At 69.0% G+C, this 115,017-nt stretch carries 99 protein-coding genes and 2 pseudogenes (2 of these 101 cut by a window edge); 66 read left to right on the forward strand and 35 right to left on the reverse strand.

The features are described from left to right. Positions 1-361, reverse strand: partial view of a 4-aminobutyrate--2-oxoglutarate transaminase gene (gabT, locus tag V9G19_RS10110; RefSeq protein WP_462285344.1) — the start only. The gene continues 1,046 nt to the left of window position 1, outside the view; 361 of the gene's 1,407 nt are visible here — the first part of the coding sequence; it begins with the start codon at positions 359-361; the stop codon falls past the left edge of the window. A 156-nt stretch (positions 362-517) separates the two neighbouring features. On the opposite strand from gabT, the gene V9G19_RS10115 reads away from it, so the two are divergent. Both V9G19_RS10115 and V9G19_RS10120 read left to right on the forward strand, forming a co-directional pair. Next, positions 518-2,089: a PucR family transcriptional regulator gene (locus V9G19_RS10115; protein ID WP_462285345.1), complete on the forward strand. Its 1,572-nt coding sequence runs from the start codon at positions 518-520 to the stop codon at positions 2,087-2,089. Then, positions 2,086-2,841 carry an aminoglycoside adenylyltransferase domain-containing protein gene (locus V9G19_RS10120; RefSeq protein WP_462285346.1) on the forward strand — a complete coding sequence of 252 codons (756 nt, stop codon included), beginning with the start codon at positions 2,086-2,088 and terminating at the stop codon, positions 2,839-2,841. The genes V9G19_RS10115 and V9G19_RS10120 overlap by 4 nt, the downstream gene beginning before the upstream one ends. 347 nt (positions 2,842-3,188) lie before the next feature. On the opposite strand, the gene V9G19_RS10125 is transcribed toward V9G19_RS10120, so the two are convergent. The 5 genes from V9G19_RS10125 to V9G19_RS10145 all read right to left on the reverse strand — a co-directional run bounded on the left by V9G19_RS10125 (position 3,189) and on the right by V9G19_RS10145 (position 12,436). Then, on the reverse strand, positions 3,189-4,649 hold the full coding sequence (locus tag V9G19_RS10125; protein ID WP_462285347.1) for a biotin carboxylase: 1,461 nt from the start codon (positions 4,647-4,649) through the stop codon (positions 3,189-3,191). Further along, positions 4,646-5,905: a serine hydrolase domain-containing protein gene (locus V9G19_RS10130; protein ID WP_462285348.1), complete on the reverse strand. Its 1,260-nt coding sequence runs from the start codon at positions 5,903-5,905 to the stop codon at positions 4,646-4,648. The genes V9G19_RS10125 and V9G19_RS10130 overlap by 4 nt, the downstream gene beginning before the upstream one ends. Then, positions 5,902-7,302 (reverse strand): amino acid permease, encoded by a 1,401-nt coding sequence (locus V9G19_RS10135; RefSeq protein WP_462285349.1) that lies wholly within the window; start codon positions 7,300-7,302, stop codon positions 5,902-5,904. The genes V9G19_RS10130 and V9G19_RS10135 overlap by 4 nt, the downstream gene beginning before the upstream one ends. 1,844 nt (positions 7,303-9,146) lie before the next feature. After that, entirely contained in the window at positions 9,147-10,502 is a 1,356-nt protein-coding gene (locus V9G19_RS10140) for a DUF222 domain-containing protein (protein ID WP_462285350.1), read from the reverse strand. Between the two features lie 614 nt (positions 10,503-11,116). Continuing rightward, the gene (locus V9G19_RS10145) at positions 11,117-12,436 is read right to left on the reverse strand and encodes a C45 family autoproteolytic acyltransferase/hydolase (protein ID WP_462285351.1); all 1,320 of its coding nucleotides are present in this window, start codon (positions 12,434-12,436) and stop codon (positions 11,117-11,119) included. Between the two features lie 138 nt (positions 12,437-12,574). On the opposite strand from V9G19_RS10145, the gene V9G19_RS10150 reads away from it, so the two are divergent. Both V9G19_RS10150 and V9G19_RS10155 read left to right on the forward strand, forming a co-directional pair. Beyond that, complete coding sequence (locus V9G19_RS10150; protein ID WP_462285352.1) at positions 12,575-13,810, forward strand: sensor histidine kinase; 1,236 nt, start codon at positions 12,575-12,577, stop codon at positions 13,808-13,810. Further along, positions 13,810-14,436, forward strand: a complete 627-nt coding sequence (locus tag V9G19_RS10155; RefSeq protein WP_462285452.1) for a response regulator transcription factor — start codon at positions 13,810-13,812, stop codon at positions 14,434-14,436. Before V9G19_RS10150 ends, V9G19_RS10155 begins: the two co-directional genes overlap by 1 nt. Here V9G19_RS10155 and V9G19_RS10160 read toward each other — a convergent pair. Both V9G19_RS10160 and V9G19_RS10165 read right to left on the reverse strand, forming a co-directional pair. Continuing rightward, positions 14,396-15,247, reverse strand: a complete 852-nt coding sequence (locus V9G19_RS10160; protein ID WP_462285353.1) for a PIG-L family deacetylase — start codon at positions 15,245-15,247, stop codon at positions 14,396-14,398. The genes V9G19_RS10155 and V9G19_RS10160 overlap by 41 nt on opposite strands. Positions 15,248-15,271: 24 nt before the next feature. Next, entirely contained in the window at positions 15,272-15,754 is a 483-nt protein-coding gene (locus V9G19_RS10165; RefSeq protein ID WP_462285354.1) for a MarR family winged helix-turn-helix transcriptional regulator, read from the reverse strand. A 144-nt stretch (positions 15,755-15,898) separates the two neighbouring features. Between V9G19_RS10165 and V9G19_RS10170 the strand changes: the two genes are divergently transcribed. Further along, positions 15,899-17,737 (forward strand): ABC transporter ATP-binding protein, encoded by a 1,839-nt coding sequence (locus V9G19_RS10170; protein WP_462285355.1) that lies wholly within the window; start codon positions 15,899-15,901, stop codon positions 17,735-17,737. Positions 17,738-17,740: 3 nt separating this feature from the next. Here V9G19_RS10170 and V9G19_RS10175 read toward each other — a convergent pair whose 3' ends face one another. Beyond that, positions 17,741-18,313, reverse strand: coding sequence for a helix-turn-helix domain-containing protein (locus V9G19_RS10175; RefSeq protein WP_462285356.1), 573 nt, complete (start codon positions 18,311-18,313; stop codon positions 17,741-17,743). A gap of 50 nt (positions 18,314-18,363) precedes the next feature. On the opposite strand from V9G19_RS10175, the gene V9G19_RS10180 reads away from it, so the two are divergent. The 3 genes from V9G19_RS10180 (at position 18,364) to V9G19_RS10190 (ending at position 21,685) form a co-directional block, all read left to right on the forward strand. Beyond that, a complete protein-coding gene (locus V9G19_RS10180) occupies positions 18,364-19,617 on the forward strand; it encodes an MFS transporter (RefSeq protein ID WP_462285357.1) in 1,254 nt (417 codons plus the stop codon). Then, positions 19,614-20,870, forward strand: coding sequence for a serine hydrolase domain-containing protein (locus V9G19_RS10185; protein ID WP_462285358.1), 1,257 nt, complete (start codon positions 19,614-19,616; stop codon positions 20,868-20,870). Before V9G19_RS10180 ends, V9G19_RS10185 begins: the two co-directional genes overlap by 4 nt. Before the next feature lie 134 nt (positions 20,871-21,004). Continuing rightward, positions 21,005-21,685 (forward strand): hypothetical protein, encoded by a 681-nt coding sequence (locus V9G19_RS10190; RefSeq protein WP_462285359.1) that lies wholly within the window; start codon positions 21,005-21,007, stop codon positions 21,683-21,685. Positions 21,686-21,691: 6 nt separating this feature from the next. On the opposite strand, the gene V9G19_RS10195 is transcribed toward V9G19_RS10190, so the two are convergent. Beyond that, entirely contained in the window at positions 21,692-22,342 is a 651-nt protein-coding gene (locus tag V9G19_RS10195; RefSeq protein ID WP_462285453.1) for a DedA family protein, read from the reverse strand. A 139-nt stretch (positions 22,343-22,481) separates the two neighbouring features. On the opposite strand from V9G19_RS10195, the gene V9G19_RS10200 reads away from it, so the two are divergent. Together V9G19_RS10200 and V9G19_RS10205 are read left to right on the forward strand one after the other, a co-directional pair. Beyond that, positions 22,482-24,056 (forward strand): alpha/beta hydrolase, encoded by a 1,575-nt coding sequence (locus V9G19_RS10200; protein WP_462285360.1) that lies wholly within the window; start codon positions 22,482-22,484, stop codon positions 24,054-24,056. A 278-nt stretch (positions 24,057-24,334) separates the two neighbouring features. Next, positions 24,335-24,847: a cupin domain-containing protein gene (locus tag V9G19_RS10205; RefSeq protein WP_462285361.1), complete on the forward strand. Its 513-nt coding sequence runs from the start codon at positions 24,335-24,337 to the stop codon at positions 24,845-24,847. 140 nt (positions 24,848-24,987) lie between these two features. On the opposite strand, the gene V9G19_RS10210 is transcribed toward V9G19_RS10205, so the two are convergent. Next, positions 24,988-25,620 carry a TetR/AcrR family transcriptional regulator gene (locus V9G19_RS10210; protein WP_462285362.1) on the reverse strand — a complete coding sequence of 211 codons (633 nt, stop codon included), beginning with the start codon at positions 25,618-25,620 and terminating at the stop codon, positions 24,988-24,990. Between the two features lie 89 nt (positions 25,621-25,709). On the opposite strand from V9G19_RS10210, the gene V9G19_RS10215 reads away from it, so the two are divergent. Then, on the forward strand, positions 25,710-27,260 hold the full coding sequence (locus tag V9G19_RS10215; RefSeq protein ID WP_462285363.1) for a phytoene desaturase family protein: 1,551 nt from the start codon (positions 25,710-25,712) through the stop codon (positions 27,258-27,260). Positions 27,261-27,263: 3 nt separating this feature from the next. Here V9G19_RS10215 and ppc read toward each other — a convergent pair whose 3' ends face one another. Continuing rightward, a complete protein-coding gene (gene ppc, locus V9G19_RS10220) occupies positions 27,264-30,032 on the reverse strand; it encodes a phosphoenolpyruvate carboxylase (protein ID WP_462285364.1) in 2,769 nt (922 codons plus the stop codon). Positions 30,033-30,928: 896 nt separating this feature from the next. Here ppc and V9G19_RS10225 point away from each other — a divergent pair. Together V9G19_RS10225 and V9G19_RS10230 are read left to right on the forward strand one after the other, a co-directional pair. Continuing rightward, the gene (locus tag V9G19_RS10225; RefSeq protein ID WP_462285365.1) at positions 30,929-32,530 is read left to right on the forward strand and encodes an alpha-amylase family glycosyl hydrolase; all 1,602 of its coding nucleotides are present in this window, start codon (positions 30,929-30,931) and stop codon (positions 32,528-32,530) included. A gap of 9 nt (positions 32,531-32,539) precedes the next feature. Further along, entirely contained in the window at positions 32,540-33,457 is a 918-nt protein-coding gene (locus tag V9G19_RS10230) for an aminoglycoside phosphotransferase family protein (protein ID WP_462285366.1), read from the forward strand. A gap of 111 nt (positions 33,458-33,568) precedes the next feature. Here V9G19_RS10230 and V9G19_RS10235 read toward each other — a convergent pair whose 3' ends face one another. Further along, positions 33,569-35,449, reverse strand: coding sequence for an IS1634 family transposase (locus V9G19_RS10235; RefSeq protein ID WP_462285367.1), 1,881 nt, complete (start codon positions 35,447-35,449; stop codon positions 33,569-33,571). 415 nt (positions 35,450-35,864) lie between these two features. On the opposite strand from V9G19_RS10235, the gene fbaA reads away from it, so the two are divergent. Then, positions 35,865-36,896, forward strand: coding sequence for a class II fructose-bisphosphate aldolase (gene fbaA, locus V9G19_RS10240; RefSeq protein WP_462285368.1), 1,032 nt, complete (start codon positions 35,865-35,867; stop codon positions 36,894-36,896). A gap of 5 nt (positions 36,897-36,901) precedes the next feature. After that, positions 36,902-37,305 (forward strand): annotated as a pseudogene (locus tag V9G19_RS10245) (DUF3151 domain-containing protein). Positions 37,306-37,319: 14 nt separating this feature from the next. On the opposite strand, the gene V9G19_RS10250 reads toward V9G19_RS10245, so the two are convergent. Both V9G19_RS10250 and V9G19_RS10255 read right to left on the reverse strand, forming a co-directional pair. After that, entirely contained in the window at positions 37,320-37,505 is a 186-nt protein-coding gene (locus V9G19_RS10250; protein WP_462285369.1) for a hypothetical protein, read from the reverse strand. Between the two features lie 261 nt (positions 37,506-37,766). Next, positions 37,767-38,654 carry a fructose bisphosphate aldolase gene (locus V9G19_RS10255; protein ID WP_462285370.1) on the reverse strand — a complete coding sequence of 296 codons (888 nt, stop codon included), beginning with the start codon at positions 38,652-38,654 and terminating at the stop codon, positions 37,767-37,769. 174 nt (positions 38,655-38,828) lie between these two features. On the opposite strand from V9G19_RS10255, the gene V9G19_RS10260 reads away from it, so the two are divergent. Beyond that, positions 38,829-39,062, forward strand: coding sequence for a hypothetical protein (locus V9G19_RS10260; RefSeq protein WP_462285371.1), 234 nt, complete (start codon positions 38,829-38,831; stop codon positions 39,060-39,062). 100 nt (positions 39,063-39,162) lie between these two features. After that, positions 39,163-40,449, forward strand: coding sequence for an adenylosuccinate synthase (locus V9G19_RS10265; RefSeq protein ID WP_462285372.1), 1,287 nt, complete (start codon positions 39,163-39,165; stop codon positions 40,447-40,449). A 40-nt stretch (positions 40,450-40,489) separates the two neighbouring features. Here V9G19_RS10265 and V9G19_RS10270 read toward each other — a convergent pair whose 3' ends face one another. Beyond that, positions 40,490-40,861, reverse strand: coding sequence for a GntR family transcriptional regulator (locus tag V9G19_RS10270; RefSeq protein WP_462285373.1), 372 nt, complete (start codon positions 40,859-40,861; stop codon positions 40,490-40,492). After that, positions 40,858-41,799, reverse strand: coding sequence for a hypothetical protein (locus V9G19_RS10275; RefSeq protein ID WP_462285374.1), 942 nt, complete (start codon positions 41,797-41,799; stop codon positions 40,858-40,860). Before V9G19_RS10275 ends, V9G19_RS10270 begins: the two co-directional genes overlap by 4 nt. A gap of 231 nt (positions 41,800-42,030) precedes the next feature. Here V9G19_RS10275 and V9G19_RS10280 point away from each other — a divergent pair, with 231 nt between their 5' ends. Beyond that, the gene (locus V9G19_RS10280; RefSeq protein ID WP_462285454.1) at positions 42,031-42,267 is read left to right on the forward strand and encodes a cellulase family glycosylhydrolase; all 237 of its coding nucleotides are present in this window, start codon (positions 42,031-42,033) and stop codon (positions 42,265-42,267) included. Continuing rightward, entirely contained in the window at positions 42,264-42,404 is a 141-nt protein-coding gene (locus V9G19_RS10285) for a hypothetical protein (RefSeq protein ID WP_462285375.1), read from the forward strand. The genes V9G19_RS10280 and V9G19_RS10285 overlap by 4 nt, the downstream gene beginning before the upstream one ends. Before the next feature lie 111 nt (positions 42,405-42,515). Here the strand turns inward: V9G19_RS10285 and V9G19_RS10290 are convergent, their stop codons facing one another. Then, complete coding sequence (locus tag V9G19_RS10290) at positions 42,516-44,939, reverse strand: nitric-oxide reductase large subunit (protein ID WP_462285376.1); 2,424 nt, start codon at positions 44,937-44,939, stop codon at positions 42,516-42,518. 246 nt (positions 44,940-45,185) lie between these two features. On the opposite strand from V9G19_RS10290, the gene V9G19_RS10295 reads away from it, so the two are divergent. Then, positions 45,186-46,718: a hypothetical protein gene (locus V9G19_RS10295; protein ID WP_462285377.1), complete on the forward strand. Its 1,533-nt coding sequence runs from the start codon at positions 45,186-45,188 to the stop codon at positions 46,716-46,718. Between the two features lie 42 nt (positions 46,719-46,760). On the opposite strand, the gene V9G19_RS10300 is transcribed toward V9G19_RS10295, so the two are convergent. Then, the gene (locus V9G19_RS10300) at positions 46,761-48,989 is read right to left on the reverse strand and encodes a HelD family protein (protein ID WP_462285378.1); all 2,229 of its coding nucleotides are present in this window, start codon (positions 48,987-48,989) and stop codon (positions 46,761-46,763) included. A 162-nt stretch (positions 48,990-49,151) separates the two neighbouring features. After that, the gene (locus tag V9G19_RS10305; RefSeq protein WP_462285379.1) at positions 49,152-50,153 is read right to left on the reverse strand and encodes a helix-turn-helix transcriptional regulator; all 1,002 of its coding nucleotides are present in this window, start codon (positions 50,151-50,153) and stop codon (positions 49,152-49,154) included. A 404-nt stretch (positions 50,154-50,557) separates the two neighbouring features. On the opposite strand from V9G19_RS10305, the gene V9G19_RS10310 reads away from it, so the two are divergent. Further along, a complete protein-coding gene (locus tag V9G19_RS10310) occupies positions 50,558-51,865 on the forward strand; it encodes a hypothetical protein (protein WP_462285380.1) in 1,308 nt (435 codons plus the stop codon). A gap of 36 nt (positions 51,866-51,901) precedes the next feature. On the opposite strand, the gene V9G19_RS10315 is transcribed toward V9G19_RS10310, so the two are convergent. Continuing rightward, a complete protein-coding gene (locus tag V9G19_RS10315; RefSeq protein ID WP_462285381.1) occupies positions 51,902-53,440 on the reverse strand; it encodes a sulfatase-like hydrolase/transferase in 1,539 nt (512 codons plus the stop codon). A gap of 170 nt (positions 53,441-53,610) precedes the next feature. On the opposite strand from V9G19_RS10315, the gene purD reads away from it, so the two are divergent. From purD to V9G19_RS10340, 5 genes are all read left to right on the forward strand, one after another. Continuing rightward, positions 53,611-54,897, forward strand: coding sequence for a phosphoribosylamine--glycine ligase (gene purD, locus V9G19_RS10320; protein ID WP_462285382.1), 1,287 nt, complete (start codon positions 53,611-53,613; stop codon positions 54,895-54,897). 21 nt (positions 54,898-54,918) lie between these two features. Further along, on the forward strand, positions 54,919-55,821 hold the full coding sequence (locus V9G19_RS10325) for a phosphoribosylaminoimidazolesuccinocarboxamide synthase (protein WP_462285383.1): 903 nt from the start codon (positions 54,919-54,921) through the stop codon (positions 55,819-55,821). 92 nt (positions 55,822-55,913) lie between these two features. Continuing rightward, positions 55,914-56,864 carry an SGNH/GDSL hydrolase family protein gene (locus tag V9G19_RS10330; protein ID WP_462285384.1) on the forward strand — a complete coding sequence of 317 codons (951 nt, stop codon included), beginning with the start codon at positions 55,914-55,916 and terminating at the stop codon, positions 56,862-56,864. Between the two features lie 198 nt (positions 56,865-57,062). After that, positions 57,063-57,452: a sterol carrier family protein gene (locus tag V9G19_RS10335; protein ID WP_462285385.1), complete on the forward strand. Its 390-nt coding sequence runs from the start codon at positions 57,063-57,065 to the stop codon at positions 57,450-57,452. Positions 57,453-57,479: 27 nt separating this feature from the next. Next, the gene (locus V9G19_RS10340) at positions 57,480-57,731 is read left to right on the forward strand and encodes an acyl-CoA-binding protein (protein WP_462285386.1); all 252 of its coding nucleotides are present in this window, start codon (positions 57,480-57,482) and stop codon (positions 57,729-57,731) included. 51 nt (positions 57,732-57,782) lie between these two features. On the opposite strand, the gene V9G19_RS10345 is transcribed toward V9G19_RS10340, so the two are convergent. Further along, positions 57,783-59,300, reverse strand: a complete 1,518-nt coding sequence (locus V9G19_RS10345) for a M1 family metallopeptidase (RefSeq protein WP_462285387.1) — start codon at positions 59,298-59,300, stop codon at positions 57,783-57,785. Between the two features lie 89 nt (positions 59,301-59,389). Between V9G19_RS10345 and V9G19_RS10350 the strand changes: the two genes are divergently transcribed. The 4 genes from V9G19_RS10350 (at position 59,390) to arfC (ending at position 62,560) form a co-directional block, all read left to right on the forward strand. Beyond that, on the forward strand, positions 59,390-59,614 hold the full coding sequence (locus V9G19_RS10350) for a hypothetical protein (protein WP_462285388.1): 225 nt from the start codon (positions 59,390-59,392) through the stop codon (positions 59,612-59,614). A gap of 164 nt (positions 59,615-59,778) precedes the next feature. Continuing rightward, a complete protein-coding gene (locus V9G19_RS10355) occupies positions 59,779-60,480 on the forward strand; it encodes an OmpA family protein (RefSeq protein WP_462285389.1) in 702 nt (233 codons plus the stop codon). A gap of 5 nt (positions 60,481-60,485) precedes the next feature. Beyond that, entirely contained in the window at positions 60,486-60,641 is a 156-nt protein-coding gene (arfB, locus tag V9G19_RS10360) for a channel accessory protein ArfB (RefSeq protein WP_462285390.1), read from the forward strand. Beyond that, positions 60,638-62,560, forward strand: coding sequence for a channel accessory protein ArfC (gene arfC, locus V9G19_RS10365; RefSeq protein ID WP_462285391.1), 1,923 nt, complete (start codon positions 60,638-60,640; stop codon positions 62,558-62,560). The genes arfB and arfC overlap by 4 nt, the downstream gene beginning before the upstream one ends. Before the next feature lie 116 nt (positions 62,561-62,676). Here arfC and V9G19_RS10370 read toward each other — a convergent pair whose 3' ends face one another. Beyond that, positions 62,677-63,216 carry a CGNR zinc finger domain-containing protein gene (locus tag V9G19_RS10370; protein WP_462285392.1) on the reverse strand — a complete coding sequence of 180 codons (540 nt, stop codon included), beginning with the start codon at positions 63,214-63,216 and terminating at the stop codon, positions 62,677-62,679. 47 nt (positions 63,217-63,263) lie between these two features. Here V9G19_RS10370 and V9G19_RS10375 point away from each other — a divergent pair, with 47 nt between their 5' ends. Next, entirely contained in the window at positions 63,264-64,247 is a 984-nt protein-coding gene (locus V9G19_RS10375; RefSeq protein WP_462285393.1) for an EamA family transporter, read from the forward strand. Between the two features lie 3 nt (positions 64,248-64,250). Here the strand turns inward: V9G19_RS10375 and V9G19_RS10380 are convergent, their stop codons facing one another. From V9G19_RS10380 to V9G19_RS10390, 3 genes are read right to left on the reverse strand one after another with little or no spacing between them, the layout of a single operon-like run. After that, positions 64,251-65,120 (reverse strand): amino acid ABC transporter ATP-binding protein, encoded by an 870-nt coding sequence (locus tag V9G19_RS10380; protein ID WP_462285394.1) that lies wholly within the window; start codon positions 65,118-65,120, stop codon positions 64,251-64,253. Next, a complete protein-coding gene (locus V9G19_RS10385) occupies positions 65,120-66,067 on the reverse strand; it encodes an amino acid ABC transporter permease (protein WP_462285395.1) in 948 nt (315 codons plus the stop codon). The genes V9G19_RS10380 and V9G19_RS10385 overlap by 1 nt, the downstream gene beginning before the upstream one ends. After that, complete coding sequence (locus V9G19_RS10390) at positions 66,067-67,008, reverse strand: ABC transporter substrate-binding protein (protein WP_462285396.1); 942 nt, start codon at positions 67,006-67,008, stop codon at positions 66,067-66,069. The genes V9G19_RS10385 and V9G19_RS10390 overlap by 1 nt, the downstream gene beginning before the upstream one ends. Positions 67,009-67,189: 181 nt before the next feature. On the opposite strand from V9G19_RS10390, the gene V9G19_RS10395 reads away from it, so the two are divergent. The 6 genes from V9G19_RS10395 (at position 67,190) to V9G19_RS10420 (ending at position 71,613) form a co-directional block, all read left to right on the forward strand. Further along, the gene (locus tag V9G19_RS10395) at positions 67,190-67,582 is read left to right on the forward strand and encodes a phage holin family protein (protein WP_462285397.1); all 393 of its coding nucleotides are present in this window, start codon (positions 67,190-67,192) and stop codon (positions 67,580-67,582) included. 5 nt (positions 67,583-67,587) lie between these two features. Next, complete coding sequence (hisC, locus tag V9G19_RS10400) at positions 67,588-68,673, forward strand: histidinol-phosphate transaminase (RefSeq protein ID WP_462285398.1); 1,086 nt, start codon at positions 67,588-67,590, stop codon at positions 68,671-68,673. 3 nt (positions 68,674-68,676) lie between these two features. Then, positions 68,677-70,263 carry a plasmid pRiA4b ORF-3 family protein gene (locus V9G19_RS10405; protein ID WP_462285399.1) on the forward strand — a complete coding sequence of 529 codons (1,587 nt, stop codon included), beginning with the start codon at positions 68,677-68,679 and terminating at the stop codon, positions 70,261-70,263. 73 nt (positions 70,264-70,336) lie between these two features. Further along, entirely contained in the window at positions 70,337-70,576 is a 240-nt protein-coding gene (locus V9G19_RS10410; RefSeq protein WP_462285400.1) for a hypothetical protein, read from the forward strand. Continuing rightward, the gene (locus tag V9G19_RS10415) at positions 70,573-70,917 is read left to right on the forward strand and encodes a type II toxin-antitoxin system PemK/MazF family toxin (RefSeq protein ID WP_462285401.1); all 345 of its coding nucleotides are present in this window, start codon (positions 70,573-70,575) and stop codon (positions 70,915-70,917) included. The genes V9G19_RS10410 and V9G19_RS10415 overlap by 4 nt, the downstream gene beginning before the upstream one ends. Before the next feature lie 162 nt (positions 70,918-71,079). Next, positions 71,080-71,613, forward strand: a complete 534-nt coding sequence (locus tag V9G19_RS10420; RefSeq protein ID WP_462285402.1) for a type II toxin-antitoxin system PemK/MazF family toxin — start codon at positions 71,080-71,082, stop codon at positions 71,611-71,613. Positions 71,614-71,658: 45 nt separating this feature from the next. Here V9G19_RS10420 and V9G19_RS10425 read toward each other — a convergent pair whose 3' ends face one another. Then, positions 71,659-72,000: a cupin domain-containing protein gene (locus V9G19_RS10425; protein WP_462285403.1), complete on the reverse strand. Its 342-nt coding sequence runs from the start codon at positions 71,998-72,000 to the stop codon at positions 71,659-71,661. A gap of 242 nt (positions 72,001-72,242) precedes the next feature. Continuing rightward, a complete protein-coding gene (locus tag V9G19_RS10430) occupies positions 72,243-72,494 on the reverse strand; it encodes a hypothetical protein (protein ID WP_462285404.1) in 252 nt (83 codons plus the stop codon). A 621-nt stretch (positions 72,495-73,115) separates the two neighbouring features. Here V9G19_RS10430 and V9G19_RS10435 point away from each other — a divergent pair. Beyond that, positions 73,116-73,850: a hypothetical protein gene (locus V9G19_RS10435; RefSeq protein WP_462285405.1), complete on the forward strand. Its 735-nt coding sequence runs from the start codon at positions 73,116-73,118 to the stop codon at positions 73,848-73,850. Here the strand turns inward: V9G19_RS10435 and V9G19_RS10440 are convergent. Next, a complete protein-coding gene (locus tag V9G19_RS10440; RefSeq protein ID WP_462285406.1) occupies positions 73,799-74,557 on the reverse strand; it encodes a transposase in 759 nt (252 codons plus the stop codon). The two genes, V9G19_RS10435 and V9G19_RS10440, sit on opposite strands and share 52 nt — an antisense overlap. A 130-nt stretch (positions 74,558-74,687) precedes the next feature. Here V9G19_RS10440 and V9G19_RS10445 point away from each other — a divergent pair, with 130 nt between their 5' ends. The 3 genes from V9G19_RS10445 to V9G19_RS10455 all read left to right on the forward strand — a co-directional run bounded on the left by V9G19_RS10445 (position 74,688) and on the right by V9G19_RS10455 (position 77,828). After that, entirely contained in the window at positions 74,688-75,866 is a 1,179-nt protein-coding gene (locus tag V9G19_RS10445; protein ID WP_462285407.1) for a hypothetical protein, read from the forward strand. A gap of 1 nt (position 75,867) precedes the next feature. Further along, entirely contained in the window at positions 75,868-76,458 is a 591-nt protein-coding gene (locus V9G19_RS10450) for a hypothetical protein (RefSeq protein WP_462285408.1), read from the forward strand. A 116-nt stretch (positions 76,459-76,574) separates the two neighbouring features. Next, a complete protein-coding gene (locus V9G19_RS10455) occupies positions 76,575-77,828 on the forward strand; it encodes an IS256 family transposase (protein ID WP_462283538.1) in 1,254 nt (417 codons plus the stop codon). Positions 77,829-77,939: 111 nt separating this feature from the next. On the opposite strand, the pseudogene V9G19_RS10460 reads toward V9G19_RS10455, so the two are convergent. Continuing rightward, positions 77,940-79,732: pseudogene (locus V9G19_RS10460) on the reverse strand (IS1634 family transposase). A gap of 299 nt (positions 79,733-80,031) precedes the next feature. Here V9G19_RS10460 and V9G19_RS10465 point away from each other — a divergent pair. The 8 genes from V9G19_RS10465 (at position 80,032) to V9G19_RS10500 (ending at position 88,525) form a co-directional block, all read left to right on the forward strand. Continuing rightward, positions 80,032-81,123: a Cas10/Cmr2 second palm domain-containing protein gene (locus tag V9G19_RS10465; RefSeq protein WP_462285409.1), complete on the forward strand. Its 1,092-nt coding sequence runs from the start codon at positions 80,032-80,034 to the stop codon at positions 81,121-81,123. Positions 81,124-81,287: 164 nt separating this feature from the next. Continuing rightward, positions 81,288-82,598, forward strand: coding sequence for an ISL3 family transposase (locus tag V9G19_RS10470; protein ID WP_462283955.1), 1,311 nt, complete (start codon positions 81,288-81,290; stop codon positions 82,596-82,598). Between the two features lie 214 nt (positions 82,599-82,812). Further along, positions 82,813-84,378 carry a Cas10/Cmr2 second palm domain-containing protein gene (locus V9G19_RS10475; RefSeq protein ID WP_462285410.1) on the forward strand — a complete coding sequence of 522 codons (1,566 nt, stop codon included), beginning with the start codon at positions 82,813-82,815 and terminating at the stop codon, positions 84,376-84,378. After that, on the forward strand, positions 84,371-84,937 hold the full coding sequence (locus V9G19_RS10480; RefSeq protein ID WP_462285411.1) for a hypothetical protein: 567 nt from the start codon (positions 84,371-84,373) through the stop codon (positions 84,935-84,937). The genes V9G19_RS10475 and V9G19_RS10480 overlap by 8 nt, the downstream gene beginning before the upstream one ends. Then, on the forward strand, positions 84,934-86,160 hold the full coding sequence (locus tag V9G19_RS10485) for a type III-B CRISPR module-associated Cmr3 family protein (RefSeq protein ID WP_462285412.1): 1,227 nt from the start codon (positions 84,934-84,936) through the stop codon (positions 86,158-86,160). The genes V9G19_RS10480 and V9G19_RS10485 overlap by 4 nt, the downstream gene beginning before the upstream one ends. Beyond that, entirely contained in the window at positions 86,157-87,623 is a 1,467-nt protein-coding gene (locus V9G19_RS10490) for an RAMP superfamily CRISPR-associated protein (protein ID WP_462285413.1), read from the forward strand. The genes V9G19_RS10485 and V9G19_RS10490 overlap by 4 nt, the downstream gene beginning before the upstream one ends. After that, the gene (locus tag V9G19_RS10495) at positions 87,620-88,006 is read left to right on the forward strand and encodes a hypothetical protein (protein WP_462285414.1); all 387 of its coding nucleotides are present in this window, start codon (positions 87,620-87,622) and stop codon (positions 88,004-88,006) included. The genes V9G19_RS10490 and V9G19_RS10495 overlap by 4 nt, the downstream gene beginning before the upstream one ends. 264 nt (positions 88,007-88,270) lie before the next feature. After that, positions 88,271-88,525, forward strand: a complete 255-nt coding sequence (locus tag V9G19_RS10500; RefSeq protein ID WP_462285415.1) for a hypothetical protein — start codon at positions 88,271-88,273, stop codon at positions 88,523-88,525. Positions 88,526-88,643: 118 nt separating this feature from the next. Here V9G19_RS10500 and V9G19_RS10505 read toward each other — a convergent pair whose 3' ends face one another. Further along, complete coding sequence (locus V9G19_RS10505; protein WP_462285416.1) at positions 88,644-89,411, reverse strand: IclR family transcriptional regulator; 768 nt, start codon at positions 89,409-89,411, stop codon at positions 88,644-88,646. A gap of 76 nt (positions 89,412-89,487) precedes the next feature. Between V9G19_RS10505 and V9G19_RS10510 the strand changes: the two genes are divergently transcribed. From V9G19_RS10510 to V9G19_RS10540, 7 genes are read left to right on the forward strand one after another with little or no spacing between them, the layout of a single operon-like run. Next, on the forward strand, positions 89,488-90,819 hold the full coding sequence (locus tag V9G19_RS10510) for an MFS transporter (protein ID WP_462285417.1): 1,332 nt from the start codon (positions 89,488-89,490) through the stop codon (positions 90,817-90,819). A gap of 28 nt (positions 90,820-90,847) precedes the next feature. Continuing rightward, positions 90,848-92,002 carry a cupin domain-containing protein gene (locus tag V9G19_RS10515; protein ID WP_462285418.1) on the forward strand — a complete coding sequence of 385 codons (1,155 nt, stop codon included), beginning with the start codon at positions 90,848-90,850 and terminating at the stop codon, positions 92,000-92,002. Beyond that, positions 91,999-92,841: a fumarylacetoacetate hydrolase family protein gene (locus V9G19_RS10520; RefSeq protein ID WP_462285419.1), complete on the forward strand. Its 843-nt coding sequence runs from the start codon at positions 91,999-92,001 to the stop codon at positions 92,839-92,841. Before V9G19_RS10515 ends, V9G19_RS10520 begins: the two co-directional genes overlap by 4 nt. A gap of 11 nt (positions 92,842-92,852) precedes the next feature. After that, positions 92,853-93,608 carry a maleylpyruvate isomerase family mycothiol-dependent enzyme gene (locus V9G19_RS10525; RefSeq protein WP_462285420.1) on the forward strand — a complete coding sequence of 252 codons (756 nt, stop codon included), beginning with the start codon at positions 92,853-92,855 and terminating at the stop codon, positions 93,606-93,608. Between the two features lie 49 nt (positions 93,609-93,657). After that, positions 93,658-94,392, forward strand: a complete 735-nt coding sequence (locus tag V9G19_RS10530; RefSeq protein ID WP_462285421.1) for an FAD-dependent oxidoreductase — start codon at positions 93,658-93,660, stop codon at positions 94,390-94,392. Then, entirely contained in the window at positions 94,340-95,002 is a 663-nt protein-coding gene (locus V9G19_RS10535) for an FAD-dependent monooxygenase (RefSeq protein ID WP_462285422.1), read from the forward strand. Before V9G19_RS10530 ends, V9G19_RS10535 begins: the two co-directional genes overlap by 53 nt. Before the next feature lie 48 nt (positions 95,003-95,050). Then, on the forward strand, positions 95,051-96,637 hold the full coding sequence (locus tag V9G19_RS10540; RefSeq protein ID WP_462285423.1) for an acyl-CoA synthetase: 1,587 nt from the start codon (positions 95,051-95,053) through the stop codon (positions 96,635-96,637). Here V9G19_RS10540 and V9G19_RS10545 read toward each other — a convergent pair. Beyond that, positions 96,570-97,043, reverse strand: coding sequence for a DUF1877 family protein (locus tag V9G19_RS10545; RefSeq protein WP_462285455.1), 474 nt, complete (start codon positions 97,041-97,043; stop codon positions 96,570-96,572). The genes V9G19_RS10540 and V9G19_RS10545 overlap by 68 nt on opposite strands. Positions 97,044-97,182: 139 nt before the next feature. Between V9G19_RS10545 and V9G19_RS10550 the strand changes: the two genes are divergently transcribed. The 6 genes from V9G19_RS10550 to V9G19_RS10575 all read left to right on the forward strand — a co-directional run bounded on the left by V9G19_RS10550 (position 97,183) and on the right by V9G19_RS10575 (position 106,935). Beyond that, a complete protein-coding gene (locus V9G19_RS10550) occupies positions 97,183-97,908 on the forward strand; it encodes an ABC transporter ATP-binding protein (protein ID WP_462285424.1) in 726 nt (241 codons plus the stop codon). A 3-nt stretch (positions 97,909-97,911) separates the two neighbouring features. Then, complete coding sequence (locus tag V9G19_RS10555) at positions 97,912-100,740, forward strand: FtsX-like permease family protein (protein WP_462285425.1); 2,829 nt, start codon at positions 97,912-97,914, stop codon at positions 100,738-100,740. Positions 100,741-101,031: 291 nt separating this feature from the next. Beyond that, positions 101,032-102,120, forward strand: coding sequence for a pyruvate dehydrogenase (acetyl-transferring) E1 component subunit alpha (gene pdhA / locus V9G19_RS10560; protein ID WP_462285426.1), 1,089 nt, complete (start codon positions 101,032-101,034; stop codon positions 102,118-102,120). Between the two features lies 1 nt (position 102,121). Next, a complete protein-coding gene (locus V9G19_RS10565; RefSeq protein WP_462285427.1) occupies positions 102,122-103,093 on the forward strand; it encodes an alpha-ketoacid dehydrogenase subunit beta in 972 nt (323 codons plus the stop codon). Positions 103,094-103,104: 11 nt separating this feature from the next. Beyond that, positions 103,105-104,757: a dihydrolipoamide acetyltransferase family protein gene (locus tag V9G19_RS10570; RefSeq protein ID WP_462285428.1), complete on the forward strand. Its 1,653-nt coding sequence runs from the start codon at positions 103,105-103,107 to the stop codon at positions 104,755-104,757. Positions 104,758-104,928: 171 nt separating this feature from the next. Next, positions 104,929-106,935, forward strand: a complete 2,007-nt coding sequence (locus V9G19_RS10575; RefSeq protein ID WP_462285429.1) for a PPC domain-containing protein — start codon at positions 104,929-104,931, stop codon at positions 106,933-106,935. Between the two features lie 9 nt (positions 106,936-106,944). On the opposite strand, the gene V9G19_RS10580 is transcribed toward V9G19_RS10575, so the two are convergent. The 3 genes from V9G19_RS10580 to V9G19_RS10590 are packed head-to-tail and all read right to left on the reverse strand — an operon-like array spanning position 106,945 to position 111,108. Next, complete coding sequence (locus V9G19_RS10580) at positions 106,945-108,720, reverse strand: MDR family MFS transporter (protein WP_462285430.1); 1,776 nt, start codon at positions 108,718-108,720, stop codon at positions 106,945-106,947. Further along, the gene (locus tag V9G19_RS10585) at positions 108,717-109,265 is read right to left on the reverse strand and encodes a MarR family winged helix-turn-helix transcriptional regulator (protein ID WP_462285431.1); all 549 of its coding nucleotides are present in this window, start codon (positions 109,263-109,265) and stop codon (positions 108,717-108,719) included. The genes V9G19_RS10580 and V9G19_RS10585 overlap by 4 nt, the downstream gene beginning before the upstream one ends. Positions 109,266-109,314: 49 nt before the next feature. After that, positions 109,315-111,108 carry a DEAD/DEAH box helicase gene (locus V9G19_RS10590; protein WP_462285432.1) on the reverse strand — a complete coding sequence of 598 codons (1,794 nt, stop codon included), beginning with the start codon at positions 111,106-111,108 and terminating at the stop codon, positions 109,315-109,317. 103 nt (positions 111,109-111,211) lie between these two features. Here V9G19_RS10590 and V9G19_RS10595 point away from each other — a divergent pair, with 103 nt between their 5' ends. The 4 genes from V9G19_RS10595 to V9G19_RS10610 all read left to right on the forward strand — a co-directional run. Then, the gene (locus V9G19_RS10595) at positions 111,212-112,390 is read left to right on the forward strand and encodes a thiolase family protein (RefSeq protein WP_462285433.1); all 1,179 of its coding nucleotides are present in this window, start codon (positions 111,212-111,214) and stop codon (positions 112,388-112,390) included. 14 nt (positions 112,391-112,404) lie between these two features. Next, positions 112,405-112,905 (forward strand): thioesterase family protein, encoded by a 501-nt coding sequence (locus V9G19_RS10600; protein WP_462285434.1) that lies wholly within the window; start codon positions 112,405-112,407, stop codon positions 112,903-112,905. A gap of 134 nt (positions 112,906-113,039) precedes the next feature. Beyond that, on the forward strand, positions 113,040-114,080 hold the full coding sequence (locus V9G19_RS10605) for a LacI family DNA-binding transcriptional regulator (RefSeq protein ID WP_462285435.1): 1,041 nt from the start codon (positions 113,040-113,042) through the stop codon (positions 114,078-114,080). 16 nt (positions 114,081-114,096) lie between these two features. Next, positions 114,097-115,017, forward strand: the 5' portion of a protein-coding gene (locus V9G19_RS10610) for a sugar ABC transporter substrate-binding protein (RefSeq protein ID WP_462285436.1). Its footprint extends 357 nt past the window's final position; 921 of the gene's 1,278 nt are visible here — the first part of the coding sequence; it begins with the start codon at positions 114,097-114,099; the stop codon falls past the right edge of the window.

Below are 115,017 nucleotides of genomic sequence, written 5' to 3' on the forward strand. Positions count from 1 at the left end.
TGACCAGGAAGCAGGTGTGGGTGACCTTGGCGACCTGCTCCCGGACCCGGCGCACCACGGCGGGAGCGCTGGAGCCGACGGTCGTGACGGCGATGCCCGAGGCGAAGTCGATCAGGTGGTTGTCGTCGGCGTCGAGCAGGATGCCGCCGCCGGCACGTTCGACGAAGACGGGCAAGACCGTGCCCAGCCCGTCGGAGAGCACCTGCTTGCGATGGGCATGGCGCGCAAGGGACTTCGGTCCGGGGATCGGCGTGCGGACGATCCGGGTCTGCTCGGGCCAGCCGTCCTCGGCGGGCGCCGGGCCCGCGGCGGGTGCAGGGTCGCCCGGGGTCGGTGTCATCGTTGCCAGGTCTGCGGCCATCACGGTCCTCCGCCTCATCTGCGCCGGGGCACGCCCCCGGCGGGTCCCTCAACGCTAGGGAGGAAGGCGGTGGACGTCTGTGGACATAACGTCCATTCAGGGCTGATACTCGGGACGATCCGTCCAACGAGGAACGGGCCGATCGAGAGGAACACGATGCCGCTCACCGTCGAGGAGCTGTGCGCCGACGAGAGCCTCGGCCTGCGTCTGGTCGGCGGACGCTCCGGCCGGCGCAATGTTATCGGGTGGGCGCACACCAGCGAACTCGTCGATCCGACCGACTGGCTCGAGGGCGGGGAGTTGCTGATGACCCTCGGGCTGCAGCTATCCGAGGACCCGGTCGAGCAGCGGGCGTATGTCGAGCGGCTGGCCGGGACGGGCCTTGCCGGGCTCGCCTTCGACGCCGGGATGATCCATCCGCAAATCCCCGCGGCCATAACGGCGGCCGGCGACGAGTTCGGGCTCCCGGTCATCGCGATCCCGGCACCGACCCCCTTCCTGGCGATCTCGCGTGCGGTCATCTCCGCGGTGACCGCCGATCAGGTCGCCCTCGTTGCCCAGATCTCCCGCGACCAGGAGCGGTTGGCCAGCGCTGCTCTCCTGCACGGCTCGGGGGGAGTTCTGGCCACCTTGCAGCGCGCGCTGACCGCGACCGCGGTGACCATCGATTCGGGTGGCGAACTCGTCGAGTCGGCCGGGCCGGGTGCGGCCGCGCTGGCACGCCGGGTCGGCGACCAGCTCGCCCAGCGCGCCAAACGCCGCCAACGCAGCTTCAGCCATGGCGACGACGACGGCTATTTCATCGTGCAGGCGCTGTCGAAGTCGACCGGGGCAGGGTATCTCGCGGTCGGCGGAAGGGACCGGCTCAGCTCCAACCAGCGGTTGCTGGTCAGCCACGCGGTCACCTTGCTGTCCATCCTGCTCGACCGGCCGGCTCATCTGCACGAAGCGGAAATGCGCTTGCGGCGCTTGCTTTTCCGCTCGCTGCTGCGGCCAGGAGCCGATGTCGATCAGGGGTTGCTCCGCTATGTCGGCTTCGCCGAGGGACAACCCGTCGCTGTCGTGGCCTTCGTCGACGCGGGGCCGCCGCGTGGCGCCGAGGCGGCGGTCGACGAGGCGGTCAACGCTCTCGGTGTTCCGGCGCTGGTATTGGCTAACGCCAAGGGGCTGGCGATCCTCACCGCCGCGCGCGCGGCGCGGGAGGTCGCCGAGGCGGCCCAAGGAGCGCTGGCGCCGCGCCGGCGCACGCGCCCGTCGGCCGGGATCGGTTCCGCGGGGGACCTCTCGGCGGTCGTGGACGGTTATCGGCAGGCCTTCGCCGCCGCCCGGTATGCCGCCGCCGAGCCCGGCCAGATCCTCGGCTTCGAGGAGCTCGGCATCTTTGACCTGCTGCTCGGCACCCAGCCCCGCGACACCCTCGCCGCGATCGCCGGCTCGGTCCTGCGGCCGCTCGATGCTGCTGCGCACGGCCATCCGGGCGAGCTGCTGCGCACGGTGAACGAGTTCGTCGCTCAGGGTGGGCACTGGGAGGCGACATCGGCTTCGCTTGGCGTGCATCGGCATACGCTGCGCAATCGCATCGAGCGAATCTCGGGCCTGCTCGGCCGCGACCTGACCCAGGCATCCGAACGCGCCGAGGTCTGGCTCGCGCTGCGGGCACGAGAACTGCTCAGCCTGACCTCGTCGTCACCCGGCGACGAGAGCCCCGGGGTTGGGAGGGCCCGGTGAGCGGGCAGGTGGACGCCGCGCTCGGGATTCTCCGGGAGCGGCTCGGCGACAACCTGATCGGGGTCTATCCGCACGGGTCGTCGGTGGTGGGCGGGCTTCGTCCGGCGAGCGACCTGGATCTGCTTGCGGTGGTGCGTTGTTCGCTCGATCGTGCTCAGCGGGTCGACCTGGTCGAGCGGCTGCGCGCGATGTCCGGCCCGGGCGCCGGGGGGCGGTCGCTGGAGGTCACGGTCGTCGTGCGCGATCAGGTGGTGCCGTGGCGTTATCCGCCGGTCTGTGACTTCTTGTATGGCGAGTGGCTGGTCGAGGAGTTCGAGCGGGACGGGCCGCCAAATCCCTTCCCCGAACCCAACCTGGCGATCGAGATCACCCAGCTGCTCGCGGCCGGCCAGGTCCTCCACGGGCCTGAGCCTGCGGCGGTTCTTGCGCCGGTGCCCGCCGCGGATCTGGTCCGGGCGAGCGTCGACGGCATCGACGGCCTGCTCGCCGACCTGGGCCCGGACACCCGCAATGTGCTGCTGACCCTCGCCCGGATCTGGTTCACCGTCGAGACCGGGTCGGTGACGTCCAAGGACGCCGCGGCGACCTGGGCCGGCGAACGCCTGCCGCCGCAACTGGCACCGGCGTTGGCGCACGCGCGCTGGCTCTACCTGAACGCGACCTACGCCGAGGAGACCTGGCCGCCCGAGGTGCGCGCGGTGGCGCCGGCGTGCGCCGAGCACATCGTGGCGCGCGTGCGCGGACAGCGGTAGTTGCGCTCAGGCGCAGCGTGGCCCCAGTCAGCACCGAGTTCGGCCTCCAGGACCCGGATGGGCTGTCTGGTCGAGTTGGTGGCCACGTCCCACCCGACGGATAAGTCCCCGGCTGGCAGGTCACCCAGGCAGAGAACCGACGAGTCCCCGCCGAACTGCAGCGCACCGTCGTGTGACGTGGGTGTCGGCCCCGAGGCATGGCTGGCACACGAAGCCAGCAGCGCCACAGCCAGCAGCCCGCGTGTGACCTTGGGGTAGTTCTTGACAACAACCCTCCCTGGAGTGCAGCCGGGAGGACCGTTGCTGCCACCCACATAACGATAACTTGCCAGGAGCACCCGTCCGGATCAAAGAGCCTTGGAGCCGAGCAGGGCGGGCATCGGCATCGGCGCCTGCCCGAGGGGGGAGGAAACATACTGCGAGCGCAGACCGGCGACGATCTGCTCGCAGCGCGGGGTAAGCGTTTTGGGGTCGTCGGTCTGCATGCGGGTCTTGGCCATGACGATGCCGAGGTCGGCGCCCTTGAACAGATAGTCGCCGGGCCCGTAGACGCGCATGAAGAACAGGTCGCCGTCATCCTGCAGGCCGTGCCAGTCGCGCGACGGGCGCCGGTATTCGAGCTTGCCGCCCGGCTGGATCGCCCAGGTGCCGGTGCGTGGGGCGGCGTGGATCTGGCTCACCGCGTCCTCGGGCTGCTTGAGGATCAGCTGGCTCCACTGATCGATCGCGGCCAGCTCGCTCCAGCGCTCGTTGATCTCGTCGGTGTCGATCGTGTAGTCGACGTCCATGTGCTCGAGCAGATGGAACAGATAGAGCGGGAGGTCGGCATACGCGCCGGCGGTGACCATCGTGATCGGGGAGGCGCCGGAGATGCGCGGGTTGAGCTCGCCGAGATAGACCTCGTCGGTGTCGAGGTCGATCAGCGTGTCCACCTCGAAGAAGCCGGTATAGCCTTCCAGCGCAAGGCGATCACCGAGTTTGCGCACCAACGCCGTTGCAGCGGCCCGCTGTTTGGCGGTCATCACCTCGGGGAAGACATCGTTTCCGCACCAGCCGCCCTTGTAGGGCGTCATCGTGTCGTAGCCGGTGAGGTCGATCATGAACGGGCCGACGATCGTTCCGTGCCGGGTGATGCACCCCTCGACGGCGAGCGCGGTGTTGCGGATCCGCTTCATGATCTTGGCCTCGACGCCAGCGAGATCCATCGCGTGCTTGTCCCAATCGGCCTGGCTGGCAACGAAGAAGGTTGTCTTTCCGGAGTCGCCATAGGGCAGCTGGATGACCAGGTCGTCGCCGAGTCCAGTCTCACCGGCGATCCGCAACAGGTCGGCATACGAGTCGGCGGCGGCGAGCGTGTTGGGCACGCTGGGTGCGCCGGCCTCGTTGCCCAGGCGGGTCGTCTCTAGTTTTGAGTCCAGCCGCTTGCGCAGGGCAACCGGCGGCAGGGTGAGTCGATAGCCGAGATCAGCGCAGATCGCCTCGGTCTCCTCGTCGATAAAGACCGCCATCACCCGCGGGGTGCCGCCCCGGGCGGCGAGCTTGGTACGGGCCTCGTCACAGGTGAGCAGGTGGTTGGTGATCTCCTCGGCCGAGGTGAACGTCTTGCCCGGATCTCGCTGCGGGGTGATCATCCGGGGGTGCTCGCCGTCCCACGGGTCGTAGTAGGTCAGGTAGTTGAAGTTGCGCACCCACCGGTCGAGCCCGAGCAGGTTGAACGGGGTCGGCCCGACGAAGTAGATCGGCTCGTCATTGGTGCGATAAAAGGTGCGGATCTCGGAGATATTCCGCAGCTCGTGGGTCGGTCTCATCGGTGCCTCCGGATCGCGGGTGGGTGGCTGGCGAAGTAGGCGCGGCCGAGGTGATCGGCGATCACCTCGAAGGCCGCGAGCGCGTCATAGAAGTGTGCACCGTTCTGGGCGGTCGGCCACGTGGACAGTTTGACACCGGTCATCGCGGCGCGCTGGTTGACATAGACCATCTGGCCGTGGATGCCGAGCGCCAGGAAGGTGGTCCGGTCGGCAAACGGCACCCAGATTTGGTTGCGGTAGTGCCCGCCGGGCATGCCGGTGGGGGAGGAGGTCTTGGCAAAGGCGGTCCGCAAATCCTCGGTGCCGAGCAGGGTGTCGGCGGTGAACCAGCTCGGGCCGACCTTGCGGCCCGACGGGCTGATCCCGCTGTGCCGCAACATTTCCGCGAAACGCGCGACGTCGCGGGCGGTCGCCGACATCCCGCCGTCACCGACGGCCGTGCCGGCGCTGTCGATCGTGATCGTCGCATCGTCGGCGGCGCCCATCGGCTCCCAGACATGGTCGTGGATCTGCGTGGCCAGGTCGGTGCCGCTCGCTGCCTCGCACACCCAGGCCAGGGCGTTGGTCTCGCTGGAGCGATAGTGAAACTCCTCGCCGTGCGGGCGCTCCTGGGGCAGGGTCCGCAAGAACTCGTGCAGCGTGCCGGGCACATCGGGGCGAGGGGTGCGCCAATGCGTGGCGTGCTCCATCAGATAGACGTCGGCATTGGGATCGTGGTAGGTCTCGTTAAACCGGACCCCCGAGCGCATGTCGAGCACGTCCCGCACGGTCGCAGAGCCGAAGCCGCAGCCGGCCAACTCGGGGACGATCTCCTCGATGCGGGCGCCGATGTCGAGAATGCCGTTGTCCGCCAACGTCACCGCGACGAGACCGACGACGGTCTTGGTGACCGACATCAGCAGGTGCCGGGTCTGCGGGGTCATCGACGCGGCATACGACTCGGTTTTGACGACGCCGTGATGGAGGACGACGAAGGCGTCGCTGAAGGTGTCCTCGAGGACTTCTTGGATGCTGGTATGCCCGATGATCCGCCCGGTCGCGTCATAGCGCGGGCTGGTCAGGTCGAGCAAGGGCTGCTCGTCGACGGTCAGGGGCTCCGGGTGGGAGGACGCGGGAATCGTTGTGGTGGCGAGGATCTCGTCGAGGTGCAGGAAGGTCCACCGGTTGTATGCCGGTTCGGCCCAATTGTCCAGGGTCACGCCCCGCTCTCGCGCCGCGGGCGAGAGCGGGTGGGTGGCCAGGGGGGTGCCGGTCATGGCGCGGGCGGTGCGGTCTCCGGCTCGACGCTGCCCTTGAGCCGATAGCCGCGGATCGCCCGGAAGGCGAGGAGCAGCACGGCCCACGAGGCCAGGCCGAGGGTGATCTGGGAGCGGGTGTCTCCGCGCCAGGCCATCGAGATCAAGATTGCGACCATCGCGATCATGGTGAGGATGGTCAGATACGGGAAGCCCCACATCTTGAACTTCAACACCTGACCGGCGGCCTCGGCACGGCGGCGCAGGACCAGTTGCGATGCGGCGATGAGGATGTAGGCGAACAGGATCACCGCGCCCGAGGAGTTGATCAGGAAGCTGAAGATCGTGTCGGGCGAGACGTAGGCGGCGATCACGCACGCGTAGCCGACGAGCGTGGACAGCACGATCGCCCATACCGGGACACCCCGGGAGCTGACGTGCAGCACCTGTGGTGGCGCCTCGCGGCGGGCGGCGAGGACGAACAGCATTCGGGAGGCGGTGTACAGGCCGGAGTTGAGGCAGGACAGGACCGAGGTGAGGACGACGGCGTTCATGATGCTCGCGGCATACGGGATGCCGAGCTTCTCGAACGCGCTGACATAGGGGGAGGCGCCGAGTTCGGTTGAGTTCCAAGGGAGAATGACCGCGAGGAGGAAGACTGAGCCGACGAAGAATAGTGAGATCCGCCAGACGACCGAGCGGGTCGCCTTGGTCACCGCGCGCTCCGGGTCGTCGGACTCGGCGCCGGCGATGGTGGCGATCTCGGCGCCGACCATCGAGAAGACGGCGGTGACCATACCGGCGAGGATGATCCCCTTGCCGTTGGGGAAGAACCCGCCGTGCGCCGTGAGATTGCTGAAGTCGAGCTTGCTGTCCGGCCACAGGCCGAGGACGAACAGGCTGACGGTGATGAGGAAGACGAGGATTGTGGCGACCTTGATCCCGGCGAACCAGTACTCAAACTCGCCAAATGTCCTGACGGAGTAAAGGTTTGTCGCGGTCATCATCAGCATCAGGATGAGCGACATCACCCATAGTGGCGCGTCGATCCAGTACTGCAGGATCTTGGCGCCGGCGACCGCTTCGAAGCCGACGATGATGACCCAGAAGTACCAGTAGAGCCAGGCGACCGAGAAGCCGGCCCAGTCGCCGAGCGCCACCCGGGCGTAGTGCGAGAAGGAGCCGGTGTGCGGGTTGGCGACCGCCATCTCCCCGAGCATCTGCATGACCATGATGATCAGCACGCCGCACAGGGCATAGGTGAGGAAGGCGGCCGGCCCGGCCTCGTTGATGACGACGCCGGAGCCGACGAACAGCCCGGCGCCGATGACCCCACCGATGGCGATCATCGTCAGGTGGCGTTGCTTTAGGCTCTTGTGCAGACCGTCGGCCCGCACCTCCTCCGTCGATGCTGTCACTGCCCCGACCTCCTCCGACACTGCAGGGGGCTGATGTCCTGCGAGCGTGGCAGCGGGTGCCCGGGTCGGCCATGGACATGTCGTCGCATCACGCCCGATCAGGTTGGACATTCCGGCCCTGGTGGATGGGGGGTTACCCAGCGTAAGCGGATCACCAGCCGGGACTGGGGACATCTGGCTGGGGCATATCTGGCTCCCCAATCGATCCTGCTCTCGGCTGGCGTCGCTGACCAGGCCCGCGGGTCGAGAGGACCGGTCGGCACGGTTCTGGCCCACAAAACGTACCGACACGCTCCTCTCGACCCGGCCGGGCCGATCATCCTCCGCTCCGGGACAACGTCACGGACCTACCCACCGGTAGCCCCTCGTCCGGCGCCCAGCAACGGCCCAGCCACGCCATTCACCGAACTCTTCGGTCAGAAGGGGGGTTCGTCGTCGGTGGGGTCGGGCCGGGGGATGTCGATGTGGACCGGGTGCGGGTAGGTGTGGTTGGGGCAGGTGATGGTGTCGCTGCGGATGGGCCGGCCGGTGCTGACCGTGGCCTCGCCGTTGCCGTCGGGGTAGAGCCGGGCCAGGTCGCGGGTGAGCTGAGCGTGTTCTCGGGTTCGCTGGGGGGCGGCGGTCTCGGTGTGGGCGTCGGCGATGGCGTGTTCGAGGTGGTACTCGAGGGCGGTGATCCGGTCGGTGGGCCGGGTTCGGCAGCCGCGTGGCGGGTGGTGGTCCTGCCGGGTGGGCGCCGCGGGCGCGCCGGTGGTCTCGGTATCGCTTGCCCCGGGCTCGGTGGGAACGGTTCTCTCGGCCGCAACGGTGGTCTCGGCGGCAACGGTTGTCTCGGCGGGCCGCGGCTCGGCGGCAACGGTTGTCTCGGCGGGGGCGGTTGTGTCGGCGGGGGCGGTTGTGTCGGCGGCAACGGTTGTCTCGGCGGGGGCGGTTGTGTCGGCGGGGGCGGTTGTGTCGGCGGCAACGGTTGTCTCGGCGGGGGCGGTTGTGTCGGCGGCGGCGGTTGTCTCGGCGGGCGGCGATTCGGCGGCAGCGTTTGTCTCGATCAGCCGCCGTTTCGTCTCTCGGCAGGGTCGAGGCGGTGCGCGACGGTCCCGGCCCAGGATCTGGCCGGGGATCTAGTTCGGGATCTGGTTCGGGGTCGGGCAGGACGATGGTGTGCAGGCGGTCGATGGGCATGCTCGATTGGACGGTGGCGGTGGGGCTGGTCCAGGTCACCGTCCCGTCGGGGTGGAGCCGGACGTGCCAGCCGGGGCGTTGTTTGATCCGGTGGTGGCGCCGGCACAGGCAGATCAGGTTGCTCGCGGCGGTCGGCCGGGTGGGCCAGGCGCGGACGTGGTCGAGGTCGCAAAACCGTAGCCCGATCGGGCAGCCGGGGAAGCGGCAGCGCCCGTCCCGGGCGCGCACCAGGGCGGTCAGGTCTTTGCCGGGGCGGTAGGCGGTGGTGGCCAGCCGGTCACCGATATCGAGCAGGGCCCCGGTGACCGGGTGGCACGGGGCCCGGGTGATCGTGGCGGTCGCGGCGATTGCTTCGAGCCAGGCGCGGGTGACCAGCCAGGGCGCGGTCGCGGTGCCGGTCACGATCTCGATTAGGTCCCCACCCGCCGTGCGGGGCGGGCAGCCCGCGCCGCGCACACCGGTGCCGGCGCGCACACCGGTGCTGCCGGGAGAACCGGCGCCGGTGCCGGTGCCGCCGGTGCTCGTCGGTGTCGCTTGCCGGCGGGAGCGAAGGCGGTGCCGGCCAGGTCGCGCGCGGTGAGTTCCTCGCCGGCGTCGCGGTCACCCGGCGCCGGTTGCGCCGGTCGTCGATGTGCGTGTCGGTGCCTGGGCCCTGACCCGCCAGGTCATCGCGGGTGTCGCCGGTCGTCGCTCTCGTCGTCGGTGTCACCGTCGCTGTCGTCGCCGCTGTCGTCGTCGGTGTCGGTGTCGGTGTCGGTGTCGTCGCTGTCGGTGTCGGTGTCCCGGCTGCCAGTGTCCGGGGTGCCGGCGTCATGATCGTCCACATTGTCGGTGCCGCGGCCGGGAGCATCCGGGCGCCCGGCCCCGCCGGGCCCGTCACCGCGACCATCCGGAGCGTGCCCGCCGAGACCGTGACCGCTGGGGCCGTCGTCGTCCGGTCCGTGGGTGTCGTCACAGCCGGGGTGATCGGCGCGTGGCTCGTCGGTGTCGTCGTCACTAGGAATGTCGTCACCAGGAGTGTGGTCGTCGCCACCGCCGCCCATGCCGCCGGTATCGCCCGTGTCGGGGTCGCCCGGGTCGTCGGGGGTGTCGGGGGTGTCGGGGTCGAGGACGGTGGCGGGCACGCCCAGGGCCAGGGAGACGTCGATGGTCGCGTTCCCGCAGACCAGATCGGTCAACGCCTTGCCGCGGGCGGCCTCGATCGTCGGGCACACCTTGTCCGCCAGGTAGGCGTGGGCCAACGCATCCACCGCCTGCCACGCCACCAAAGCGTCCTCACACGGGAACCGGCCGATCCACTCATCGACCCCATCCCCGACCGCCCGCCGGGTCACCCCCACCCGGGCCCGCTCCCGGGTGGCACGTTGACGCACGAACTCCGGGCTAATCGACGCCAACAACCGCCGGACCCGCCGCCGCAACTGCGGCGCCGTCTCCCCCGGGAAGTACTCGCTGATCGCGGCGACCACCGCCGCCGCCACATCAGGCGGAACCTCAGCCAACTCCTGGGCGACCACCGAGGCCCGGTAACCATCCAAGGTCCCGGCCGCTTGCGCCGCCCGCAACCCGCCCAGGCCGGTGCACGCCGGCTGCGGCGGGGCACCGAGCACCGGCTCGTCCGGCAACCCGCCCGGCGGGTCCTCCCAGGAGTCTTCGTGCAGGGTGAACCGGTCCCCGGCGATCGCCAACGCCGCATCCACCCGGTGAGCGGCGAACGCCCGGGTCGCGGTCAACGCGTGCGCGACCAGGTCTTCCCCGTCCAACACCGCCCGGCCCAGCCCGATCACCCGCTCCGAAAGGGTCCCGTCCTCGTCCCAGTCGTCCTCGATCGCGACCAGCCGCACGATCGCCGCGTCCTGCGCCGCGGTCAAAGTGTTGATCGCGGCCTGGCACTGCCCGACCAGCGCCTGCCAGCCCGCCCGCGACCGGGAGGCACACCCCTGGGACGCCGAGGCCACCACCTCGGCAAGACCCGCGCACAGCGCTGCCATGGCCGGGTCGCCCGACCCGGCACCCGCCATACCCCCGCTAACCGCAATCACTCCGGTCTACACCCCCTGTGTATGCCACTAGTCTACTCCGATATAGTTATGATAACAAGCGATGATCATGGCTTTTTTCCGGAAGTGACAACAGATTTCGACTCAGCTCGGCTAAGGCAATCGCGAACCGGATCTCTTGATTGAGGCCGGGGGAGTGATTGGGAAAGCGTGTGCTGGATCCGGTTCGCTCAACGGACTGCACGCGCACAGCAAAGCCGGGATGGACAGCATCGCGGCGACCTACCGCTGCCAGCACAACGCCTCGACGTCCTCCCGATCCTGCAGGACCATAACGCGCACGTCGAGCATCCCGGCCGTGGCTGGGGTCCGCGAACCCGCCTAACGCTGCTGAGACGAAACCGACGCCGAATTCGCCGACCTGAACCTGCTCTGGACCCAGGTGGGCGTCCGGCAAGAACCAAGCGACCACCAGCGGGCAAGAAGCGGCTCTACGACAATGGGTCCCGCGCTCCGCGCCGGCGTACATCGGCGCATGACTCTAGTGCCAGCGGGACCAGGCGGCCTGCTTGGTGGTGCCGGAGGCGTCGCCCACCGTGCTCCAGGAGGAGGTCGCGGCCAGGAGCCGGGCCGAGTCACCAAGCGCTGCCCCGATGATGGCGCTCAGGTCGAGCAGGGCCGAGAAGGCCTCCACGGATGCGGTTGCCGCCAGGGCGCGGATCGCCGCCTCGGCTGCGGCACGGTCGTGGCTGACCGGGTCGGTGGGCGGCTGGCTCGGCTGGCTCATCGGGGACCTCCACCGTTATGACCTCGTCGGGATCGTCGAACCGGCGCGTCCAGGTGCGGCCGGGCCAGTGGTACTCGACGCTACCGGTGGCCGGGCGGTAAGCCGCGGCATACAGGCTCCCGAAGCCGCGGGCATAGTCGGTCGTGTGCAGCGGAGGAGCCACAAAGGCGGCGACCAGGTGTTCGCGGTCCGGACGGTCGGCGAGCAACCGAGTGAGGCGGTCGTGCCGCAGCGGGCTGCGCAAGAGGGCGGCCAGATGCGAGTCCTCGACGGTGTCGAGCCGCTGATTGGTCGCGACCTGGTCGCTGCTGACCAGCGCCGGTTCTCCGGGCGCGACGAAGACCGTGGCGTGACCGCCCGCGGTGTCGACCAGCGAGATGTTATAGCACTGCGCGATCGGCACGCGCCGAAGCAGGGCGATCGCCTCGGGGACCGTCGCGCACGTCTCCAGCAGATAGCGCAGGACAATCGGTATGCCGAATCCCTCGCCGGTGCGTCCGGGCCCACGGCCGGCGCGGCCGCCATAGGTGAGCGAGACCGCCAGGCCGGCGTCATTCATCCCGTCGAGCAGTCCCCATAGGCAGTCCGAGGTGCCGAGCACGCGGCGCCGGCCGGAGTAGTCCGTCGAGGCGACTACGCCCTCGAACAGGGCGGGGTCATAGTCGTAGCTGCGCACGAGCACCGGGTCGGTGCCCGGCAGGATCGCCTGGGAGCAGCCGGTGACGAAGGGGGTTGGGCACCACAGGCTGAGCAGGCGGCCGGTCTCGTCGGTGCTCGCGCCGGTGGCGGAGGCGGCGAGCGCGGTCAGGCGCTCCCACGTGGAGAGCAACTCGGGAAGGTGGGCGGCCAGTGCGTCGCGGCAAGCGGCATACGAGGGCCGGGTGGTGCGGCCCTCGGCGTCGAACCAGCGTCGATAGGCCGGCCAGGTCTGGCGGGCCAGGGCCTGCCAGCGCGCGCCGGGGCGCTCCTCGCGATAGGCGTGCATGGTCAAGGTGAGTGCGGGCTGGCCTGCCCGGCGGGGCGCGGAGGGCGCAGCGTGGGTGGACCGGGCTGCCGGACCGGCGAGGTTGACGGCAGCGGTGGGCGCAGCGAAGGAGAGGCCATAGGCGAGCCAGGCGCGCCAGTCGGTGACATCGGTCGGCGGGGAATGCTGCGTCAAGGTCGTCATGACGTCAAGTATTACTTGACGAAGCTCTCCGTGTCAAGTCATCCTTGACGCTGGCGTGCGGCTACGCCGGGACAGGTCCGTCTCCCGCCCCTTCTTGCCCATCGAAGGGACGGGGTCTGGCGTGAGACCGTAAGGACCATGAGCACGTTCGCCGAGCCTTCCTCGCGGGAGGACCTCGACCGGTTCTGGGAACGACAGCAGGCCTACTGGCATCTGTTCTTTGCGCTGGTGTGGATTACCGCGCTCTTCGTGACGGTCGCTGACGACCACGGCCCGCGCGGTCTGTGGCCGGAGGTCGGCTGCATGGTCGGTGTGGGGCTGGCGTATGTGCTGCTGGGCTGGCGCGGCCTGCTCGAACCCGATCAGGCCCGGGCCCGGGCCTACCTCCTCATCGTCTGGACGCTGGTCATCCTCACCCAGTGGCTCAATCCGGGCACGGAGACGTGGATCCTCTACTTCATCCTCTATCCGCAGCTGTGGGCGATGTTGCGCACCGCTCACGCGATTGCGCTGACGATCGTGGTCACCGTTGGAGTCGGTGTGCTGCGGCTAGCGCAGTCCACGCGGGAGCCGGAGGAACTCGCCGCGATCGGGGTCGGCGCCGCCATGTCCTTGACGCTCTCGCTCGCGCTCGGGCTGTTCATCTCAGCGATCATCCGGGAAGCCAATGCCCGCGCGGTGACGATCGACCAACTGTGTGCGGCCCAGGAGCAGCTCGCCGCGGCCGAGCGTGACCGGGGGGTGCTCGCCGAGCGCGAGCGCCTATCCCGAGAGATCCACGACACGCTCGCGCAGGGGTTTACCAGTGTGTTGACCCTCGCTCGGGCGGCGAACGCGGCGCTCGGGCGCGGGGACGCCTTGACGGCAGCGGCCCGGCTGGATCTCATCGAACGCACCGCCGTCGACAACCTCAGCGAAGCGCGCCTGATGGTCGCGGAACTGACGCCGGGACACCTGGAATCGCGCTCGCTGATCGAGGCGTTGGGGAGGTTGTGCGCGACGGTCCGCAGCGAGAGCGGCCTTGATGTGCGCCTGCAGGTCGAAGGGGAGCCGAGCTCGTTGGGTGGGGCCGGCGAGGTCGTGCTCTTCCGAGCGGCGCAGGAGGCGCTGGCCAATGTGCGCAAGCACGCCGCCGCGACCCGCGCCGAGGTCACCGTGGCCTATGCGCAGGACGTCGGGTTGACGGTCACCGACAACGGCCACGGCTTCGATCCGACCACGGTCTCTGGCGGATTCGGCCTGGATGGGATGCGGGCCCGGGCCGGCGCCCTGGACGGCGCGGTGGCCGTGGACGCCAGTCCCGGACAAGGAACCCGGGTGAGCGTGACCCTGCCGGTCAACCGTCCGGTGGAGAGTTCGGGGAAGTCGCGATGATGCTGCGCCTGGTTGTCGCCGACGACCATCCGGTGGTCCGGGCTGGCCTCATCGCGCTGCTGTCCGAGCAACCCGACTTCGAGATCGTTGCCCAGGCCGGCAACGGGGCCGAATGCATCGCGCTCGTCGCCGAGCACCGACCGGATGTCGTGCTCATGGACCTGCGGATGCCGGTGCTCGACGGGGCCGCGGCGACGGCCCAGCTCGCCCGCTCGCGCGAGGCTCCGCCGGTTCTCATCTTGACGACCTATGACACCGATGCCGACATCGTGCGGGCCGTCGAGGCCGGCGCCCGGGGCTATTTGCTCAAGGACACGCCGCCCGAACTGCTCGCGGCAGCGGTGCGGGCCGCCGGGCGCGGTGAGACCGTGCTCGCCCCGACGGTCGCGGCGCGGCTGAGCGAGCGGCAGCGCCGACCCGCCGGGGCCGATCTGACACCACGGGAGATCGAGGTGCTGGCGCTGGTGGCCGAAGGGTTGAGCAACGCCGACGTCGGCGCGCGGCTGTTCATCGGTGAGGCCACGGTCAAGACCCACTTGATCCGGACCTTCCAAAAGCTCGATGTCACCGACCGCACCGCCGCAGTCACCGAGGCTTATCGCCGGGGTCTGCTCGACCTGCCGTGACCGCCCCGCCCAACTCCCCCGCGAACGGCCAGCCACGCCGCATCCCGGGCTCGGCGCCGGGCTCGATGTAGTGCTCGACGCCGAAGGCGGCCGCGAAGACCTCCTCGGGCAGGGCGAGCATGCCGTCGATGTCGGTCTGTTGGCTGCGGTGGGCCTCCAGCGCACGGCGCCGTTGGGCCAAGTAGGCGCTGACGTCGACCTGCCAGGTGATCTCGGCCTCCGGGGTCCCGAACGGCAGCCCGTCATCCATTGGGGAATCGGGGTCGAAGGCGAGGTCGGCCATCCCGGCGGCAAGGGCCGCCTGATAGAAGCCGCGGGTTAGGTCGCGGTTGGACGTCGCCTCGAGGACGCGGGGGCGTCGAGCGGCCAGGCGGGCGGCCGCGTGCAGGACCCGGTGAACCTGGACGTGATCGGGATGGCCGTAGCCGCCGTGATCGTCATACCCGACGACGATGTCGGCGTCCTCACGGTCGAAAATCGCGGCGAGCTTGAGTCCGGCGTCCGTCGGGTCGATGCTGTGGAAGGCGCCCGGGTGGTGATTCTGCTCCCACCCGGTCATCCCTGAGTCGGAGTAGCCGAGCCACTCCACGCGGGAAACGCCCAGAGCAGCAGCAGAATTCATCGCTTCGACGCGGCGCCGGTCGACCAGCTTCTCGCCGTCCCCGAGGTCGTCCGGAACCTCCCCGTGCTCGCCATTGGTCGCAAAGACGAGGACCACCCGGCTTCCCTCGGCCGCCGCCCTAGCCATCGCCCCGGCGGTTTGGGACGCCTCGTCGTCGGGATGGGCGTGGAAGAAGACGATGGTCGGCACGCACGTCAGGATGTCACGCGGGAATCACGGCCGAAGCAACTCGCCGAGGATCCGGCGCAGCGCCTGCCGATCGGGCTCCGAGAGCCGGCCAAAAAACGCCTGCGCCTGCTCCCGCCGGGTTCGGGCCACCTGCGCGGCGACCGTATGCCCGTGCGGTGTCACGGCCAGCAGTGTCGCCCGGCGATCGCTCGGGTCGGGGGAGCGCTCGACCAACCCGCGTTCCTGCAGAGCGTCGGCGACCTCGGTGGCCGAACGCGGCGCGATGCGCAATCGGTCGGCGAGCTCCGACAAGCGCAGCGGCCCGTCCTCGTCGACGATGCGCAGGGCCCGGCCCTGATGGGGGGCCAGGTCGGGAGCGCCGTCCTGACGAGACCAGTTGTGTCGCAGGACGCGCAAGGTCCGCGCCAACAAGACGTCCAGCGACTCATCCGCTGCGGCCGGGCCGGCAGCGACCGGTCCCCATCGCTCGCCCGGACCCCGGTGGTCGCTTCCTGGCGCGCTGGGCATGGAGGCAGCATACGAGCCGGTCCCCGCGCCACCTAGCCTGGGGAACAGCATCCGGGATTGTGTTGTTGCCAGATAGTGAGGTAACCTCTAGAACAATTGAGGTAACCTCACCATTGTGGACCTAGCGAAAGGAGGGTCGTGCCCATGAACGAGGGTATGAACTCCGCAGGGGGCCGACGGGCCCCCACGAAGGTCGACCCGCGGGATCGAGCCCAACTGGCGCTCTCCCCGGTCGACACCCGCCGTGTGCTGGCGCTGTTTGCGCCCCATAAGCTTCCGGTGGCGCTCGTCGTCGGGATCATCGTGATCTCCTCGGTCGTCGCGCTCGCCCAGCCCTTCCTCGTCAAGGCGGTCATCGACGATGCCTTGCCGCACAGCAATATCCGGCTGCTCCTGCTCGCGGTGGGCGGCATGCTCGCCGTCACGATCGTGACCGCCCTACTCGGCGTCGTGCAGACCTGGATCTCCACGACGGTCGGCCAGCGGGTGATGCACCGGCTGCGCAGCGACGTCTTTGCCCACCTGCAGAAGCAGTCGATGAGCTTTTTTACCCGCACCCGCGGGGGAGAAGTGCAATCGCGGATCATCCAGGACATCGGCGGGATGCAGTCGGTCGTCACCTCGACCGCGACGTCGATCGCCTCCAATCTGACCACGGCGGTCGGCACGGCGATCGCCATGGTCGCCCTGAGCTGGCGGCTGTCGTTGCTCTCGCTCCTCGTCATGCCGCCGGCGATCTGGCTGACCCGGCGAGTTGCGCTGATTCGCCAGGAGATCACCGCTCAACTGCAAAAGCGGTTGGCTGACATGCACGTCCAGGTCGATGAGGGCCTCTCGGTGAGTGGTGTGCTGTTGACCAAGACCCTCGGCGCCGGCCGGCAGGCGAGTGAGCGGTTTGCGGCGACCTCGGGAGAGCTCGTCGACCTCGAGCTGCGCTCGCAACTTGCCGGGCGGTGGCGGATGGCGACGATGTCCATCGTCTTCGCGACCATCCCGGCCCTGCTCTATCTGGCCGCGGGCTTCCCGGCCACGAGCGGGGGCATGACGATCGGCACGCTGGTCGCCTTCACCGCACTGCAGGCCGGGCTCTTCCGGCCGCTGATGGGGCTGCTCAACGTCGGTGTCCAGTGGATCAGCTCGATGGCGTTGTTCAGCCGGATCTTCGGCTATCTCGACCTGGTCACCGACGTGCCCGCGCCAGCGTCTCCCGCCGAGGTCGACCTCACGGCCGTGCGCGGCGAGGTCCGCTTCGACGACGTGACTTTCACGTATGCCGCGGACGCACCCCCCGCGGTCGCTCACGTCTCGCTGGTGGTCCCGGCCGGGTCGAGCCTGGCCCTCGTCGGTGACACCGGCTCGGGCAAGTCGACCCTCGCCTCCCTCGTCGCCCGGTTGCGCGATCCCTTGGACGGGGCGGTCTCGATCGACGGCGTCCCGCTGCCGGCCATGCGCGAGGAGGATCTGGCCGCGATCGTCGGCGTGGTCACCCAGGAGACCTATCTCGTCCACGATACGATCCGCGCAAATCTATTGTTGGCCAAGGCCGATGCCACCGAAGCGGAGCTGTGGGCGGCGCTCGGCGCGGCCCAGGTGGCCGACCTCGTCGGACGCCTCCCGGACGGCCTCGACACCGTCGTCGGCTCACGCGGGCACCGCTTCTCCGGCGGCGAGAAGCAGCGCCTCGCCATTGCCCGGACCATCCTGCGCGATCCCAAGGTGCTCATCCTCGACGAGGCGACCTCGGCGCTGGACAACCGCACCGAGCGCGCGGTTCAGCAGGCCATCGACAACCTCAGCGAGGGCCGGACCACGATCACCATCGCCCACCGGCTCTCGACGATCCGCGACGCCGACCAGATCGCCGTGCTGCACCGCGGCCGGGTGGCCGAGATCGGGACGCACGACCAGCTGCGTGCCCGGGGCGAGCGCTACGCCGCGCTGCTCGCGGCGAGCGAGCACGCGGCATACGAGGTGGCGGCCTGAGGCTCAGACCGGGCCGAGGGCGGCGGGATCCGCGGGGACAAGGAGGATGTAGCCGTCCATGGGCACGGCGCCCTCGGGGTGGTCGCGCGACGTGCGCCCCCCGAACTCCTCCAGGGCCTCGCCGATAGCGGCGTTGAGGGCCGCCGCCTCCTCGGGCGTGATCCAGAGCCGACTGCGCCGAACGGTGCTCAGCTCGTGCAGCCGACCCTCGGCCCCGGCGGCCCGGGCGAGCGCCTGGTCGACCTCATCGCCCCACAGGGCCAGCAGCTGATCTCCGAGGGCGGCCGGAATCCCCTCGTAGGCCGCCGGCGGAATCGTGAAGTCGTCGGCTGCCGAGAGCCAGGGCCGCTCGCGTCCGTCCTCAGACTCCCCGCGCCGGACGATCCCCCATTTCTCCAGTGCCCGTAGGTGGTAGCTCATCGCCGACGGGCTCAGGCCGCACAGTCGCGCGGCCTGGGTGGCCGTCAGCGATTCCCCGGCGTAGAGCTCGCCGACCACCCGCTGGCGAGCCGGATGCGCGAGCGCCCGCAGTGCCCGCGGATCCGTCAGGGTCAGTTGGGTCCGGGGAGTACTCATGGCCCCAGAGTAGTTGCGCAGCGGAGTTATGAAGCGTATCTTTCATAAGTATGAAGGGAATGCTTCAGATTATGGGGGTTCGCGAGATCCGGCTGGCGCTGCCCGCCCTCGTGCTCTCGGTGGTCGGCGACGCCATGGCCTTTGTCGCGCTGACCCTGCGCGTGCACGGGTCCGGTGCGGGTCCGTATGCCGTTGCCGCGCTGCTGTTGTGCTTCTCGCTTCCGGTTGTGGCGACGATGGGGGTGGCCGGGGCCCTAGCCGACCGGCTCGACCCGCCGCTGCTGATCGGAGTCGCCGCTCTCGGGCAGGCCCTGGCCAGCCTCGGCCTGGCCACGTCGAGGTCCCTGCCTGCGACCTTCGCCCTGGTAGTCGTGCTGCAACTCGGGTTCTCCGTCACCAACCCGACGCTGACCAGCGTGCTGACCAGGGCCGTCGGCGACGAGCATTTGGGACAGTTGACCTCCCTGCAGCAGGCCCTGTATGCTGCGGCCTCGCCGATCGGCGCGGCGCTCGGGGGAGTCATCGTCCAAAGCCATGGTGACGCAATGGTTTTCGTCATCGACGCGTCGAGCTATATCGTGTTGGCAACGCCAGCCCTCGGCCTCGGGCGGGGAGTCGTCCTTCCGGTCGCGGCGTGGCGAAGCGAGCGGCTGCCGTTCCTGCCCCGGGACGGCTGGCGCGCCGTGCACGCGAGCCCGCTCGCCTCGGCCTTGCTGTGGGCGCTGCTGCCTTTCGTCGTGACCCTGGAGAGCATGAACGCCGTCGAGGTCTTCCTCGTGCGGGATGAACTGGGCGGCACGGACGCGGACTTCGGGTTCTGGCAGGCGCTCGCCGGGGCGGGAGCGCTCGTCGGCGCGCTGCTGGGCGGCGTCATCACGAGCGACCACCGGCGGGTCAAGGTCGTCGTCGGCTGCTTGACCGCCATGTCGGCGCTCCAGATCGGCGTCGGTGTCGCACCGTCGTTGGGGTGGCTGTTCATTCTCGGCGCGGCCCTCGGGCTGGCCAACTCCCTTAGCAACGCCGCCCTTGTCGCGGTCTTCATCCGCGCGGTCGCACCCGACCTGCGTGGCCGCGCGATCGCGTTGCTCAACGGGCTGGCCCGGGCCACCTCCTTGCTGGCGCTCGGGCTCGGGGGCTTCGCCGGCGCGCAGCTGGGACCGCGGCTCAGCTTTGTCGTCGCCGGTATCGCCGGACTCCTCGTCGCGGCTCGGGCGTGGCGCGCGCTGCGGAAGGCCAGCCTTGAGCCGACTATCCCGCGGGCGCCGCGGCCGGCTGCGGCGCGACTTCCTACGATGGAGGGGTGAGCGAGCCTGCTGTCACCCAGCACCCCTATTACCACCCGCAGCCCGGCACCGCCTGGGAGCACGTCGACACCGCCGGCAGCCTGCTCGCCGGCCCGACGCCCCTCGTCACCCTGGCGAACTGGCAGGAAGAGCCGCACCACGTCTGGTCCTTCCAGCACATGCGCGAGCTCATGCCGAGCCAGGTCATCGACGGCACCGACGAGCCGCGCCCGCTGCCCGAGGCGCCGAGTGATCTGTCGGCTCTCGAGGTGCCGGTGGCCTGGGCCCCAACCGTGGAGGAGTTGCTCGATCGCACCCAGACCGACGCCTTCCTCGTCTTGCATCGCGGCGCGATCATCGACGAGCGATATGTCGGACGGATGGGCCGGCGCCGGCGCCACCTGGTCATGTCGGTCACCAAGTCCATCGTCGCGTGCGTCGCGGCCAGCCTCGCCGGTGACCGGCTGCTTGATCCGGACGCCCCGGTCGAGGCCTACGTCCCGGAACTGGCCCGCTGCGGGTATGCCGGCGCGCGCGTGCGCACGGTCCTCGATATGCGCTCGGGGGTCACCTTCCGGGAGACCTATCTCGATCCCGACTCCGAGGTGCGGGTCATGGAGCGCTCGATGGGCTGGGCCCCGCGCAACCACGGCGACCCCCTCGGGATGTATCCCTACATCCTGACCACCACGGCCGGGCGGCCGCACGACGGCGTCTTCGACTACCGCTCGATCGAGACCGATGCCCTGGGCTGGATCGTCGAGCGCGCCGCCGGAAGGCGGATGTCCGAGCTGATCAGCGAGCGCGTCTGGAAACCGATCGGCGCCTTCCACGACGCCGAGATCACCGCCGACCCGTTGGGCGTGGCCATTCACGACGGGGGCCTGTCGGCCACCTTGCGTGACCTGGGCCGGTTTGGCTTGATGCTGCACGACCACGGCGATGTCGCCGGGCGGCAGGTGCTGCCGCACTGGTGGATCAGCGACGCCGCCGCGCCGCCGGTCGACGTCCGCGAGGCCTTCGCCGCCTCGGTCAACGAGCCCGTCCTGCCCGGCGGGTGGTATCGCAACCAGTTCTGGTTCGTCCCGGGCGACAATGGCCCGATCCTGCTGTGCCTGGGCATCCACGGGCAGATGGTCTTTGTCGAATGGTCCACCGGGCTGGTCGGGGTCAAGCTCTCCACCTGGCCGCTGCCTCAGGACGGCGACAAGCTGGTCGCGACGATCAACGCCTTCCGCGCCATCGGCCGGACACTCGCGCGAGAAGGAGGATGACCACCGCTTCGCCCGGCAGGAACGTGGATCGTTGGGAAAAAGAGGGGACGCGCTAGGTAGCGGCTTTCCGGGTCGCAGCCTCTACCCTACTGCACAGTACCCTACCGAGGGTAGGCTGACCGAGGAGGGGAGCCATGGATCAAGTCAGCCGGCGCGGCCTGGCGCGGGGGGCGGCGTGGACGGTTCCGGTGGTCGCGGTGGCCGCCGCGGCCCCGGTGCGGGCGGCCTCTCAGCTGCGCTGCGGCGTGCTCGATTGGGACAGCTTCGCCGCGGGCGTGGTGCCGACCGCCCCCTTGGCCACGACCGTGCCGGGGGTGACGGCTACCCCGGTGGTGAGCTACAGCTCGGGAACCGCGCCCGGCTCCAACAGTGGAAAGGTCATGGCCGGGCCCACCGGAGGAGTGAGCGGCAACTACTACCGGATCGGGATCGACAACGTTAAGCCGAACGACATAGTGACCGTCACCTTCACCTTCAGCCAGCCGGTGACCGACCTGAACTTCACGATGACCGACATCGACACCCACCACGTGGAGGGTCAAAACAAGGGCTGGCAAAACATGGTCTATGTCAGCCCGGCACCGACCACCTCCAGCCCGGCGGGGAACATTCTCGGCGCGGGGACAGCGACATCTCCATGGCACGCGAATGCCCCATACGACGCCGCCGACACCGACGGCAGCGACAACGTGTCCGTCGTGTATGCCGGCCCGATCACGACGGTGTCGATCACGTTGACCAATGGCGGCAGCGCGTGGGGCCACGGGAACGCCGCGATCGGGATTACCGACCTGAGCTTCTGCACCACGCCCTGAGCCGGATCAGGCTCCGGTCTCGACCCGGGAGTGGCTGGCCTCGCGGCGGTGCTTGAGGTATTCGAGGATCATCGGGATCACCGAGACGAGCACGATCAGGAGCACGGCCGCCTCCAGGTGATCCCGCAACACCGGGAAACTCTGGCCGAGGAAGTAGCCGATCAGCGTGATGCCGCACGCCCACAGGGTCGCGCCGACGCCGCTCCAAACGAAGAAGTGGCGCCGCTCCATCTTGCCGACCCCGGCGACGACAGTGATGAACGTCCGCACGATCGGAACGAACCGGCCGAGGACGAGGGCCTTGGCCCCATACTTGTTGAAGAAGTCGTGCGTCTTGTCGAAGTTGGCTTGGTTGATGAAGCGGCCCTGCCGCTTGTAGAGCGGGGTCCCGATCGCGCGACCGATCTCGTAGCCGCAGACATTGCCGAGGAAGGCGGCGACGGTGAGGATCAGGCAGGCGGTGACGATGTTGAAATCGATCGAGCCCTCGGCGATGAAGAGGCCGACGGCAAAGAGCAGCGAGTCGCCGGGAAGGATCGGGAACAGCAGCCCGCACTCGATGAACACGATCGCTGCGCTCACCCAGAAGAACTGATTGCCGAACCGGTCCAACAGCCAGGCGGGGTCCATCCAGTCCGGGCCGAGCGAGGGGATCATCACGCGCACTAGGTTAGGTGCTCGTTCCTGAGTGCTTCCTGTATGCCGCGCCGGTTCCTGCTGTGCGGCGGGCAGCACCGCGGCATACGGAGAGGAATGAGTCGTGATGGTGAGATTGAGACGGACCCGGCGTGGGGCGGTGGCTGCCATTGTGCTGACCGCGATGCTGTCGCTGGGGGCGACGGCGAGCCGGGCAGCCGATCCCGCGCCCGCGGACCAGGTCGTGGCGCCCGTTCCAGCCCTCCGCTGGGGGCCGTGCCACGACCTCGACCTGGGCAATCCCTATCGGTGCGCGACGGCACGAGTGCCGCTCGACTACGACGACCCGACGGGTCCGACGGCCATCCTCGACCTGCTCAAGGTCCCCGCGCGCGAGCAAGGGCGGCGGCTCGGCACGCTCTTCGTCAACCCGGGGGGCCCCGGTGGGAGTTCGCGCGAGTTCGCGCCCATGGCGGCACAATTGCTCGGCCGGACGGTCGCCACCCGCTTCGATGTTGTCGGGATCGACCCGCGCGGCGTCGGGCCCTCGTCGCGGATGACGTGCACCACGGATGAGCCGGCACCGGCCTACCCGGAGCAGTCGTTCCCGGTCACCGAGCGCCAGGCCGCGATCCAGTGGCGCTTCTCGCAATGGCAGCGGGCGGCCTGCAGCCACAATCCGGGACGAATCGTCCATCACATGTCCACGGCCGACACCGCCCGGGACATGGACCTGATCCGTCAGGCGGTTGGTGACGCCGCGTTGAACTACTACGGGATCTCCTATGGCACGCAGCTCGGCTCGACCTATGCCTCGCTGTTTCCCTCCCGCGTCGGCCGGCTGGTGGTCGACGGTGTCCTCGACCCGGTGGCCTGGGCGACCGGCTGGAAGCGTCCGCCCGTGCTGCCCTTTTCCACGCGGCTGCACAGCGCGCGCGGTGCCTCCGAAGGGTTGGTGGCCGCGCTGGCCGAGTGTGATCGGGTCGGCCGCCCCGCGTGCTCATTCGCGGGCGACGCGCCGGCGAAGTGGCGTCGGTTGGTGGCGATCGCCCGGGCGGGTGACCTGACCGTGGGCGGGCAGGAGATGTCCTACCCCGATCTGATCGGGCTGACCTTGGCCAACCTCTACGGCAGCGACTACACCGGGCTCGCCGGCTTCTATCAGACGCTGTGGCGCGAAAACGTCGCCCGAGATGCGCAGCCGCCGGCCGCGCCCGTCGATCTGGAGGCAATGCGCCGCCAGGCCGCGGCGATCGCCACGGCCCCCTATGCGCCCGTCCCCCGACGGACGAGCGTCGTCGGCGACGCCTTCTTCGGGGTCGCCTGCGCCGACAGTCGCAACCCGCGCACGCGGGAGGCCTGGTGGGAGGCGGGGCGAGTGGAGGACGCCCGCTACCCCTGGTTCGGGTCCCTCTGGACGTGGGCGTCCTCCGGCTGTGGCGGCTGGCCCGGCGCTGCGAAGGCGGACGGCTATCTCGGCCCGTTCGGCGGGCCGACCGCGAACCCGATCCTCGTCGTCGGCAACACCCACGATCCGGCGACGCCCTGGCACGGCGCCCAGCAGGTTGCCCGGCTCTTCGACTCCGCGCGGCTGGTCCGGATGGACGGCTGGGGCCACGGGGCGCTCGGCAACACCTGCGTGACGGCGCTGTATGACCGCTACTACGCGAGCGGTGCCCTGCCGGCCCACGGCACGGTGTGCCCGGCAGACGGCCCGTTGTACGCCGGATCCTGACTGGCTCGGTCGGTGCTGCGGTCCCAGCCACCCTGGGCCGCCGTCCCGGCTGTCAAGTCATAACCGTACCTTTTGAGGTCCCTAACGTCGTGTTATTGTTGCTGGTGTCCGGTCGGGGGCCGTCTCTGGCTCTCCTCTGGAACGCGTTCTCGTGGGTGACCTCACGGGATGCCCACGTGTCACGACCACAGGGGAGCCGTCATGTCCGTGCCGCCGTCCGAGCCCGTCGCTCGTTATGGGTGTGTCCCGTGCGCCGACGCGGCGGATCGGAGGCGGCGATGACCGCGCTCGCCGAACTGATGCTCGGCCCCGCACCGGCGACGGGTGGGTCGATGGAGTCGCTGCTGCTCGACGTGGTCGAGCGAGTGGCAGCCTGCCCAAGCCTGTGGGAATCCCTGGTCGATGCCAACCCTCGGAACGAGTGCCTCAGCGTTCGACTGCCGGTCCCCGAAGACCTCGACGTTCACGTCACCACGTGGGGCACCTTCTGCGGGGTCCGGCTGCGTAGCTACGCCAAGAGCACCACAGTCTTCCGTGCGGTCGCCGGCCAGATCACCGAGGTGCGCCCGGACGCCGCGGGTCGCTTGCTGCCCCGCCGGTTCGCCCCGGGAGTGAGCGGGGTGATCCGGCCCGGGCAGGTGCACGACCTGCGCAACGAGGGCTCTCTCCCGGCGGTCACCATCGTGGCTCGCTCCCATCGACTGAGCGCGATGCAGTCCTTCGACTGGACCGGCACGGCGGCCCGCCCGGTCGAGCTGGCCACCGACCTTCCCGGCTGGCTGGGCACGTAGTCACCCTCGATGAGGCGGTCCCCGCCGTGCGGAACACCCGCGTACCCAGGTTATCGCCGAGGTCTGCACTTTTCGCCGAGGTCTGATGAGCGGTAGTACGACCTCAGCGAAAAACGCAGACCTCGGCGTCAGGTGCGCGGTCAGGGGCGGACGGCCAGGCCGTGTTGGAGGCCGTCGAGCAGGATGCCGGCCACGTCGTCGGCGCTGAGGCCTTCGGGTGCGTCGAGTAGGCCGTCGGTGAGGATCATCGCCAGGCCATGCACGCCCGACCAAGCCAGTAGCGCCCAGGGCGCCGGATCCCCCCGCGCGATCTGACCGGCCTGCTGACTGGCCACGACCCCCCGCACGAGCACGAGGTAGGCCTGCTCGGCAGCCGCTCCCACCACCGACCCCCGGTCCGGCGAGTCGGCCTCCGCCGGGCGGCGCAGTTCCGGACGGTTGAGGAGGGCGAAGACGTGCGGCCGGCCGCGGGCAAAGCGCAGGTAGGCGAGGCCGACGTCGCGCAGGGCCGCGAGGGGGTCCTGGCCGGCATTCAAGCCGTCATCCCACGCCCGCTGCAGGTCGCCGGCGAACCACTCCAACCCCTGGACGACCATCGCCTCCACCAGGGCCGCCTTGCTGGCGAAATGATGGTGCGGCGCAGCATGACTGACACTCGCGCGGCGCGCGACGGCACGCAGCGTGATGGCGTCCAGGCCACCCTCGTCGAGCAACGACCAGGCCGCCGCGAGCAGCGCCCGGCGCAGGTCGCCGTGGTGATAGGGCCGGTTCACGATTGCACCATAACGCAGTCTTGACACTGCCTAGATCGCGGTTAGTCTTGACGATGTCAAGATGCGTCTCGGCGAGACAAGGAGTTGACGTGCGGGACTATGACGCCATCGTCATCGGTTCGGGGATGGGCGGGCTGACTGCGGCCTCGCTATTGACGAGGCGAGCGGGCAAGCGAGTCCTCGTGCTGGAGCGGCACTTTAAGCTCGGCGGCTTCAACCATGCTTTTCAACGCAACCGATTTCACTGGGATGTCGGGCTGCACTACGTCGGCGGCATGGGTCCAGGTGAGCAGTCTCGCAAGGTGATGGACCTGGTCACCGGCGGCCAAGTCGACTGGGCACCGATGCCGGACTATTTCGAGGTCTTTCACTATCCCGATCTCAGCGTGTCGGTTCCGTCCGACCCTCGTGCGTATGCCGCGGCGCTCATCGACAGCTTTCCGCACGAGGCCAAGAGCATTCGCAGCTATTTCACCGACGTAAAGCGCGCGACCTCCTGGCTCACCCGCGAGGTCGTCTCCTGGAACCTGCCCGCGCCGCTGGCCGCATCGGCGCGGCTGCTCGGGCTGCGCTCGCGACGGCTCGGGTTGTCGACGACCGCCGACTACCTGCGTGCCCGGGTCGGTGATCCCCGCCTGCGGGCGGTTCTCGCTTCGCAGTGGGGGGACTACGGGCTCCCACCAGAGCAGTCCGCCTTTGCCCAACACGCCCTGATCGTCGACCACTATTTGCGCGGCGCGTGGTATCCCGTCGGCGGCTCGGACGCGATGACCGACGCGATGGTGGCGATCGTGCGCGAGGGCGGCGGGGATGCGCGGGTCTATAGCACGGTGGAGGAGATCCTGGTCGAGAAGGATCGGGCGGTTGGCGTTCGGGTGGCCACCAGGCGCGGTCGGGACAGCCACGTCGAGGACATCCGCGCTCCGATCATCATCAGCGATGCCGGCGCCCGGGCGACCTTCGAGCACTTACTGCGGCAACCACTCCCGCAAGCCGAGGCGCTACGCTCCCATCCCCACGGCCTGGCCAATGTGACCGCCTATCTCGGCCTCCGCGAGTCGCCGGAGCGGCTGGGCTTCCGTGGCGAAAACCACTGGTACTTTGACACTTTCGATCACGAGGCCATGGCGACCTCGGATTCGGTGATCAGCGGCGAGCCGCGCTACGGGTACTTGTCGTTCCCATCGTTGAAGGACCCGTCGGCGTCGCGGCATACGGCCGAGATCATCACCGCCGCCCCGGTCGCGGCATTCGAGCCCTGGGCAGGAACGCGTTGGCGCAATCGCGGAGAGGACTACGAGATGCTCAAGAAGGGTCTTGGAGCGGGGTTGATTGCTCTGGTCGAGCGCCAGGCGCCTGGGTTCGCCGACCTGGTCGAGCACGTCGAGGTGTCCACGCCACTGACCGTCGACAACTTCGCGGGATATCGATCGGGCAGCTTCGCCGATCTGGCCGGGACGCCGGATCGATTCCGGCACAAGATGTTCCCAGCAACGGTGATGCCAGGACTCTACCTGGCCGGCGCCGACGCGATGGCGCTGGGGATCGTCGGTGCGATGATGGGCGGAGTGCTCGCCGCAGGCTCGGCGCTCGGGCCGACCGGCATACCGCGGCTGATGGCGGCTGCCGCCAAAGGCTGATCGTCACCCGGTGTTGCGCAGACCGGCCGCGACGCCGTTGACGGCCAGCAGCAACGTCCGTTGCAGTTGGGGGTCGGCGTCTCCGGCACGCATGCGAGCGAGCATCGACACCTGGAGGTAGCTGATCGGGTCGAGATAGCGGTCGCGGACTTCCAGCGTACGCTTCAACGTCGGATTGGCTTGCAGCAGTTCAGCTTCTCCGGTGATTGTGAGGACAGCGGCGACCGTGCGGGCATACTCCTGCGTGATCCTTTGGAAAAGCGGATGCAACTCCGGGTCCACGAGCGAGACCACATAATGCTCGGCGATGTCGAGCCGCGTCTTCGTGCACATCATCTCGACATTGGCGACGAAAGTGCGGAAGAAATGCCAGCCCGCATACATCGCCTGCAGCTGCTCGCCCTTGCCGGCCTCGATGGCGGCGTGCAATCCGGTGCCCACGCCGAACCAGCCCGGCACGATCTGGCGGGACTGAGTCCAGCCGAACACCCACGGGATGGCGCGCAGGCCCGCCAAGCCCTGCCCGCTGTCGGGGCGTTTGGCGGGGCGCGAGCCGATCTTGAGGGCGCCGAGTTGCTCGACGGGAGTGGACTGGGCAAAATACGTTGGCAGCTGGGGATGCTCGATGAGCTCGCGGTATGCCGCGAACGCCGCGTCGCTGATCGTGGTCATCGTCGCATCCCAGGCGGCGAGATCGTCGCTGGCGACCCGAGAGGTCGTATTCAGCGCGCTCGCCTCCAGTGCGGCAGCGATCGTCAGCTCGAGGTTCTCCCGGGCGAGCGCGGGCAAGAGATACTTGTCCGAGATGACCTCGCCCTGCTCGGTCACCTTGATCTGCCCCGAGAGCGTCCCCCACGGCTGGGCGAGGATGGCCGCGTGCGTGGGGCCGCCGCCGCGACCAACGCTTCCCCCGCGGCCATGAAAAAGCCGCAGTTGCACAGCGTGTTTGGCGGCAGTGTCGCGCAAAACCCGTTGAGCCCGGTGGATCTCCCACTGGCTGGTCGTTATTCCCGCGTCCTTGTTGGAATCGGAATAGCCGAGCATGACCTCCTGGACTCCGTCGCGGGCGTCGACAATCGCGCGGTATGCCGGGATGCTCAGCAGACGGTCCAGGATCTCGCCAGCGCTGCGCAATTCCGCCACCGTCTCCAGGAGCGGGACGAAGCCGATGTCCGCCCGCGGCGGGTTCCCGGAGCCGGCCGCGAGATCGATCAGGCCGGCTTCGCGCGCGATGATCGCCGGGGCGAGCAGATCGTCCGGACCCTGGGTCATCGAGACGATGTAGCTCTCGATCACCTGCGGGCCGAACCAGCGTTGGGCCGTGCGGATCGCGACGAAGGTCTCGAAGGTGCGTCGAGCGTCGGCATCCAGGGGCGGGGGATAGGGGCCGAGGGGCCGGCGGCCGGCGAGTTCCTCGGCGAGCCAGGCCAGGCGCTGCTCGCGCGCGTATGCGGCATACTGCCCAGACTCGCCGCTGACCCGGTCGGCCAGTTGCGCGAGCACGTGGTGGTGGGCCTCGGCATGCTCGCGAATGTCCATCGTGGCTAGCTCCGGCCCGAATGCGCTTGCCGTGCGGATCAATTGCTCGAGGGAGCCGGCGGCGACCAGCTCGCCGCGGTTGGCCAGGAGGGAATCGCGGACGAGGAGGAGATCGGCCAGCAGGTCATCCCGGCCGAGGTAGTCCTGGCCCGGGCGGGGCTCGGCCCGCGCGGCGATCCGGTCGCGGGTGTTGAGCAGCCGTCGGCGGATGCAGCTGAGTTTGAGCCGGTAGGGTTCCTGCACGTTGAGCCGGCGAATGCGGTCTTCGATGGCGAGTGTGCGCAGGTCGTGCTCCAGACTGGCGGTGAGTTCGGGCGTGACGTCGACCAGCTTGGTGGACATGGAGATCTCATCGACGCCGGTGTCGATCAGCTCGATCATCCCGCGGATGGCGATGGCGTGTTGCATCACGAGCACGTCGAGGGTGGTCTGGGCGGCGACATTGGGGTTGCCGTCGCGGTCCCCGCCGATCCAGTTGCCGAAGATGAGCGGCCGCGCGGTCGCGGGAAGGAAGGCGCCGCGCCGGCTTGCCTCATCGGCCATGTAGGAAAGCAGTTGCGGAACAGTCTCTTCGAGGAGGCCCTCCATGAAGAACAGCATGTTTCGGGCCTCATCCGCGACCGTCGGCTGATCGACGCGTAGGTCGTCGCTCTGCCACATCGACTCGATGATCTCGGCCAGGCGGCGGTCGCGAGCCCGCTCGGTGCGGGGGCTCGGGTTCGCGCGGAACGCGATCAGCGCGTCGGCGACCTGGCGCAGCTTGATCAATGCGGTGCGCCGGCTCGCCGCGGTCGGGTGGGCGGTGAAGACCGGGCGAACGCTCAACCGGCTGAGCGCGGTCGTCAGTGCCGGTGCACCGCGGGCCGCGACGATCCGATCCATCGCGGCTGACAGCCAATCGGCGTCGTCGGGGCGCTGTGCCAAGCGGGCTGCCCGGTCGACCTGCTCGGCAATATTTGCCAGCTGGAAGTAGGTCGCAAAGGCGCGCACCAACAGGCTGGCTAACGGCAGGTCGATTCCTGCGAGCCGGGTGGCCAGGTCGCGGGCGGCGGCGCCATTCCCGCTCTGGGCTCGTTTGGTGAGCCCCCGCACGTCCTCGACGGCCCGCAGCAGCTCGGGGCCCTCCTGGCGCACGAGGGTCTGGCCGAGCAATTCGCCAAGCCGTCGGATGTCCCGTCGCAACAGGCTGTCGTCGGGCCGGGCCGACAAGGCGCTCGGCTTGGGGCGGTCCATGCAAGAGAGGGTAGGTAAGCGTTTCCACGGCCGCAAGCAACCGAGAAATGTGGGAGCGCTCTCGCCCCGGACTACCCCAGTTATCTGTAGCGTCGTGATTAGTTACTCGGGGTAAATGGTGGGGCAACTGGAATCTGGCTCGGAGGCGTGATCCGCGGAGCGGTTGCGGGAGCCAAAGCCCGGTTGTACCGTGGGTACGCGGACTACTCCGGTACGTGGCCGGAGCAACTCAGTCAGGGGTGATTTGAGCTGTGTCTAGGCGTTCGAGCAAGATGGCCGGTTTAGTCACGGTGACCGTCGCGGGATTGCTTGCGACCAACGGAAGCGCGGGCGCGTCGGCGCTGGCAGACGATGAGCCAAGAGCGCCTTTGAAAGCTACACAACCAAGGCTAGGCTAGGCTTGGCTCGAAAAGGATGTGGGATACTACTGCCACGGCATCGGCACCTACACCTACCGCGTAGTCACGGCCGGTTGGGCAGACTACTTTGAGCACGCCGCAGTGCAATCCCTCAACTATCAGCGATACTATTGCTGACGTGTGCCGCGATTATGAACCGCACCCCGAGGAGTGTTTGGCGGCGCCCTTGTACTCGAAGTGAAGCACACTGGTTTCGCAGGCCGTTGGCGCCGGTCGGATGGGAAAGGCACGCCCATCCCCGCCTTCGATCGGAGCGTGCCCACTGGAACAACCAGCTTCGAGTCCGAAGACACGACGAGCGGACGCAGCCATATGCCACCACCGAGCAACCACGGCTGAGTCGGTGTATGACCATCGACAAGGGCCGCTTCACGTTGAGCGTGAACAAGCCGATGTAGGTCGAACCAAACGTCGATAGCGGCCGGGCGAAAGCCGCGTTTTCTCGAACTGCGATCCCCGCCAGGCAAGATGGGCGGTATGAGCGCCGCGTGGCTTCGAGATGCCGTCGTCTATCAGGTATATCCACAGTCGTATGCCGACAGCGACGGTGACGGGATCGGCGACCTGCGCGGGGTGATCGGCAAGCTCGACTACATCGCCTCCCTCGGCGTCGACGCGATCTGGTTCAACCCGTGCTTCGTGTCGCCGTTCGTTGACGCCGGCTACGACGTGGCCGACTATCTGCGCGTCGCGCCCCGCTATGGCACCAACGACGACTTGCTCGAGTTGGTCGAGAAGGCCGGGGAGCGCGGCATCCGGGTCCTGCTCGATCTGGTCGTCGGGCACACCTCCACCGAGCATCCGTGGTTCCAGGAGGAGCTGGCGGCGGACGGGCCGAGTGCCGACGGGGACCGCTACATCTGGACCCACCAGGATCCTGGGGCGGGCTGGGGGATCGATCTGCCCGGCATACCGGCCTGGGTGAAATCGCCTGGGCCACGGCCGGGTTGGTATCTGAAGAACTTCTATGACGCGCAGCCGGCGCTCAACTTCGGCTGGATCCGGACCGATCCGGGACAGCCGTGGCGCGACGGCGTCGACGCGCCCGGACCGGCGCGCAATCGGGCTGCGCTGCGCGAGATCCTCGACTTCTGGCTTACTCGCGGCGTTGCCGGGTTCCGGGTGGACATGGCCTTCTCGCTCGTCAAGGACGAGAACCTGCTGGACGGGCGCCGCGCCTCGGCGGCCGTCTGGCGAGAGATCCGGGAGTGGCTGGATACGGCATACCCCGAGGCCGTGTTGATTCCCGAAGGTGACGAGCCGCGCGTCGAGGGCGGCTTCTCCTTCGACGCGGACTTCGAGCTGGTCATCCACGCGCCGCACGCGAGCCTCTTCGACAATCACGGCGCCGGCGCCTTGCCGTGGCACACGCCACGGGAGCCGTTTTTCGACTCTGCCGGAGCCGGATCGACTGATGTGTTCCTCTCCTCGTGGTCGTGGCTGCGCTCCACCGAGCACGACCGGCCGGTCGTGCTCGCCAGCGCCGACCACGACTACGACCGGTTGCGGTGCGGCGCGCGCACGCCCGAGCAGCTCGGCGCGGCGTTCACCTTCCTGTTCACCTGGGGAAGCATCCCGAGCCTCTATTACGGCGACGAGATCGGCATGCGCTACCTGCCGGGTATGCCGAATGTCGAGGGGGCGATCTGCAATCCGGCATACAACCGGGCGGGGGCACGGACCCCGATGCAGTGGGACCACACCCCCAACGCCGGGTTCTCCACCGCCCTCGCACAGTCCCTGTATCTGCCGGTCGACCCTGACCCCGGCCGGCCCACGGTGGCCGCCCAGCACGGCGTGCCCGGATCGACGCTGACCCTCGTGCGCGAACTGCTCGCGCTGCGGCGGGCCACGCCCGAGCTGCAGGGACACGCGCCGACTCGGGTTGTGCACGAGGGGTATCCGTTCGCGTGGCTGCGCGGCGAGAGCCATCTCGTCGTGGTCAATCCCCGCCGCCAGCCCGCTTCGTTGACGGTGCCCGAGGCGCGCGGCATGCGGGTGCTCTGGGGGTCGGGGGTCACCGTGACGGATGCGTCTTTGGAGGTGGACGGCTTCGGCTACGGGGTCCTCGCCGGATAGGTTCTGGCGGTGCCTGCGCCGCCGATTCCCGAGTCGTTCCGCGCTCTGGTCGCCGGGCGTGACCCCGAGCCGGACGTCAGCGGGGACGACTGGTTGCGCACCCTCCCGCGGCTGGTCGAGGAGCACCTGCACCGCTGGGATCTGGTCATCGACGGCCCGGTGCGGCACGGCCAATGTGCGCTCGCGATCCCGGTGCGCCGCGGGGGCGAGCCACTGGTGCTCAAGCTCACCTGGCCGCATGACGAGGCGCGCCTGGAGCATCTCGCGCTGCGGCTGTGGGACGGCGGCGGCGCGGTGCGGCTGGTCGCGGCCGACCCCGCGGCATACGTGCTGCTGCTCGAGCGGCTCGACAGCGAACGTAAGTTGACCAGCGTGCCGATCATGCAGGCGTGCGAAGTGATCGGCGAGTTGTTCACTCACCTCGACCGGCCCGCCGGGCCGCAGTTCCGGCGGGTGTCGGAGAAGGCGGCCCGCTCGCTGAGTCAACTCGCCGACGGCACCCCGCTCGTGCCGCGGCGACTGACCGATCAGGCCGCCGCCACGCTGACCCAGCTGCTCCGCGGCGGCGTGGACGGACGCCTGGTGCACGAGGACCTGCACGACATGAATGTCCTTGCGCCGCTTGACCCGGCACGCGGCGAGTGGCTCGCCATCGATCCCAAGCCGGTCTCGGGAGAATGGGCGTATGCCGTGGCCCCCGTCGTCTGGAATCGCGCCGACGCCGCGGCCGCGGCGCTCAGCGTACGGGCCCATGTGCGCCTGCGCGCCGACATCGTCGCCGAGGTTGCCGGTCTCGACCCGGAGCGAGTGACACACTGGACCTTCGTCCGGGTGGTCCTCAACGCGGTCTGGGCAGCGGAGTTCGCCCCGGCGTCCGACAACTTCCGCGCGCGAATGATCGCGATCGCCAAGGCTTTTGCGGACTGACCGAGCGCCGCGCGCAGAGCGCTCGATGCCTAGGCCGAAGTTACGGCTGGTTGACGTGGCGAACCCCCTGCTGGGCAGGGGGTTCGCTGGTTTGGGTGTTGGTGGTTCTGTCTACTTGCCGTTGATGGTTAGGGGGATGGGGGCGTTTAGGAGGGCGAAGGTGTGGCGTTGGGTGGGGGTGGGTTCGGCCAGGGTGGGCACGAGGGGTGTGGTGTGGTCGGTGCCGTAGCGCAGGTCGTTGCGGGTCAGGGTGGCGAGGTGTTTGAGCAGGGCCGGGAAGGACCGCACGGGCTGGTCGTGGTCGTCGGTGTGTCGGGAGGCTTTGCGGTCCGCGGCTGGGGAGCGGTGGGCGGGGGCGACCGGGTCGGCGGGTGTTGGCGGGTGTTCGTCGGTGTAGGTCAGGGGGGCTAGGGTGGCGCGTAGGTGCCAGGTCAGGTAGGCGGCGGGCATCACAATCAGGACGTGGGCGCGGACGCGGTCTTCGAGGCGGTGGTAGATCGGGCGCAGGTCGAGGTCGGTGGCTTTGATGCTGCGGAAGTCGCGTTCGACGTGGGCGAGGTTTTTGTAGGCCTGGACGATGCTGGCGGGGGTGAGGGTCTCGGCGGGCGTTGGGGTGCGTAGCACGTAGATGCCGTCGAGGGCGGCTTCGGCGGCGATCTGGCTGGTTTTGCGGGTGATCACCACGGTGGTGTCGGTGATGGTCAGGTCGAAGTGTTTGGCCATCGGGTATTTGTTGAGGAGTTTGCCGACCCGCAGGCCGATCGTGTCGGCGCCGGCTAGCCGGCCCTCGGCCACTGCTCGCTGGGTGGGGGCCAGGGCGGTTTCGGTGGCGGTGAGCAGGTCCTCGCGTTTGCGGGCGCGTTCGGTGGCCAGGAACGGGTTGCGGCAGGCGATCAGCCGTTCCCCGGGGTAGTCGGGGTGGCTGATTTCGGCCAGGTTGTGTTCATCGAACAGGGTTGGTTGAAGCGGGCCGCCCTCGGCGGCAAGGGTTTTGATCGCGGGGGCGCGGAGCGCGGTGATCCAGCCGAGGTCGGCTCGGGTGGCCGGGTCGGTGTTGGTGTGGCGGATCGCGGTGATCCGGGCGGTGGTGATCATGCCGCGGTCGCCGACCATGACCATCTCGGTGAGTTTGAAGGTGTCCCGCACCAGGGTGACGGCCTCGATGAACGCGGTGGGGTCGGCGGTGTTGCCGGGGAAGACCCGGATCGCGACCGGGCGACCGGCCGGGTCGGTCAGCAGCCCGTACTCGATCTGGGTGCGGTTCTTCTTCCCGTCGCGGGAGTAGCCGCGCCGGGCCAGTGGGCAGTGGCTGCCTTCCATCCACGAGGACGATAGGTCGAACAGCGCCATCCGGGCGGGGTTGGCGTCGGCGGCCAGGTGGCGCCGGGCCAGCTGCTTCTCGATCGCGTCCTGGCGCCCGAGTAGCCAGTCCATCGCCGCGTAGACCTCGTCGGTGGAGGCACCGGCCAGGTCGAGGTCGACGCCCAGGGTGGTGTCGGCCCACCAGGAGATGGTCGCCAGCTTCGAGCCGGGTGCCAGCACTCGGGCGATGATCAGCCCCATCGCCAGGTCCCGGGCCCGCCCGGGCGGCCCGAGTAGCCCGGGTAGGCCCAGGGCCCGGGCTTGGGCCCACACCGCGGCCACATGCCCGTGCGGCAGGGAGCGGGTGATGGTGGCGGCCTGGTCGGCCGGGATGAACGCCTGCCCGGCCAGGCAGGCCCGGATCACCTCGATCAGCTCGGCCGGCAGGTGGAGAGGTTCGCGACCGTCTCGTTGCGCACCTTGCCTGGCGGCCTGGTCGGCCGGGATGAACGCCTGCCCGGCCAGGCAGGCCCGGATCACCTCGATCAGCTCGGCCGGCAGGTGGGAGAGGTTCGCGACCGTCTCGTTGCGCACCTTGCCGTTCTCCCGCCAGGAACGCCGCAACAGGTGGGTCTCGTAGTCCCGGGCCACCCCGTCCTTACCAACATAGTGACGACGGTGCGTGGTCACATGAACCGCTCCACCACGTTTCGCCATACCGCCAAAATATCACACCGTGCCGGATCGATCGATCCACTTTAGTGACGACACACCGAGGGGTTAGAAGCCGCATCACTGCAGGTCAAAACGGGGATCAGCCCTCAAACCACTCGCAACTTCGGCCTAGGGAAGGATCGCGGTACGGAAATCGCCCGAGTCGGGGCCGTCACGCAGATCGTCGACGGGCGTCGCCCCTGTCGACGACGAAGTCCTCGAGCACCTGCGCCCATCGTGCCGTCTCATCCCGGGCGGTCATGTCTTACAGACTGGACGATTGCGGCGAGGCCGCGATGCGGGGTGAGACAGGCGCGGCTGCGCAGGCCGGGCGTGGAAGGATCGAGGAGGAAGCAGTCACTTCCGTCACCGGCCTGAAAAGGAGCACATCGTGCCTATCGCCACCCCCGAGGTCTACGCCGACATGCTGGACCGGGCCAAGAACGGCTCGTTCGCCTATCCGGCCATCAACATCACGTCCAGCCAGACGATCAACGCGGCCATCCGCGGCTTCGCCGAGGCCGGCAGCGACGGCATCATCCAGGTCTCGACCGGCGGTGCGGAATACGGCTCCGGGTCAAACATCAAGAACATGGTGACCGGCGCGACGGCCCTTGCCGCGTTCGCGGAAGTGGTGGCCAAGAACTACCCGGTCAACATCGCGCTGCACACCGACCACTGCCCCAAGAACAAGCTCGACGACTTTGTCCGGCCGCTCATCGCGCTGTCCCAGGAGCGGGTCGACGCTGGTGGCCTGCCGATCTTCCAGTCGCACATGTGGGACGGCTCGGCGGTGCCGCTGGACGAGAACCTGCAGATCGCCCAGGAACTGCTGGAGAAGTGCCAAAAGGCCAAGATCATCCTCGAGATCGAGGTCGGCGTCGTCGGCGGCGAGGAAGACGGCGTCGACAACGAGATCAACGACAAGCTCTACTCCACCCCCGAGGACGCGATCGCCACGGTCAAGGCGCTTGGTGCGGGCGAGAAGGGCTACTACATGACCGCGTTGACCTTCGGTAATGTCCACGGCGTCTACAAGCCGGGCAACGTCGTGCTGCGCCCCGACGTTCTCAAGGCCGCGCAGGATGCCGCCACTGCCCAGCTCGGGCTGGCCGCCGGCGCCAAGCCATTCCACCTTGTCTTCCACGGCGGTTCGGGCTCGCTGCCGGAGGAGATCTCGGCGGCGGTCGACTATGGCGTCGTCAAGATGAACGTCGACACCGACACGCAGTACGCCTTCACCCGCCCAGTCGCCGGCTGGATGATGTCCAACTACGACGGCGTCCTCAAGGTCGACAGCGAGGTCGGCAACAAGAAGCAGTACGACCCGCGCGCCTGGGGCAAGGAGGCCGAGGCCGCGATGGCCAAGCGCGTCGTCGAGGCCTGCGAGAACCTCCGCTCCGCCGGCACCCACGCCGGCTGAGCCGGGTGAGCGACCTGCTCGGCATCCCCGAGACGCTTCTGCCGCCGGACCCCGCCGCCGAGGCGGTGGCCGCCGACGAGGAGCGCCTCGGGCGGGTCGCGGCGGCATACCCCGCCTCGAGCCTGGCCTGGGCGGTACTCGCCGAGGCCGCGCTCGATGCCGGGCACCCGGTGCAGGCCTACGCCTATGCGCGCACCGGGTACCACCGGGGACTCGATGCCCTGCGCCGCGCCGCTGGCGCGGTCAGGGCCCGATCCCGTGGTCGCACGAGCCCAACCGCGGCTTCCTGCGTTCGCTCGCCGCGCTCACCCGCGCGGCTGGTGAGATTGACGAGCAGGACGAGCAGAGCCGGTGCGTCGACTTCCTGCGCGCATCGTCGGCCGAGGCCGCGCGCGAACTCGGCTTGTGAGACCGCAGCCCCGCTCAGCCCGGGATCCGGCGCGGCACGCCGCCGGTCAGCTTGAGCAGCGCGCACATGAATCGGTGGCCGCTATCGGCGGCGCCGCCGAACATCAACGGACAGCCACCGTCGATGACGGTGACCCCATGCTCGCGTCCGTATGCCGCTGCGCTCGCCGACACACTCCCCGCGCCGAAGCCGCGGTGCATCCACACCCGGGTGATGCCCGCCGCTTGTAGACCGCATTGCTGCCATGGCCTTGGGGCGCGTGGGACACGCCGGTCACCGCGATCCGGCGACAGGCGAGGAAATCCGCGGCGGCATCCTTGATCCGGGCCATGAAACCCTCCTTCGGCGCACTGGCTTCCTGCCGACCTTACGCCGGGCGCCGCCAGCCCCGACGGGACCCCGGTGACAGCGAACAGCGGCCCCGGGCGCGCTGAGCCGGGTTCGCTGTTCGATGGGTCAGCTCAGGTGATCGAGGCGCTGTAGATCGACTGGATGCTGGCGTCAAGCGTGGAGTTGAACTCCTCGTCGCTCATCTGCGCGGTCAGGCCCTCGGCGAGCGCCCGCGAGAACGAGGCGATCATGCCGGGGTTGTTGGCCAGCTTGTCGTTGGCGTCGTCGCGGGTGTATCCGCCGGACAGAGCGACGACCCGCATGACCTTCGGGTGGCTGATCAGGTCGGCATAGAAGCCGTCCTCGCTGGGGAGGGTGAGCTTGAACATGACCTGCTGGCCCTCGGGGAGATCCTCCAGGCCCTTGAGCAGCGCGGCCTTAAGGATCGTCTCGCACTCGGCCTTGTCGGGGGCCTTGATGTTGACCTCGGGCTCAAGGATCGGCATCAGACCGTGGCTGCGGACCTGCTTGCCGACCTCGAACTGCTGGTCGGCAATCGCCTGGATACCGGCCTCGTTGGCGGAGTTGATGACCGAGCGCTCCTTGGTGCCGAAGATACCCTTGGCGGCACCGCGCGCGAGCAGGGCGTCGAGGTCGGGCATCGGCTTCATCAGCTGGACGCCATCGGCCTCGGCCGCCAGGCCCTTGTCGATCTTGAGGAAGGGAACGACCCGCTTGTCCTCCCACAGGTAGTGGGCGGTCTCCTTGCCCTCGACCTCCCGGTCCATCGTCATTTCGAAGAGGATTGCCGCGATGACCCGGTCGCCGGTGAACGCCGGGCTGGTCATGATCCGAGTGCGCATCTGGTGAACGAGGTCGAACATCTCCTCGTCATTGCTCCAGGTGCTCTCGTCCAGGCCATATTGCCCGAGCGCCTTGGGCGTGCTGCCACCGCTTTGGTCCAGGGCCGCGATGAAGCCCTTGCCGCTGGTCATCTGGTTGGCCTGATCGGCATTCATATGTCATTTTCCTTGTGTCTCGGGGTGGTGGTGACGTGTGCGTTCACCAGGTACGTCACGATGCTAGCGACCCTGGCCGGTGCGCATAACCCTGCCCCGGCGACTGCATCACAACCGCCGCCCCAAGTAGCCGAGACAGGACGGGAGGCGCTGCAGCGGTGGATTTCGACGCCTATGTCGCCGCGCGCGGCACCGCGCTGCCACAGCCCCCGGTTGGCCGTCCCGGACGGCACCCATCGCGTGGGCGACCGGGACGAATTGGTCCGGCTCGTGGGCGCCTTGCCGCCGCGCGGCCGGGCCGTCGTCGTGCTGCGCTACTTCGAGGAGGCCGTCGCGGCATACGAACGATTGGACATCGAGGTGGTCGCGAAGAGGCGACTGCGCCAGATCGCGAAGCCACTGGGATAGGACGGTGCTCTGCTGCGCCCACGCCGGGCTGGACATCGCGGCCGGGCGTGCGGCATACGACTAGCCTGTCCTGCGGTCAACCGACGAAGGGGAGGCGAGTATGCCGGCAATCGTGCTGGTCGGCGCCCAATGGGGCGACGAGGGCAAGGGCAAGGCGACCGACCTGATGGGCTCTTCGGTCGACTATGTCGTGAAGTTCAACGGCGGCAACAACGCCGGGCACACCGTCGTCATCGACGGGGAGAAGTACGCGCTCCACCTGTTGCCCTCGGGCATCCTCACCCCGACCTGCACGCCGGTCATCGGCAACGGCGTCGTCATCGATCTCGAGGTGCTCTTCCGCGAGATCGACGGGCTCGAGGAGCGTGGGATCGATACCTCGCGGCTGCTCGTCAGCGCCAACGCCCATGTCATCACGCTCTACAACCGGGTGCTCGACAAGGTGACCGAGCGCTTCCTCGGCTCCCGCAAGATCGGCACGACCGGCCGCGGCATCGGCCCGACCTATGCGGACAAGATGAACCGCACCGGGATTCGCGTCCAGGACCTCTTCGACGAGCACATCCTGCTGCAGAAGGTCGAGGCCGCGCTCGCCTTCAAGAACCAGGTGCTCACGAAGATCTACAACCGCCGCGCGATCACCGTCGATGAGGTGATGGCCGAGCTCTTGCAGTATGCCGATCGGCTGCGACCGCTGGTCTCCTCCACTTCGGAGGTGCTCGAGGCGGCATTGGACGCCGGCTCGAATGTGCTGTTGGAGGCGGGCCAGGCGACCCTCCTCGACGTCGATCACGGGACCTATCCGTATGTCACGTCCTCCTCGGCGACAGCCGGGGGCGCGTGCACGGGCTCGGGGATCCCGCCGACGCGCGTGACGCGGGTGATCGCGATCCTCAAGGCCTATACGACCCGGGTCGGCGAAGGGCCCTTCCCCACAGAGCTTTTCGACGACCACGGCGAGTTCCTCCGCAAGACCGGCGCCGAATATGGCACCACGACCGGCCGGCCGCGCCGCTGCGGGTGGATGGACACCGTCATCGGGCGGTATGCCACGCGAATCAACGGGGTGACCGATTTCGTCATCACCAAGCTCGACGTGCTGACCGGGCTCGAGACCGTGCCGATCTGCGTCGCGTATGACGTCGACGGGGTCCGGCACGACGAGATGCCGGTCAACCAGAGCGAGTTCCACCACGCGACACCGATCTATGAGGAGCTGGACGGGTGGTGGGAGGACATCACCGGGTGCCGCTCCTTCGACGAACTGCCGGCCAATGCGCAGGCGTATGTGCTGCGGGTCGAGGAACTCATTGGCGCCCGGGTCTCGGCGATCGGCGTCGGGCCCGCGCGGACCGAGATCATCGAGCGCTTCCCGCTGCTCGACTAAGTCCCGTCAGCGCCAGACGTCGGTCATCGCCAGACAGTAGTCATCGCCAGACGCGGGCGAGCGCCTCGTGCGCGTCCTCTTGAGCCAGGCCAAGAGCCCGCACCGCCTCGGTGAACGTCCGCGCGGCGGCGTCGAGCCGAAGCCGTTCTGCTGCAGCGGCGTTGGGTGGCCGGTCGGCGACGGTCGTCCCGCCGCCACGCCGGGTCGAGACCAGGCCGGATGACTCCAACTCGCCGTAGGCCCGGGCCACCGTACCGTTCGCCAGGTCCAGGTCCTTGGCCAACTGACGCACCGGCGGCAGGCGGTCGCCGGCATGCAGCTGACCGGCGGCGATGAGGCCGGCCAACTGGCGCCGCAGCTGTTCATACGGCGGTGTCGGATCGCGCAGGTCGACGCCGATCTCCAGGCTCACCGGGCGTCCTGGTCGGCTCGGCTCCGTCCCAGCATCGGGGGCGAGGTCGGCAGCCTCGCCGGGATGAGCAGCTGCGCCAGCAGCGCAAAGCCGACGATCGTCGCCGCCGCAGCGACGAGCAGAAGGATGCGCGCGAAAGCGTCTCCGCCACGGATGCAGTCATTGCCGCCCGCGGCGCTGGCTATAAAGAGCGCGGTGGGCGCGGCCATACCAAAGAGGACGACCCCGAGTGCGTTGAGCACGTTCCGGATTGCGTTGCGACGCAACAGCAGAACGAGCGTATCCGTGGCAGAGCTGGGGTTGGCTCTCCGGAAGATTGCACCGGCGCCGAGGAGAGCGAGCAGGAGGCAGGCGCCGACAGCGAGGGCCGCGGGGACGGCATAGAAGCTGCCCGGCCACGGGCCGTTGGACCTCGTCGTCGTGACCGAGCCAAGACCGGGCAGCGTCTCAACGCAGGTGGCCGTCAGCGATCGTCCCGGACGCCCCTGATCGTCGGCGCTGCCGGCCAGCCACCCCAGCGTCAAGAGCGTCGTGAGCAGCACCAGGCCGCCCCCGACGATGGCGGTCCGGGCTCGGGGCAACAGGTCCGACCAGGTGCGAGTCATCAGGCTGGCCGTGCGTTGCGTTCCACGTCTGGGTTGGGCAGTTGCCTCGCCGATCGTCGTGCCGAGCAGGACACCGGCTGCCGCGATTGCAGGAGCGAGCAGGGCAAGCCTGCCCAGTCCCGCTTCGGTGCGGCTGAATGCCCAGCCACCCACCGCGAACCCCACGGCCAGGCCGAGCCAGCGCCAGCTAGTGGTCCAGCGCGCAACTGCCGTGAAAGCCGCTGGGGGAGAGTCTCCGTCGTCGGGATTGAGTTGTGTCAGCCGGGCAATCGCGACGATGATCACGACCATGACGACGACCGTCAGTAGGGCATAAACGAGCAGCAGCGCCATCGCGGGACCTCTCAATTTGTATCATGTAAGCGATACAAGCAAGCATGTCCCTGTGGATGACTTGTGTCAAGTGCGTGGTACAAGGCGTGACGTCGCCCCTGCGCGACCAGCGCCCCGGCCGGCCGGTTCCGCACGTCCGGCACGCGCATCCTCGACCCGGCCGGGCGCGTCTTCGTTCCCGTCGGCGCCAACCTCGGCACCCTCAGCGCCTTCGATTGGCGGGGCACCGCGATCGGGCACGCGGGTGACGCCAAGGCGTGGGGCTGGAATGCGGTCCGGCTCAACTTCCTCGTCTCGGGCGTGATCGATTGGAGCTATGTCGCGCAGAACGGCTATCCCGACCTCTTGCGGCAACTGGATTCGATCGTTGCGGAATACACCGCCAAGGGCATCGTCGTGATGCTCGATGCCCACGACGATCCAGCTACGCCGACAGCGCCTACTACGACCGGATCACCGCCGACATGACCCGCTTTTGGCGCGACGCCGGCGCCCGCTATAAGTCCAACAGCCGGGTTTGGTTCAACCTGATCAACGAGCCGGCCTACGTCAACTCGGCGTGGTTTAACCTGCAGGCCCGGTTGGCCGCCGCCTCTGGCGGCTGACTCACTAACCCCGCGCCGAGGTCTGTACTTTTCGCTGAGGTCGTACCAAAAAGAGTACGACCTCACCCAAAAGCGCAGACCTCGGCGAGGTTTACGCCCTGAATCCCGGGCCTAGACCCCAGCCTCGTCGTGGGCGACGGGGGAGCCCTGCTCGACGACCCCGCCGGAGTCCTTGCGCAACGACCAGCCGGTGAGCAGGCCCACCATGAACACGCCGATGGCGGCCGCGCCGATGGCGAAGATCGTGTCGCCGGGGACGCGCAGCCAGCGCAGGATGGTCAGCGTGTCGCCATACAGGAACTCATCGGAGCGGGCCCACCATAGGCCCTTGTCGATGCTCGCCCACGCCTGGGCCAGGCCGACCGGCAACAGCGAGAGCATGGCCATCAGGAACAGCCCGCCGTTCATTGTCCAGAAGCCGATCTTGATCGGCAGGTCGTTCCACTCTCGGCCGGGCATCAGGCTGCGCACGCAGAAGAGCATCAGGCCGATGCCGAGCATCCCATAGACGCCGAACAATGCCGTATGGCCGTGCAGCGGGGTCAGGTTGAGGCCCTGGACGTAGAACAGCGAGATCGGCGGGTTGATGAGGAAGCCGAAAATGCCGGCGCCGAGCATATTCCAGAAGGCGACCGAGACAAAGAAGTAGATCGCCCACTTGTAGCCGGCCACCCAGTCGCGCACCTTGAGCAGCCGCAGATTGCGGAACGCTTCAAAGCCCATCAGCGCCAACGGGATCACCTCGAGGGCGCTGAACGACGCCCCGATCGCGAGTACACCCGACGGGCTGCCGGTGAAGTAGAGGTGGTGGAAGGTGCCGAGGATGCCGCCGGTCAAGAAGATCACCGTCGACGCCAGCGTCGAGCTGGCTGCGAGCCGGGCATTGATCAGCCCGAGGCGGGCAAACAGGAAGGCGATGACCGCGGTGGCGAAGACCTCGAAGAAGCCCTCGACCCACAGGTGGACGACCCACCAGCGCCAGTATTCGGCGATCGAGAGGTGGGTGGACTTGCCGATCCCGAAGGCGGCGAGATAGAACCCGGCGATCGAGAAGCAGCTGGCCAGCAGCATGAGGGTGAGCGTGCGCTGGCTGCCCACCGCCAGCGGCGCGGTCGCGGTCGGCGTCGCGTGCCCGTCGGGGCTGGCCTTGGCCCGTTTCAGGGCCGGTGACACCCCGCGCCACATCAGGGCGAACCACAAGAACAGCCCGATCGTCAGGCCGATCTGGAAGAGCCGGCCGAGGTCGACATACTCCATGCCCTGGGTGCCGACCCAGTAGTTGCGGTCGCGGCCAAAGCCCATCCGGCCGGTCATCGAGAGCCACTCGCCGAACATCGAGCCGAGCACGACGACAAGCAGCGCCCCGAAGAGGACGTTGACGCCGAGGCGCTGGAACTTCGGCTCCTTGCCGCCGACGGCGGGGGCGACATACAGGCCGGTCGCGAGCCACGCCGTCGCGATCCAGAAGATCCCGAGCTGGGTGTGCCAGGTGCGCACGACGGAATAGGGCAGGATTTCGTCGATCGGTATGCCGTAGAGCGCCCCGCCTTCGACGCCGTAGTGCGCGCCGATGATCCCCATGGCAATTTGGAGCATGAACAGGAAGCCGACGATGAAGAAGTATTTCAGCGTCGCCTTCTGCGACGGGGTGGATTCGTAGCCGAGCAGCGGGTCGTCGTGCGGGATCTCGTCGAGGTTCTCCGGCGTGTCATCCCGCAGGTAGGAGTGGTAGAAGACCATGCCCGCGATGCCGCCGAGGAGCAGGATGAAGCTGATGATGCTCCACAGGATGTTGTCGGCCGGTGGGACGTTGTCGATCAGCGGCTCGTGCGGCCAGTTCTGGGTGTAGGTGACATCGTCACCGGGGCGGTTGGTCGAGGCCGACCAGCTGGTCCACCAGAAGAAGTCCGCCATCTGCTGGGCCTGCACCGGATCGGTGAGCAGGCCCTTTTGGATCGCGTAATGGTCGTGACCGTCGGCGAACAACTTGGCGTAGTAGGCGGAGTTGGCCCGCCAGGCCTGCTCCCGGATCGGGTCGATCGTGACCGTGCCCGAGTCCGCGTCGTAGGTGTTGGTGCGCAGGACCTCCATGAGCCGGCCCTTGAACAGCGCCTGCTGCTCGGCCGGAAGGTCGGCATATGTCGTGCCGCCGTCCTCCTTGGCCCACGCGTCGAGGATGAAGACCGCCTCGCGGTGCAGCCAGTCGGCGGTCCAGTCGGGGGCGACATAGGCGCCGTGGCCCCACACCGACCCGATCTCCTGGCCGCCGAGGGACTGCCAGATCCGTTGACCTTGGACGATGTCGTCGTGCGTCATCACCTGCCCGTCGCCGCGGACCTGGACGGTTTGCGGGACCGGCGGCTTGTCCTGGTTGATCTTGGCGCCCATGTAGAGCAGCACCGCGAAGGACCCGAGGACGACGACGAGCAGCGCAATCCACCAGCGGCGATCGTTGCGGTGCGGGTGATCGGGGACCGCGATGGCGCCGCCATGGGCGGGACGGCGGGCGGGTGGCGGTGCGGCAGACGCGGACATTCGCATTATCCTTTTTAATCCACTCAAATGCGGCCTCGGCCATCGTGGCAGTGCTCGCGGTTCCTCGCAACCGCGCCCGGCCGCTGTGATCCCAGGTCGAGGCCGATTCGTTACGTTCGACGCCGGTTCGCGCGCCGCCGGCCGCCGACCGGCCGGGCATGGGTCCATCACCCCATGGTGGTCGCCACCGCAGCGGTCTAGCGTGGGGAGGGGGACGACGGGTCTGGCCAGAAGAAGGGAAATGCCATGAAACGAACTCTCGCCGCCGCAGCGGCGGTCCTGGCTGCTGCGACCGCCGCATCCGCCGCGTCCGCGACGGCGCCGGCGGCTGGCGCCGCGAGTCCATCGCTGACGATGACCTACCTCCCCATCCAAGTGGTCGGCCAACCCGACCCCTCCGAGGTGTCGGCCGACTTCCGGATAACGGGAGTCGATTGCTCGGTCAAGTGCGAGCTGTGGAAATACGTCTACAACCACGGTGACGGTGACGCGTGGGTGTTGGCCACCTGGACCGGGCCGGCCAGCGGGGCGAAGGTCGTCCGGGACCAGGTCTGGGTGGACGAGATCGGGGACCAGGGCTACTACGTCGAGCGCTATCGCGCGGACGGGACCTCCGATCAGCCGCTGTCGGCGTCCGGAGGCGCCTTCTCGTTGCCGGACTCGCTTGCGACGGTAGGACCCGGATTCCGGCGCGAACTCGACCTGCAGGCCACCGAGACCATGGTGCTGCGCTCCAGCACGCCGGGAGCGACAGCGACCTTCCCGGCATCTCCCTACGGTGACCGCCTGGTCGGCGTCGTCGCCGAGCGTGGTCCGGCCGCCGGTGTCCTGCGTGTGGTCGTCGGCGGGAGCACGGCGCTGACCGTGGACCTGAAGCGCCCCACCACCACCAAACGGGCCATTGTCGGGACGATCCGCGTCCCGCAAGGGGCCGCGATCCGGATGCAGAACGCCACGCCCGCCGGACGCTCCGCCAAGCAGGTCGCCGTCGACGGGCTTATCACGCTTGGGGTGCGTTCGGACGCTCGCGCCGGCGCTCGCCCGCCGCAGGAGCGGCCCGCTCGGTCCGGGGACGAGACCATCTCCTATACCGTCCCGGACCGGCAACTCCCCGCCGGCGACGCGGGACTCGGGATCGATATCGAGGTCAAGGTGCACGGCTGTCCGACCGGCTGCCAGGTCGTCGGGCCCGGCGGGGACGGGGCCGTGATCTGGTCGAAGCGTTCTCCCCGCAGCGGTCCGCTGCAGACCTTCCACATTCCGGCAGTCGCCCCGTTCTCCGGCGGCGATTGGGTCTTCTACTACCTGAAGATCGGCGGTGACCGGGTGGATGTGATCGATGTGTCGCCGAACAAGCTGGAGCAGGACTATGTCGATACCACCTACGACCCGCGAGATCGCCTGGTCTACAGCGCCGGCTGGACTCAGGACAGCATGGCCTCGGCCACCGGCGGCTTCCTCAAACGATCCTCGACGCCCAACACGGGCATGACCTACCGAACCGAGGGTGATTACGTCGAGCACCGCGTCGCGGTCGTCGCGGCGCGCGGCGCGCACAACGGCGTGATGAAGATCTACAGCGGCCTTGACCTGGTCAAGACGATCGACCTGTATGCCGCGCGCTGGCAGGCGCGTCAGGTCGTCGCGGCGATCGACCTGCCGGAGAAGGGCCGGTTCACCGTGGTCAATGCAACCCCGGCCGGCCGGCCCAACAAGGACGTCCACGTCGACGCCATCATCGTCCTGGGCACGAACGACATTTGGCGGGCCGGTCGGTGAGCCGGCGCGCGACCGTTCGTCACCGTTCTCCGTGACGAGCCGTCACGCCGGGCGCAGCACGGTCATCCGGTGGGCCGCGCGGGTTAGCGCGACATAGAGCACTCGGATGCCGCCCGGTGATTCCGCGGCGATCGCCTCCGGATCGACGACGACGGTCGCGTCGAACTCCAGGCCCTTGACCGAGAGCGGGTCGAGGACCTGGACCCGGCCGTCCAGCCGGCCACGCAGCGGCGCGAGCCGATCGGCATACCGGATCGGGGTGATCACCGCGATCGAGCCGTCCACCTCGCGGCCGAGCGCGTCGAGGGCGGCCTGGACCGCGGCGACGGGGTCGGGATCGAGGCTGGCCTCGACCGGGCTCACCCCGGTCTCGCGGACGGCGACCGGGATGTCCGCATCGGGCAGCACCGGCAGGATGACGTCGCGGGCGTAGTCGAAGATCTCCCGGGCGTTGCGGTAGTTGGTGGCCATGTGGAAGTGGCGCCGCAGTGCCGAGCCGAAGGCCGCCTCCCGCGCCCGGGCGGCCTCGGCCGGGTGATCCCAGGAGGCTTGGGCGGCGTCGCCGACGACCGTCCAGCTGGCCCACTCGCCGCGGCGGCCGACCATCCGCCACTGCATGGGGGAGAGGTCTTGGGCCTCGTCGATGAGGATGTGGGCATAGTCGCCCGGTTCGCCGATCCGGCCGCGCAGCAACAGTTCGCGGGGCGTGCCGGCGCGTTGCCCGGCGGCGGCTGGGGCGGCATACGGATTGCCGAGTTCGCGGAACTCGCCGGCCGAGAGCGAGTCCAGCTCGTCGATCTCATAGAAGCCGCGTTCCTCGTCGCGGTCGTCCTTGACCGGTCCGAGCCGGACCGCCAGCTCGTCGATCAGGGCCGCGTCGGCGACCGACCACTCGCCGCTCTCCAGCGCCTCCCGCATCGACATCGCGACCGCAGCACATTCGTCATCGGTAAGCGCCCCCCGGCCGAGGCGATAGGTCAGGTCGGTGTCGGTCAGCCACAACAAGATCTCGCGCGGATCGAGCTGGGGCCACCACTGTGCCATGAACTCGTCCACGGCGAGCGACTGCTCGAACGCCTCGAGGAAGTCGGCCCGCTGACCGGTGCGGTGGCTCGCCCAGCCGGCCTCGGCCAGCAAATTGCGGGCCGCGTCCACGGCGAGGTTGCGCGCATGCCCGCGCAAGGCGCGGCCACGGACCCCGGCCAACACCTCGGGACCCAGGGAGATCGCCTGACCGCCGACGAAGGCCCGGAAGCTGTCCGGTCCCCCCGGCACGGCCGCCGACGCGGCCCGCCCGAGCAGGTTGCGGATCCGTAGCGACCCCTTGACCGCGGCGACCTCCGGGCGATCGAGCCGGGTGGCGCTCACCGCGTCGACCAGGTCGCCGACCGACCGCAACGTCACCGACTCCTCACCGAGGGAGGGCAACACCCGCTCGATATAGGCGGTGTATGCCGTGGACGGGCCGACCACGAGGATGCCGCCGCCTTCGAAGCGGCGGCGTTCGGAATAGAGCAGGTAGGCCGCGCGGTGCAGAGCGACGACCGTCTTGCCGGTCCCGGGGCCGCCGGTGATCTCGGTGACGCCGCGGCTGGGCGCACGAATCGCCTCGTCCTGGTGCTGCTGGATGGTCGCGACGATGTCGCGCATCTGCGCGCCGCGGCTGCGGGTCAGAGCCGCCATGAGCGCGCCGTCGCCGATGATCACGAGGTCGTCGGGGGCCTCGGCGACCATCAGGTCGTCTTCGATGCCGACGACGGTGGTGCCCTGGCTGCGCAGCACCCGGCGGCGGATGACGTCGTGGGGGACCACGGGGGTGGCGCGATAGAACGCCGCCGCGGCGGGGGCCCGCCAGTCGATGACCAGCGGCTCGTAGTCCTCGTCGCGCACGCCGAGGCGGCCGATATAGCGGACCTCGCGCTCCCGGCCGCGCCACCAGTCGGGGCCGTCCTGGGCGCCCCGGCCGAGGGTCGGGTGGGCGATGTCGAGGCGGCCAAAAACCAATCCCTCGTATTGGGTATCGAGGGCCGCCTGGCGGCGGGCGGCGTTGAACACGAGGGCGTCCCGCTCGAACAGACCGGTGATCTCCTCGTCCCGGATATCGCCCGTGCGGTCGGTGCGGCCCCGGGCCAGGCCGTCGGCGGCGACCAGGCCGGCCCGCTCGCCGGCCTTGCCCAGCTCGCCATAGACCCGGTCGACGTGGGCCTGCTCGATGGCGATCTCGGAGTCGACGACGGCGTCGCTCGTCGCGGTGGATGGGGTGGAACTCAACTTCGACCTTCGACTCGGGCCAGAACGCGGACTCTCTAGCCTACTAGTCGCCCTCCCTCGTCCCCATCCCTCGCCGAGGTCTGCGCTTTTCGCCGAGGTCTGCTGAGCGGTAGTACGACCTCGGCCAAAAACGCAGACCTCGGCGGATTTTGTTGGCGCGGGTCAGACCAGGCCCTGGCGGGCGGCGCGGACGCCCGCCTGGAAGCGGGTGTCGGCGCCAAGGCCGTCCATGATGTGTCGCACCCGGCGCTCGACCGTGCGCTGCGAGATGCCGAGCCGCCGGGTGATCGTCGAGTCGGAAGCGCCGGAGGCGAGGAGGCTGAGGATCAGCGCGTCCCGGTCCGCGGCGCCATCCAGCGCAGGTCCATCCTCGCCCATCGGCAGGGGGACGCCGGTGGCAAAGAGCGACTCCCCGAGGCGCATCACCGCGGCGACGAACGGGTGTCTGCGCAGCAGCATCGAGCCGGCACCGCTGGTCTCGATGTTGCTGAATTCCACGACCGCGGCGACGTCGTCGACGACGACCGCCGAGAAGTGGATGCCGCTGGCGAGGCGGATCTGCTCACCGCCGGTCATCCGCTCGCGCAAGGCGTCCAGCGCGCCCGGGACATCGAGGACCGCCGGGTCATAGACGGCACGCAGTCGGACAAGCTCGCCGGCGGCATTGCGGAACAGCTCCCGATGGCTGTTGAACGGGTCCAGCAGCAACTGGTGGGTGCGCCGCGAATCGGCACGCACGGACAGGATCTCCCGCTTCGCCGCCGCGGTGATCGTCGCCGTCGCCGAGGCGATGTCGGCCAAGGTGGCCAGTTCGCGGTTGCCCGAGTCGACCACCTCGTCGGTGCGCGCGGCCAGGAAGAGCTGATGCAGCTGGCCGGCGCTGGCCCGCCACGCGCGCGCCCGGCGCTCGGCGTCGGCCGCCCACGCGGTGATGGCGATATCTGGGGCCGGGACATCCCACCGGCCGTGATCGGCCGTGGCGAGCAGGCCACGCGCCTGGAGCAGCTTGGTGGCCCGATCGACCAGGTCCGCGGGCAACCCGGTCTCGATGAGCGCCGCGCGGCTCGGCTCGGGCAGGCGAACGAGCGCACCATAGACGCGATTGAGGTCGTCCTCGCTGAGGAGTTGGGGGTCGGCTCCCACGTGATCGGCCGGTGCGGACATACCCCCAAGGGTGTCAGACTTGGCGGGTTTCCGCCAATGGCGGACTGGCGACACCCCAGGGCTTTACTCGCGGGTAGATCTTTGCCACGATATTCGTGGTTGATCCCGCGTCAACCCGCGTGAAGAGCGCCGGTTCCCCCACTGTGCGCCACACGCCACGGCGCGGGGTTCCCGGGGGAACATCCCCCCTGCTCCCCGGGAACCCCGCGTCGTCCTTATTTCCGGGCTGGTCCGCAGCGACCGACCCCCGGCAGGCACCCCAGAGTCAGCTCGTGGGGAACCGGATTCCTCGGTCACGATGGGGGACAATCACTTTCGGTCCCACGTGCCCACACCGGTCAGGCGAGAAGGAACCCCGCGCCTTCACGCCGGGATTCACGATCGTTATCGCTAGGAGATCACAGGTGACAGCTTTCACCCGCCGCGCCGGAATCCAAGCCGCGGCCACCGCCGGCGCCCTCCTCGCCGGCGGTCGCACGAGCGCCGCCCTGGCGGCGCAGCCGACACCCGTGCGCACGCGGTCCCTCGCCGACCTGACCGGAATGCTCGGGGTGTGTATGGAGACCACCGGCGGGGGCGTCTGGGGAGAACACGCCAAGATCCTGACCGCCCTGCGGGAGCTCGGGGCCACCTGGTTCCGCTCACCGTTCAGCGCGGGCAACAACAACCAGGCGGCCTGGTGCCGCGAACTGGGCGCCAACGGGGTCAAGTTGAACGCCATGGTGGTCGGCCCCGGTCAGGGCGCCACCCCGGAGGCCACGGTCAAGTGGATCGCGGGCAATGTCGCGGGGGCGTTGCACTCGATCGAGGGCACCAACGAGTGGGACCTTAAGGGTGGGGTCGACTGGCCCACCGAGTTGCGCGACCACCAAACCCGGCTCTACCGCGCCGCCAAGGCCAACTCGGCGACGCGCCGCGTCCCGGTTCTCGCGCCTGCCTTCGGCACGCCGTGGCGCCCGGACAGCTATGACGCCTTCGGCTACGCCGGTGACATCTGCGACATGGGCAACAGCCACATCTACACCGGTGGCTTCGTCCCGGGATACCGCAGCGACCTGATGCTCGACTTCGAGCGACGGGTCACTGGCCCGCTGCCCCAGGCGGTCACCGAGACCGGCTGGCACAACGCGATCTACACCGGGACCTCCCACCTCTACACCCCCGAGGATGTCGCCGGGGTGTATGCGCCGCGCCTGCTGCTCGAGTACTTCATCCGGGACACCCCGAAGGTCGCGATCTATGAACTGGTCGACGACGCCCGCGACCCCGAAGGCAACGACCGCGAGTCCCACTTCGGCCTGCTGCGCTTCGACTTCTCGCGCAAGCCGGCGTTCATCTCGCTCGCCAACTTCATGCGGATCATCAACCTCCAGTTCCGCGTCGGCGGGCAGGGGATGCCAGCTCCGCTGCAGCCGCGGGTCACGGTTGGGGATGGCCTGCGGGACACCGACGTCCGCACCGTCTTGGTGCCCCGCCCCGACGGGCGACACCTTGTTTTCGTATGGCGCTCGCAGGCGGCGATCTACGAGCCCCGCACGCGTGTCTACCTCAACCCGGGCCGGGTCGCCGTGTCGCTCGACTGGTCGATCTCCCGCCGGGTTCGCCGTTATGTGCCCAACCGGTCAGCGACCGCCCGGGACGTGACGGTCACCAGCCGGACCGAGTTGTCCGTGGGCGCCGAAGCGCAGGTGCTGATCGTCGAGCCGGAGTGAGTTCCGGCTCGACGGCCGACTCGCCGGCCAGGCGCCTTATAGGCAGGTGGATCCGACGCACTTGCGCTGCACGTTGAGCCGGCGAATCCAATCCGGGACGTTGTAGCGCGGTGACGTCGTCCCGAACTTGAGCGGGATCAGGTTCTTCAGCTCGCCGGGATCGGTGGTGCGGTCGTAGAGCTCCTGAGTCACCGGGGTGCGGCCCAGCCGGTCGCTGTAGGTGACGATGAACTTGAAGCGACCGTCGAAGATCGAGGCCCACGTGGGATAGGGCGCGGGCTTCATCGGGGCGTAACCGCGGTCGAACCAGTATTCGCTGAGGATGACCCGGTGTCCTTGCGGCTGGGTGACGAGCGACTTGCCATCGATCAGGGGCAGCGCGGGATCGACGGCGATGCCGGTCAGATCCAAGATCGTCGGCAGCAGGTCGACATTGGAGACCTTGGCCGTCGCGGCATACGAGGCCGTCGTGGTGCCCGGCGCAAAGACGCCGGGGTAGGCGATCATCAGCGGCACCCGAACCGAGGGCTCATAGGCGACGAACTTCTTCAGCAAGCCGTGCTCACCGTTGTTCAGGCCGTTGTCCGAGGTGAAGATGATCACCGTGTTGTCGAGTTCGCCGGCGGCGGAAAGGCGGCTCACGACGGTCCCGAACCAGTCGTCGATCGTCTTCAAGGTGCGCTGGGCGACCGGGCAGATGGTCATCCACCCGCTGTCCTGGGTCATCGGATAGGCCCGCACGAACGCCGGCTTGTCGCTGCGATCGGTTTCCACGGGTGGCCGGGTGCACCCGGGCACGGCGAGCGAGCGGTACGGCGGCTCGACCATGGTGTAGGCGATTCGGCCGTCGTGCGTGTGCGGCGCCGTCGGGTTGTAGTCGAGGTAGAACGGCGTGTCCGCGGGGTCGGCGAGCGCGCTGTCGAGGAACGCATCGGCCTGGGCCGCGATCCACGTCGTGTTGTAGTTCGTGCCGGTGGCGGCGTCGCCGAGGATCTTGACCTGCTCACCGGTGGGGTAGTTCGCGACGAAGTTGTAGTACCACGCCGGAACCCCCGGTGCGCCCAGGCAGTATTCGCTGGGCACCTCGCGGGTGCAGGACCCGGCGATCGTGACGTACTCGTCGAACTCCGGGGGGTTGTTGACCAGGTTGAGGTACTTCCCGAACAGGCCGGTGCGGTAGCCCCGGTTGTTGAGGTAGGCCGGGATCGAGCCGCGGGTGTCCAACACGTCACCGAGGCCTTGGGAGATCACCCCGCCGTTGTGGCCGTAGCGACCGACAAAGGTCACCGCCCGGGACTGGCAGCACGACGGGGACGCGACATAGCTGTTGGTGTAGGTGACCCCACGCTCGGCCATGAACGCGACCAGGTTGGGCATGAACTGGCTCATCTTGGCCGGATCGTCATACACCTGGTCGTCGGTCTTGATGAGGATGACATTGGGTTGCCCGGGGAGCTTGGCGCTGGCCGCCGGTGCCGCCTGGGCGGGCGGCGCGGCGCCCATCGCCGCATTGCCAGCGCCTCCGATGCTCAAGGCCACGGCGAGAATCGCCGCGGCGCGTGCCACTGATTTCATCGAAAGCTCCTTGCTGGATAACGCGGTTCGCCGAAAATGCACCCGAATCCGGGCGCGGCGTGGCCAGGGTAGCTCAGCGTTGGGGTGTTCCCATGTCCTACAGATCACCGACTAGAGCCTTCCCGGGAGAGGGTGCCCGTCGCGGCAGCCGGCCCACTAGGGTTTGAGCCGTGAAGGTCCTCGTGATCGGGTCCGGTGCTCGGGAACATGCCCTCGTCAAGGCCATCGCGGCCGACCCCATGGTCGAAGCGGTCATCGCGGCGCCCGGCAACCCGGGCATCGACGCGCTGGCCGTCTGTGAGCCGCTTCCCCGGGGCGCCACCCACGGGCCCGATGTTGTGGCCGTCGCGGCCAAACACGGGGTCGACCTCGTCGTCATCGGCCCCGAGGCCCCACTGGTCGAGGGAGTCGCCGACGACCTGCGCGCTGCGGGGTTCGCGACCTTCGGCCCGTCCGCCAAGGCCGCCCAGCTCGAGGGCAGCAAGGCGTTCGCCAAACGGATCATGGCCGAGGCCGGCGTGCCCACCGCATTCGCCCACGTCTGCACCACCCGTGGTGAGGTCGAGGACGCGCTGGATGCCCTCGGCCCGCCCTATGTCGTCAAGGACGACGGGCTGGCCGCGGGCAAGGGCGTGATCGTCACCGACAGCAGGGTGGCGGCGCTCGATCACGCGGACGCCTGCCTCTCCCGGCCCGACGGGCGCATCGTCGTCGAGGAGCACCTGGACGGCCCGGAGGTGTCGCTCTTTTGCATCAGCGACGGCGATCTCGTCATACCGCTGACGCCCGCCCAGGACTTCAAACGCGCCCAGGACGACGACCGTGGCCCCAACACCGGTGGTATGGGCGCGTATTCGCCGTTGGATTGGCTCCCCGACGGACTGGTCGATGATGTCGTCGCCCGCGTTGCCCAGCCGACCATCGACCGGATGCGACACCTCGACATGCCCTTCGTCGGGGTGCTCTATATCGGCCTGGCGCTCACCAGCCGCGGCCCCCAGGTCATCGAGTTCAACGTTCGGTTCGGCGACCCCGAGACCCAGGTCGTCCTCGACCGGCTCGCCACCGCCGTCGGCGAGCTGCTGCTCGCGGCCGCCACCAGCCAGCTCGGCGAGGCCGAGCCGTTGCGGTGGCACCCCGACGCCGCGGTGACCGTCGTGCTGGCCGCCCCCGGCTACCCCGCTGCGCCACAGACCGGCGGCCTCGTGACCGGTCTGGATGAGGCCGAGTCGGATGTGGCATACGTCCTGCATGCCGGGACCTCCCGCGACGACCACGGGCTGTTGCGGGCCGGCGGCGGCCGGGTGCTGTCGATCGTCGGGCGAGGCGCGACCCTGGCCGAGGCGAGGGCCGCAGCATACGAGAGCGTTGGCCGGGTCCACCTGCCCGGCGGGCGCTTCCGCAGCGACATCGGGCTGCGCGCCGAGCGGGGCGAGATCACCATCCCGCACCTGTGATCGCCCTGCGAGACTGACGCCATGGCTGCTCCCGAGTTGCCCGGCTATCGGCACATCCACTCCGGCAAGGTCCGCGACCTCTATGTCCCGGAGGCCGACGAGAGCGTGGTGCTGCTCGTCGCGTCGGACCGGATCTCCGCGTATGACCACGTCCTCAGTCCCCCAATCCCGGACAAGGGCGAGATCCTGACGCAGCTGTCGCTGTGGTGGTTCGACCAACTGGCCGACCTCGTGCCCAACCAGGTCATCTCGACCGATGTCCCCGCGCAGGTCGCGGGGCGGGCGATGCTCGTGCGCCGGCTGGAGATGCTGCCCGTCGAGTGCGTCGCCCGGGCCTACCTGACCGGCGGTGGCCTCAGTGAATACCGCGCGTCCGGATCGGTCAGCGGGGTGCCGCTGCCGCCGGGGCTGGTCGACGGCGATCGGCTGCCGGAGCCGATCTTCACGCCGTCCTCCAAGGCGCCCCAGGGGGAGCACGACCAACCGATCTCGTATGCCGATGTGGTCGCCCTGATCGGTGCCGACCGGGCCGCGGCGGCGCGGGATCTCACGATCGCGATCCTGGCGCGTGGCAACGCGATTGCCGCCGAGCGCGGCATCCTGCTCGCCGACACCAAGGTGGAGTTCGGCATCGCGGCGGACGGGCGGCTCGTGCTCGCCGACGAGGTCCTCACCCCCGACTCCTCCCGCTTTTGGCCGGCCGCCGAATGGGAGCCCGGCCATCCGCAGCCATCGTTCGACAAGCAGTTCGTGCGCGACTGGCTGACCTCGCCCGAGAGCGGCTGGGCCACGACGTCCGACGCCGTGCCGCCGGAGCTGCCCGAGGCCGTCGTTGCCGCGACCCGGGCCCGGTATGTCGAGGTGTTCGAGCGCCTGACCGGCCGGTCCGTCGTCTCGGCTGGTGGTGCCCCCGCGGCGGGCTAGGACGGCCTATCGCTTTTGCGGACAAACCGCACGACCAAGCCCTACTCTTCAGTAACCCGCACGATGACGTGCGGAGGAGTCAAGGAGCACCGATGGTCATCCCCCGCTATCTCCCCTCCCGGCGCGCCCGGGCCGGGGCCCTCTCCGGCCTCAGCGCCACCCTGCTCATCGCCGCGACCGCAGCCAATGCCAGCGCCGCCGGATCGTCCTATGTCGCCCTCGGTGACAGCTACTCCTCCGGGGTGGGCACTCGCGTCTATATCAGCGACGGCACCAACTGCCTGCGCTCGGTCTACGCCTATCCCAGCCTGATCGCCGCCGCCAAGGGCTACTCGCTCAACCTACGGGCCTGCTCGGGCGCGACCGTCGCCGACGTCACCAACAGCCAGCTCTCGGCCCTCAGCTCAAGCACGTCCTATGTGACGATGTCGGTCGGCGGCAACGACGCCGGCTTCGCCAGCGTCCTGACCGAATGCGCGAAACCGGCCTGGATGAGCAACTGCAATGGCGCGATCGACGGTGCCGTCAACTACATCAACACCACCCTCCCCGGGTCGCTCTCGACCCTGTATGCGAGCATCCGCTCGCGCGCGCCCTACTCAAAGGTCACGATCGTCGGCTACCCGCGCATCTTCAACGGCGAGGACTGCAATGCATTCACCTGGTTCTCCCCGACCGAGGAGGCGCGGCTGAACCAGACCGCCGACCTGCTCAACAGCCGGCTCGCCTCCGCGGCCGCCGCCAAGGGGTACGCCTTCGCGAACCCGACCGGCGCCTTCCTCGGCCGCGCGGTCTGTGACAGCCCCGAGTGGATCAACGGCCTGTCCAACCCGATCGTCAACTCCTATCACCCAAGATCGACGGCCACCGCTACGGCTACACCCCGGTCATCAGCCCGTCGGTCACCGGCGCGGTCGTGCGGGTCACCGACACGGTCGCCGCGCGAGCGGCCGCCTCCGCCGAGCGACTCGCCACCCAACAGCGGCGGTATGCCGCAGCCGATGCCCGCATCCAGCCCAAGCTGGTCGTCGCACCCGACCTGAGCACGACGCAGGCCAAGGCCGCCGCCGCCCGCGCCGGCGTCGACCTGTCCTCGCGGGCCTCGATCGACGCCGCCGACGCCCGGTATGCCGCCGCCCAGGCCCGGGCGCACGCCGGCTGACCCGGTGCCCGGCCGGACCGGCGGTCAAGCCCGCGCGTGACCGCCGGCCGGTCGGCGGCATACGGCACAATTTCTTGGTATGCCGCCGCGCCGCCGAATCCCGCCCGCGCGGGGCGGCGATGCGCTCCTGGCCTGGGCGGATGCCGAGTGCCCCGTCGCCGCTGACCTGGTTGCGACGGCGGTGCGGTTCACGCTGGAGGAGATCGCCGAGAGGCATCCGGGGCGCAGCGTCGAGATCCGGGTGCCGCCCTATGGCGCGGTGCAGTGCCTGCCGGGGCCAGTCCATCGGCGCGGCACCCCGCCCAACACCGTCGAAGCCGACGCCCACACCTGGCTCGAGCTGGCGACCGGCCGGCTGGACTGGCCGGACGCCGTCGAGCGGGGCGCGGTGCGCTGGAGCGGCATCCGGGCCGACCTGGGATCGCTGCTGCCGATCATCGACCTGCGCAGCCGCGACGGGATAGGTTGAGTCGCGTTCGGTCACCGAGGAGGAACGATGCCCAGTCAAGAGTTCACGGATGCCGTTGCCGCGCTCGATAAGTCCCCCGACAACCAGAGCAATGACACCAAGCTGGCCCTTTATGGCCTGTATAAGCAGGCGACCAAGGGCGATGCGTCGGGCAAACGACCGGGAATGTTCGACCTGGTCGGCCGGGCCAAGTATGACGCTTGGGCCAAGCTGAAGGGGATGTCCAGGCAGGACGCCGAAGCGGCATACATCAAGAAGGCCGACTCGATCCTCGGGTGAATCCTGGCCCCGGCGCCCAGCGGCGCCGGGACCAAGACTCACCGAGTCAGGTCAGCGGGCGTGGCCGCGAGCGGCATACCTTGTGGCGTTGGCGATGATCTGATCCGCGGCGCGCGAGCGCTCGCCGCCGGTCACGCGGGGCAGATTGCCCAGCCCGTTTTCCGCGGTCTCGGCCGGCTTCTTGCGCACGTCGAGCCAGTTGGCGAAGAAGGTGTCCAGGTTCTCGCCGGACACCCGCTCGGCGAGCGCCTTGAACTGGGCGACGGTGCCGTTGCCGTTCTTGTGGGCGGCGCTCCACTGCTTGAGGATGCGCTGCACGGTGCCGGCGCCGATGCGGTTGCGTAGCGCGGCGAGCGTCATCCCGCCGCGGACATAGACGGCTTCGTTGAACTCGTTGCGCTTGCCCGGGTCGGAGAGCCGCACGCCCCAGAAGTTGGTGTAGCTGGCGGGGTATTGGTTGTAGAGGTCCGCCAGGGTCTCGTTGACGCTGCCCGCACCGACCTTGGCGCCCCAGAGGAACTCGGCATAGGTCGCGAAGCCCTCGTTGAGCCAGATGTCCTTCCAGTTGTGGACGCTGACCGAGTCGCCGAACCACTGATGGGCGTTCTCGTGGACCACGACGCTCATGTTGGAGCCGCCGCCCCAGAAGCTGTAGGTATAAACGGGTCGGGTCTGGGTCTCCAGCGCGTAGCCGAACGACATCGACGGCACGACCCCACCGACGCTGTCGAACGGGTAGGGGCCGAACTGGGTGGCTTCCCAGTTGATCACCTCAGGGGTGCGCATCAGGTCGGCCTTGGCCGCCCCCTTGGCCCAGGACGGGACCTTCTTGGCGATCGCCACCGCGTAGGACCGACCGCCCGACGTCCCGCGGTAGAGATCGAACTGGCCGATCGACATGAAGGCCAGATAGGTCGCCATCGGCGAGGTCACCGACCACTTCCAGACGTCCTGGGTTGCGGTGCTGGTCTTGGCCGCCAACCGGCCCGGTCCGACGGCTTCGAGGCCCTTGGGCACGCGGAAGGTGAGGTCGAAGGTGGCCTTGTCGCGGGGGTGGTCGTTGCTCGGGAACCACCAGGCGGCGATCTCGGGCTCGCCCAGCGCCATCGCCTCGGTCCCCGAGCCGATCCAGGGCGAGGCGACCCCGGCGTAGGAGATGCCGCGCGGCTGGCCGGAGTAGGTGACCTTGATCGTCATCGTGCTGCCGGAGCGGACCGGTGTGGCGGGGGTGACGACGAGTTCGTGCGGGTCGCTCTTGCGGATGCTCGCCGTCTTGCCGTTGACCGTGACCTTGGTCGCGGTGAGCAACAGGTCGAGGTTGAACGAGCTGAGGTCGGTCGTGGCGCGGGCGGTGATCGTCGCGACCCCGCTGACCTTGGTGGTGGCCGGGGCGTAGGTGACGTCGAGGGCGTAGTGGCGCACGTCGTAGCCGCCGTTGCCGTAGGTGGGGTAGTAGGGGTCGCCGATTCCCGCGGAGCCGGGGCCGGCGGCATACGCGGCGGTGGCGGTGATCAGGCAGGCGGCAACGCCCGCGGCGGTAGCCGAACGGACGGGCAGGTGGCGCGACATGATGGGTCCCTCCAATGTCAGGTTCTCGGGGATGCCATGCCACCCTAGAGCGGACATCCATGGAATGCACCCAATGAGCAGGAGAACCGATGAAGGCCACGACCGGACGCGGGCGGCGCGAGCCGCGCTTTGGGGCCTTTCTCGGGACCGGCGCGGTGATCGGCCTGGTCATCGGTGTGGTGATCGCCTATGTCGGGCCGGACGCCCCGGATTATGGCCAGCGCACCGAGCTGGGTTTCATGGGCGTTTTCTTCGGTTTGCTCGGCGCGTTGATCGCCGGAGTGGTCGCGGTGGTGATCGCGGGCCGGGATTAGGGCCCGGGCGGTGATCGGTGGCGGGTGGCCGCGCGGTGCCGGGGTGAACGGAACGTAGCGGACGCCACGACGAACATCCGCGCCATTGCCCCTTCGGCGCCGTATGTTGGTCGTCAAGGACGCGATCGGCGCGCCCCGGTTCGTATGCCCGGACGGGAGTGAAGATGAGCAACGGCGAGGAATCCGGCGCAGGGGGTGCGGGGCGCTGGCAGGCGGCGGATGCCGCGGGGAGGCGGGCCGGCTCTGGGGAGCCGGTGACCCGGTGGGTGGAGGAAACCCGGCGATACCGGCGCCCGCTCGGCGGGTGGTGGTGGCTGGCTCTGCTCCTGGTGCCGGCGGTACTGGCCCTGCTCGGGGGCGCGCTCGGCGGCGACGAGCCGTCAGCCGCTACACCGAAGAGTTGGGCCACGACGATGGGCTCGGGGACCGCCTCGAGCGCGTCCGCGCCGAGCGGCGAAACGTCGGCCGCGAGTTCGTCCGGCGGGCAGTCGTCCGCTGCTAGTGGCGATGCCGCGGCCTGCAGCACGCTGGAGGACCGGATCGGGGAAGCGCTCGCCGCCACCAAGATCACCTTTTCCCGCGGGGGCTCGGTGGTGAGCGAGGCGTCCATGCCGGTGCTCGAGTCGGTCGCCGGGATGGTCAAGGCCTGCCCCGACGCCCGGCTGACGATCACCGGATACACCGACCCCAGCGGCGACGAAGCCGAGAATCAGCAGATCAGCGAGGCTCGCGCGACGGCTGTGCTGGACCAACTGGCGAAGGACGGAGTGCCCCAAGGGTCGATGAGCGCGGTCGGCAAGGGCGAGAAAGATCAGATCGCGGGCGGGACCGAGGCCAACCGGCGCGTCGAAATAACGGTGGGATGAGGATCATGGACTTCGTGACGGCTTGGGTGCTGTATGTCATCGCGTTCGCCCTCGGGGCGCTCGTGGCCTGGTTGATCGCTCGATCGACAATCGCGGCTGCGAATGCGAACGAGGCGTTCGCCGATGTTCCGGAGACGCGCGCGATCGGAGGCCGGTCATGAACTGGTGGCTGTTTGTTCTGGCCTTCCTGCTCGGCGCGCTGCTGAGCTGGATCTATATGGTGCGCCGGGCCACGCGCGAGGTGCGGATCATCGACCGGGAGGCCATGGCCGCGCTTGACGAGGGTGCTGCCGACGACGATCTCGAGGACGAGGCCGCCGCGGAGACCGTGGTCGAGGAGACCAAACCGGCAGCGAGCGCCACGGGGGCTGCCGCAGCTGGTGGCGCCACCGCAGCGGGTGCGGCAGCGGCCGCGACGGTTCCCCGCGAACCAGTCGAGCAGACCGCGCCGCGGCCGGCCGAAGCCACCGTGCCGCGAGAGACGCCGGAGGCGACGGTGCCACGAGAGGAGCCCGCGGCGTCAACGAGCGACGACGACCTGCTGAACCTCGACGGCGACGTCGACGACTTCGACCTGCCCGAGAAGGGCTTGCCGGGGATGGCTGAGGCGCAGCCGGCCGCCGCCCCGACAGCGGGCGTGGATCTGGATGCTCCCGAGGCGGGCGTCGACCTGGACGCCCCGGGTGGAGGGCTTGACCTGGATGCGCCGTCGGCTGACGGCGGGGTTGATCTCGATGCCCAGATGGTGCCGCGCAGCGACCTGGCCGAGGTGGCCGCAGCCTCGGCCCAGCCCGCGCCGGCGGGTGCAGTGGACCTGGACGCGCAGACCGTCCCGCGCAGCGATCTCGCCGAGACCCAGGCGATCGACCTCGACGGGGGATTGGACCTGGATGCGCCCGCGGCGGACGCCACCCCGGCCGAACCCGAACCCGAACCTGCCCCCGTGGTGGCTGCGCCCGCAGCCGGCCCGGGCACGACCGACAACGATCTGCTCGACCTCGACAGCGCCGAGGAGATCGACGACCTGCCCGCCGCTGCGGCTCCCGTCGTCGCCCCGCAGGTGCAGCCCGAGACCGTGACCGAGCCGGTTGCCGAGCCCGAGGCGACGGAGGGTGTCGACGAAACCGGGGCCGAGGCGGTCGCCGAGCCGGAGGCAGTTGTCGAGCAGGAGACAGTTGCCGCCTCGGCCGCGCCAGCGGCCTTTGACGGTGGTGTCCTCGACCTCGATGCGCTCGACGATGGCGCCCCCGCCGTGACACCCGCGCCCTCGGCCGAAGTCCCGGCCGCGCCGGAAGCCGAAGTTCCAGCCGCGCCGGAGCCTGAAGGAGTTGCCCCCGAGGTCGCACCGGAGCCCGAAGCGGTTGCAGCGGAGCCCGAGCCCGCGGTTGAGCCGGACGTTGACCACGCGGCCGTGCCCGAGCCCGAGCCCGAGCCCGAGCCCGAGCCCCAAGCCGCGCCCGAACCGGAGCTGGAGCTGGAGCCCGAGCCCCAATCCGCGCCGGAGCCGGAGCTGGCCGAGCCCGAGCAGGAGGCCGAGCCCGGACCGGAGCCCGCAGCCGCCGAGGCCGCTGCGGCTGAGTCCGCGCCCCCGCAGGCCGAGCCAGCACCGCCCGCCGCCACGTCGCCGTCGCCCGACGGTGGGACGTCCACTCTCGAGTTGACGGATGGCGTGCTGGACCTCGACGCCATTGGCGACGTGCCGGCCGCCGCACCGGCGGCGCTGAGCGCGGCCGCCCCGGCCGCAGCGCCTGCCCAGCCCGAGGCCGTCAGCGCCTCGCCCGACACGCTCGCCGATGCCGGCATGCTGAACTTCGACCTGGACAGCGAGCCGGAGGCCACCGATGCCGCACCGGCAGCGCTCGCCGAGGCCGGCGCTGGCAAGTACGGCCCCGGCTCGGCCGACGCCGGACCGCGCGGGAGTGGGCCGGAGGGCTGGATGGTCAAGGGCAACGAGTCCTCGATGGTCTATCACACGCCCGAGAGCCCCTGGTTCAAGCGCACCCGGGCCGAAGTCTGGTTCGTGGACGTCGAGACCGCCGTCGCCGCCGGCTTCCAGCACTGGGATCCCGGGCAGCGCTGACTTTTTACCGGGGTGACCTGCAACAGGTGAGGTATACCGCACCTCTCGCAGGTCGGCTGATCGAGCCAACCGCGGGGTGACCTGCAACAGGTGAGGTATACGGCACCTCTTGCAGGTCAGCTGCGAGTGCCCTGCCTCGCCCGATAGGCGGCAACGGCGTTCCGGTTGCCGCACGCGGTCGAGCAATAGCGCCGGGAGCGGTTGCGCGACAGATCGAGCACGATCCCCTGGCACCCCTCGTCGGCGCAGACGTCGAGCCGCGAACTCTCCCCGGCCCGGATGACGTCGGTGAGCGCCATCGCGGTCTCGACGAGGATCCGGACATCCAGTCGGGCTGGCTCAGGGCTGCAGTGGAAGTGCCAGCCGAGGTCGTCGTGCCGCACCAGCTGGGGAATCGCGCGGTGCTCGGCGAGCACGGCGTTGACCAGCGTGACCGCCCGCTCGTCCCGAGCCAGCAGCAACTCCCGCAGCCGAACGCGAATCGCTCGCACCCGATCCAGTTCGGCGGCACCGACCGCTCGCACACCGGTGTAGCCGAACCGGTCGAGGAACTCGGTCAGCTGGCCGGGCTCGAGCAGCTCATCCGGCTCCCCGGCGGAGTTCGCCAGCTCCACGGCGGCCAGCAGCGCCAGCTCCGTGTCACGGGTGAAAACCATGTTGACACCTTACTCCCGCGGCCGTACCGTCATCAACCATGGCGACCATGACCAGTGACAGCCCCATCGCGGTGGAGAAGGCCACGCACCCCGGGCTCGGCCTAAGCCTCGCCCTGGCCTCGGCGATGGCCTTCGCCCTCTCCGGCCCGCTGGCCAAGCCACTGTTCGGCGCCGGCTGGAACGCCGGCAGCGTCGTTCTCGTCCGCATCGGCCTGGCCGCCGCACTCGTCGCGCCCTTCGGCATCCGTGCCCTCGGCGGGCGCTGGTGGCTGTTGCGACGCAACGCCCGGGTGATCGTGCTCTACGGCATACTCGCCGTCGCCGGCGCGCAGTTCTGTTATTTCTCGGCGGTTGAGCGGATGGCGGTCGGGCCGGCCCTGCTCATCGAATACACCGCGCCCGCGGGAGTGGTCGTCTGGCTGTGGCTGCGGCACGGCCAACGCCCGGGTCGGCTGACGGTCCTCGGCGCGGTGCTTGCTGCGGCCGGTCTCGTGCTCGTCCTCGACCTGCTCAGCGGTGCTCCGGTCAGCATCTCGGGGGTGCTGTGGGCCCTCGGCGCGATGGTCGGCGCCGCCTCCTACTTCGTCATTTCGGCCGACACCGACAACGGCCTGCCGCCGCTGACCCTCGCCGCCGCGGGCTTGGCCGTCGGTGGCCTCTTCCTCGGGCTGTTTGCGCTGATCGGCGCGCTCCCGGTGCACTTCGCGACGCACACGGCGACGTATGCCGCATCCGAGCTGCCGTTCTGGCTCCCGCTCCTGGCGCTGGGTCTGGTGACCGCAGCGCTGTCGTACAGCCTGGGCATCGCGGCCACCCGCCACCTCGGCTCCCGGCTGGCCTCGTTTGTCGCGCTGACCGAGGTGCTCTTCGCCGTGCTCTTTGCCTGGCTGCTGCTCGACGAACTGCCCCGCGTCGTCCAGCTCGCCGGCGGCATCCTCGTCCTCGCCGGGGTCGTGGCGGTCAAGCTCGGCGAGACCCAGGTCGCCCGCGGCGACGGGCACCTGCTCGGCACCGACCAGGATCAGGGCTGACGCCTAGCCCGACTCGGGCCCGGCCGATTCGATCCGCTCCTGCAGGCTGCTCGCCAACTGTTCGTGCTCGGCCTGCATCCGGCGCAGGAAGGCTTTGGTTCGCTCGTGCTGCGGGTTGTGGATGACCTGCTGGGGATCGCCCTGCTCGACCACGACGCCCTGGTCGATGAACACCACCCGGTCGGCGACGTCGCGCGCGAATCCCATCTCGTGGGTGACGACGATCATCGTCATTCCCTCACTCGCGAGCGTGCGCATGACGTCGAGCACCTCGCCGACAAGTTCGGGGTCGAGCGCCGAGGTCGGCTCGTCAAAGAGCATCAGCTTCGGGCGCATCGCCAACGCCCGCGCGATCGCGACCCGCTGCTGCTGGCCGCCGGACAACTGCGCCGGGTATGCCGCGGGCTTGTCCTGCAGCCCGACTCGCGCGAGCAGCTCCATCGCCCGATCGGTCGCCTCCTTCTTCGGCTCGCCCTTGACCTGGATCGGCGCCTCGATGATGTTCTCCAGGGCGGTCTTGTGCGGGAAGAGGTTGAACCGCTGGAAGACCATGCCGATCTCGCGGCGCTGCTGGGCGATCCGCTTGTCGTGCAGCCGGTGCAGCCGGCCGCCCCGGTCCTCATACCCCATCAGTTCGCCGTCGACCCAGATCCGGCCGCCGTCAATGGTCTCCAGCTGGTTGATGCACCGCAGGAAGGTCGTCTTGCCCGAGCCGGACGGCCCGAGGAAGCAGACCACCTCGCCGGCCCGCACGTCGAGGTCGATGCCCTTGAGCACCTCGGTGCCGTGGAAGGCCTTGGCGACGTTGACCGCGTGCACCAGCGGCATCGTGGCCTGCGCGTCTTGCTGCCGCGTGCGTGGCTCGGTGCTCATCAGTGGCTCCCGGTCCGGCCGAGCAGGTTGCGGACCCGGCGCTCCTTGGGCGCGCCGAACCCGCGACCAAAGTACCGCTCCAGGTAGGACTGGCCGACCATGAGGATCGAGCACACGATCAGGTACCACAGCGTGGCGGCGACGAAGCCGGGCATGATCTTGAAGCCGCGCTGGCCGAATTGGTAGGCCTGGTAGTACAGCTCGGTGATGATGGGGATCGCCGCGAGCAGCGAGGTGTCCTTGACCATGGCGATCGTCTCGTTGCCTGTTGGTGGCACGATCACCCGCATCGCCTGGGGGAGCACGATCCGGCGCATCGTCTGGCCCGGCGACATCCCCAGCGCGGCCGCTGCTTCGGCCTGGCCGGTGTCCACCGAGAGGATCCCGGCGCGCGCGATCTCGGCCATATAGGCCGCCTCCGACAGGCCGAGCCCGATGATGCCCACCCAGATCGTGCTGGAGATATCGTTCCACGAGAAGGAGGCGAAGGTCAGGTCGTTCGACATCCCGAAGAGGTGCGCCATCTGGTGGCCGAACGGCACGCCAAGATCGAACTGGCTGTAGAGGAAGCCGATGCCGCTGCCGAGGATCGCGAGCAGCACATACCGCGGCATGGCCCGGAAGAACCAGGTATAGGCGAAGGCGACACCGCGCAGAACCGGGTTCTCCGACAGCCGCATGATCGCGAGGATGACGCCCAGCACGACGCCGAGGATCATCGAGCCGATCGTCCCGAAGACGGTGCCCTTCCACAGGCCTTCCAGGACCGGCTTCTGCTGCATGATCTGGAAGGCGAACGGGAAGTCCCAGCGGTCGTTGGTGATAAACGAGCTGATCATCATCGCCAAGATGACGGCAATGACGGCGATTGCTACCCACCGCCATGGATGCCGGACCGGCCGGGCCTCGATTGCGCCCGGCCGGTCCGCTGCCACGCTGTCGGTCATCAGCCCACGTCAGGGTTGACGGCGAAGTCGGTGATCGCGCCGCCCTCGGTCTTCCACTTGGTCAGGATCTCCTCATACGTCCCATCGGCCTGGAGCTGCTTGAGCGCCTCGACGATGGCGCCCGCGAAGTCGTCCGAGCCGTCCTTGGGCAGGACGTAGCCATAGGGCGCGGAGTCGTATTGCTCGCCGAGGAGTTCGAGGCTGCCGGTGGTCTCGACCGCCGCGATTGCCGGCGGCAGGTCGGCGAGCATGGCGTCGGCCTTGCCGGAGACGACCATCGTGGTGACCTTGCCCTGGTCGGCGTCGACGAGTTGCTCGATCGGCTTCTCGCCGGCGTCGGTGCACTTCTTGCTGCGGGTGTCGAGGTCGTCGACCTGGACGGTGCCCTTCTGGGCCGCGATCTTGAGCCCGCACGCGTTCTCGGGGTCGACGCTCTTGGGGTTGCCCTTCTGGGTGACCCACTGCGTCCCGGCGCTGAAGTAGCTGACCATCGTCGCCTTCTTCAACCGTTCCGCGTTGATCGTGAAGGAGGAGATGCCCATGTCGTACTTCTTGGAGCTGACGCCGAGGATGATCGCATCGAACGCCGAGGGCACCCATTCGGTCTTGACGCCGAACTTCGCGGCGACCGCGTTGAACAGGTCCACATCCATACCGATGACGGTCTTGCCGTCGGCGTCGAGGTATTCGTTGGGCTGGTAGGTCGCGTCGGTGCCGATCTTGATGACCCCGGCACTCTTGATGCTCTCCGGCAGCTTCGCGGCGAGCGCGGAGTCCACGCCACCGCCGGCCGACGCGGAGCCGGACCCGGAGGCCGAGGACGCCCCGGCTGCCGGGGACGTGGTGCTGCTGGTGGACAGCGAGTCGGAGCCGCACGCGCTGAGGCTCAGCGCCGCGCCGACGAGGACGGCGATGGTGAAGGCGGGACTACGGCGGAACACGGGAAACCTCCATACGTGATACGGGTGGCGGTATCGCCGACCCTTGGCGAAGCGTAGTGCGAACGACGTCACGCGCAAGGCACCGCGGTGTCACGGTCTGGTGTCACGGTCTGGTGTCACGGTCACGTTTCGGCGCGCGTCGGGCTCCCGCAGGCACAGCCTGGGCTGAGAGGATGCCGTCATGAAGAACATGCTGATCAAGTTCGGCGTCAACGCGATCGCGTTGTGGGTCGCGGCGATGGTCGTCAAGGGCGTCTACCTCGGCGAGGACGCCGCCGACAAGCTCTCGACCCGCTTGCTCACGATCGTCCTGGTCGCGGTCGTCTTCGGTCTCGTCAACGCCGTCGTCAAGCCGATTGCCAAGGTGTTGTCCTTCCCGGCGATCGTGCTGACGCTCGGGCTGTTCACGTTCATCGTCAACGCGTTCATGCTGCAGATCACCGAGTGGATCTCCGACGCCGTCGGCCTCGATTTCACGATCAACAACTTCTTTTGGGATGCCGTGATGGCCGCGCTGGTCATCACGCTCGTCTCGATGGTGCTCAACTTCGTCCTGCCCGACGACGACGCCTGACCTCGATGACCTCGCCTGCGCCGCGCCCGGTCTTTGCTCGTATGCCGCGCTACCGCCCCGGACTGCCGCCCGCCCCGGTGGCGGGGCTGGCGGCATACAAAATCTCCTCGAACGAAAACCCCTATCCGCCGCTGCCGAGCGTGCTCGAGGTCGTGCGGGAGGCGGCGGGGAGCATCAACCGCTATCCCGACATGGGCAATGTCGCCCTCCGCGCGGCGCTCGCGGAGCGGCTCGGGGTGACGCCGGAGATGATCGCCCCGGGCACGGGCAGCGTCGGGGTGCTCGGCCAGATCATCGTCGCGATGTGCGAGGAGGGCGACGAGGTCGTCTATGCCTGGCGCAGCTTCGAGGCCTACCCGATCGTCACCGCGCTCGCCGGGGCGCGGGCCGTGGAGGTGCCGCTCACCGCCGATCACCGGCACGACCTGCCGGCGATGGCCGCCGCGGTCACCGAGCGCACCAAGGTCGTGCTCGTCTGCACGCCCAACAATCCGACCGGGACCCTGGTTCACGACGCCGAGCTGCGGGCGTTCCTCGCGCAGGTTCCGCCCGAGGTGCTGGTCGTCATCGACGAGGCCTACCTGGAGTTCGTCACTGACCCCGATGCCCCGGATGCGCTCGCGATCCTGCACGAGCACCCCAACGTCGTGGTGCTGCGGACCTTTTCCAAGGCCTATGGCCTGGCCGGCCTGCGGGTCGGGTATGCCGTCGCGCCCGAGCCGATCGCCGAGGCGCTGCGTCAGGCGGCCACGCCGTTTGGGGTGAACTCGCTGGCTCAGGCGGCCGCGGTCGCCTCGCTCGCGGCATACGACGAATTGGAGGTCCGGGTCAAGGAGTTGGTCGCGGAGCGCGGCCGGGTCGAGGAGGCGCTGGCCGCCCAGGGCTGGCAGCTGCCGCGCAGCCAGGCGAACTTCGTCTGGTTCCCGCTCGGCGAGGACACTCAGGCGTTCGCGGACGCGTGCGAGGAGCAGGCGCTGACCGTGCGGCCATACGGGAATGATGGGGTGCGCGCGACGGTCGGTGAGGTCGAGGCGAGCGACCGGCTGCTGCAGATCGCCGCCCGGTGGCGGGTCGAGCACCCCGAGGGGTGAGGGATGAGGCGCCTCTTCCCCCTGGACCCGGAGCGAGCGCAGGCGCTCACGGCGCTGGCGCGCGAGATCACCGAGCGCGAGCCCCTCGATCCGCCGGCGGTGCTGCGGCTGCGGGTCGACCTGGTTGATGCCGAGCCACCGATCTGGCGCAGCCTTGATGTCCGCGGCGACCTAACGTTGGAGGAGGTCCACAACATCGTGCAGGCGGCTTTCGGCTGGACCGATTCGCACCTGCACACGTTCTGGCTCGGGCGCACCCGGGACGACCGGCTGCGGACCGTCGGGGCGTGGGCCGACGAGGGCGAACTCGACGAGACCGAGTTGCGGGAAGTGGACGTCCGGCTCGATCAGGTCCTGCGCCGGCGGGGGAACAAGGCTGGCTATCGCTACGACTTCGGCGATTCGTGGGACCACACGCTCAAGGTCGAGAAGGTGTTGCCGCTGCGGGACGATGCTCCCCCCGCGGTCTGTGTGGACGGGCGCGGCTGCGGGCCGCTGGAGGACATCGGCGGGATCTGGTCGCACAACGAGCTGGCCGAGCTGATCCGGCAGGCGCCGGACTATCAACTTGTGCCCGAGCAGTATCGGGAATGGCTCGAGCCCGGCTATGACCCGGACGCCTTTTCCGTGAACGAAACCAACCGGCGCCTCGCGGTGGTGGGGAAGAGTCCGGACGATCTCCTGCAGGCCGCCCTCGAGGAGCTCCGGGGGCCGGCCGGGGATGTCGCCGCTATCGAGTTCCACCCGGCAGTGCGTCACCTGGTCGAGCGGCTCGAGCCATCGGTCGGCGCGGCGCTGCTGGAGAGCCTGGTGGCTGCCCCGGGGTCGGTACCGGAGGAGACCCTCGCGACCGTGATGCGACCGTACACGCTGCTGCTGGAGATCGCCGGCGAGGACGGGATCCCGCTGTCGGCCGCGGGGTGGATGAAGCCGGTGATCGTCGCCCGGATCTTCGGCGAGCTGGACCTGGACGAGGAGTGGCTCGGCAAGGGCAACCGCGAGGATCTGACGCCGGAGGTCGCGCTCATCCGGGAGGGTGTCGTCAAGGCTGGGTTGTTGCGCAAGGTCAAGGGGAAGCTGCTGCGCACCAAGGCAGGCCAGGCCTGCATGGGTGACCCGGCGCGGCTGTGGTCGCATCTGGCCGGCCGGATCGGCGCGCTGGACAACGGCTGGGCCGGTCAGGCGAACGTGACCTTCTTGTATGCCTGCGCTGCCGGGTCCCGCCATCCCGACAGGACGGCCGCCGACCTGTTGGCGAGCATCGGCTGGCGCACCGAGTCGCCGCTTAACGCCATGCGCGAGCGGCTTGGCCTGGAGTCGCCGGCTGTATGGCCGCGCTCGGTCGCCGAAGCCGTCGAGGTCGCCCATCTGGTGGTCCGGTCGATCCGCGGCCAACCCCTGTTGCGGCACCTGCGGGTTACCGATTCGGCCGACGGCGCCCGCCAGCACGGCACGCCGGAGGCGACCGAGCGGCTCGTGGCGCGTGCTCTTGCCGGGCGGACCCAGCAGGACTGGGATGCCGAGTTCGACCGGACGAGCACCATCGTGGCCGCGTTCGCGCGGGCGGCCTACGTGCGCGAGGGGTCGTGACCGCAGCCTTCGCCCTCCTGGTGTATACGAATGCGTAGCGTGCCCTGCGCGTTCTGGGCGCTACCATGGTCGCATGGCGGCAGCAACCACGACCATCAAAGTCACGCCGCACGCTCGCGACCGCATCAACGCGAGAGCACGCGCCCGGGGCATTACGCCGGCCGCGCTCGTGGAGGCACTCCTCGACGCGGATGATCGCGCCCAACGATTCGCCGCCGTGCGGGCCGGGTACGCAGCACTCGCGGCCGACGACGACTACCATGACGACGTTGCCGCGTGGGACGCGACCAGCGCCGACGGGTTAGACGGGTGACCGAGCCCTTCTGCGGACAGATCGTCTGGGTCAATCTCAGCCCGGTCGTCGGCTCCGAACAGTCCGGGCATCGCCCCGCGGTGATCATCTCCGGCAACGACTACCTCGCGAGCGTCCCGAACGTTCTGGTCGTCCTGCCGATCACGACGCGAGACCGCGGGCTGCCCAACCATGTCCGGCTCGGCGGCGACCTGGGCCTGGACGCGCAGTCGTTCGCCGTGACTGAGCAACCACGCACCATCGATCGGCGCCGAGTCACTGGCAGCGTGGGCCACGTCGACGCCGCGACTCTGCGGGAGATCCGCTCCTGGCTGGTCGACTTCCTCGACCTTGCCCCCTGACGACCTGCTCTCCGCCCACCGCCGAAGAGGCCCGGGTCCGGCTCTCGGGCACGGTCGACGTCACCCGGACACTGACAACCCGCAGCGGCGCAGCGCGTTCCGCCGCTCCTGGACGCGCGGTAATCAGGACTGCCTCGGTATACCAGGAGTAGACTGGAAAGAATGGCGGCGCCGACCACAACGGTCAAGGTGCGGATCACCACACGCGACCTGCTCCGCTCGATCGGAGCCGAGCGATACCAAAGCGCCGACGAGGTGATCGTGTGCGCGCTTGCCGCCCTCCAGCGCGACCAGCGACGGCGGATCGCCGCCGCGGAGGCCCGAGCCATCTCGAATGATCCGGACGACCTCGCCGAGATCCGCGCGATCTGGACGACATCGCCGCTCATCGTGAAGGGTGAGACCTATCGGCTGCCTGCACGAGGCAGGGGCCACGAGCAGCGTGGTCGCCGCTTCGCGGTCGTGCTGCAGCCCGACTGGCTGTCCCTGAGCACCTGGATCGTGGCTTTCACAAGCACCCGTGCGCGGGCGACCAGCTTCCGGCCGTCGGTGGTGATCGGGGGGCGCGAAACGCTGGTCCTGTGTGATCAGCTCGCCACGGTGGGCCTCAATCGGCTCACCGAACCGGTAGGGTTCTTGACGCTCGAGGAGATGCAGCGGGTGGACGACGCGCTCTGCTTGGTGCTCGATCTGTAGGGCGTGCGGCGGCTGGCCCGGAGCGGGTGGTCCCGGGAATGACGTTCAGACGGGTGTATCGACCATCACGAGCGTCATCCGGCACGCGGTCTCGGCAACCAGGGAGTGGGAGGCGCCCGGCGCCAGGTAAATGATGTCGCCATCGCCCATGACATGCTCGGTGCCGTCGACGGTGAAGCGCATCCGGCCGCTCACCAGTTGCACGACGACCGCGCGCGGCGAGGTGTGCTCGGTGAGCAACTCCCCGGCGTCGAAGGTGAACTGGACGACGCGCAGCAGGTCGTTGGTGACCAGGACCCGCGACGTTGTGGACTCGGCGACGACCGGGAGGGACTGCGCAAGGTCGAGGTGCGCGGAGGACTCGGACAATTGGGACAACTTCGGCACGCCCCTCAGAGTATTGGCCGCGACCCCCAGTACCAATCAGGTCACACCTCGAAGGCCTTGGTCGGGTCAGATCGATGGCGGCAGCGCCCGGTAGCCGATTTGGTCCGCGGCCGCGACGACGCAGGCGAAGGTGTTCGGCTGGGTCAGCGGCCGGGCGAAGGCGGGATCCTCGGGCAGGGCACCGGCTGCGGTGACATCAGTGGGGCGTTGTAACGGCGCGGTCCCTCGGCAAGGCGCCAGCTCTACTCGCGGGACTCGTCTGCCAACAACTGCGCGACCGCCGACGGGTCGTCCTTCGCGGACAGCCAGGCCACCGGGTTGAGCCCGCCGAGGTTCTCGTCGGGGGTGGACATGAACCGCGCAAGGCGGCTCGAGCCCCAGCCGGACGGGATCGCCGCCCGCGCCTGGTCCAGACCGGGCAGGGCCGCTCCGTCCTGGAACTGCGGGTCCTGGTGTGCATCGGGGATGACCGTGAAGTAGGCGTGCCGGGCCATGTCGGTTATGGCCCCCCAGCGTGCGCATCGAGGAAGGCGCGTTCAGCGGCCGCCAGACCTCTCCCGAAGTCGGTTGCGGGTGTCGCGCCCATGCGCCGAGCGTATGGCTGGCCGATGCGGCTGTCGGTCAGCTTCACTCGTCGGTTGCGGGTGTCGCGCCCATGCGCCGAGCGTATCCGTCGCGTGGGTGAGGCGTGTGGCCACCACGTTGACGTGGTGGCCACCGGCCGTGCATAAAGTGCTCGCCGATCGGCGGCCTGGATTTGCGATAGCGCCGGTGACAGATACCCACGCCGTCAAGGCAACTTGGTCGGCCAACAGCCCGCGAACGATCGCCGACAGCCCACGAACGACGCGGGGGCGCATGTCCTCGAATGCAGGGACATGCGGCCGTTACCCACCTTCCGTAGGTTGGCTACATTCGGTTTGTAAGTCGGGGGCTCGGGTGGCCTACTCTATCGGAAAGTCCACGCGACGCATGCCCAAGGCGCGAACTGGGAAGGAGTGGCCGTGTCTCGGCTCGGCGGCATCAATCCGTATTCCTTTGTGTCCCTAGGTGAACCGAAGAGGGCGCGCCCTGCGGGCCACCACAGGCTTCGACCAGGGCGCCTCTCCGGGTGGATGACCGTCACGTTTCGAGCAAAGACCGCGATCTACCTGCGCGACGAACACGGCAGGATTCCCCGCGAGGCGGGGCCCAACCCGCAGATCAAGATCCCTGGGTCCAGCATTAAGGGGGCTGTGCGCTCGGTTCATGAGGCCTTAACCGACTCCTGCCTGCGGGTTGTCGACCTGGACTACGTGCCCGTGCACCGAACCACGGTCACTACCTGGATGCTTGAGGGCTGGCGTCTCGCGGTGATCACGAAGGTTGAAGCGGGTGCGCACGGGGCCCTGCCTCTCGAGGTTGCCTTGTGTACTGAGGATCGAAAAGTGACTTTCGCCGATCCCGTCCCGACGAGCAGCGGCGCTGATTGGCGAACCGGCCATCGCTTTGCACTTCGAGGCGCCGCTGCCGAGGCTTCTGCCCGTGAGAAGTTGCGGCCTAGCGACCTCAAAAAAGACGAGAACGGCGAGTGGGTTCTGCTGGTCACCGACACCAAAGCGCGTCCGGACTCCGTCAAAGGGAAGTCGTGTGGCGTGCACTTCGTCATTGGCCGCGACGACCAAGCCCCCCGCTCCCGGGCTGTGGTCGACGACTCGGCGCGCCGCAGGCTGGCTCGGGCGCTCGAGGGCTCCGAGGATCGTCAACCGCGAAGCCAAAAGACCGAGTCGACGGGTGATTTCGCACCAGTGAGGCTTATTCACGAGGCTAGTTTCAGGAATTGTAGCCCGAGGACAGCGGTGATGGTTTGAGCGAATGTGTGGTAAGGCCGCCGGTAGTCGGTGTGGAGGATCCGCCAGGTTTTCAGGTGGGCGATGGTTCGTTCGATGGTGGCGCGGATCGCGTTGAGTTCTTTGTTGAATTGTTTCCGGTCGTCGGTGAGTTCTCCCTTGGGTGGCTTTTTGATGGGGGTAATCAGGCCGGCGCCGATGTAGCCTTTGTCCGCGATGATCGTGGCGTCACGGTCGCCGTCCAGGAGGCCGCTGGCGCGCAGGGCGGTCAGGTCGTGGGTGGACCCGGGAAGGGGATCGGAGACCCACAGCAGGCGACCCGACAAGGTGGCGGCGACCTGGACGTTGACACCGGTGGTGTGGTGTTTGCCGGAGTAGAGGTCGGGAACATCGGCCCAGGACCAGCACGGGAGCAGAGTTCCGTCGATGATCAGCACGACCTCGGGGTCGAGGTCGTCCGCGACCGGGATCCAGTCGGCGGTGGCGTCGGCCAGCACCGGGGTCATCGCGGCGATCGTCCGCGAGATCGTGGGCTGGGAGGTGGCGTACCGGTCGGCCAGGTCGTCTTGGGTGTGGTTTCGCCGCAAATAGGTCAGGGTGATGATGATCGACTTCCGTAATCCCAGCGACGGCGGGTAGGCCAGCGAATATCCCGCGTTCTCCAGGTCGCGGATCAGGAGGACGAGACGGTCGATCTGGCCCCTGGTGTAACCGGTGGTAGAATACATTCGCGACAGTCCGATCTGGAGGTTTGAGTGTGGAAACCAAATCTTCTCTTGGAGCGGGCTGTCGCTTTGTCAGGCGCTCCGATCAGAATGTCGCGATTGTATTACATTCCCCAACCGTGAATAAGCCTCAGTGTTCTGGCCTTTGAACGAGAAGAGAGAAGGAGACGCCAGTTCCCAATTAATCGGCAGTCGACTGAAAATGTCCTCCACCCTGGGGCCGGGGACTCCAATTTGGGTTCGCACCAAGAGGACGGATGCGGGCGAGCTGGTCACAGATATCAGGCTTTCCCAGGCCTGGCGAGATGTCGGCAAGTTCTCGATCCGCGAACGCCTTGGGGAGGCGTTGCCCTGCGTCGATCCCACAGATCTCTGCCCGAGCTGCCGGTTGCTGGGATCGGCGGGCGATGACGAGAGGCCGGTGGACAGAGCGACCCAACAGAACTCATATCGCGGCCATGTGCGCTTCTACGATGCAGTTGCGGTCGAAGAGCCGACCATCCACAAGTTCTCGCGTGCCCCGCTATCGTCGCCGAAGCCGAGCGCCGGCCAGTTCTATCTCGACAACGCGGGGTGGACCGGAAAAGCCTCCACGGAACCACTGGCCAAATGGGGGTCGGAGGCTGACACCGGCGGGATTCCCCGGGGCATTCGCGGCCGCAAGTTCTACTGGGCCACTAGGGCTGGGACGCCGGGCCAGATCCCCGGATCCCGACACCGCTCGCACAGGCAGGACCACCACCGTGAGAGCCAAGTCGCCGATATCGAACTGATTGCCGCGGGTGCGGTGTTCAGCACTCGCATCGCGTTCGACAACGTGTCTCCGGCGGATCTGGGTTCGCTGCTTTGCGCCGTCGATCCGAATCTTGCGTGGCCCGCCAGGGACGGGAAGCTTGTTACTCGACTCGGCGGTGGCCGACCGTTCGGTTGGGGCGCGGTGAAGGCAAGCATTTCGGATGTACATCTCGAATGCGCATCGGAGCGCTACCTCGGTCTCGCGCCCCCCGCCGACGATGGCGCCCCCAATGCGGCGGATTGTGTTAACGACTTCTTGGATCACGGCCTCACACGGAACGCCAGTCAGCTCTGCAACCTGCTTACGCTCGACTACGTCTCAGATCGTCACGTGCACTACCCCAACGATCTTGGCAATCCGTTGGGGGAGCCGAACTTCGACTTCTGGAAGGCCACCAGCGGACAAGAACTCGCGGACGCGGGGCTGCCTGAAGAGAAGCGCCGACGGCCACTCACGCCTTTGCCTGACGCGTCAGCACCACCATCCGAGCAGGGTATGTCGGTCGAAGGGATCTGATGTGGTGCCCAAGCGAGGAGGCTCGAAGAAGAAGTCCGCCCGCAACACAACTTCGTCACAGCAGCGGGCCAAGCAGAGTCGGCGCGAGGTCTCGCGATCGACGCGGGACCCTCAAGCGACGACCAGCGCGCGTGGCGAACCGATCGTTGCTGCTGATTCGGCAAGTTCCACATACGCGTATGTGGATATCGCCGGTGTGCGCATCCAGTCCTGGCTTGCGCGAACCCCGAAACTTGCCGCGCGCCGCGGTGCGTCCGTGGCACTGGCGAGCCTCACCTCGGAACGTTATGTAACCGAGGTCCTCACGCGGTTGGCGGTCCACTATCCGACCGATTGCGCAACCGTGGAATGGAATCCCGAGGCAGGCGAGATCTCCGGCGTGATCTCGCTTCGGATGTCCGCGCAGCTCGGGCCGCCACCCGAATCGGCCATACGGGTCGCCGCAGCAGTAGCCGAGGGTCTTCGCTCGACTTTGCCCGCACTCCCGCTGTCGGTGACCGTGACAACGGCGTCGAGCTACGTTGATGCGTATGCCGAGAGCCCGACGAGCCCTAACCCGAAGTTACGGCTGGTTGACGTGGCGAACAGTTGAGTCCGTAACGTTGGTGTACGAGGCCGGTGGTTGTTCGTGTCCTTCCCGGGAGACACGACGGCCACCGGGCATCCTTCGAGTGAACCCATCACAGCACTCTCGAAAGGATGGTCCCGATGACCGTCGCATTGCCCAGTATCGACCCTGCCCGTTTCTTGGACGAACAGCTCGCGCAGGCGAGCCCGGACTTGATGCGGGAGATGTTGTCCACGTTCATCCACACGATCCTGTCCGCGCAGGCCGATGCGGTGTGTGGGGCGGAGTACCGCTCCCGCACCCCGGAACGGTCGAATCGTCGTAACGGCTACCGCCACCGTGATCTCGACACCCGGGTCGGCACCATCGATGTGGCGATCCCGAAACTGCGGGAAGGCACCTTCTTCCCGGACTGGTTGTTGACCCGGCATTCGCGGGCGGAGAAGGCGCTGACCAGCGTGGTCGCGACCTGCTACCTGCTGGGGGTCTCGACCCGGCGGATGGACCGGCTGGTCCAAGCGCTCGGGATCACCGGCCTATCGAAGTCCACGGTCAGTGAGATGGCCAAGGATCTCGACGGTCAGGTCGAGGCGTTCCGGACCCGCCCGTTGGACGCCGGGCCGTACACCTTTGTCGCCGCGGACGCGTTGACGATCAAGGTGCGTGAAGGCGGGCGCGTGGTCAAGATCGCGACCATGCTCGCCACCGGCGTCAACGCCGAGGGGTACCGGGAGATCCTCGGTGTCCAGGCGTCCACGGCCGAGACCGGCGCCGGCTGGCTCACCTTCTTCCGGGATCTGGTCGCCCGCGGCCTGACCAGCGCCGGCCCGGTCGGTCTGGTGACCTCCGATGCCCACGCCGGACTGGTCGAGGCCATCGGCGCGACGCTGCCCGGGACGGCGTGGCAGCGTTGTCGTACTCACTACGCGGCGAACTTGATGGCGGTGACTCCGAAGAACAGTTGGCCGTGGGTGAAAGCGTTGCTGCACAGCGTGTATGACCAGCCCGACGCCGCAAGCGTGCACGCCCAGTTCGACCGGATCGTCGAGACCCTGACCGAGAAACTGCCCGCGGTCGCCGCGCACCTCGACGACGCCCGCGCCGACATCCTGGCCTTCACCGTCTTCCCCAAAGGCGCCTGGAAGCAGATCTGGTCGAACAACCCCCAGGAGCGGCTTAACCGGGAAATCCGCAGGAGGACCGATGTGGTCGGGATCTTCCCCAACCGCGACGCCCTGATCCGGCTGGTCGGCGCGGTCCTAGCCGAACAACACGACGAGTGGACCGAACAACGCCGCTACCTCGGCCTCGAACTCCTCGCCCAATGCCGCAAAGCCCTCACCCCCAAGGAGGAAACCCCCGCCCAGAACCCACTCACCGCGATCACCGCGTAACCCCGACACGCCCGAAGGATGAAAAACCTTCAAACACCACGCATCAGGACTTGACCTGGCGAACCCCCTGCTGGGCAGGGGGTTCGCTGGTTTGGGTGTTGGTGGTTCTGTCTACTTGCCGTTGATGGTTAGGGGGATGGGGGCGTTTAGGAGGGCGAAGGTGTGGCGTTGGGTGGGGGTGGGTTCGGCCAGGGTGGGCACGAGGGGTGTGGTGTGGTCGGTGCCGTAGCGCAGGTCGTTGCGGGTCAGGGTGGCGAGGTGTTTGAGCAGGGCCGGGAAGGACCGCACGGGCTGGTCGTGGTCGTCGGTGTGTCGGGAGGCTTTGCGGTCCGCGGCTGGGGAGCGGTGGGCGGGGGCGACCGGGTCGGCGGGTGTTGGCGGGTGTTCGTCGGTGTAGGTCAGGGGGGCTAGGGTGGCGCGCAGGTGCCAGTCAGGTAGGCGGCGAGCATCACAATCAGGACGTGGGCGCGGACGCGGTCTTCGAGGCGGTGGTAGATCGGGCGCAGGTCGAGGTCGGTGGCTTTGATGCTGCGGAAGTCGCGTTCGACGTGGGCGAGGTTTTTGTAGGCCTGGACGATGCTGGCGGGGGTGAGGGTCTCGGCGGGCGTTGGGGTGCGTAGCACGTAGATGCCGTCGAGGGCGGCTTCGGCGGCGATCTGGCTGGTTTTGCGGGTGATCACCACGGTGGTGTCGGTGATGGTCAGGTCGAAGTGTTTGGCCATCGGGTATTTGTTGAGGAGTTTGCCGACCCGCAGGCCGATCGTGTCGGCGCCGGCTAGCCGGCCCTCGGCCACTGCTCGCTGGGTGGGGGCCAGGGCGGTTTCGGTGGCGGTGAGCAGGTCCTCGCGTTTGCGGGCGCGTTCGGTGGCCAGGAACGGGTTGCGGCAGGCGATCAGCCGTTCCCCGGGGTAGTCGGGGTGGCTGATTTCGGCCAGGTTGTGTTCATCGAACAGGGTTGGTTGAAGCGGGCCGCCCTCGGCGGCAAGGGTTTTGATCGCGGGGGCGCGGAGCGCGGTGATCCAGCCGAGGTCGGCTCGGGTGGCCGGGTCGGTGTTGGTGTGGCGGATCGCGGTGATCCGGGCGGTGGTGATCATGCCGCGGTCGCCGACCATGACCATCTCGGTGAGTTTGAAGGTGTCCCGCACCAGGGTGACGGCCTCGATGAACGCGGTGGGGTCGGCGGTGTTGCCGGGGAAGACCCGGATCGCGACCGGGCGACCGGCCGGGTCGGTCAGCAGCCCGTACTCGATCTGGGTGCGGTTCTTCTTCCCGTCGCGGGAGTAGCCGCGCCGGGCCAGTGGGCAGTGGCTGCCTTCCATCCACGAGGACGATAGGTCGAACAGCGCCATCCGGGCGGGGTTGGCGTCGGCGGCCAGGTGGCGCCGGGCCAGCTGCTTCTCGATCGCGTCCTGGCGCCCGAGTAGCCAGTCCATCGCCGCGTAGACCTCGTCGGTGGAGGCACCGGCCAGGTCGAGGTCGACGCCCAGGGTGGTGTCGGCCCACCAGGAGATGGTCGCCAGCTTCGAGCCGGGTGCCAGCACTCGGGCGATGATCAGCCCCATCGCCAGGTCCCGGGCCCGCCCGGGCGGCCCGAGTAGCCCGGGTAGGCCCAGGGCCCGGGCTTAGGCCCACACCGCGGCCACATGCCCGTGCGGCAGGGAGCGGGTGATGGTGGCGGCCTGGTCGGCCGGGATGAACGCCTGCCCGGCCAGGCAGGCCCGGATCACCTCGATCAGCTCGGCCGGCAGGTGGGAGAGGTTCGCGACCGTCTCGTTGCGCACCTTGCCGTTCTCCCGCCAGGAACGCCGCAACAGGTGGGTCTCGTAGTCCCGGGCCACCCCGTCCTTACCAACATAGTGACGACGGTGCGTGGTCACATGAACCGCTCCACCACGTTTCGCCATACCGCCAAAATATCACACCGTGCCGGATCGATCGATCCACTTTAGTGACGACACACCGAGGGGTTAGAAGCCGCATCACTGCAGGTCAAAACGGGGATCAGCCCTCAAACCACTCGCAACTTCGGCCTAATCGCCGCGCTTTCTCGACGCCGGGTGGTATCGCGGCTCATCCGGCCGCAAAACCCTGCGACCTGTGTCGGCGGTCGTCGGCCGCGGTCGTCCTTTACCAAGGGCCAGACAGGAGGGACGTCTGCGTCGACTGCGAGCATCGACTCGAACACGCAGGCCAGACGACCAAGATGGGACCGCACCTCCCCGCAGCCCATCGCGACCTGCTTGAACGCATTGAAGGTACATCGCCGTCGATCGGTCGTCTAGCTGAGAGTTTCAGCGAACTTGCCCTGCTCGGCGACCAAGACACGGACGATGCTGCCACGCAGGTCGCGACGGTTTTCGCCGACGGGAATCGCGTCGGGGCACTCATCCAGGCTCTGTCCGAAGAGGGGCGAAAACACAAGCATCTCATTGTCCGGTTGCTCGACGCCTGCACCAAGACCGCAATCGCCAAAGCCACCGAGGACAGCCTGCTCCAGGGGCAGGGCAGGCAGGATGTTGCGCCGATTCTTGCTCATCTGGCCGGGGGAGACGACGTTCTCGTCTCCGTTGCGGCGACTCGGGGCTGGGCCTTTTCGATCGCTCTGGCCAAGACATTCCAACAGGCAACAGGACGCTTGGATCTGTTGCCGACGCGGCCCAACAACGAGAACTCTTCACGTGGAAACCCCGCGCTTGCCCAGCTTCTTGGCGGGGAGCCGAGCCTGTCCGTCGGGCTGGTGTTCCATCACCGCAGTCAGCCGATCGCCGATGTGATCTCACGCGCGGATGAGGCCCTTCACGAAGCCAAGCGGCTTCACCTCGGCAAGAAGCCCGCGATCGCCTTCGTCGACCTCACCGCGGACGGCGTCATCAACGGGATGGAGGGCGCAGCCTCGCGCGAGGACGCTCCCCATCTGGCTGATCGCGTTGTCACTTTCGAGGAGCTTGAGCGTCACAGTGCCATCCTCGACGGGCTGTCCGTGCTCTCGCAGGCTCAGCGATCGTCCCTTCGCCAGCTGTTGCGTCCTGACTCTGCGACTTGGGGAAGTAGCCAGCTGTCGACGGTTGGTGTCGAATCGCAACTCGATGCACTCACGCGACGCGTCGGTGTTACGCACGTACCGTCGATCCTAAACAGCATCGGATCGATCCGGCCAGACAAGCGCGCCAGCCGCATGCCCTCTGTCCCTCTGGCGGAGGCTGTTCAACTACTAGCCACGCCGACATCCGCGCACGCGGCCCGCGCTCGGCTCCGTCGAGATCTCGACATCGCTCGTTGGTGGAGGTCCACATGATAGTCCTGCACTTCCGGATCATCTTCCACTCCGGCTTCCGGGTTGGCGCCGCGTACCGGCTCTTCCCAAACGAGAGTGTGGGGGGTGGCGCGTCGCTGCCGGGTTGAGGGTCGAGGTCTTCCGATGATGGAAGCTCTGACACTTCCCATCTGGAAGACCTCGACATGGCTGACGTTACCTTCACCTGCCCCGACCTGGACACCTTCACCGGTGTTGATGATCTCGGTCTGGTCATCACGGGGCAGCGGCTTGAGACCGGTCGTGCGGTGCTGGCCTGCCGGGTCCTCGAGCCCGATCCGTGGTGTCGGCGCTGCGGGAGCGAAGGCCGGGTGCGGGACACGGTGGTGCGCCGGCTGGCGCATGTCCCGTTCGGGTGGCGGCCAACAGTTTTGGAGATCACGGTCCGCCGCTACCGCTGCGGGGCGTGTGGGAAGGTGTGGCGCCAGGACACCAGCCGAGCAGCCGAGCCGCGCGCGAAGCTGTCCCGGGCCGCGCTGGCCTGGGCGTTGGAGGCGTTGGTCCTCTACCACCTGACGGTCGCCCGGGTCGCCGAGGCGTTGGCGGTGGCCTGGGACACCGCGAACGACGCGGTTCTGGCTGAAGGACGCCGGGTGTTGATCGATGACCCGGACCGGTTCAATGGTGTGGCCGTTGTGGGCGTGGACGAGCACTGTTGGCGGCACACCCGCAAGGGCGAGAAGTACGTCACCGTGATCATCGATCTGACGCCGGTGCGGGACAAGACGGGCCCGGCCCGGCTGCTGGATATGGTCGAGGGCCGCTCCTCAGCGGTGTTCGCGACCTGGCTCGCGGAGCGGGACCCGGCCTGGCGGGAGAGGATCGAGGTCGTCGCGATGGATGGCTTCACCGGGTACAAATCCGCGGCCGCCCAAGAACTCCCGTCCGCCACCGCGGTGATGGATCCGTTTCACGTGGTCCGCTTGGGCGGCGACGCTCTCGATCAGACACGCCGCCGGGTCCAGCAGGCCACGACCGGCCACCGCGGCCGCAAAGGCGATCCGCTGTATGCCGCGCGGCGGACCCTGCACACCGGCGCCGATCTGCTCACCGACCGCCAACGCGCCCGCATCGAGGCGTTGTTTGCCGTTGAGGACCATGTCGAGGTCGAAGCGACCTGGGGCATCTACCAGCGAATGATCGGCGCCTACCGCGATCCCGACCGTGCCGCCGCCAAGGCCCGGATGCAGGCTGTCATCGACTCCATCAGCGCCGGCGTCCCGGCCGCGCTCACCGAGATCATCACCTTGGGCCGGACCCTGAAGAAGCGCGCCGCGGACATCCTGGCCTACTTCGACCGGCCCGGCACCTCAAACGGCCCCACCGAGGCCCTGAACGGCCGGCTCGAACACCTGCGCGGCTCCGCCCTCGGGTTCCGGAACCTGACCAACTACATTGCCCGCAGTCTGCTCGAAGCCGGCGGATTCAGACCCCAACTACACTCTCGTTTGGGATGAGCCGACATACCACCCCTGCTCGGCCGGGGGTATGGGTTCGGTGGTCATACCGTTGTCTCGGGAGCATCGAGGGGCAGGGGCGGCTGACCGAGGGGGCGCCGCTCGATTTGGCCGTGCACCTTCACGCTCACCCCTGCGGATCTCTTCCAGAACTCGAACTGGTCGCCGCCGCGCCCTGTGGGATAGGCGACCGAGGCGTCTGAAGGTATCCGGCGTGGTGAGCCTGGTCCTTCCCGGGAACCTGAGCGACGCGGAGGCCACGAACCTCGCCCGCCGCGTCGCTGCGACCGTGACCACGCGGATTCGCCGCGACATCCCCGCCTGCCCGCTGTCGGCAGCCATCGGACGCGGCGCCAGCTATCTGGAGGCCTATGAAGCCAAGGAAAGGGCAGTCCTCGTCGGCGACGTGCTGCTCGACTTGCCTGCAGGCCCGGATGAGTCGCCGGTCAGCCTGCCATGCACAACGTGCGGAGCGCGCGTCGTGACCCACCCGCAGACGCATGCGTTCAAGGAGGACTTCCACGATCTGTGCCGCGACTGCCACACTCGACTATCACCACACGCCGGCTTCAGCAGCAGCAAGGACCTTAACGAGCTGCCCGAGTCGCAACGGAAACTGTACGAGCGGATGCTGGCGCTTCCCGGCGTTGAGGAACTCGATTTCCCGAACGACTTCACCGACCTGGCCAAGCGCGGGCGGCGCGCCGTTGACGACGCGCCGACGCAATTGGCGCTGATCTATGCGGATGGCAATCGCATAGGCGACCTCCTGCACCGTCTGATCGAGGCCCAGAAGAGTAGCGACCAGACGACTACCAACCAGGCGCGGAGGCTGGTCAAGGCCGACATCGCCGCCGCCATCGACGAGGCGAGCAAGGGTGCCATCGTCGAAGCCGTCCAAGGGACGTTCGTTAGGGGGGAACTCGTCATCACACCCGCGATGAACGAGGCAGGCGAGCCGCTCGAGGACTGGTCCGCTCGCCCGCCCGTGGTCGTCCACGTCGCAGCCGGCGACGACATCTTCGTCAGCGTCCCGGCGGGCATGGGTTGGACCTTCCTCAGGGTCCTCTCCGACGCGTTCACGCGACGCGTGCATGACGGACTGACGGTGCGCGCCACGCAGGAAGTAGGACCCCGTGACGGCTGGGACCAGGCAGTCCGGGAGTTCGTCGACGCACCCTTCACGCTCTCGGCCGGCCTGGTCTTTCACCATGCCAGCGAGCCGTTCGCCGACGTCATCGAGCGCGCCGAGATGCGTATCGCGGTCGCCAAGAAGTTCAGCGCCGGCCGCGCCAGCTCCGTCTCCTTCCTGGACATGACCGCGGATGGGGCCGAGCCGGTCGGCGACCGCGAATGGCTTATCGCGTCCGACCCGGCGTCGTTCAGCCTGACCGACTCAGCCGACCGTCTTGGCCTCATTGCGGCTGTCCCAGCGGCACACCGCAATCAACTCTTGACCCTTCTGCGCGAGATTGCGAAAGTGAAACCCGCGGATGTGGCATCCCGGACGGAACTCCAAGCGGCGCTCGCCCGCCGTGTCGCCACCATGGGGCATGACGTGTTGTGGCAGCTGGTCTGCGACGAGGGCGGTCCACGGCACCCCGTCACGAGTGAGGACGTGGAGCGCCAGCTACAAGGCAAGCACGCCCAAGCAGCCCAGCAGCGGCTGCGCCTCCACTTGGACACCGCCCGCTGGTGGCCCCCGAGGGAGGGAGCCCCCGGCCGACCGCCCGCCGAAACCGCTGAAGGCGTTGCCTCCGCCGGAGCCTCTCATGCCTAGTCGTTGCGAGTTTCAGGTCACATTCCACAGCCGCTTCCGGGTCGGCGGGCCTTACGGAATCGACGGGGTCGACCTGAGTGTGGATCCCCAGAACCCGTTGCCCGCGGACCACCTCAAGGGGGTCATGCGGGCGGCCGCGGACAGCCTCGCGGGATCGGGGTTCGTGCCGGCCTCGCTCGTCGAGGACGTGTTCGGCACGGTCCGAAACCCGTGTCCTTGGACCTGGCTCAGTGCCGAGGCAGATGACGGCGCGTATGACGTGACGAACCGGAATCGGGTCTGTATCCACGCCGCAACCCACGCCGCCGCGAAAGACATGCTGGTCACCGGAGCGCAGGCCTGGACGGCCACCGCGACCTTCGCGGTGCGTCAACTCGATCCCGTCGACGAGGTCGAGCGCCATCTCGCCATTCTGCGGCTGTCAGCGCGCCATACCCACCACATTGGGTCGTGGCGGCGCCGCGGACTCGGCTGGGTGACGATCGCCCCAACCGCGGATGCCCCTTCGGCGGCGGAAGACCTCGACCTCGTCGCTGCTCAGGCGGGCGGTGCTGCATGACCAACCTCACCGTGACCCTGCTCCAACCGGCCCAGGTGAGCACCGGGCGCCGCAGCGACAACGTGCGCGAGACGGCCGACCACCTGCCCGGCTGGGTCGTGCGCGGGGCGTTCGCTGCTGCATACATCCGATGCTTCGGTCCGCCCACCGACCCCCACTACCGGGAGGACTTCGTCTCCCTGTTCGAAGGGGGAGTGCGCTTTCCGCCGCTCTTCAACAAGGACCGTCCATACCCACTGTCGGTCTTGACGCACAAGTATGGTCCGCGGGGCTGCCAGGCAGGTGATCTCGACCTGGCCCTGCAGCCCCTCACGCTCGAAGCGAGTCTGCGCTGCGCCGATTGCAGCGAGCCGCTCAAAGGTTTGCGCGGCCTACCCAAGCGGCCGCCGGTCGATCGGCATACGAGCACTCAGGTCGCGGCACGAGGCGTCGCGGTCGCGGAGACACTGCACAGCCGCGACTCGCTCCGGTCTGGACTGTCCTTCTCCGGCAGCCTCATTGGGGACTCGCAGGCCCTGGAACTTCTCAAGGAGATCGCTGACGAGGTAAACGTGTCGATAGGCGGCAGACGCACCACCAAGGGCATGGTCAAGGCGCAGTTCGCGGATAGTCCCCCGGGTCAGGTGGGCCTTCCCTTGATCCGGGATGACGGACTGCTGGTGCTTCGGATGGAGTCGCCATCGGTGTTTGTGAACCAGGACGGCCGCCCCCAGCCCGTTCCAGACACGGACGAGCTCGCGGGCGTGCTGCGCGTCCAACACGCGCAGGTGGTGCGACATTGGTCGCGTTGGGAGCACATCGGCGGCTGGCACGCCGCGAGCCGCTTGCCGAAGCCGGTCGAGATCGCCGTTGCCGCCGGATCGACATACCTCATCAGGACCGGAACTCGCCCACCTGACGAGGCGCTCGCCCACCTGCTCACCCGCGGGCTCGGGCTGCGCCGGCACGAAGGGTTCGGCCACGTCGCGCCGGAAGGCTGGATGGCCTCGCAACGCACCGGCCTGTCTGCCAGGGCGGTGCGGCTTCTCGCCGAACATCCCGACGACCTGACCCTCGTTGTCGGGTTTCTCAGGGGCGGGGACGCAACCGCTCAGTTCAAAGCACGAATTGAGCAGGTTTCTCGCAGTTCGCAACTGGGCAAGGTGTTGCGCGAGGTCGTTGCCGCGGATCCGAGCATGGCCCTGGAGTCGTTGGGGATGACGGACGGAGGACTGTCGGCATGACACGGCTCACCTACTTCCGAGTCGTGCTCGAGATGACCGAGCAAGGGGGTGTCACGACCCCCGGGCCCGCCGTTCGCGACAAGCCCGATGCCCTGATCGACATCGACCCCTTCGAGCGTCCGCACATCCCCGGCACCTCGTTGGCCGGGGCGTTGAAGGAAAGGGTGTCCGAGACCGCGGGGCCGGACCGGGCTCAGCACATCTTCGGACATGTCGACGGCGACGGGAAGCGGGACGACGGCACAACCGACGCCGACGCCAGCCGGATGTGGGTGATGAACGCGGAAATGGAGTCGCCCGACCAAGGCGCTCCTCCCACGCCCTCGGTGCGCTGGTCGACGGCGATCGACCGGGAGCGGGGGGCCGCAAGGCTGCATACCCTCCGTGGCGTCGAGATGTTGCCCACCGGCACTCGCTTTGTGGCGCGTCTGTGGCTGGAAGACGCCGCCGCAGACGTGGAGCGTGGCATCTCCCGGGCCCTCGTGGGATGGGCACCGGCCATTGGCCGTGGCGTGTCCACGGGGCATGGGCAGCTCGCTGTGCGCGAGGCTCGCACGGCGACCCTGGACTTGGGCAATAGGCACGACCTGCTGCTGTGGCTCGAGCGCAGCGGACCCGCGCTCGTCGATGAGCTGACGCATGATCCAGCGCGCGGCCGGGTGCTCGACACGCGGGCCGCCGACAGTCGTGCCCCAGCGCAGATCCGGGCGCTCAGGGCAACCCTGAGTGGACCGCTGTTCGTTGGCGACAAGCGAGTCCGCCCGGCGAAGAACCAACCGGCGGCGCGGGACGGCGACACCAAGGCACTCGAGAGCAGGAGGGATGCGCCTGACTCCCGCGAACGGCAGCCGCTCATGCGTGGCGGGAGGCCCCTCGTGCCCGGGACGAGCATCAAGGGCGTCTTGCGTTCTCGGTGCGAGTTCATCCTCAACACTGTCGGTATCGCCGCCTGCCCCACCCAGTGCTGCGGCAAATGCCACACCTGTCGCTGGTTCGGCCAGGGCGGCGGGGAGGATGCCTCGGCCACCTCGGTGGGCGCGCGCGCCAAGGTGAGGATCCCGGACGCTCTCGTCGACGGGGCGCGGATGCGGACGCGTACGCACGTCGCACTGGACCGCTGGACAGGTGGGGTGTCACAGGACACGCCGGTCGATGCCGCCATTCACCCACCGGGGACGCGAGGCGGGAAGCTGTACCAGCTCAAGGCGCCCGAGTCCGGCACCTTCGAGATCCAGTTGGACCTCAAGGAACTGACGAAGCCCGAGGACGTCCAGCGCTTCCTTGCCACGATCCGGCTTGTTGTCGAGGACGTCAACGACGGGCTTGTGGGCTTCGGGGCCGCGACCACTCGAGGCTACGGATCGGTGCAGCTGACGCCGGTCGGAGAGGACTGGCTCCCCAAACTCGCTGAAGCGAAGCGGGTGCTTGACCAGTGGCGACTTCAAACAGGTGGTGGCGCGTGAAAGTCACGCAGTGGTCCGAGGTGCGCGCTGCACTCGACTTGGCCACGTGTATGTGGCTCGACCTGGACGGCTTTCACCTCACTGGGGCACCCGAGAACCCTCCACTGACCTCGATTATGTGGGCGTGGAGACAAGCTGGCCAGGGCACAACGGCATATCGGCTCCGTCTCGACGGCGGCGTGACCTTCCTGGCGACCCTGGCCGTTCGGGCAGGCGACGGGGACGAGCTTTGCGCCTGGGGCGACCGAGGGCAGGTCGCCGCGGCCAAGGACCACGCCGCCGCCACGGGAGTGCCCGACCCGACAACCTTGCAGCTGCGGTATGCCGTGGACGCGCCCGACGGATCGGTCCCGATCCCGTTTTACTGGCAGCAAGAGTCCTGAGCCAGCACGAGGATTTACTGCGTGAGGAGCCCGTCGAAGTCCCTGAGGGACGTTCCGGTGCCTTCTCCACGCCGATTACCAAGAGTTGGACGTCGGACACCGCCAAGCTGACGGTCGCCGCTGCATTTATGGTCGCCCTCGGCACCGCCTTTGGCGGAGCCTCCCTGGGGGCGTTCGCCGACTATCTGGACGAGCCGAAATCCGGCCGCCTGTGGGTTTTTCCTGGCCTACGTCACGCTCACCGTGGCGTGCTTCGCTACCGGTGTGCACTTCTTCTGGCGTCGCCGCGGCTTGCTCGACAAGCGTGGCACGGCCTACTTGATTATCGAGCCCGCGGAGACCTGGAACGTTGTCGAGACCCGCACCTTCGAAGAGCAGATCCGCAACGACTTCGCTCAAGTCCTGGTCGTCCCGTCTGGCCGCGACACCGGGATAGCCCGCCCCTGGGGCCGCACCCCGGATGGGGCCGCCAAGTCTGATCTGAGCCACGTGCGCTGTGCTTCTACGACCCCAAAGTGAAAGCGCTCATTGTGACGGACGTAACCCTATAACCATCACGGTCGCCACGCTCCACGACGGCAGCCGCGAGGGTTCGGTGGTCGCCCTCGCCCATGATGCGGATCCCTCGGCGCCCTTGCTAAATCAGGCCCGCCTCGATGGCGGCGGAGGCGGAGCGGAGGGCGGCGTCATACCGGGGCAGTTCGGGAGGTTGATAGCGGATGCTCGGCATCGAGATCGAGACCGCACCCAGCGCGACGCCGGCGGCGTCGCGGACGAGGCGGCCGACCGCGACGACGCCGCGCTCGGAGCGGCCCTCGTTGACGACCTGGCCGGTGCGGCGGGTGCGGTCCAGGTCGCGGCGCAGGCGGGCCATGTCCGGGCGCTCGGCCGGGCGGTCGGCGAACCGCTCGGGGGCATAGATCGCCTCCAGGTCGGCGGGATCCAGCTCGGCGAGCAGGAGCAGGCCGGCGGTCGTGCGGTGGGCGGGGAAGACCATGCCCTCCCGGTCGCCGACACGCAGCGGCTGGGATCCCTCGGCCGAGGCGATGAACCGCACCGTGTCACCGGTGCGGACGAGCACATTGGCGGTCTCGTCGAAGGTGTCGGCTAGGATCCGCAACGGCTGCAAGGCGGCGGCGCGCAGGCGCGCGGTGAGCGAATGCGAGATCGCCGCCAGCTCCAGCACCGGGCCCGCCCGATAACCCCGGCCGGCGTCCTGGACCGCAAAGTCCCGATAAACGAGCATCGTCAGCAGCCGGTGGGCGGTCGAGCGCGCGACGCCGAGGCGCTCGGCCGCACCGGAGACCGTGATCGACCCCTCCAACTGCAGCAGGGTCGCGATCCGCAGCGCGTGATCGACGCTCGTGATGGCATACGTCGGCGGCTTGCGCATCTCGGCTGACATGCCCGCAGCATACCGCCGTGTTCTGCAAAACAGAATAGTTGATTCCTCATCGTGGGACACTGCCACACTAAGTGACATGACCGCTAATCTCACCGCCGAGAGCCAGGCCCGCACCACCCTGCGCCGCCCCGCGTGGCTCGTCATCTTGCTGTGTTGGTCGATCGTCGTCTTCGACGGTTATGACCTCATCGTCTATGGCACGACCTTGCCGTCGATCATCAAGGAACCCGGCTGGAACCTGACCGCCGCCACCGCCGGCTTCATCGGCTCCCTCGCCTTCGCCGGTATGCTGATCGGCGCCCTCGGGGCCGGCGCGCTCGCCGACCGCTTGGGGCGGCGACGCACGATCTTGTGGTCGACGTTTTGGTTTTCCCTGTTCACCGCCCTGTGCGCCTGGGCCCCAAACCGCGAGGCGTTCGGCGTGCTGCGGCTACTCGCCGGCATCGGCCTCGGCGGCCTGGTCCCCTCGGCCAACGCGCTGACCGCGGAATTCGTCAAGAAGGCCCACCGGTCGGCGGTCGCGACGATCATGATGTCCGGTGTCCCGATCGGCGGCACGATCGCGGCCCTCCTCGGCCGGGAGGTCATCGCCGCCCACGGCTGGCGCTGGATGTATGCCGTTGCCGTCCTGGCCGTCGTCGTCCTCCTCCCGCTGTGCTACGTCGCGCTGCCGGAGAGCCCCACCTGGCTGCGCTCCCGGGGCCGGATCGAGGAGGCCAAGCAGATCGAGGCGACGTATGCCGTTGACCACGCGCTGGATGAGACCACCGAGGAGCACCCGACCGGTTTCGGAGCCATCCTGCGCGCCCCCTGGCTCGCCGCGTCCGTGATGTTCGCCGTCGCCACCGTGGCAACCTTGTTCGCGTGGTACGGCCTGGGCACCTGGCTGCCGAAGCTGATGGGCAGCGACGACCGGTTCGATATGGGCAACCCGCTCAACTTCCTCATCGCCCTCAATATCGGCGCCGTCATCGGGTCCTTCGTCACCGCCTGGGCCGGCGTCCGCTTCGGACCGCTGCGCTCGGCGATCGCCGCCGCCGCGCTCGCGGCCGTCGGGCTCGCCTACCTGCTGACCTATCCCGGCACCGTCACCCCGATCTATGCCGCGCTGATCCTCGCCGGCGTCGGCACCCACGGCACCCAGTGCCTGATCATCGCGGCCGTCGCCAGCCATTACCCGCCGGCGCTGCGCGGCACGGCGCTCGGCTTCGCCCTCGGCATCGGCCGGATCGGCGCCGTCCTCGCCCCGCAGGTCGGCGGCTGGCTGCTCGCCGCGAACCTCGGCGTCGGCAGCAACTTCATCGCCTTCTCGGTCGCCGCCGCCCTCGCCGCGATCCTGCTGCTGGCCACCCTCGTGGTCACCAAGCCGTCGACCGACCGGCCTACCGAACCCGTTCTCGCCCACTGATAACCGCCAGGAACCCTAAGGAGTCGCCATGACCGCACCGACTGTCTCACCCGTGAGCCTCACCGCCGTCGACGGACCCGGCCAGCCCGTGGTCACCCCCGAGCTCGAAGACCTCTACCGCGGCTTCGAGAAGGAACTCCTCGTCCCGCTGTGGACCGAGATCGGCGACCTGATGCCGCCCCACCCGCGCAGCAAGGCCCAGCCGCACCTGTGGGAATGGACCAAGCTGCTTGAACTCGCCGGCCGCGCAGGGAATTTGGTCCCCGTTGGCCGGGGCGGGGAGCGCCGGGCGATCGCCCTGGCCAACCCGTCGCTCGGCGGCAAACCCTATGCCTCCCCGACCCTGTGGGCCGCGATCCAGTACCTCATGCCGGGCGAGGACGCGCCGGAGCACCGGCATACCCAAAATGCGTTCCGCTTCGTGGTGGAGGGCGAAGGTGTGTGGACGGTCGTCGAGGGCGACGGCATACCGATGCGCCGTGGTGACTTCCTCCCGCAGGCGGGATGGAACTGGCACGCCCACCACAACGCGGCCAGCGCCCCGATGGCCTGGATCGACGGACTGGACATCCCCTTCCAGTATGAGGTGGAGTCGCAGTTCTTCGACTTCGGCCGGGATGAGATCTCCGAGGCCGAGCACGCGACCCCCGACCGCTCCCGCAGCCAGCGCCTGTGGGGCTACCCCGGCATCGCGCCGGTCAGCGCCATCGGGTCGACCGCAGGCAGCCCGCTGCTGAGCTACCGCTGGGAGAACACCGACCGGGCGCTGGCCGACCAGTTGCTGCTGGAGAAGGAGGGCTTCGGCGGCACCGTCGAGCCCGGCCATGCGGCGATCCGGTTCACCAACCCGACCAACGGCGCCGATGTGCTGCCGACGATCCGCACCCAGTTCCACCGCATCGCCCGCGGCGTCGAGACCGCGCCGGTCCAGACCACCGGCTCGTCGGTCTACCAGGTCTTCGACGGCGCCGGCCGGGTCACCGTCGGCCAGTTCTCCTGGAGCGTATGCCGCGGCGACATGTTCGTCGTCCCGTCCTGGCAGCCGCTGTCGATCGTCAGCGAGGCCTCCGGCTCCGACTCCGACTCGGGTGCGCTCGACCTCTTCGAGTTCAACGACGCCCCCCTCTTTGAGAAGCTCAACCTCTATCGCACCCACACCCTCACCGCAGGAGACCCCTCATGAAGCTGGCCACCATCCGCCTCGCCGACCGCACCACGGCCGTCCGCCTCGACGGCGAGGACCTGGTCGACCTCGGGGTGAGCGACGTCGGCGCCCTTCTCGCGCAGCCCGATTGGCGCGAGCTCGCCGAGTCCGCCGACGGCGAGCGGTATGCCGCTGCTGACGCCGACTTCGCCACGCTCGTCCCCAACCCGAGCAAGGTCGTGTGTGTGGGCCTGAACTACAAGACCCACATCCAGGAGATGGGACGCGACCTGCCCGAATACCCGACGCTGTTCTGCAAGTTCGCCGACACCCTGATCGGCGCGGGCGATGAGATCCAGCGCCCGGCCGAGACCGAGGAATTCGACTGGGAGGTCGAGCTGGCCGTCGTCATCGGCGCCCCGGCCCGCCGCGCGTCTGGCGCCGACGCCGAGGCGGCCATCGCCGGCTTCACCGTCCTGAACGACATCACCTGCCGCGACTGGCAGTTCCGCACCCGCGAATGGCTGCAGGGCAAGAACTGGGACGCGACGACTCCGGTCGGCCCCTACCTGGTCACCCCCGACGAGTTGCCCGGCGGCGTCCGCCCGGCCCTTGCGGTCAGCTGCACCGTCGACGGCCAGGTCATGCAGCAGGACAACACGAGTGACCTGCTCTTCGACCCGGTCCACCTCGTCGAATACTGCTCGACGATGATCCGGCTCAACCCCGGCGACCTGATCGCCACCGGCACCCCCGGCGGCGTCGGTCACGCCCGCAAGCCCCCGGTCTATCTGCAGGCCGGCCAGAGCGTGATCACCGAGATCGACGGCCTCGGCCGCCTCGAGAATGTCGTCGTCGCCGACGGCGGATCGGTATGACGCAGATCGGTATGACGCAGCCCTCGTCCCCGGCTGGCACCGGCAGCTCCCCCGACGCGCGGTCCCTGGCCGACGCCCGCGCCTGGGTCGCCGCTGGAGAGGACCTGTGCCGCACCGCGATCCAGGGATTCGACGAGTCCGACTGGGCCGCCCCCTCGGGGCTGCCCGGCTGGACGCGCAAGCACCTCGGCGCCCACCTCGCCGCCAACGCTGACGCGGTCGGCAACCTCATCCACTGGGCGGCGACCGGAGAGCAGACCCCGATGTACTCCTCCCCGGAGCAGCGGAACGCCGACATCGAAGCCGGGGCCGGCAAGCCGGGGGAGGCGCTGGCCGCGTGGTTCGACCGTTCGGCCGGGGCGCTGGAGAACGCCATGGACGCGCTCACCGACGAGCAGTGGACCCACGAGGTCGTCACCGCCCAGGGCCGGACCGTCCCCGCGAGCGAAACCCCGTGGATGCGCGCCCGCGAGACGTGCGTGCACGCGGTCGATCTCGCCACCGGCGTGACCTTTTCGGACTTGCCGGCCGGCTTCCTCGCCGCCCTCGCCGCCGACATCGCCGCCAAGCGATCCGCCGGCGCGGGCCCGGCGCTCGTCGTGACCGCCACCGACGCCGGCCGGAGCTGGACGGTCGCCGGCGACGGAAACCCGGTCGAGGTGCGCGGCCCGCTGGCCGATGTCACGGCATACCTCGCCGGCCGCGACCACGCGCCGCTGATCGGCGCGACCGGCGAGCCCTCCCCGACCATCGGGCCGTGGCTCTGAACTCGACCCCACGAACGTCTACGCTCCACCGACCTGAGGAGAACCTGCCATGACCACGTCGTCCGCCCCAACCTCCCGCCCGGACGTCATCGTCGTCGGCGGCGGCATCGGCGGCCTGGGAGCGGCATACGCCCTCTCCCGCAAAGGTCTTCGCGTGCGGCTGCTGGAGCGCGCGAACGCCTTCGGCGAGGTCGGCGCCGGCCTGCAGATCGCCCCGAACTGCACCCGCATCCTCGACGATCTTGGGCTGCTCGACGAGGTCAAGAGCCTCGGTGTGCTGCCCGACCGGATGGTGATGAAGGACGCCGTCGACGGCGGTGAGCTGACCAGCCTGGACCTGCGCGACCTCGAGCGCCGCTACGGCTTCCCCTACATGGTCATCCACCGCAGCGACCTGCACAGTGTGCTGCTGCGGGCGTGCGAGCGGGCGGGGGTCGAGTTGTTCACCGGCCAGCAGTGCTTCGCCTATGAGAACAGCGAGCGCGGCGCGCGGGCGGTCTTCGCCGACGGCCACATCGAGGAGGCCGAGGTCGTCATCGCCGCCGACGGGCTGCACTCGGTCGCGCGCAAGCTGCTCGTCGACGACCAGCCGGTCAACTCGGCATACGTCGCCTATCGCGGGGCGATGCCGATGGAGACCGTCGCCGCGCACGACATCAGCAGCCGACGAGGTCGTGGTGTATGTCGGTCCGCGCTGCCACTTTGTGCAATACCCGCTGCGCGGCGGGGAGATGTTCAACCAGGTCGCCGTCTTCGAGTCTCCCAAAGCCCTTGCCGGAGTTGAGGACTGGGGAACCCCCGACGAGATGGATGCCGCCTTCGAGGGCACCTGCGCGCAGGTCCAGGAGGGGCTGCCACTGATGTGGCGCGACCGCTGGTGGCGGATGTTCGACCGCAACCCGATCAGCAACTGGGTCCACGGCCGGATCGCGCTGCTCGGCGACTCCGCCCACGCGCCGCTGCAATACATGGCCCAGGGCGCCGTCATGGCTCTCGAGGACGGCTGGGTGCTCGCCGAGCACGCCGGCGCCCAAGGCGTCGACCGCTCCGAGGACGGCACCGGCATCGACTGGGAGAGCGTGCTCGCGGCATACAACGCCGTGCGGCCCGAGCACTGCAAGCGGGTCGTCCAGACCGCCCGCGCCTGGGGCGAGTTGTGGCACGTGGACGGCGTGAAGCGATTGCAGCGCAACGCGATCCTCTCGGCGCGCAAGGTCGACGACTACTCCTTCGTCGACTGGATCTATGGCGCGACCGCGCTCACCCCGGACCAGGAGCCGCCGCTCTACACCACGGTCGCGCTGGACTCCGTCGCGGTCGGTGACGGCGAACCCGATCACACTCCCTGGCCGAGCGCGGCCGGTGGCGATATCGTCCCGACCAAGAAGACCTGACGGTCGCGGGACGCCGTCCACCCAAACCGGCCACAGCGAGGATTGATCATGAGCCTGGGACACGAGGCCAACTCCGGCCATCATGTCGATGTCAGCCCGGCAGCGGGATTGGCCAAGAATGCCGCGACCACCCCGGACCACGTGGCGGTGATCTACCCCGGTGGAGACCTCACCTACGCACAACTTCAGGACCGGGTCCAACGGCTCGCGACCGTCCTCGCCGACGGCCTCGTGGGCGTGGGCGACCGGGTCGCCTATGTGGGCCTGAATTCGCCGACCTTCCTCGTCACGATGTATGCCGCCTTCCGGCTGGGCGCGATCTTCGTCCCGGTGAACTTCCGCCTGGCTGGTCCCGAACTGTCCCGGATCCTGTCCGCGAGCGGCGCCGTCACCCTGATTGCGGAGGAGGGCCATCGCGCCGAGGTGGATCGGGTCCGCGACCAGACGCAGGTCCGGCGCTTCCTGCTCGTCGACGACGACCCGGCGATCCCCGTGGAGGCCGAGGGCGAAATTCCCGGGTGGGAACGGTGGCAACCGCTCCTGGAGGCGGCGCAGCCCGCAACGACCTACCACTCGCGGGATATGGATGATCCGGCGATCCTGATGTTCACCTCCGGCACGACCGGCCTGCCGAAGGGCGTCATCCTCACCCACGGCAACATCTTCTGGAATCAGGTCAACGTCGACAGCCGCGTCGACACCCTGCGTGGGGACGTGACCTACTGCGCCGCACCGATCTTCCACATCGGCGCCCTCAACTCCTTCCTGTTGCGGACGATTTCCCGGGGTGGCACCGCCGTCCTGCGTCGCGTCTTCGACCCCGCCGAGATGCTCGCCGATCTGGTCGAGCTCAAGGTCAACTCGATGTTCGGCGTGCCGGCGATGTTTGCCGCCCTCGTCCGCGTCCCCGGGCTGTGGGCTGCCGACCTGTCGCACGTGCGCGGCATCATCGTCGCCGGTGCGCCGGTCCCACCCTCGCTCGTCCACACGTTCGCAGAGCATGGCGTGCTGCTCCAGCAGGCCTGGGGCCTCACCGAGACGGCGCCGTTCGCCACCCACCTTCCCGCCGAGTGGACGATCGAGAAGATCGGCTCGGCCGGCATCGCGATGCCGCACACGCAGGTCACGGTCCTCGACCTGGAAGGCAACCCCGCCGAAACCGGTGTCTCCGGCGAGATCCTGGTGCGCGGGCCGAACGTCACTCCCGGCTACTGGGAGAACCCACAGGCCACAGCGGCCGCATTCACTGCCGACGGCTGGTTCCGCTCCGGCGACATCGGGTATCTCGACGACGACGGCTGCCTGTTCATCGTCGACCGGCTCAAGGACATGATCATCACCGGCGGGGAGAACGTCTATCCGGCCGAGGTGGAGCGCGCGTATGCCGACATGCCCGGCGTCGTCGACATTGCCGTCGTCGGGATGCCGGATGAGAAGTGGGGCGAGGCCGTCGTCGCCGTGCTCACGCTCGCCGAGGGCGTTGAGGTGGACCTGGAGCAGGTGCGTGCCTTCGGCAGTGAACGCCTGGCCCGCTACAAGCTGCCCTCGCGCATCGAGACGGTCACCCTCATGCCGCGCAACGCCTCCGGGAAACTCGACAAGCTGACGATCCGCAGGATCGTCGGGCAGGAGTGAACTCCTCCTGACCGGCGGTCCCGATCCCGCCGCTCCGAGGGCGGCACCGGCGGGGATAAACCTCGGCGTCCTCGGCGGCGCTCGGATCGAGGTCGTCGCCGAAGGTTGCCGGGTCGATCCTCGCCATTGCCGCCGCGACCGCGGCAACCCGGTCGACGGTCAACACCCGGGCCGGGCCATAGCCGAGGTCGTCACCAACCTGCCGGCCGCCGAAGATCGCATCGGAAAGGACGTCCCCGGTTGGCTCGGCCGAACCGGTCAGTAGCCAGTGGATGCCGTGCCACGCCTTATCGAGGTCGACCGAGGGTGCGTCGTCGTCGGACTCCAGGAGGGCGGCGAAGCCGTCGGGGTACTCGGCCAGTTGCCGCAGTTCGGCCTCGTCGCGGCAATACCCAACCCAGATCATGCCCACCTGCCGGACCCTATCGCCGGCGAGAGGGGGGCAACCGGTCGTTGACCGGCGGTCATACCCGGTATATGCTGCGACATACTCGGTATTGCAACCGACTCGACCGCCAGCAACCCGACCACGCAGGGGCCTCACGATGACCGCACCGATCCTCAAACTCGTCGATGTCCACCGCACCCACGGTGAGGGAGAGACCGCGGTCCACGCGCTGCGCGGGGTCAGCCTGGAGGTCGCTCCCGGCGAACTGGTAGCGGTCATGGGCCCGTCCGGGTCGGGCAAGTCGACGCTGCTCAACCTCGCCGGCGGCCTCGACAAGGCCACCAGCGGGCAGGTGTTCGTCGAGGACGCCGAGATCGGCTCCCTCAACGCCGCCCAACTTGCTGCCTTGCGCCGCCGCCGGGTCGGCTTCGTCTTCCAGGACTTCAACCTGATCCCGTCGCTGACCGCCGGCGAAAACGTCGCCCTGCCGCTGGAACTCGACGGCACCTCACCGCGACCCGCCCGCCGGCTGGCCAAGGCGGCCTTGGACCTGGTCGGGTTGAGCGAGCTGATCGACCGCTTCCCCGACAAGATGTCCGGTGGGCAACAGCAGCGAGTGGCGATCGCCCGGGCCCTGGTCGGCGACCGTCGCCTCGTGCTCGCCGACGAGCCGACCGGCGCCCTCGACTCCCACACCGGCGAAGGCGTGCTGCGCGTGCTGCGCGAGCGCTGCGACTCCGGCGCGGCCGGGCTGCTCGTCACCCATGAGGCGCGGCACGCTGCCTGGGCCGACCGCGTGGTCTTCCTGCGCGACGGCGTGGTCGTCGACACCACCGGCAACGCCAGCGAGATCGACGACCTGCTCGTCGGATCGGGGCACTGAGCGATGACCACCACAACCACGCGGCCACCGGCGGCCGCCGCCACGCCGACGCCGCCCGAGCGCCGCGGCGGCGGCCGGCTTGGCCGGTGGCGCAACAGCTGGCGGGTCTCGCTGACGATGGCTCGTCGCGACGCCCGCCGCTACCGGGGCCGCAGCGCGCTCATTGTCGTCATGGTCGCCCTCCCGGTGGCCCTCATCGTCGGCGGCCTGACCTTCGGCGCCACCTCGAACATCTCGTCCCGAGAACAACTGCCGTCCCGGCTCGGCAATGCCGCCGCCGTGATCGACTCGATCAGCGAGGACGTCGTCGTCCAGGGCGCGGATGGCAGCTACGGCTTCGGCGGCTCGGGCGAGAAACCCAAGAAGGCAACCACAATCCCCGGCTACGACCGGAATGCGCCGGCCGCCGAGCAGGCGGCCGCGATCAGCCGGCTCGTCGGCGGCCCGGTCGCGGTCATCCAGACCGGGGATTTCCGCTGGACTGCCGGTGAGCGCCGCCCCTACGGATCCGTTGTCTTTCTCGACCCCAAGGTCGACTACGGCGCCAAGGCGCGGCTGACCTCTGGACGCTGGCCGACGAGCAATGCGGAGGTCGCGGTCACGCCCCTGGGCGAGCGCGAGGGGCTGCCCTCCTCGGGGACGATCGAGCTGAAGCTCGGCGACGAGAAGGAGGTCGTCACCGTCGTCGGCGTCGTGGACGCCCGGGACAGCAATATCGGTATGCCGCACCTGGTCACCACCGCCCCCTGGGTCGCCGACCGCGTCTGGCAAACCACCTTCTTGATCATGCGGCCGACCCCGGTGCTGTGGCCGGAGGTGCGCAAACTCAACGGCTACGGGCTGGCCGTCACCAGCAGGGCGGTTGTCGAGAACCCGCCGTCGCCGGCCGAACTCCCGGCCGAGGCGCAAACCCCGCAAGGTGAGGACGTCGCCGCCATGCGCCTGGCCGCGGCCATGCTCGGCGCGCTACTGTTCGTCATCACCGCCCTGCTCGTCGGACCGGCCTTCGCGGTCAGCGCCGGCCGGCAGCGGCGCTCGCTCGCCCTGGCCGCCAGCAATGGCGCCGAGACCCGCCAGCTGCGCCGCTCCGTCCTGGCCTCGGCCGTCGTCCTCGGCGCGCTCGCCGTCGTCATCGGTGCCGCGGCGGGGATCGCCGTGGCCGCGGCGGGCGCGGGATACTGGCGCAGCAGCCGGCCGTGGACGACGCTATTCGGTCCCACCGACATCCCGTGGATCGCCGTCATTATCGTTGCCGCCTGCGCGATCCTCGCCGCCCTCACCGCCGCGCTCATCCCGGCGCTGCGCCTCGGGCGCCTCGACATCGTCGGGGTCATGAAGGGCCAGAACGTCTCCCCGCCGCACAGCCGCAAACTGCCGGTCGTCGGCCTCGTTCTCTTCCTCATCGGCAGCGCCGGCGCGTTCTATGCGGTGACCGCCAACTCACCGGTCGGGGCGGTCGTCGCCATCCTCGGCCTGTTCATCGGCCCCCTGCTCTGTATTCCGATCCTGCTGGTCTGGGCGGGCCGGCTCGCCGCCCGCTTCCCGGCCGCGGTGCGGATGGCTACCCGCGATGCCTCCCGCCAACGCCACCGCTCGGTGCCAACCGTAGCGGCGGTCATGGCGGGCGCCGCTCTGCTCGCGACCTTCGCCGTCGCCTATGCCAGCTCCACGAAATTCGAGGCCCGGCAATACCAGCCACGCACCATCGCCGGCGAAGGAACAACATATGTCGGCGACAAGGAGTCCCGAGCCGAACTCGAGGGGATCATCGCCGCCAACGCCCCGACGTGGAAGCTGGTGCCGGAGTATGCCGTCAGCATCGACTACGCCAACACCTCCGACACTGCGCCCACGACCGGGCCCTTCCTCAGCGTGCTCGCCAAGGGTTGCACCCCCGCCGACACGATGCCCGGCTACTCGGGCCAAGCAGACCCGTATGCCGACCGGACCTGCCTGAAGGCCGGCAGCGTCGGGGGACCGGCCCGCAGCGGCCTGCTGGTCCTCCCCGCGGCCGAGATCGTGCGCCGCCTGCAGCTCACCGGCGCCGACGCGCAAGCCGTCCGTGACGGCGCCATCCTCGTCGCCGATCGGGCCTGGATCTCCGGTGGGACCGTCCGGATCGCCTATGGCGAGGTGAAAGAGCCGGACACGCAGCAGCCGACAATCGCGACGTCGAAGACCGTCGATCTACCCGCCCTGCCCATCCCGGCGAGCCAGTATGCCCGCGGCGGCGTGGAGACCTACACCGGCCTGCTCATCCCTCAGGAGGTGACCAACCGCCTCGGGGTCCAAACCGTCAACGCCGCGATGCACATCTACGATCCGAACGGCCCGATCTCCCGCGACTCCGAAAAGAAGGTCGTCGAGCGGCTGAGCGCCGATGGCGGCATCGAGATCGAGCGCGGCTATCAATCGCAGAGCTTCCGGATCATGCTCATCGTCTTTGCCATCACCGCCTTCTTGCTGGTCACCGTCACGCTGATCAGCACCGCGCTGGCGTTGGCCGAGCAACAGTCGGACATGGGCACGCTCGCCGCGGTCGGGGCCACCAAGGGCACCCGCCGTCGCTTCGCCGCCGCCCAAGCCGCCACCGTCGGCCTGCTCGGAGTCGGGCTGGGCATCGTCATCGGCCTGGTCGCCGGGGTCGCCATCAGCTACCCATCCACGTCGTCGGGCTGGGATGAGGTGACCCAGCAGCAGATCACGCTGAGCCCGACGATCGGCATACCCGTGATCTGGCTGGCCAGCATCCTGATCGGTGTGCCGCTAATCGCTGCGGTCATCGCCGGTCTGTCGATCCGCAAGGCGCCCACCGTCACCCGCCGCGACTGACGTCGCCGCGACCGACACCGACCGCCGCGGCCGGGGTGTGCGCAGGGGGCGCACCCCGGCCGACGCGCTGCCACCGCGGCCGTGAGGACGGTAGGTTATGGCCCAACGCAACAGCGGGCGGGCACGACGTCGTGACCGCCAAGCCTGCCGCGACCAGCGCCGAGGTCGGAGATCCCGCGACGGTGCTGGGCAGCGGCCTGAGCGCCCCCGGGGTGACCCCTCGCGGGCAGGACGGAGTTGGCAGTGGATACGCAGGCCAGCAGCGGGCGTGCCCGCGATGGTGGACCCGACATGATCCAGCTCGTGACGCCCGAGGGCGAGCGAGTCCGGGGCACGGCATACGACGAGATCGCCGACGCGGTCAGCGACGAGCAGTTGCGCGGGTTTTATCGCGACATGGTGATCGTGCGCCGCTTCGACAACGAGGCGACCGCCTTGCAACGCCAGGGCGAACTTGGGCTGTGGGCGCCTTGCCTGGGGCAAGAGGCCGCCCAGGTCGGCTCCGGCCGGGCGCTGCAGGCACAGGACTTCGCCTTCCCGACCTATCGCGAGCACGGGGTCGCCTGGTGCCGCGAGGTGGATCCGCTCAACCTGCTCGGGATGTTCCGCGGCGTCCATAACGGCGGCTGGGATCCGTTCGAGAAGAACTTCCACCTTTACACGATCATCATCGGCGCGCAGACATTGCACGCGACCGGCTATGCGATGGGTGTCCAGCGCGACGGCGCGGTCGGCACCGGCGATCCCGACCGGGATACGGCCGTCATCACCTATTTCGGCGACGGCGCCAGCGCGCAGGGCGACGTCGCGGAGGCGTTCGTCTTCGCCGGCGTCAACAACGCCCCGGTCGTCTTCTTCTGCCAGAACAACCAGTGGGCGATCAGCTCGGCCAACGAGATCGAGATGCGCGCGCCGATTTATCAGCGTGCCGCGGGATACGGCTTCCCGGGCGTGCGGGTCGACGGCAACGACGTTCTCGGGACGTATGCCGTGACCAAGGCCGCCCTCGACGCCGCCCGCGAGGGCCAGGGGCCGGCGCTCATCGAGGCGTTCACCTATCGGATGGGCGCGCACACCACCAGCGACGACCCGACCAAGTATCGGGTCCTCGCGGAGGTGGAAGTGTGGAAACACCGCGACCCGATCGCCCGGCTGCGCAGCCTATTGCAACGCGAATACGGCGTCGACGCCGACTTTTTCGCGGCCTGCGACGCCGAGGCGGCCAACTTCTCCGCCGATCTGCGCGAGCGCTGCCTGGCGCTGCCCGACCCGACACCGGGGTCGATGTTCGATCATGTGTATGCCGCCGATCACCCGGTCATGGCGGCCGAGCGCGCCGCCCTGCTTGCCTACCTCGACAGCTTCGAAGGAGCGCACTGAGATGGCGACGATGACGATGGCCAAGGCGCTCAACTCCGGCCTGCGCGCGGCCATGGACAAGGACCCAAAGGTCGTGCTGATGGGGGAGGACATCGGCAAACTCGGCGGCGTCTTCCGGATCACCGAGGGCCTGCAGAAGGACTTCGGCCAGGACCGGGTGATCGACACCCCGCTCGCCGAGGCCGGGATCGTCGCCACGGCGATCGGCTTGGCGCTGCGCGGCTACAAGCCGGTCGTGGAGATCCAGTTCGACGGCTTCGTCTATCCGGCCTTCGACCACATCACCAGCCAGGTCGCCAAGCTGCACGCCCGTTCCCTCGGGAATGTCACCGTGCCGATGGTCATCCGCATCCCGGTCGGCGGCGGCATCGGCGCGGTCGAGCACCATAGCGAATCCAACGAGACCTACTTCGCGCACACCGCCGGCCTGCGGGTCGTCTCGTGCTCCAACCCCTCCGACGCCCACTGGATGATCCAGGAGGCCATCGAGCACCCCGACCCGATCGTCTTCTATGAGCCCAAGCGGCGCTACTGGGACAAGGGTGAGGTCACCGATGCACCCGAGCGGGATCTGTTCGCCGCCAACGTCATCCGTCCCGGCGCGGACGTCACGATCCTTGCCTATGGGCCGATGGTCCGCTCTTGCCTGCAGGCCGCCCAGGCCGCCGAGGAGGACGGCGTCTCGCTGGAGGTGATCGACCTGCGCTCGCTCACCCCGCTGGACACGCCGGCCATCTTCGACTCGGTGCGCCGCACCGGGCGGTGCGTCGTGGTCCACGAGGCATCGACCTTCCTCGGGCTCGGTGCCGAGTTGGCCGCCCAGATCCAGCAGGAGTGCTTCTACTCGCTGGAGGCGCCGGTGCTGCGCGTCGGTGGCTACAACCTCCCCTATCCGCCGAGCCGGCTCGAAGAGGATTTCCTGCCCGACCTCGACCGCGTCCTGGACGCCGTCGACCGCTCGCTCGCCCACTGAAGGAGAGAGCAATGACAGTGCGCGAGTTCCGCCTCCCCGACCCGGGTGAAGGGTTGACCGAGGCTGACATCGTCACCTGGCGGGTGGCCGTCGGGGATGTCGTCGCGGTCAACGACATCGTGGTCGAGATCGAGACCGCCAAATCGCTTGTCGAGCTGCCGATTCCGTATGCCGGGACCATCACCGCGCTGCTTGTCGACGAGGGCACCACGGTCGAGGTCGGCACCCCGATCATCGCCGTCGACGACGGTGTCGAGGACGGGTCCTTCCCCGGCGCTGCCAGCGGCGTAACCGTGGCCGGGGGCGGTGCCGACGCCGGTGACGTCGCCGATGGCGTGGCTGCGTCCCTGCAGGCCGGACCTGCAGGCGCAGCTACCGAACGCGACGACGGCGCCCCGCCGCGAGAGGAGGCGCTCGCCCAGGCCGCTACCGGGGACACCCCCGCCGGCGCGAGTGGGTCGACCGGCTCCAGCGGCGACGCGGCCGGCGAGCCCAAACGCACCCCGGTCCTTGTCGGCTACGGCGTCAAGGTGACCGAGGCCAAGCGCCGCCCTCGGCGCAAGGAGCAGCTCAAGCAGACGATCGCCCATCGTCCCGACGAAGAGGAACACGTCGACACCCAGGGCATCTCGGCCGGCCCCGGTGAACTCGTCGCCGAGCACTCGATGCACGTGCTGCGCGACCGCCGGCCGCTGGCGGAGCTGGCATATCCTTCGCCCGAGGCCGAGGCCAAGATCCGGGTGCTCGCCAAGCCGCCGGTGCGCAAGCTGGCCGCCGACCTCGGGGTTGACCTGGCCCGGGTCCGCGGCAGCGGCGAGGGCGGGATCGTCACCCGCGCCGATGTCGAATCGGCAGCGATCGGTTCCGTTGCCGTGCAGGCGAGCCCAGCTGCCGGGGTGCCGGGAGCGGGCAGCGAGCCGGGCGCGCCAGGCGGGGGAGCGGCATCCGGGCGTGGAGAGCAGCGCATCCCGATCAAGGGCGTGCGCAAGGTGACCGCTGCGGCCATGGTGGGGTCGGCGTTCACCGCTCCGCACGTCAGCGAGTGGGTGAGCGTCGATGTCACCGCCACGATGGAGTTGGTCGAGCGGCTCAAGCGGGACAAGGAGTTCAGCGGCGTCAAGGTCTCGCCGCTGCTCGTGCTCGCCAAGGCGATCTGCGTCGCGATCCGGCGCAACCCGGGGATCAACGCGACCTGGGACGAGCAGGCGCAGGAGATCGTCCAAAAGGGCTATGTCAACCTCGGGATCGCCGCGGCCACCCCGCGGGGGCTGCTCGTGCCCAACATCAAGGACGCCGACTTGCTCACGATGCGCGAGCTCGGCGCGGCGATCACCGCGCTCGCCGAGACGGCCCGCGCCGGCAAGACCCAGCCGGCCGAGATGAGCGGCGGCACGATCACGATCACCAACATCGGGGTGTTCGGGATCGACGCGGGCACCCCGATCATCAACCCCGGCGAGTCGGCGATCGTCGCCTTCGGCACGATCGCCCGGCGCCCCTGGGTGGTCGGCACCGGCGAGCAGGAGCGGATCGAGCCACGCTGGGTGACGACGCTCGCGGTGTCCTTCGACCACCGGCTGGTCGACGGGGAACTTGGCAGCCGGTTCCTTGCCGATGTCGCCGCCATCCTCGCCGACCCCGCCCGGGGGCTGGTTTGGGGCTGAGATCCACTCGATGCCGGAAGTCACGTTCGGTGCCGAGTTCTGTTTGACCGGGCAGAGCTGCCGCAGAGCTACACCCGCTTCCCCCAGCGATCGGATCGAGCGCTAGGTTCGGTATCACGGGCCGCGGCGACGGGCGCCGTGGCCGGTCAGCAGGGAGGATCACACATGCGCATGTCCGCTGCCGTGGCCGGGCTCGCCGCTCTCGGCGTCGTCATCGCCCCACTAGCCGTGGCCGGCCCACCGTCGCCGGCCGGCCCGCCGAGTTCGCTCGATCCACTACAGGCGCCGACCGGCGACCTGTCTCCACTCGACGAAGCGCGGTTGGCGCTCGGGCTCCAACTCGCCCCCTATGGCACCGGGCTGCAGGGCGCAAACCCCGTCCTGGGCTACCTGCCGTCGTTGCGGCACACCGACTTCCGCGCCTGGCGACAGGAATTGACCCGGCGCAGCGCCGCCCGGGCCGCCGACACGGCGCGGATGGACGCCGCGCGCGCCGCGGCCAGCCCGCAGGGCCGGCTGCAAACCCCCTTCGTCTACCGGGAGAAGGAGGCCCTGGGCATCGTTGGCGAGAATGACACGGTGTGGCGCGCGGAGAAGGTGAGCGCCTTCGGCCTGGGAACAGGCAAGCACAACCGGATGCTCGTGCGCGGCGACCTCGCCGACACCGCGCCGCCGACGCGGCGGCTGGCCACGCCCGTGGAGGACAACGGCTCGATATCGCTGGCCGCCGACACCCGCATCCGGGGCAATGCGCGGGTCCGGGTCACCGGAACGATTGGGGACGGCCCGCACGGGGCGAGCGGGGACACATCCGGCGACTTCGACTGGTTCTCGCTGCAGACCAAAGCCGGCGAGAGCATCACCGTCGATGCGAGTGGCACGCGCACCGAGAGCATTCTTGTCCTCGCCGACGCTGCCGGGACCGCGCTGGCGGTCGAGATTCCCTGGGCCGGCGGACAAGCGGGGCGGCCACTGATCTGCCGGCCGGCGCGAGCGGGCACCTACTACGTGGGGATCTGGCCGCTGGACGCCTTCCAACTCGACGTCTTCGACTCCGGCTCGGGCTCCGGCTCGACCCAGGCGCCCGGCGCCTACACCCTCAACATCGGCGCCTGGAAAGCCGATCGCGACGCCGTGCTCGTCAAGCTGCGCTCCGGCGATGTCCTCGGCACCTCGGTCGCCGGCAACGCGCGTGGGGTCGCGGTCCAGAAATGGGATGGGACCTATGTCGCCGCCACCGCCGACTCCGACTTCTCGAGTGCCTTCCCGCCGTCATCGCCCCTGCCAGGCGGCGGGAATGCGTCGGTGAGCTATGTCGCCGAGGAATCCGGCTGGTATGGCGTGATCGTCGACCGTGGCGCCGGGAGCTACGCGAACACGGTCGAGGTCTATCGACCCGGCGGGGAGTCCGACCCGCGCACGCGGGTGCAGAAGATCTATCTCGACTTCAACGGGGCGACGATCGACCCCTCGATCGTCCACGGCCCGCCCGGCACCGCGCACCTGTCGCCGCTGACGTCCTTCCTGCCCAAGTGGGGCCTGAACCCATCGCAGCTTGAGCCGCTGATGGCACAGATCACCCGGTCGGCAACCGAGAACCTCAAGGCGGACCTGATCGCGCACGGGCTCAACCCCAACGTCAAGGTGGAGATTGTCAACGGTTCGCGGATGCCGGACGACTTCGGCAAACCTGGCGTCTCCCGTGTCATCGTCGGGGGAACGATCGACGAGTGCGGCATTGAGACGATTGGGATCGCCCAATACATCGACCCGGGCAACTACAGCCGCACCGACACCGCCCTGGTTCTGCTGGACAAGCTGAGCGAGCCCGCCGTGGGCGTCGCGGACCCGCCGTCCTCGTTGAACGCCTACGTCCGGCCGAGCACCAACAAGGTGCGCTTTATCGGCACCGCGATCGGAAACGTCGTCAGCCACGAGGTCGGGCACTACATCGGCAACTGGCACACCAACAACGCCAACTCGGTGACCTCGCTGATGGACAGCGGCGGCGCCGGCTACTGGCGGATGTTCCAGGTCGGTCCCGACCTGATCCCGGGCACGGCGGACGACGGCGACACCGACTTCGCCACCGACCGCTTTTCGCTCGTCGAGGGGCTGTCCGGGGTGGAGGACACGCTCAACGTCTCGGCCTGGGCGTTCGCCGGCGGGCGGCGCTGACCCCTCGGGCTATTCGGCGACGATCGGCGCCTCACCCGGCGCCGGTCGTCGCAGCGAGATCTGCGGGATCATCCAGGTGACGACCACGCCGACCGCCATGACCGCCGCTCCCCAGAGGAAGACCACGTCCATCGCCTCGGCGAAGCCTTGCAGGAAGGGCTTGGCCAGGCGCGGGTCGAGGGAGGTGAGGAAGGAGGAGTCCTTCAGCACCGACGACGAGGCGCCGCCGGATTGCATCTCCCGCACGATCGCCGCGTTGGCGGGGTCGGCGAGCGCGGCCCGGAAATCGCTGGTCCCACGCGCCGCCGCCATCGCCGAGGCGATCCGGTCCGGCAACGCCGAGAACAGGATCGAGAGGAAGACCGCGGTGCCCAGGGTCCCGCCGATCTGCCGGGTGAAGGTGGCCGAGGCGGTCGCGATCCCCATGTCGCCGCGGTCGGCGGCGGCCTGGACGGCGAGCATGAGCGGCTGCATCATGAAGCCCATCCCGAGACCGAAGAGGACCATGACCGGCATCAGCTGCCACATCGGGGTGTCATAGCGCAGCCAGTGCAGGATGAGCAGCGCTGCGGCCAGGACCGGGGCACCGATCCGCAGGAACGGGCGGTAGCGGCCGGTGCGGCTGATCGTCTGCCCGCTGATGATCGAGCCCGCCATGATGCCGAGGGTCAGCGGCAGCAGCTGCAGGCCGGCCTCGGTCGGTGAGGAGCCCTTGACGATCTGCAGATACAGCGGCAGGCAGGCGATCCCGCCGAACAGCGCGATACCGAGCACGGTCGAGGCGATCGAGGAGATCCCGATCGTCTTGTTGGTGAACAGCCGCATCGGCAGCAGGGCCTCGTCGCCCATCCACCGCTCGATGAGGTGGAAGGCGATGACCCCCGCGGCCCCGATGAGATAGCAGGCGATGGCTCGCCCGGAACTCCAGCCCCATTCGCGGCCTTGCTCGGCGACGAGCAGGAGGGGCACCATCCCGATCGACAGCGCGACCGCGCCCCACCAGTCGATCCGGTGGTCCAGCCGCGTATGCCGCAAATGCAGGGTCCGGATGACGACGACGAGGGCGACGATCCCGATCGGGACGTTGACGAGGAAGACCCAGCGCCAGCCGGCGAGGCCGAGGAGACTGTCCATACCGGCGAAGAAGCCGCCGATGACCGGGCCGAGCACGCTGGAGGTGCCGAAGACCGCGAGGAAGTAGCCCTGGTATTTGGCCCGCTCCATCGGGGGCACGATGTCGCCGATGATCGCCAGCGCGAGGCTGAACAGGCCGCCGGCGCCGACCCCCTGGACGGCGCGATACACCGCCAGCGAGGTCATCGAGTGGGCCAGGGTGCACAGGATCGAGCCGAGGACGAAGATCGAGATCGCGGCGACGAAGAACTGCTTGCGGCCGTAAATGTCGGAGAGCTTGCCGTAGAGCGGCGTGACGATCGTCGAGGTGATCAGGTACGCCGTGGTCGCCCACGCCTGCCGGTCCAGCCCGTGCAGGTCGTCGGCGATCGTGCGGATCGCCGTCGCGACAATCGTCTGATCGAGGGCGGCGAGGAACATGCCGGTCATCAACCCGGTCAGGATCGTGACGATCTGCGCGTGGCTAAGCGGGGCCTCGGGGTGATCGTGGCCGGCCGCTGGGGGCAGGTCGGTCGCCGTGTCGCCCGCCGAGGCCGGGCTCGGCGACGCGTGGGCTGCGGGCGCGTGGTCGGTCGCGCGAGCGGGAGCGGGTGCCCCCTTGGGGCGCCGGTGCCGGCCGGGCTTGGGGCGGGTCGTGCTGGGGAGGTTCACGAAGGGTCCTTCACGAAGGGGGTGTCGTCATGGGCGGCGGCTGCGCGTCCGTGCTCGGCGCGGCGGGTCTCGACGGTGTCGCCGAAGCGGGTGAGCAGGTCGATCAGTTGGGTGACGTCGGCCGCGTCCCACTCGGCGAGCAGGTCGGCGAACCAGCCCTGGCGCTGCTCCTGCAACGCCCGCAGGGCCGCCTGCCCCTCGGCGGTGAGCGTGACCAGCTGGGCGCGCCGGTCGGCCGGGTCGGGGATGCGCCGGACGATCCCGTCCCGCTCCAGCCCAGAAACGTGGCGGCTGACCGTGGAGACCTCGAGGTGGGTTCGCTCGGCCAGCGCCGAGATCCGGATCGGGTCGCCGCAGAGGTTGAACAGCAGCGGATAGGCGTTCGCGTCGACCGCCCAGTGCGCGCGGGGGGCGGTCGTGCGAACCGAGCGGATCAGCTTGGCGACCCGCACCAGCTGATAGGCGAGCTCGTCCGGGGCGGACGGGAAGGCCGCGCCCTGCCGGGCCGGACACCCGCCCGCAGCCGGTGATTCAGTTGCTTGCACATGCAAATAATGCCGTCGGGTGGCGGGAGAGGCAAAACAGAGGCGAGGCTCACCGCCCGGTGTGCCAGCGGCGGATCAGGGCGATCCGGTGCTCGACCTGCTCGGTGGTCGCGCGGGACAGCGGGGGGCCGCCGGCCTGGCGGCGCAGCTCGGCGTGGACGTGGCTGTGCGGCATACCGCGATGGCGGGCGTATTGGTTGACGAGCGAGTTCAGCTCCTTGCGCTTGGCCTCCAGCGCCCGGTGCAGGCTGACATCGGCCGGCACCTTCTCGCGACGGTCGCGGCGCTGCTGGCGGGCCAGGTGGCGGCGCTGACGCTCCTGCAGCACGGCGTGCACCTGGTCGGGTTCGAGCAGGCCGGGCAGGCCGAGGTAGTCGTGCTCGTCCTGGCTGCCGGGAACGGCGGCCAGCCCGAACTGGTGAGCGTCATACATGACGTGGTCGAACTCGGCCGCCGACCCCAGCGCCTCCCACTGCCCGAGCAGGTCCTCCGACGCGCCCCCGTCGCGGTTGGCCGCATCGACCGCCTCCTCATCCCACAGGCCCTCCTTGTCCGTGGGCGCGCCGAGGACGTGGTCGCGCTGGCGCTCCAGCAGCGCGGCGTGGGAGAGGATCAGCGCCACCGTCGGGAGGAAGACCGTGGCCAGCTCACCGCGTCGCCGGGCGCGCACGAACCGGCCGACCGCCTGGGCAAAGAACAACGGCGTGGACGTGGCGGTCGCATAGACACCGACCGCGAGACGAGGGACGTCGACGCCCTCGGAGACCATCCGGACGGCGACCAGCCAGCGGTCGGTGGAAGCGGCATACGACTCGATGCGGTTGGACGCGCCGGCGTCGTCGGACAAGACGACGGCCGGCGGGCTGCCGGTGAGCGCCTGCAACACGCGCGCGTATGCCCGTGCGCTCGCCTGGTCGGTGGCGATCACCAGGCCGCCGGCGTCGGGGATGTGGCGGCGCACCTCGCTCAGCCGGTGGTCGGCGGCGCGCAGGACGGCGGTGATCCATTCGCCCTTGGGGTCCAACGCGGTTCGCCAGGCGTGCGCGGTCACGTCCTTGGTCAGCGGGTCGCCGAGGTTGGCCTCCAGCTCGTCTCCGGCCTTGGTGCGCCAGCGCATCGGCCCGCCATAGTTCATGAACAGCACCGGGCGCACGACGTGATCGCGCAGCGCCTCGGCGTAGCCATAGGTGTAGTCGGCGGCCGAGCGCAGCCCGCCGTCGGGGGTCGGCTCGTAGCGCACGAACGGGATCGGGTTGTCATCGGAGCGGAACGGCGTGCCGGTCAAGGCCAGGCGCCGGGTGGCCGGCTCGAAGCACTCCTTGACCGCCTCGCCCCAACTGCGCGCGTCGCCGGCATGGTGGACCTCATCGAGGATGACCAGCGTGTTCTGCTTCTCGACCACGGCCCGGTAGTGGAACATCCGGGCGGCAACCCCGGCATAGGTGACCGCGCTGCCGGCGTATTCGCGGCTGCGCCCACGGCGGGAGGAAGCGCCGAGCCCGGGGTCGATGGCCAGGCCCACCTTGTGCGCCGCTTCGGCCCACTGGACCTTCAGGTGCTCGGTCGGGGTCACCACGATCACCTTGCGCACGATCCGGCGCTCGAGCAGCTCCTTGGCCACGCGGAGCGCGAACGTCGTCTTACCCGCCCCCGGTGTGGCCACCGCGAGGAAGTCCCGCGGCGAGGCCGCCAGATAGTGGTCCAGCGCCTGCGCCTGCCAGGCGCGCAGGCTGGACGCTGTGCCCCACGGGGCCCGACCGGGGAAGGCGGGGGAGAGGTGCTGGAATCCGGGTCGCTCGATCGGCGGCTGCGCTGACGGGAGCGGCTCGGGTGATAAGGACATAGGACCGCGAGGTTACCCGAGTGGGGGGGGGCACCGGGGGCAGGCGCCGCGCCGGCCAGTAGGGTCGGAGGTGACCCGACCGTGAGCTCGAGGAGGAGTCCTCATGTCCGCTGATCGCATCTACATCGTCGACGGGGCGCGCACGCCGGTGGGCAGCTTCGGCGGGGTCTTGAAGGACGTGCCCGCCCACGAGCTCGGTGCCCACGCCGCCCGGGCGGCCCTCACCCGCGCCGGCGTGGCCGACGACGCTGTCCGGGAAGTCGTCTGCGGGACGATCGGGCAGGTCGGCGGGGATGCCTACATCGCCCGGCGGGTCGCGCTGGGGGCAGGCCTGCCGGTGGCGACACCGGCATACACCGTCAACCGGCTGTGCGGCAGCGGGCTGCAGGCGATCTGGTCGGCGGCGATGGAGATGCGCTGGAGCGGCCTGGACATCGCGCTCGCCGGCGGCGCCGAGTCGATGACCCGGATGCCGTTCTACGACTTCGACGCCCGCGCCGGCTACAAGCTCGGCAACCGCAGCCTCGTCGACGGCACCGTCTTTATGCTCACCGATCCCTTCTCCGGCGTCCACATGGGCGTCACCGCCGAGAACGTCGCCGCGAAGTACGACGTGAGCCGCCAGGAGCAGGACGAGTTCGCGCTGCGCTCGCAGCAGCGGGCGGCCAGTGCCGAGGCCCAGGCGGCCTTCGCCGAAGAGATCGAGCCGATCACGACGCCGGGCCGCAAACCGGTCACCGTGAGCGCCGACGAGCACCCCAAGCCGGGCACGACGCTGGAGACCCTCGCCGGTCTGCGCCCGGCCTTCGCCAAGGACGGTAGCGTCACCGCCGGCAACGCCTCCGGCATCAACGACGGCGCCGCGATGGTCGTGCTGGCGAGCGAGGGGGCGGTCGCGGCATACGGGCTGAAGCCGTTGGCCGTCGTTGAGTCGATCGCGACCGGCGCGCTCGAGCCGGAGATCATGGGGTATGCGCCCGTGCTGGCGCTGGAGGCGCTTTTTGAGCAGACCGGCACCACCCCCAAGGACATCGACGTCGTCGAGTGCAACGAGGCCTTTGCCGCGCAGGCCGTGGCCGTCGTCCGCGACGCCGGGCTCGACCCGGACAAGACCAATCCGTATGGCGGGGCGATCGCCCTCGGGCACCCGGTTGGCGCGACCGGGGCGATCCTCACGCTCCGGGCGGTCAAGCACCTGGCCCGCACCGACGGCGAACTCGCCATCGTGACGATGTGCATCGGCGGTGGGCAGGCGCTCGCCGCGCTGCTGCGCCGGGTCTAAGCCGGGGCCACGTCGTGCCGACCTACGCGGACGTTGTCCAGCTCGAGGCCTGCTACACGCTCGTGGTGCCCCCGGAGTTCGGCGACGCCAACGGGCACATGAACATCGTGCGCTACATGCAGATCCACAACGACGGCGGCTGGGCCTTCCTCTCCTCCGTCGGGCTGGGCCCCGAACATGCGCAGGCCGGCTCCGGTGCCTCCTTCGACGTCGAACATCACCTGCGCTATCTGCGTGAGGTCCACTGCGGGGACACCCTCACCCTCCATGTCCGGATGCTCGAACGCTCGGCCAAGGCGCTGCACGTCGTTCATTTCCTGCTCAACCAGTCCCGGCAGGAAATCGCCAACACCCTCGAATATGTCACGGTGAGTGTCGATTTGACCGCTCGTCGGGTGGCGCCCTGGCCGGCGCATGTTGCCGAGCTGCTGGATGCCCGGCTGGCCCAGGACGCCGCCCTCGGCTGGGCGTTCATCGGCAACCCCGCGATGGCACTGACCGGCTCGGGCACCTGACCGGAGCGCGAACTCGCGTCAAAAAAACGCCGCTATCAAATCCCGCCGGGTCGCCCGGAACGGTGCAGACTGTCCTGTGACGTAGCCGTAAGCGCTTACAGTCGCGCTGCGGTTCCGGCACGAGGAGGTGACGGATGGCGGGATCTCGGGCTCACGGCCGCGGCGCGACCATCTATGCCGTCGCCGAGCGCGCCGGCGTCTCCATCGCCACCGTCTCGCGCTATCTGCACAATCCCGCCCAGGTTCGCGAAGCCAACCGGCAGCGGGTGCAGCGGGCCATCGTCGAACTCGGCTACGAGCCGCTGGGTGCCGCCCAGACGCTCGCCGCCCGTAGCCACGAGGCCCTCGGCCTGATCGTCCCCGAGATTACCGGGCAGTATTACGCCGACCTGATCGCCGGCTTCGAAGCGGCAGCCGGGGAGCGCGACCTGAGCGTCGTCCTCGTTCTTGCCGCCGGCCGCTCCGATCTGGCTCGGGCCGCCCGGCGCCTGGCCGTCCGGGTCGACGGCCTGGCCATCATGGCCTCGACCGGGCTGCCGCGCTCGGGCGTCGACTCGCTCGCCGCACGCGTCGCCACGCTCGTGCTGGCCGGCGATCCCGCGACCGGCATCGAGTGCGTCCGCGCCGAGAGCGCCGAACCGGCACGCGAGTTGACCACCCGCCTGCTGAGCGCCGGCCGGCGGCGGCTGCGGTTCGTCGGCGACCCGGCCGGGGCGATCGACGTGCGCGACCGGCATGCGGGATTCGTGGCGGCGCACGCGGCATACGGGCTGCCGGCGGCCGATCCCGTCCTCGTCCCGTTCGACGAGAGCGGGGGTCGCGCGGCGGCGGAGCTGCTGCTGCGGGAGATCCCGCTGACCGAGGGGCTGGTCTGCGCCAACGACCTGCTGGCGCTCGCCCTGCTCGAGCGGCTCGCCGCCGCCGGCATCGGGGTTCCCGAAGAGATCGCGCTCACCGGCTGGGACGACATCCTCGCCGCCCGCTATGTCCGGCCGCGCCTGACCACCGTCCGGCAGCCGGTCCGGGAAATCGCCGCGCTCGCGGCCGGCCTGCTCCACGACCGGCTCACCATCGATCGGCCGTGGGGAGGTGACCACGTCATTCCCTGTGAGGTGATCGTCCGTGACTCGTGCGGCACCTCCGATCCTGGGACTTCGCATCCCGCCCACCATTGAAAGGCACTTTCGACAGATGAAACGGACCACCGCAACCATCACCGTCCTCGCCCTCTCCGCGCTCGGCCTGGCCGCGTGCGGGCGAGACAGCACCGAAGCCACCGCCTCCCAGACCGGCTCGGCCGTCAACACCGGCGAGGTTAAGGGCGAACTCTCTATGTGGGCCATGGGCGCCGAGGGCGACAAGCTGCCCGAACTCGTCAAGGACTTCGAAACCGCCAACCCGGGCGTCAAGGTCAACGTCACGGCCGTCCCCTGGGATGCCGCCCACGACAAGTTCAAGGCCGCGATCGCCGGCAACGCCACGCCGGACGTGGCGATGGTGGGCACGACGTGGATGGGCGAATTCGGGCCCGACGCCCTCGACCCCACCCCGCCGTCGATTGACAAGGCCGCCTTCTTCCCCGGGGCCTGGTCGACCACCGAGGTGGGCGGCACCTCCTACGGCGTCCCGTGGTATGTCGAGACCCGCCTGATCTACTACCGCACCGACCTGGCCAAGAAGGCCGGGATCAACGAGGCCCCCACCGACTGGGATGGCCTGAAGGCGATGGCCAAGGCGATGCAGGACAAGGCCGGCGCCAAGTGGGGCATCGGCCTGCAACCGGGTGGGCAGGGCTCCTGGCAGGGCGTGCTGCCGTTCGCCTGGTCCGCCGGCGCCAACCTGACCAAGGACGACGGGAAGGCCTACAACTTCGACAGCCCGGAGCTGACTGAGGCGCTGACCTACTACCAGTCGTTCTTTAAGGAAGGCATCGCCGACAAGGCGGCCCCGGTCCAGCCGACCACCGACGCCGACTTCGTCAGCGGCAAGGTGCCGATGTTCATCTCCGGCCCGTGGATGATCACGGTCGTCGAGGCCGCCGCCAAGGGCGATGACACCTTCAAGGACAAGTACGACGTCATGCTCATCCCGGCCAAGACGGAGTCCTCCTCC

The sequence above is a fragment of the Nostocoides sp. genome (assembly GCF_037045025.1).
Classification (GTDB): domain Bacteria; phylum Actinomycetota; class Actinomycetes; order Actinomycetales; family Dermatophilaceae; genus Nostocoides_A.

Bases quoted from the DNA above. Each gene is read 5' to 3' on its own strand.
- V9G19_RS10115 (WP_462285345.1), top strand. From the start codon at position 518: ATGCCGCTCACCGTCGAGGAGCTGTGCGCCGACGAGAGCCTCGGCCTG.
- V9G19_RS10535 (WP_462285422.1), top strand. From the start codon at position 94,340: ATGTTCAACCAGGTCGCCGTCTTCGAGTCTCCCAAAGCCCTTGCCGGA.
- V9G19_RS10355 (WP_462285389.1), top strand. From the start codon at position 59,779: ATGAGCAACGGCGAGGAATCCGGCGCAGGGGGTGCGGGGCGCTGGCAG.
- V9G19_RS10485 (WP_462285412.1), top strand. From the start codon at position 84,934: ATGACCAACCTCACCGTGACCCTGCTCCAACCGGCCCAGGTGAGCACC.
- V9G19_RS10435 (WP_462285405.1), top strand. From the start codon at position 73,116: ATGACCGTCACGTTTCGAGCAAAGACCGCGATCTACCTGCGCGACGAA.
- V9G19_RS10510 (WP_462285417.1), top strand. From the start codon at position 89,488: ATGACCGCTAATCTCACCGCCGAGAGCCAGGCCCGCACCACCCTGCGC.
- V9G19_RS10260 (WP_462285371.1), top strand. From the start codon at position 38,829: ATGTCGCCGCGCGCGGCACCGCGCTGCCACAGCCCCCGGTTGGCCGTC.
- V9G19_RS10545 (WP_462285455.1), bottom strand. From the start codon at position 97,043: ATGATCTGGGTTGGGTATTGCCGCGACGAGGCCGAACTGCGGCAACTG.
- V9G19_RS10250 (WP_462285369.1), bottom strand. From the start codon at position 37,505: ATGCACCGCGGCTTCGGCGCGGGGAGTGTGTCGGCGAGCGCAGCGGCA.
- V9G19_RS10180 (WP_462285357.1), top strand. From the start codon at position 18,364: ATGAAGGGAATGCTTCAGATTATGGGGGTTCGCGAGATCCGGCTGGCG.
- V9G19_RS10265 (WP_462285372.1), top strand. From the start codon at position 39,163: ATGCCGGCAATCGTGCTGGTCGGCGCCCAATGGGGCGACGAGGGCAAG.
- V9G19_RS10440 (WP_462285406.1), bottom strand. From the start codon at position 74,557: ATGTATTCTACCACCGGTTACACCAGGGGCCAGATCGACCGTCTCGTC.
- V9G19_RS10155 (WP_462285452.1), top strand. From the start codon at position 13,810: ATGCTGCGCCTGGTTGTCGCCGACGACCATCCGGTGGTCCGGGCTGGC.
- V9G19_RS10595 (WP_462285433.1), top strand. From the start codon at position 111,212: ATGTCCGCTGATCGCATCTACATCGTCGACGGGGCGCGCACGCCGGTG.
- V9G19_RS10325 (WP_462285383.1), top strand. From the start codon at position 54,919: ATGGCTGCTCCCGAGTTGCCCGGCTATCGGCACATCCACTCCGGCAAG.
- V9G19_RS10340 (WP_462285386.1), top strand. From the start codon at position 57,480: ATGCCCAGTCAAGAGTTCACGGATGCCGTTGCCGCGCTCGATAAGTCC.
- V9G19_RS10145 (WP_462285351.1), bottom strand. From the start codon at position 12,436: ATGACGACCTTGACGCAGCATTCCCCGCCGACCGATGTCACCGACTGG.
- ppc (WP_462285364.1), bottom strand. From the start codon at position 30,032: ATGGACCGCCCCAAGCCGAGCGCCTTGTCGGCCCGGCCCGACGACAGC.
- V9G19_RS10420 (WP_462285402.1), top strand. From the start codon at position 71,080: ATGGCGGCGCCGACCACAACGGTCAAGGTGCGGATCACCACACGCGAC.
- V9G19_RS10515 (WP_462285418.1), top strand. From the start codon at position 90,848: ATGACCGCACCGACTGTCTCACCCGTGAGCCTCACCGCCGTCGACGGA.
- V9G19_RS10395 (WP_462285397.1), top strand. From the start codon at position 67,190: ATGAAGAACATGCTGATCAAGTTCGGCGTCAACGCGATCGCGTTGTGG.
- V9G19_RS10490 (WP_462285413.1), top strand. From the start codon at position 86,157: ATGACACGGCTCACCTACTTCCGAGTCGTGCTCGAGATGACCGAGCAA.
- V9G19_RS10125 (WP_462285347.1), bottom strand. From the start codon at position 4,649: ATGAGACCGACCCACGAGCTGCGGAATATCTCCGAGATCCGCACCTTT.
- arfC (WP_462285391.1), top strand. From the start codon at position 60,638: ATGAACTGGTGGCTGTTTGTTCTGGCCTTCCTGCTCGGCGCGCTGCTG.
- V9G19_RS10550 (WP_462285424.1), top strand. From the start codon at position 97,183: ATGACCGCACCGATCCTCAAACTCGTCGATGTCCACCGCACCCACGGT.
- V9G19_RS10555 (WP_462285425.1), top strand. From the start codon at position 97,912: ATGACCACCACAACCACGCGGCCACCGGCGGCCGCCGCCACGCCGACG.
- hisC (WP_462285398.1), top strand. From the start codon at position 67,588: ATGACCTCGCCTGCGCCGCGCCCGGTCTTTGCTCGTATGCCGCGCTAC.
- V9G19_RS10380 (WP_462285394.1), bottom strand. From the start codon at position 65,120: ATGAGCACCGAGCCACGCACGCGGCAGCAAGACGCGCAGGCCACGATG.
- V9G19_RS10590 (WP_462285432.1), bottom strand. From the start codon at position 111,108: ATGTCCTTATCACCCGAGCCGCTCCCGTCAGCGCAGCCGCCGATCGAG.
- V9G19_RS10575 (WP_462285429.1), top strand. From the start codon at position 104,929: ATGTCCGCTGCCGTGGCCGGGCTCGCCGCTCTCGGCGTCGTCATCGCC.
- V9G19_RS10525 (WP_462285420.1), top strand. From the start codon at position 92,853: ATGACGCAGCCCTCGTCCCCGGCTGGCACCGGCAGCTCCCCCGACGCG.
- V9G19_RS10275 (WP_462285374.1), bottom strand. From the start codon at position 41,799: ATGGCGCTGCTGCTCGTTTATGCCCTACTGACGGTCGTCGTCATGGTC.
- V9G19_RS10465 (WP_462285409.1), top strand. From the start codon at position 80,032: ATGGGACCGCACCTCCCCGCAGCCCATCGCGACCTGCTTGAACGCATT.
- V9G19_RS10295 (WP_462285377.1), top strand. From the start codon at position 45,186: ATGAAACGAACTCTCGCCGCCGCAGCGGCGGTCCTGGCTGCTGCGACC.
- V9G19_RS10520 (WP_462285419.1), top strand. From the start codon at position 91,999: ATGAAGCTGGCCACCATCCGCCTCGCCGACCGCACCACGGCCGTCCGC.
- V9G19_RS10175 (WP_462285356.1), bottom strand. From the start codon at position 18,313: ATGAGTACTCCCCGGACCCAACTGACCCTGACGGATCCGCGGGCACTG.
- V9G19_RS10130 (WP_462285348.1), bottom strand. From the start codon at position 5,905: ATGACCGGCACCCCCCTGGCCACCCACCCGCTCTCGCCCGCGGCGCGA.
- V9G19_RS10190 (WP_462285359.1), top strand. From the start codon at position 21,005: ATGGATCAAGTCAGCCGGCGCGGCCTGGCGCGGGGGGCGGCGTGGACG.
- V9G19_RS10385 (WP_462285395.1), bottom strand. From the start codon at position 66,067: ATGACCGACAGCGTGGCAGCGGACCGGCCGGGCGCAATCGAGGCCCGG.
- V9G19_RS10285 (WP_462285375.1), top strand. From the start codon at position 42,264: ATGACCCGCTTTTGGCGCGACGCCGGCGCCCGCTATAAGTCCAACAGC.
- V9G19_RS10335 (WP_462285385.1), top strand. From the start codon at position 57,063: ATGCCGCCGCGCCGCCGAATCCCGCCCGCGCGGGGCGGCGATGCGCTC.
- V9G19_RS10195 (WP_462285453.1), bottom strand. From the start codon at position 22,342: ATGATCCCCTCGCTCGGCCCGGACTGGATGGACCCCGCCTGGCTGTTG.
- pdhA (WP_462285426.1), top strand. From the start codon at position 101,032: ATGATCCAGCTCGTGACGCCCGAGGGCGAGCGAGTCCGGGGCACGGCA.
- V9G19_RS10305 (WP_462285379.1), bottom strand. From the start codon at position 50,153: ATGTCCGCACCGGCCGATCACGTGGGAGCCGACCCCCAACTCCTCAGC.
- V9G19_RS10470 (WP_462283955.1), top strand. From the start codon at position 81,288: ATGGCTGACGTTACCTTCACCTGCCCCGACCTGGACACCTTCACCGGT.
- V9G19_RS10570 (WP_462285428.1), top strand. From the start codon at position 103,105: ATGACAGTGCGCGAGTTCCGCCTCCCCGACCCGGGTGAAGGGTTGACC.
- V9G19_RS10345 (WP_462285387.1), bottom strand. From the start codon at position 59,300: ATGTCGCGCCACCTGCCCGTCCGTTCGGCTACCGCCGCGGGCGTTGCC.
- V9G19_RS10370 (WP_462285392.1), bottom strand. From the start codon at position 63,216: ATGGTTTTCACCCGTGACACGGAGCTGGCGCTGCTGGCCGCCGTGGAG.
- V9G19_RS10565 (WP_462285427.1), top strand. From the start codon at position 102,122: ATGGCGACGATGACGATGGCCAAGGCGCTCAACTCCGGCCTGCGCGCG.
- V9G19_RS10540 (WP_462285423.1), top strand. From the start codon at position 95,051: ATGAGCCTGGGACACGAGGCCAACTCCGGCCATCATGTCGATGTCAGC.
- V9G19_RS10605 (WP_462285435.1), top strand. From the start codon at position 113,040: ATGGCGGGATCTCGGGCTCACGGCCGCGGCGCGACCATCTATGCCGTC.
- V9G19_RS10375 (WP_462285393.1), top strand. From the start codon at position 63,264: ATGACCAGTGACAGCCCCATCGCGGTGGAGAAGGCCACGCACCCCGGG.
- V9G19_RS10405 (WP_462285399.1), top strand. From the start codon at position 68,677: ATGAGGCGCCTCTTCCCCCTGGACCCGGAGCGAGCGCAGGCGCTCACG.
- V9G19_RS10505 (WP_462285416.1), bottom strand. From the start codon at position 89,411: ATGTCAGCCGAGATGCGCAAGCCGCCGACGTATGCCATCACGAGCGTC.
- arfB (WP_462285390.1), top strand. From the start codon at position 60,486: ATGGACTTCGTGACGGCTTGGGTGCTGTATGTCATCGCGTTCGCCCTC.
- V9G19_RS10430 (WP_462285404.1), bottom strand. From the start codon at position 72,494: ATGGCCCGGCACGCCTACTTCACGGTCATCCCCGATGCACACCAGGAC.
- V9G19_RS10530 (WP_462285421.1), top strand. From the start codon at position 93,658: ATGACCACGTCGTCCGCCCCAACCTCCCGCCCGGACGTCATCGTCGTC.
- V9G19_RS10410 (WP_462285400.1), top strand. From the start codon at position 70,337: ATGGCGGCAGCAACCACGACCATCAAAGTCACGCCGCACGCTCGCGAC.
- V9G19_RS10255 (WP_462285370.1), bottom strand. From the start codon at position 38,654: ATGAATGCCGATCAGGCCAACCAGATGACCAGCGGCAAGGGCTTCATC.
- V9G19_RS10225 (WP_462285365.1), top strand. From the start codon at position 30,929: ATGAGCGCCGCGTGGCTTCGAGATGCCGTCGTCTATCAGGTATATCCA.
- V9G19_RS10290 (WP_462285376.1), bottom strand. From the start codon at position 44,939: ATGTCCGCGTCTGCCGCACCGCCACCCGCCCGCCGTCCCGCCCATGGC.
- V9G19_RS10455 (WP_462283538.1), top strand. From the start codon at position 76,575: ATGACCGTCGCATTGCCCAGTATCGACCCTGCCCGTTTCTTGGACGAA.
- V9G19_RS10150 (WP_462285352.1), top strand. From the start codon at position 12,575: ATGAGCACGTTCGCCGAGCCTTCCTCGCGGGAGGACCTCGACCGGTTC.
- V9G19_RS10170 (WP_462285355.1), top strand. From the start codon at position 15,899: ATGAACGAGGGTATGAACTCCGCAGGGGGCCGACGGGCCCCCACGAAG.
- V9G19_RS10315 (WP_462285381.1), bottom strand. From the start codon at position 53,440: ATGAAATCAGTGGCACGCGCCGCGGCGATTCTCGCCGTGGCCTTGAGC.
- V9G19_RS10140 (WP_462285350.1), bottom strand. From the start codon at position 10,502: ATGGCGGGTGCCGGGTCGGGCGACCCGGCCATGGCAGCGCTGTGCGCG.
- V9G19_RS10350 (WP_462285388.1), top strand. From the start codon at position 59,390: ATGAAGGCCACGACCGGACGCGGGCGGCGCGAGCCGCGCTTTGGGGCC.
- V9G19_RS10165 (WP_462285354.1), bottom strand. From the start codon at position 15,754: ATGCCCAGCGCGCCAGGAAGCGACCACCGGGGTCCGGGCGAGCGATGG.
- V9G19_RS10480 (WP_462285411.1), top strand. From the start codon at position 84,371: ATGCCTAGTCGTTGCGAGTTTCAGGTCACATTCCACAGCCGCTTCCGG.
- V9G19_RS10330 (WP_462285384.1), top strand. From the start codon at position 55,914: ATGGTCATCCCCCGCTATCTCCCCTCCCGGCGCGCCCGGGCCGGGGCC.
- V9G19_RS10205 (WP_462285361.1), top strand. From the start codon at position 24,335: ATGACCGCGCTCGCCGAACTGATGCTCGGCCCCGCACCGGCGACGGGT.